The 113,309-nt window shown below is 64.6% G+C and carries 98 protein-coding genes, 2 tRNA genes and 2 pseudogenes (1 of these 102 running past the window's edge); 48 read left to right on the top strand and 54 right to left on the bottom strand.

Annotation, left to right across the window (positions count from 1 at the left end):
• Positions 1 to 1,377 carry the 3' portion of a CoA-acylating methylmalonate-semialdehyde dehydrogenase gene (locus ACVWY1_RS19885; protein WP_038707313.1) on the top strand. The gene continues 150 nt to the left of window position 1, outside the view, so only the last 1,377 of its 1,527 coding nucleotides appear in the window; its start codon lies off the left edge, out of view; its stop codon occupies positions 1,375 to 1,377.
• Positions 1,378 to 1,387: 10 nt separating this feature from the next.
• Positions 1,388 to 2,278: a 3-hydroxyisobutyrate dehydrogenase gene (mmsB, locus tag ACVWY1_RS19880; RefSeq protein ID WP_028691313.1), complete on the top strand. Its 891-nt coding sequence runs from the start codon at positions 1,388 to 1,390 to the stop codon at positions 2,276 to 2,278.
• Between the two features lie 220 nt (positions 2,279 to 2,498).
• Here mmsB and ACVWY1_RS19875 read toward each other — a convergent pair whose 3' ends face one another.
• The 8 genes from ACVWY1_RS19875 to ACVWY1_RS19840 all read right to left on the bottom strand — a co-directional run bounded on the left by ACVWY1_RS19875 (position 2,499) and on the right by ACVWY1_RS19840 (position 10,149).
• Positions 2,499 to 2,843: a cupin domain-containing protein gene (locus tag ACVWY1_RS19875; protein ID WP_277502733.1), complete on the bottom strand. Its 345-nt coding sequence runs from the start codon at positions 2,841 to 2,843 to the stop codon at positions 2,499 to 2,501.
• Positions 2,844 to 2,973: 130 nt separating this feature from the next.
• Entirely contained in the window at positions 2,974 to 3,906 is a 933-nt protein-coding gene (locus ACVWY1_RS19870; protein ID WP_102684564.1) for a phosphatidate cytidylyltransferase, read from the bottom strand.
• Position 3,907: 1 nt separating this feature from the next.
• Positions 3,908 to 4,528, bottom strand: coding sequence for a lysophospholipid acyltransferase family protein (locus tag ACVWY1_RS19865; RefSeq protein ID WP_277502736.1), 621 nt, complete (start codon positions 4,526 to 4,528; stop codon positions 3,908 to 3,910).
• Between the two features lie 6 nt (positions 4,529 to 4,534).
• Positions 4,535 to 4,954, bottom strand: coding sequence for a hypothetical protein (locus ACVWY1_RS19860; protein ID WP_110704064.1), 420 nt, complete (start codon positions 4,952 to 4,954; stop codon positions 4,535 to 4,537).
• Positions 4,951 to 6,297 carry a phosphatase PAP2/dual specificity phosphatase family protein gene (locus ACVWY1_RS19855; RefSeq protein ID WP_277502738.1) on the bottom strand — a complete coding sequence of 449 codons (1,347 nt, stop codon included), beginning with the start codon at positions 6,295 to 6,297 and terminating at the stop codon, positions 4,951 to 4,953. The genes ACVWY1_RS19860 and ACVWY1_RS19855 overlap by 4 nt, the downstream gene beginning before the upstream one ends.
• The gene (locus ACVWY1_RS19850; RefSeq protein WP_277502741.1) at positions 6,297 to 8,051 is read right to left on the bottom strand and encodes a bifunctional alpha/beta hydrolase/class I SAM-dependent methyltransferase; all 1,755 of its coding nucleotides are present in this window, start codon (positions 8,049 to 8,051) and stop codon (positions 6,297 to 6,299) included. Before ACVWY1_RS19850 ends, ACVWY1_RS19855 begins: the two co-directional genes overlap by 1 nt.
• Before the next feature lie 30 nt (positions 8,052 to 8,081).
• Entirely contained in the window at positions 8,082 to 8,687 is a 606-nt protein-coding gene (locus ACVWY1_RS19845) for a CDP-alcohol phosphatidyltransferase family protein (protein WP_277502743.1), read from the bottom strand.
• A 124-nt stretch (positions 8,688 to 8,811) separates the two neighbouring features.
• On the bottom strand, positions 8,812 to 10,149 hold the full coding sequence (locus tag ACVWY1_RS19840) for an MATE family efflux transporter (RefSeq protein ID WP_214500964.1): 1,338 nt from the start codon (positions 10,147 to 10,149) through the stop codon (positions 8,812 to 8,814).
• A gap of 264 nt (positions 10,150 to 10,413) precedes the next feature.
• Here ACVWY1_RS19840 and ACVWY1_RS19835 point away from each other — a divergent pair, with 264 nt between their 5' ends.
• Positions 10,414 to 15,318: an alpha-2-macroglobulin family protein gene (locus ACVWY1_RS19835; RefSeq protein WP_277502748.1), complete on the top strand. Its 4,905-nt coding sequence runs from the start codon at positions 10,414 to 10,416 to the stop codon at positions 15,316 to 15,318.
• Between the two features lie 92 nt (positions 15,319 to 15,410).
• Here ACVWY1_RS19835 and ACVWY1_RS19830 read toward each other — a convergent pair whose 3' ends face one another.
• A complete protein-coding gene (locus ACVWY1_RS19830; RefSeq protein ID WP_023631497.1) occupies positions 15,411 to 15,704 on the bottom strand; it encodes a hypothetical protein in 294 nt (97 codons plus the stop codon).
• A 68-nt stretch (positions 15,705 to 15,772) separates the two neighbouring features.
• On the opposite strand from ACVWY1_RS19830, the gene pbpC reads away from it, so the two are divergent.
• Entirely contained in the window at positions 15,773 to 18,121 is a 2,349-nt protein-coding gene (gene pbpC, locus ACVWY1_RS19825; RefSeq protein WP_277502752.1) for a peptidoglycan glycosyltransferase PbpC, read from the top strand.
• Between the two features lie 15 nt (positions 18,122 to 18,136).
• Here pbpC and ACVWY1_RS19820 read toward each other — a convergent pair whose 3' ends face one another.
• The 5 genes from ACVWY1_RS19820 to ACVWY1_RS19800 all read right to left on the bottom strand — a co-directional run bounded on the left by ACVWY1_RS19820 (position 18,137) and on the right by ACVWY1_RS19800 (position 23,580).
• The gene (locus ACVWY1_RS19820; RefSeq protein ID WP_277502754.1) at positions 18,137 to 18,574 is read right to left on the bottom strand and encodes a cupin domain-containing protein; all 438 of its coding nucleotides are present in this window, start codon (positions 18,572 to 18,574) and stop codon (positions 18,137 to 18,139) included.
• A gap of 102 nt (positions 18,575 to 18,676) precedes the next feature.
• A complete protein-coding gene (locus ACVWY1_RS19815) occupies positions 18,677 to 19,582 on the bottom strand; it encodes a LysR family transcriptional regulator (protein WP_277502756.1) in 906 nt (301 codons plus the stop codon).
• Between the two features lie 58 nt (positions 19,583 to 19,640).
• Positions 19,641 to 20,726, bottom strand: a complete 1,086-nt coding sequence (trmA, locus tag ACVWY1_RS19810) for a tRNA (uridine(54)-C5)-methyltransferase TrmA (protein ID WP_277502757.1) — start codon at positions 20,724 to 20,726, stop codon at positions 19,641 to 19,643.
• Entirely contained in the window at positions 20,723 to 22,018 is a 1,296-nt protein-coding gene (locus tag ACVWY1_RS19805; RefSeq protein ID WP_038707321.1) for an NCS2 family permease, read from the bottom strand. The genes trmA and ACVWY1_RS19805 overlap by 4 nt, the downstream gene beginning before the upstream one ends.
• 341 nt (positions 22,019 to 22,359) lie before the next feature.
• Positions 22,360 to 23,580 carry an MFS transporter gene (locus ACVWY1_RS19800; RefSeq protein WP_102684554.1) on the bottom strand — a complete coding sequence of 407 codons (1,221 nt, stop codon included), beginning with the start codon at positions 23,578 to 23,580 and terminating at the stop codon, positions 22,360 to 22,362.
• Between the two features lie 341 nt (positions 23,581 to 23,921).
• Here ACVWY1_RS19800 and ACVWY1_RS19795 point away from each other — a divergent pair, with 341 nt between their 5' ends.
• The 3 genes from ACVWY1_RS19795 to ACVWY1_RS19785 are packed head-to-tail and all read left to right on the top strand — an operon-like array spanning position 23,922 to position 26,520.
• Positions 23,922 to 25,358, top strand: coding sequence for a cytochrome ubiquinol oxidase subunit I (locus tag ACVWY1_RS19795; protein WP_110704083.1), 1,437 nt, complete (start codon positions 23,922 to 23,924; stop codon positions 25,356 to 25,358).
• Between the two features lies 1 nt (position 25,359).
• Positions 25,360 to 26,367 carry a cytochrome d ubiquinol oxidase subunit II gene (gene cydB / locus ACVWY1_RS19790; RefSeq protein WP_102684552.1) on the top strand — a complete coding sequence of 336 codons (1,008 nt, stop codon included), beginning with the start codon at positions 25,360 to 25,362 and terminating at the stop codon, positions 26,365 to 26,367.
• 12 nt (positions 26,368 to 26,379) lie between these two features.
• Complete coding sequence (locus ACVWY1_RS19785) at positions 26,380 to 26,520, top strand: DUF2474 domain-containing protein (protein ID WP_102684551.1); 141 nt, start codon at positions 26,380 to 26,382, stop codon at positions 26,518 to 26,520.
• A gap of 63 nt (positions 26,521 to 26,583) precedes the next feature.
• Here ACVWY1_RS19785 and ACVWY1_RS19780 read toward each other — a convergent pair whose 3' ends face one another.
• Positions 26,584 to 27,708 (bottom strand): methyltransferase, encoded by a 1,125-nt coding sequence (locus tag ACVWY1_RS19780; protein WP_277502765.1) that lies wholly within the window; start codon positions 27,706 to 27,708, stop codon positions 26,584 to 26,586.
• A gap of 97 nt (positions 27,709 to 27,805) precedes the next feature.
• Complete coding sequence (locus tag ACVWY1_RS19775; protein ID WP_277502767.1) at positions 27,806 to 28,510, bottom strand: autoinducer binding domain-containing protein; 705 nt, start codon at positions 28,508 to 28,510, stop codon at positions 27,806 to 27,808.
• 215 nt (positions 28,511 to 28,725) lie between these two features.
• Between ACVWY1_RS19775 and ACVWY1_RS19770 the strand changes: the two genes are divergently transcribed.
• A complete protein-coding gene (locus ACVWY1_RS19770; protein ID WP_102684548.1) occupies positions 28,726 to 29,502 on the top strand; it encodes a ferredoxin--NADP reductase in 777 nt (258 codons plus the stop codon).
• A 68-nt stretch (positions 29,503 to 29,570) separates the two neighbouring features.
• On the opposite strand, the gene mscL is transcribed toward ACVWY1_RS19770, so the two are convergent.
• Complete coding sequence (gene mscL / locus ACVWY1_RS19765; protein WP_046857209.1) at positions 29,571 to 29,984, bottom strand: large-conductance mechanosensitive channel protein MscL; 414 nt, start codon at positions 29,982 to 29,984, stop codon at positions 29,571 to 29,573.
• Between the two features lie 178 nt (positions 29,985 to 30,162).
• Here mscL and radA point away from each other — a divergent pair, with 178 nt between their 5' ends.
• From radA to ACVWY1_RS19725, 8 genes are all read left to right on the top strand, one after another.
• The gene (gene radA, locus ACVWY1_RS19760; RefSeq protein WP_046857208.1) at positions 30,163 to 31,530 is read left to right on the top strand and encodes a DNA repair protein RadA; all 1,368 of its coding nucleotides are present in this window, start codon (positions 30,163 to 30,165) and stop codon (positions 31,528 to 31,530) included.
• A gap of 72 nt (positions 31,531 to 31,602) precedes the next feature.
• Complete coding sequence (locus ACVWY1_RS19755; protein WP_102684547.1) at positions 31,603 to 32,106, top strand: RNA polymerase sigma factor; 504 nt, start codon at positions 31,603 to 31,605, stop codon at positions 32,104 to 32,106.
• Positions 32,107 to 32,174: 68 nt separating this feature from the next.
• Entirely contained in the window at positions 32,175 to 33,164 is a 990-nt protein-coding gene (locus ACVWY1_RS19750) for a FecR family protein (protein WP_277502771.1), read from the top strand.
• A 195-nt stretch (positions 33,165 to 33,359) separates the two neighbouring features.
• Complete coding sequence (locus ACVWY1_RS19745; RefSeq protein ID WP_457378673.1) at positions 33,360 to 36,029, top strand: TonB-dependent hemoglobin/transferrin/lactoferrin family receptor; 2,670 nt, start codon at positions 33,360 to 33,362, stop codon at positions 36,027 to 36,029.
• Positions 36,030 to 36,110: 81 nt separating this feature from the next.
• The gene (locus ACVWY1_RS19740) at positions 36,111 to 36,728 is read left to right on the top strand and encodes a heme acquisition protein HasA (protein WP_102684544.1); all 618 of its coding nucleotides are present in this window, start codon (positions 36,111 to 36,113) and stop codon (positions 36,726 to 36,728) included.
• A gap of 169 nt (positions 36,729 to 36,897) precedes the next feature.
• Positions 36,898 to 38,658, top strand: a complete 1,761-nt coding sequence (locus ACVWY1_RS19735; protein ID WP_457378665.1) for a type I secretion system permease/ATPase — start codon at positions 36,898 to 36,900, stop codon at positions 38,656 to 38,658.
• 4 nt (positions 38,659 to 38,662) lie between these two features.
• Positions 38,663 to 39,994, top strand: a complete 1,332-nt coding sequence (locus tag ACVWY1_RS19730) for an HlyD family type I secretion periplasmic adaptor subunit (RefSeq protein ID WP_457378664.1) — start codon at positions 38,663 to 38,665, stop codon at positions 39,992 to 39,994.
• A 5-nt stretch (positions 39,995 to 39,999) separates the two neighbouring features.
• Positions 40,000 to 41,337 (top strand): TolC family outer membrane protein, encoded by a 1,338-nt coding sequence (locus tag ACVWY1_RS19725; RefSeq protein WP_457378663.1) that lies wholly within the window; start codon positions 40,000 to 40,002, stop codon positions 41,335 to 41,337.
• A 100-nt stretch (positions 41,338 to 41,437) separates the two neighbouring features.
• Here ACVWY1_RS19725 and ACVWY1_RS19720 read toward each other — a convergent pair whose 3' ends face one another.
• Together ACVWY1_RS19720 and ACVWY1_RS19715 are read right to left on the bottom strand one after the other, a co-directional pair.
• Complete coding sequence (locus tag ACVWY1_RS19720) at positions 41,438 to 42,955, bottom strand: nucleobase:cation symporter-2 family protein (RefSeq protein ID WP_023630301.1); 1,518 nt, start codon at positions 42,953 to 42,955, stop codon at positions 41,438 to 41,440.
• Between the two features lie 261 nt (positions 42,956 to 43,216).
• Positions 43,217 to 43,585: a PilZ domain-containing protein gene (locus ACVWY1_RS19715; protein WP_102683876.1), complete on the bottom strand. Its 369-nt coding sequence runs from the start codon at positions 43,583 to 43,585 to the stop codon at positions 43,217 to 43,219.
• 164 nt (positions 43,586 to 43,749) lie between these two features.
• Between ACVWY1_RS19715 and ACVWY1_RS19710 the strand changes: the two genes are divergently transcribed.
• The 3 genes from ACVWY1_RS19710 (at position 43,750) to yjiA (ending at position 47,077) form a co-directional block, all read left to right on the top strand.
• The gene (locus tag ACVWY1_RS19710; protein ID WP_102683875.1) at positions 43,750 to 45,816 is read left to right on the top strand and encodes a carbon starvation CstA family protein; all 2,067 of its coding nucleotides are present in this window, start codon (positions 43,750 to 43,752) and stop codon (positions 45,814 to 45,816) included.
• Positions 45,817 to 45,829: 13 nt separating this feature from the next.
• Positions 45,830 to 46,027 carry a YbdD/YjiX family protein gene (locus ACVWY1_RS19705; protein ID WP_008094130.1) on the top strand — a complete coding sequence of 66 codons (198 nt, stop codon included), beginning with the start codon at positions 45,830 to 45,832 and terminating at the stop codon, positions 46,025 to 46,027.
• 78 nt (positions 46,028 to 46,105) lie between these two features.
• Complete coding sequence (yjiA, locus tag ACVWY1_RS19700) at positions 46,106 to 47,077, top strand: GTPase (RefSeq protein ID WP_139668525.1); 972 nt, start codon at positions 46,106 to 46,108, stop codon at positions 47,075 to 47,077.
• Between the two features lie 121 nt (positions 47,078 to 47,198).
• Here yjiA and ACVWY1_RS19695 read toward each other — a convergent pair whose 3' ends face one another.
• Positions 47,199 to 48,347 carry an MFS transporter gene (locus ACVWY1_RS19695; protein ID WP_277502810.1) on the bottom strand — a complete coding sequence of 383 codons (1,149 nt, stop codon included), beginning with the start codon at positions 48,345 to 48,347 and terminating at the stop codon, positions 47,199 to 47,201.
• Positions 48,344 to 49,594, bottom strand: coding sequence for an aminotransferase class I/II-fold pyridoxal phosphate-dependent enzyme (locus tag ACVWY1_RS19690; protein ID WP_431197017.1), 1,251 nt, complete (start codon positions 49,592 to 49,594; stop codon positions 48,344 to 48,346). The genes ACVWY1_RS19695 and ACVWY1_RS19690 overlap by 4 nt, the downstream gene beginning before the upstream one ends.
• A 154-nt stretch (positions 49,595 to 49,748) precedes the next feature.
• Between ACVWY1_RS19690 and ACVWY1_RS19685 the strand changes: the two are divergent.
• The 3 genes and pseudogenes from ACVWY1_RS19685 to ACVWY1_RS19675 all read left to right on the top strand — a co-directional run.
• Positions 49,749 to 49,943: pseudogene (locus ACVWY1_RS19685) on the top strand (GTP-binding protein); the annotation flags it as partial.
• A 210-nt stretch (positions 49,944 to 50,153) separates the two neighbouring features.
• The gene (locus ACVWY1_RS19680; protein ID WP_457378672.1) at positions 50,154 to 50,510 is read left to right on the top strand and encodes a type II toxin-antitoxin system RelE/ParE family toxin; all 357 of its coding nucleotides are present in this window, start codon (positions 50,154 to 50,156) and stop codon (positions 50,508 to 50,510) included.
• Positions 50,507 to 50,806, top strand: a complete 300-nt coding sequence (locus ACVWY1_RS19675; protein WP_094010329.1) for a helix-turn-helix domain-containing protein — start codon at positions 50,507 to 50,509, stop codon at positions 50,804 to 50,806. The genes ACVWY1_RS19680 and ACVWY1_RS19675 overlap by 4 nt, the downstream gene beginning before the upstream one ends.
• 60 nt (positions 50,807 to 50,866) lie before the next feature.
• Here the strand turns inward: ACVWY1_RS19675 and glyA are convergent, their stop codons facing one another.
• Positions 50,867 to 52,120 (bottom strand): serine hydroxymethyltransferase, encoded by a 1,254-nt coding sequence (glyA, locus tag ACVWY1_RS19670; protein WP_094010328.1) that lies wholly within the window; start codon positions 52,118 to 52,120, stop codon positions 50,867 to 50,869.
• 201 nt (positions 52,121 to 52,321) lie between these two features.
• A pseudogene (locus ACVWY1_RS19665) lies at positions 52,322 to 55,306 on the bottom strand (EAL domain-containing protein); the annotation flags it as partial.
• A 1,097-nt stretch (positions 55,307 to 56,403) separates the two neighbouring features.
• On the opposite strand from ACVWY1_RS19665, the gene ACVWY1_RS19660 reads away from it, so the two are divergent.
• The 3 genes from ACVWY1_RS19660 to gdhA all read left to right on the top strand — a co-directional run bounded on the left by ACVWY1_RS19660 (position 56,404) and on the right by gdhA (position 60,298).
• Entirely contained in the window at positions 56,404 to 56,796 is a 393-nt protein-coding gene (locus tag ACVWY1_RS19660) for a hypothetical protein (protein ID WP_102683870.1), read from the top strand.
• Positions 56,797 to 56,999: 203 nt separating this feature from the next.
• A complete protein-coding gene (ettA, locus tag ACVWY1_RS19655; protein WP_038707327.1) occupies positions 57,000 to 58,667 on the top strand; it encodes an energy-dependent translational throttle protein EttA in 1,668 nt (555 codons plus the stop codon).
• A 290-nt stretch (positions 58,668 to 58,957) separates the two neighbouring features.
• On the top strand, positions 58,958 to 60,298 hold the full coding sequence (gene gdhA, locus ACVWY1_RS19650; RefSeq protein ID WP_102683869.1) for an NADP-specific glutamate dehydrogenase: 1,341 nt from the start codon (positions 58,958 to 58,960) through the stop codon (positions 60,296 to 60,298).
• Positions 60,299 to 60,354: 56 nt separating this feature from the next.
• Here the strand turns inward: gdhA and ACVWY1_RS19645 are convergent, their stop codons facing one another.
• From ACVWY1_RS19645 to ACVWY1_RS19630, 4 genes are all read right to left on the bottom strand, one after another.
• A complete protein-coding gene (locus tag ACVWY1_RS19645; protein ID WP_102683868.1) occupies positions 60,355 to 60,849 on the bottom strand; it encodes a GreA/GreB family elongation factor in 495 nt (164 codons plus the stop codon).
• 68 nt (positions 60,850 to 60,917) lie between these two features.
• Positions 60,918 to 61,271, bottom strand: coding sequence for a hypothetical protein (locus ACVWY1_RS19640; RefSeq protein ID WP_457378662.1), 354 nt, complete (start codon positions 61,269 to 61,271; stop codon positions 60,918 to 60,920).
• Positions 61,272 to 61,386: 115 nt separating this feature from the next.
• The gene (locus ACVWY1_RS19635; protein WP_457378661.1) at positions 61,387 to 63,240 is read right to left on the bottom strand and encodes an Lnb N-terminal periplasmic domain-containing protein; all 1,854 of its coding nucleotides are present in this window, start codon (positions 63,238 to 63,240) and stop codon (positions 61,387 to 61,389) included.
• A 77-nt stretch (positions 63,241 to 63,317) separates the two neighbouring features.
• Positions 63,318 to 63,806, bottom strand: coding sequence for a DUF3015 domain-containing protein (locus ACVWY1_RS19630; RefSeq protein ID WP_023630569.1), 489 nt, complete (start codon positions 63,804 to 63,806; stop codon positions 63,318 to 63,320).
• Between the two features lie 254 nt (positions 63,807 to 64,060).
• On the opposite strand from ACVWY1_RS19630, the gene ACVWY1_RS19625 reads away from it, so the two are divergent.
• The 5 genes from ACVWY1_RS19625 to ACVWY1_RS19605 all read left to right on the top strand — a co-directional run bounded on the left by ACVWY1_RS19625 (position 64,061) and on the right by ACVWY1_RS19605 (position 68,806).
• Entirely contained in the window at positions 64,061 to 66,499 is a 2,439-nt protein-coding gene (locus ACVWY1_RS19625) for a Lon protease family protein (RefSeq protein WP_102683864.1), read from the top strand.
• 163 nt (positions 66,500 to 66,662) lie between these two features.
• Positions 66,663 to 67,001 carry a PA4575 family protein gene (locus ACVWY1_RS19620; protein ID WP_023631147.1) on the top strand — a complete coding sequence of 113 codons (339 nt, stop codon included), beginning with the start codon at positions 66,663 to 66,665 and terminating at the stop codon, positions 66,999 to 67,001.
• Between the two features lie 180 nt (positions 67,002 to 67,181).
• A complete protein-coding gene (locus tag ACVWY1_RS19615) occupies positions 67,182 to 67,670 on the top strand; it encodes a TIGR00645 family protein (protein WP_023631146.1) in 489 nt (162 codons plus the stop codon).
• A 127-nt stretch (positions 67,671 to 67,797) separates the two neighbouring features.
• Entirely contained in the window at positions 67,798 to 68,103 is a 306-nt protein-coding gene (locus ACVWY1_RS19610; RefSeq protein WP_457378660.1) for a DUF6482 family protein, read from the top strand.
• A gap of 85 nt (positions 68,104 to 68,188) precedes the next feature.
• Complete coding sequence (locus tag ACVWY1_RS19605) at positions 68,189 to 68,806, top strand: FKBP-type peptidyl-prolyl cis-trans isomerase (RefSeq protein WP_110702505.1); 618 nt, start codon at positions 68,189 to 68,191, stop codon at positions 68,804 to 68,806.
• A gap of 127 nt (positions 68,807 to 68,933) precedes the next feature.
• Here ACVWY1_RS19605 and ACVWY1_RS19600 read toward each other — a convergent pair whose 3' ends face one another.
• From ACVWY1_RS19600 to ACVWY1_RS19590, 3 genes are all read right to left on the bottom strand, one after another.
• A complete protein-coding gene (locus ACVWY1_RS19600; protein ID WP_038707330.1) occupies positions 68,934 to 69,179 on the bottom strand; it encodes a PA4570 family protein in 246 nt (81 codons plus the stop codon).
• A gap of 151 nt (positions 69,180 to 69,330) precedes the next feature.
• Positions 69,331 to 69,672: a zinc ribbon domain-containing protein YjdM gene (locus ACVWY1_RS19595; protein ID WP_046857186.1), complete on the bottom strand. Its 342-nt coding sequence runs from the start codon at positions 69,670 to 69,672 to the stop codon at positions 69,331 to 69,333.
• Between the two features lie 153 nt (positions 69,673 to 69,825).
• On the bottom strand, positions 69,826 to 70,794 hold the full coding sequence (locus ACVWY1_RS19590) for a polyprenyl synthetase family protein (protein ID WP_102683861.1): 969 nt from the start codon (positions 70,792 to 70,794) through the stop codon (positions 69,826 to 69,828).
• A 244-nt stretch (positions 70,795 to 71,038) separates the two neighbouring features.
• Between ACVWY1_RS19590 and rplU the strand changes: the two genes are divergently transcribed.
• From rplU to ACVWY1_RS19565, 5 genes are all read left to right on the top strand, one after another.
• Positions 71,039 to 71,353, top strand: coding sequence for a 50S ribosomal protein L21 (rplU, locus tag ACVWY1_RS19585; protein WP_003247466.1), 315 nt, complete (start codon positions 71,039 to 71,041; stop codon positions 71,351 to 71,353).
• A 37-nt stretch (positions 71,354 to 71,390) separates the two neighbouring features.
• Positions 71,391 to 71,648, top strand: coding sequence for a 50S ribosomal protein L27 (gene rpmA / locus ACVWY1_RS19580; RefSeq protein WP_003247464.1), 258 nt, complete (start codon positions 71,391 to 71,393; stop codon positions 71,646 to 71,648).
• Positions 71,649 to 71,836: 188 nt separating this feature from the next.
• A complete protein-coding gene (gene cgtA / locus ACVWY1_RS19575) occupies positions 71,837 to 73,060 on the top strand; it encodes an Obg family GTPase CgtA (RefSeq protein ID WP_023631407.1) in 1,224 nt (407 codons plus the stop codon).
• 87 nt (positions 73,061 to 73,147) lie between these two features.
• On the top strand, positions 73,148 to 74,266 hold the full coding sequence (proB, locus tag ACVWY1_RS19570; RefSeq protein WP_110702511.1) for a glutamate 5-kinase: 1,119 nt from the start codon (positions 73,148 to 73,150) through the stop codon (positions 74,264 to 74,266).
• A gap of 5 nt (positions 74,267 to 74,271) precedes the next feature.
• Entirely contained in the window at positions 74,272 to 74,736 is a 465-nt protein-coding gene (locus ACVWY1_RS19565; RefSeq protein WP_110702513.1) for a CreA family protein, read from the top strand.
• A 123-nt stretch (positions 74,737 to 74,859) separates the two neighbouring features.
• Here ACVWY1_RS19565 and mksF read toward each other — a convergent pair whose 3' ends face one another.
• From mksF to mksB, 3 genes are read right to left on the bottom strand one after another with little or no spacing between them, the layout of a single operon-like run.
• Positions 74,860 to 77,691 (bottom strand): Mks condensin complex protein MksF, encoded by a 2,832-nt coding sequence (mksF, locus tag ACVWY1_RS19560; RefSeq protein WP_102683858.1) that lies wholly within the window; start codon positions 77,689 to 77,691, stop codon positions 74,860 to 74,862.
• Positions 77,688 to 78,395: an Mks condensin complex protein MksE gene (gene mksE / locus ACVWY1_RS19555; RefSeq protein ID WP_046857180.1), complete on the bottom strand. Its 708-nt coding sequence runs from the start codon at positions 78,393 to 78,395 to the stop codon at positions 77,688 to 77,690. Before mksE ends, mksF begins: the two co-directional genes overlap by 4 nt.
• The gene (gene mksB, locus ACVWY1_RS19550) at positions 78,385 to 79,671 is read right to left on the bottom strand and encodes an Mks condensin complex protein MksB (RefSeq protein ID WP_277502847.1); all 1,287 of its coding nucleotides are present in this window, start codon (positions 79,669 to 79,671) and stop codon (positions 78,385 to 78,387) included. Before mksB ends, mksE begins: the two co-directional genes overlap by 11 nt.
• 262 nt (positions 79,672 to 79,933) lie before the next feature.
• Here mksB and ACVWY1_RS19545 point away from each other — a divergent pair, with 262 nt between their 5' ends.
• Positions 79,934 to 80,725 carry an energy transducer TonB gene (locus tag ACVWY1_RS19545; RefSeq protein ID WP_457378671.1) on the top strand — a complete coding sequence of 264 codons (792 nt, stop codon included), beginning with the start codon at positions 79,934 to 79,936 and terminating at the stop codon, positions 80,723 to 80,725.
• On the top strand, positions 80,722 to 81,177 hold the full coding sequence (gene rimI, locus ACVWY1_RS19540) for a ribosomal protein S18-alanine N-acetyltransferase (protein ID WP_457378659.1): 456 nt from the start codon (positions 80,722 to 80,724) through the stop codon (positions 81,175 to 81,177). Before ACVWY1_RS19545 ends, rimI begins: the two co-directional genes overlap by 4 nt.
• 53 nt (positions 81,178 to 81,230) lie before the next feature.
• On the opposite strand, the gene ACVWY1_RS19535 is transcribed toward rimI, so the two are convergent.
• The gene (locus ACVWY1_RS19535) at positions 81,231 to 82,394 is read right to left on the bottom strand and encodes a hypothetical protein (RefSeq protein WP_457378658.1); all 1,164 of its coding nucleotides are present in this window, start codon (positions 82,392 to 82,394) and stop codon (positions 81,231 to 81,233) included.
• A 65-nt stretch (positions 82,395 to 82,459) separates the two neighbouring features.
• Between ACVWY1_RS19535 and ACVWY1_RS19530 the strand changes: the two genes are divergently transcribed.
• Positions 82,460 to 83,044 carry a YcbK family protein gene (locus ACVWY1_RS19530; RefSeq protein WP_177431937.1) on the top strand — a complete coding sequence of 195 codons (585 nt, stop codon included), beginning with the start codon at positions 82,460 to 82,462 and terminating at the stop codon, positions 83,042 to 83,044.
• Here the strand turns inward: ACVWY1_RS19530 and ACVWY1_RS19525 are convergent.
• Entirely contained in the window at positions 82,984 to 83,889 is a 906-nt protein-coding gene (locus ACVWY1_RS19525; protein WP_277502853.1) for a LysR substrate-binding domain-containing protein, read from the bottom strand. The two genes, ACVWY1_RS19530 and ACVWY1_RS19525, sit on opposite strands and share 61 nt — an antisense overlap.
• A gap of 200 nt (positions 83,890 to 84,089) precedes the next feature.
• Here ACVWY1_RS19525 and ACVWY1_RS19520 point away from each other — a divergent pair, with 200 nt between their 5' ends.
• Positions 84,090 to 84,704, top strand: a complete 615-nt coding sequence (locus ACVWY1_RS19520; RefSeq protein ID WP_139668546.1) for a LysE family translocator — start codon at positions 84,090 to 84,092, stop codon at positions 84,702 to 84,704.
• 54 nt (positions 84,705 to 84,758) lie between these two features.
• Here the strand turns inward: ACVWY1_RS19520 and ACVWY1_RS19515 are convergent.
• Both ACVWY1_RS19515 and ACVWY1_RS19510 read right to left on the bottom strand, forming a co-directional pair.
• A tRNA-Met gene (locus ACVWY1_RS19515) sits at positions 84,759 to 84,835 on the bottom strand.
• A gap of 97 nt (positions 84,836 to 84,932) precedes the next feature.
• Positions 84,933 to 85,856 carry a FecR family protein gene (locus ACVWY1_RS19510; protein WP_431197018.1) on the bottom strand — a complete coding sequence of 308 codons (924 nt, stop codon included), beginning with the start codon at positions 85,854 to 85,856 and terminating at the stop codon, positions 84,933 to 84,935.
• A gap of 201 nt (positions 85,857 to 86,057) precedes the next feature.
• Here ACVWY1_RS19510 and ACVWY1_RS19505 point away from each other — a divergent pair, with 201 nt between their 5' ends.
• Positions 86,058 to 87,272, top strand: a complete 1,215-nt coding sequence (locus tag ACVWY1_RS19505; protein ID WP_258701143.1) for an MFS transporter — start codon at positions 86,058 to 86,060, stop codon at positions 87,270 to 87,272.
• A 97-nt stretch (positions 87,273 to 87,369) separates the two neighbouring features.
• Here ACVWY1_RS19505 and ACVWY1_RS19500 read toward each other — a convergent pair whose 3' ends face one another.
• Positions 87,370 to 87,633, bottom strand: coding sequence for a DUF3077 domain-containing protein (locus ACVWY1_RS19500; RefSeq protein ID WP_102683851.1), 264 nt, complete (start codon positions 87,631 to 87,633; stop codon positions 87,370 to 87,372).
• A 27-nt stretch (positions 87,634 to 87,660) separates the two neighbouring features.
• Positions 87,661 to 87,903 carry a hypothetical protein gene (locus tag ACVWY1_RS19495; RefSeq protein WP_277502862.1) on the bottom strand — a complete coding sequence of 81 codons (243 nt, stop codon included), beginning with the start codon at positions 87,901 to 87,903 and terminating at the stop codon, positions 87,661 to 87,663.
• Between the two features lie 440 nt (positions 87,904 to 88,343).
• Here ACVWY1_RS19495 and ACVWY1_RS19490 point away from each other — a divergent pair, with 440 nt between their 5' ends.
• Positions 88,344 to 88,487: a hypothetical protein gene (locus ACVWY1_RS19490; RefSeq protein WP_177485986.1), complete on the top strand. Its 144-nt coding sequence runs from the start codon at positions 88,344 to 88,346 to the stop codon at positions 88,485 to 88,487.
• Positions 88,488 to 88,612: 125 nt separating this feature from the next.
• On the top strand, positions 88,613 to 89,770 hold the full coding sequence (locus tag ACVWY1_RS19485; RefSeq protein WP_277502864.1) for an MFS transporter: 1,158 nt from the start codon (positions 88,613 to 88,615) through the stop codon (positions 89,768 to 89,770).
• A 43-nt stretch (positions 89,771 to 89,813) separates the two neighbouring features.
• On the opposite strand, the gene ACVWY1_RS19480 is transcribed toward ACVWY1_RS19485, so the two are convergent.
• The 3 genes from ACVWY1_RS19480 to ACVWY1_RS19470 form a co-directional block, all read right to left on the bottom strand.
• Entirely contained in the window at positions 89,814 to 92,288 is a 2,475-nt protein-coding gene (locus ACVWY1_RS19480; RefSeq protein WP_277502865.1) for a TonB-dependent siderophore receptor, read from the bottom strand.
• 96 nt (positions 92,289 to 92,384) lie between these two features.
• Positions 92,385 to 93,341 carry a FecR domain-containing protein gene (locus ACVWY1_RS19475; RefSeq protein ID WP_457378657.1) on the bottom strand — a complete coding sequence of 319 codons (957 nt, stop codon included), beginning with the start codon at positions 93,339 to 93,341 and terminating at the stop codon, positions 92,385 to 92,387.
• Positions 93,328 to 93,843: a sigma-70 family RNA polymerase sigma factor gene (locus ACVWY1_RS19470; protein ID WP_277502867.1), complete on the bottom strand. Its 516-nt coding sequence runs from the start codon at positions 93,841 to 93,843 to the stop codon at positions 93,328 to 93,330. Before ACVWY1_RS19470 ends, ACVWY1_RS19475 begins: the two co-directional genes overlap by 14 nt.
• 167 nt (positions 93,844 to 94,010) lie before the next feature.
• Here ACVWY1_RS19470 and ACVWY1_RS19465 point away from each other — a divergent pair, with 167 nt between their 5' ends.
• The 3 genes from ACVWY1_RS19465 (at position 94,011) to ACVWY1_RS19455 (ending at position 98,268) form a co-directional block, all read left to right on the top strand.
• Positions 94,011 to 94,637, top strand: a complete 627-nt coding sequence (locus ACVWY1_RS19465; protein WP_139668846.1) for a DNA-3-methyladenine glycosylase family protein — start codon at positions 94,011 to 94,013, stop codon at positions 94,635 to 94,637.
• 115 nt (positions 94,638 to 94,752) lie between these two features.
• Positions 94,753 to 95,811: a bifunctional DNA-binding transcriptional regulator/O6-methylguanine-DNA methyltransferase Ada gene (ada, locus tag ACVWY1_RS19460; RefSeq protein WP_110702544.1), complete on the top strand. Its 1,059-nt coding sequence runs from the start codon at positions 94,753 to 94,755 to the stop codon at positions 95,809 to 95,811.
• Between the two features lie 54 nt (positions 95,812 to 95,865).
• Positions 95,866 to 98,268 carry a DUF3772 domain-containing protein gene (locus ACVWY1_RS19455; protein ID WP_102683844.1) on the top strand — a complete coding sequence of 801 codons (2,403 nt, stop codon included), beginning with the start codon at positions 95,866 to 95,868 and terminating at the stop codon, positions 98,266 to 98,268.
• A 181-nt stretch (positions 98,269 to 98,449) separates the two neighbouring features.
• On the opposite strand, the gene ACVWY1_RS19450 is transcribed toward ACVWY1_RS19455, so the two are convergent.
• The 3 genes from ACVWY1_RS19450 to ACVWY1_RS19440 form a co-directional block, all read right to left on the bottom strand.
• Entirely contained in the window at positions 98,450 to 99,880 is a 1,431-nt protein-coding gene (locus ACVWY1_RS19450) for an aldehyde dehydrogenase family protein (RefSeq protein WP_457378656.1), read from the bottom strand.
• Positions 99,881 to 99,893: 13 nt separating this feature from the next.
• A complete protein-coding gene (locus ACVWY1_RS19445; RefSeq protein WP_457378655.1) occupies positions 99,894 to 101,393 on the bottom strand; it encodes a purine-cytosine permease family protein in 1,500 nt (499 codons plus the stop codon).
• Positions 101,394 to 101,480: 87 nt separating this feature from the next.
• On the bottom strand, positions 101,481 to 101,870 hold the full coding sequence (locus tag ACVWY1_RS19440; protein ID WP_102683841.1) for a YybH family protein: 390 nt from the start codon (positions 101,868 to 101,870) through the stop codon (positions 101,481 to 101,483).
• A 452-nt stretch (positions 101,871 to 102,322) separates the two neighbouring features.
• Between ACVWY1_RS19440 and ACVWY1_RS19435 the strand changes: the two genes are divergently transcribed.
• The 3 genes from ACVWY1_RS19435 (at position 102,323) to ACVWY1_RS19425 (ending at position 104,710) form a co-directional block, all read left to right on the top strand.
• On the top strand, positions 102,323 to 103,012 hold the full coding sequence (locus ACVWY1_RS19435; protein ID WP_102683840.1) for a hydrolase: 690 nt from the start codon (positions 102,323 to 102,325) through the stop codon (positions 103,010 to 103,012).
• A 36-nt stretch (positions 103,013 to 103,048) separates the two neighbouring features.
• A complete protein-coding gene (gene ycaC, locus ACVWY1_RS19430; RefSeq protein ID WP_023632674.1) occupies positions 103,049 to 103,669 on the top strand; it encodes an isochorismate family cysteine hydrolase YcaC in 621 nt (206 codons plus the stop codon).
• A gap of 114 nt (positions 103,670 to 103,783) precedes the next feature.
• Positions 103,784 to 104,710, top strand: coding sequence for a LysR substrate-binding domain-containing protein (locus tag ACVWY1_RS19425; protein WP_457378654.1), 927 nt, complete (start codon positions 103,784 to 103,786; stop codon positions 104,708 to 104,710).
• Here ACVWY1_RS19425 and ACVWY1_RS19420 read toward each other — a convergent pair.
• From ACVWY1_RS19420 to ACVWY1_RS19380, 9 genes are all read right to left on the bottom strand, one after another.
• Complete coding sequence (locus tag ACVWY1_RS19420) at positions 104,688 to 105,857, bottom strand: MFS transporter (RefSeq protein WP_457378653.1); 1,170 nt, start codon at positions 105,855 to 105,857, stop codon at positions 104,688 to 104,690. The genes ACVWY1_RS19425 and ACVWY1_RS19420 overlap by 23 nt on opposite strands.
• Before the next feature lie 304 nt (positions 105,858 to 106,161).
• Positions 106,162 to 107,262 carry a redox-regulated ATPase YchF gene (gene ychF, locus ACVWY1_RS19415; RefSeq protein ID WP_023629554.1) on the bottom strand — a complete coding sequence of 367 codons (1,101 nt, stop codon included), beginning with the start codon at positions 107,260 to 107,262 and terminating at the stop codon, positions 106,162 to 106,164.
• Between the two features lie 22 nt (positions 107,263 to 107,284).
• Positions 107,285 to 107,869 carry an aminoacyl-tRNA hydrolase gene (pth, locus tag ACVWY1_RS19410; protein ID WP_023629555.1) on the bottom strand — a complete coding sequence of 195 codons (585 nt, stop codon included), beginning with the start codon at positions 107,867 to 107,869 and terminating at the stop codon, positions 107,285 to 107,287.
• Between the two features lie 79 nt (positions 107,870 to 107,948).
• Positions 107,949 to 108,545 (bottom strand): 50S ribosomal protein L25/general stress protein Ctc, encoded by a 597-nt coding sequence (locus ACVWY1_RS19405; RefSeq protein ID WP_046857141.1) that lies wholly within the window; start codon positions 108,543 to 108,545, stop codon positions 107,949 to 107,951.
• 118 nt (positions 108,546 to 108,663) lie between these two features.
• Positions 108,664 to 109,605 carry a ribose-phosphate pyrophosphokinase gene (locus tag ACVWY1_RS19400; protein WP_016391678.1) on the bottom strand — a complete coding sequence of 314 codons (942 nt, stop codon included), beginning with the start codon at positions 109,603 to 109,605 and terminating at the stop codon, positions 108,664 to 108,666.
• A gap of 45 nt (positions 109,606 to 109,650) precedes the next feature.
• Positions 109,651 to 109,725: transfer RNA gene (locus ACVWY1_RS19395), tRNA-Gln, on the bottom strand.
• A gap of 20 nt (positions 109,726 to 109,745) precedes the next feature.
• Positions 109,746 to 110,606, bottom strand: coding sequence for a 4-(cytidine 5'-diphospho)-2-C-methyl-D-erythritol kinase (gene ispE / locus ACVWY1_RS19390; protein ID WP_434728857.1), 861 nt, complete (start codon positions 110,604 to 110,606; stop codon positions 109,746 to 109,748).
• 4 nt (positions 110,607 to 110,610) lie between these two features.
• Positions 110,611 to 111,228 (bottom strand): lipoprotein insertase outer membrane protein LolB, encoded by a 618-nt coding sequence (gene lolB / locus ACVWY1_RS19385; RefSeq protein WP_102683836.1) that lies wholly within the window; start codon positions 111,226 to 111,228, stop codon positions 110,611 to 110,613.
• 3 nt (positions 111,229 to 111,231) lie between these two features.
• Positions 111,232 to 112,953, bottom strand: a complete 1,722-nt coding sequence (locus ACVWY1_RS19380) for a tetratricopeptide repeat protein (RefSeq protein WP_457378652.1) — start codon at positions 112,951 to 112,953, stop codon at positions 111,232 to 111,234.
• Positions 112,954 to 113,309 lie beyond the last annotated feature (356 nt).

Raw genomic sequence — 113,309 nt, 5'->3', positions numbered from 1 at the left:
GTCGAGGAAGTGAACGCCGCGGTGGCCGCTGCCGAGCGTGCCTTCAAGACCTGGCGCGACACTCCGATCGGCGCGCGCATGCGCATCATGCTCAAGCTGCAGGCACTGATCCGCGAACACAGCAAGCGCATCGCCGTGACCCTCAGCGCCGAACAGGGCAAGACCATTGCCGACGCCGAGGGCGATATCTTCCGCGGCCTGGAAGTGGTCGAGCACGCCGCCTCTATCGGCACCCTGCAGATGGGTGAGTTCGCCGAAAACGTCGCCGGCGGCGTCGACACCTATACCCTGCGCCAGCCGATCGGCGTGTGCGCCGGCATCACCCCGTTCAACTTCCCGGCGATGATCCCGCTGTGGATGTTCCCGATGGCCATCGTCTGCGGCAACACCTTCGTGCTCAAACCGTCCGAGCAGGACCCGCTGTCGACCATGATGCTGGTCGAGCTGGCGCTGGAGGCTGGCGTGCCGGCCGGCGTGCTCAACGTGGTGCATGGCGGCAAGCAAGTGGTCGATGGCATCTGCACCCACCCGGATATCAAGGCGATCTCTTTCGTCGGCTCCACCGAAGTCGGCACCCACGTTTACAACCTGGGCAGCCAGCACGGCAAGCGCGTGCAGTCGATGATGGGCGCCAAGAACCACGCCGTGGTGCTGCCCGACGCCAACCGTACCCAAACCATCAACGCCTTGGTCGGCGCCGCCTTCGGCGCGGCCGGCCAGCGCTGCATGGCCACCTCGGTGGCGGTGCTGGTGGGCAAGGCCCGCGAATGGCTGCCGGATATCAAGGACGCGGCCAGCAAGCTCAAGGTCAACGCCGGCAACGAGCCGGGCACCGATGTCGGCCCGGTGGTCTCCAAGCGCGCCAAGGAGCGCGTGCTGGGCCTGATCGAGAGCGGCATCAAGGAAGGCGCCAAGCTCGAGCTCGACGGTCGTGACGTCAAGGTGCCGGGCTACGAGCAAGGCAACTTCGTCGGCCCGACCCTGTTTTCCGGGGTGAAGACCGACATGCAGGTCTACACCCAGGAAATCTTCGGCCCGGTGCTGGTGACCCTGGAGGTCGACACCCTCGACGAGGCCATCGCCCTGGTCAACGCCAACCCGTTCGGCAACGGCACCGGTCTGTTCACCCAGAGCGGCGCGGCGGCGCGCAAGTTCCAGAGCGAGATCGACATCGGCCAGGTCGGCATCAACATCCCTATCCCGGTACCGGTGCCGTTCTTCAGCTTCACCGGTTCCCGCGGTTCCAAGCTCGGCGACCTCGGCCCGTACGGCAAGCAGGTGGTGCAGTTCTACACTCAGACCAAGACCGTCACCGCCCGCTGGTTCGACGATGACAGCGTCAATGACGGTGTGAACACCACCATCAGCCTGCGCTAAGGAGCTCGTCATGCGTATCGCATTCATTGGCCTGGGCAACATGGGCGCGCCCATGGCCCGCAACCTGATCAAGGCCGGGCACCAGCTCAACCTGTTCGACCTGAACAAGACCGTGCTGGCCGAACTCGCCGAGCTGGGCGGGCAGGTCAGCACCTCGCCCAAGGACGCCGCCGCCAACAGCGAGCTGGTGATCACCATGCTGCCGGCCGCCGCTCATGTGCGTGGCGTGTACCTGGACGAAGAAACCGGCGTGCTGGCCGGCATTCGCCCCGGCACTCCGACCGTGGACTGCAGCACCATCGATCCGCAGACCGCCCGTGAGGTCTCCAAGGCCGCAGCGGCCAAGGGCATCGACATGGGTGATGCGCCGGTCTCCGGCGGCACCGGTGGCGCGGCGGCCGGCACCCTGACCTTCATGGTCGGCGCCAGCGCCGAGCTGTTCGCCACGCTCAAGCCGGTGCTGGAGCAGATGGGGCGCAATATCGTGCATTGCGGCGAAGTCGGCACCGGGCAGATCGCCAAGATCTGCAACAACCTGCTGCTGGGCATCTCGATGATCGGCGTGTCCGAGGCCATGGCCCTGGGCAATGCGTTGGGCATCGACACCAAGGTGCTGGCCGGGATCATCAACAGCTCGACCGGACGTTGCTGGAGTTCGGACACCTACAACCCGTGGCCAGGCATCATCGAGACTGCCCCGGCTTCACGGGGTTATACCGGCGGCTTCGGCGCCGAACTGATGCTCAAGGACTTGGGGCTGGCCACCGAGGCCGCACGCCAGGCGCACCAGCCGGTGATCCTGGGGGCCGTGGCCCAGCAGCTGTACCAGGCCATGAGCCTGCGCGGCGAGGGTGGCAAGGATTTCTCGGCGATCGTCGAGGGGTACCGCAAGAAGGATTGACCCGCGAGTGGACTTGATCGCGGACCGTATGGTCTTCCCCCTTGTAACTGCGCACCTTGGGGGAGGGGCATGCGATTCGCGATTTTTTTTTTGCCCGCGATCTTCCAGGCAATGAAGCCCCTGTGGGAGCTGGCTTGCCAGCGATGCAGGCAGCGCGGTTTTGGGCACCGGCTTTGCCCGGCAAGCCGGCTCCCACAGGATGTGCGTTTTTGCCGAACGATCAGGCAAACACGAAGTACTTGCGCACCGTCTCGACCACTTCCCAGGTCCCTTTCATCCCCGGCTCGATCACGAACACATCCCCCGCCTTCAGATACTTCGGCTCCTCGCCTTCCGGGGTGACGATGCAGTAGCCATCGAGGAAATGGCAGAACTCCCACTTCTCGTAGTTGACCTCGAACTTGCCCGGCGTGCAGATCCAGGTGCCCATGATCTTGCTGCCGTCGGCGGACAGGTAGGCATTGAGGTTGACGGTGTGCGGGTCGCCGCCGATGCGCTTCCATTTGGTCGCGTCGACCACCGGGGTCGGGCAGGTTTCGCGCAGGACGGTGATGAAATCGGACATGGCGTGGCTCCAGGTAACAGGTGAGATGACGCGTCACCATAGGGCCATCGACGTACGGGCAGTTGCCTGGGCTCGACGTCCAGCTGTCAGAGCGCGCTATCTCAACCCAAGCCTGCCGATCGGCCAGGCCTCACGCCCACCAGTACCGCACGAAGTGGAAGAACACCGGCGCGGCGAAGCACACCGAGTCCATGCGGTCGAGCATGCCGCCGTGGCCTTCGATCATGTGGCCCCAGTCCTTCACTCCACGGTCGCGCTTGATCGCCGACATCACCAGCCCGCCGAAGAAGCCCATGGCATTGACCGTCAGCGCCATCAGCGCCGCCTGCCAGAAGGTGAACGGGGTGATCCAGCACAGCAGCGCGCCGACCAGGGTAGCCAAGGCCACGCCGCCGGCCAGGCCTTCGACGGTCTTCGACGGCGACAGGTTGGGCGCCACCTTGCGTTTGCCGAACAGCTTGCCGCAGACGTACTGCAGCACGTCGCTGATCTGCACCACCAGGATCAGCCAGGCGATCAGCAGCAGGTTGCGGCCTTCGTAGCCGGGGATGTCCAGGGTCATCAGCGCCGGCACCGAGGACACGCAGTACACCGCGATCATCAGGCCCCACTGCACCTTCGAGGCGCGCTCGAGGAAGCGCGTGGTGTCGCCGCCGAAGCTGGCGAGGATCGGCAGCAGCAGGAACAGGTACACCGGGATGAAGATGCTGAACAGGCCGTACCAGTCCATGGCGATCAGCAGGTACTGCACCGGCAACGCCACGTAGAACGCCGCCACCAGGGCGGGGTAGTCGCTGCGCCGGGTCGGGGTGAGGGTCATGAACTCGCGCAGGGCGTAGAACGAGACGCCGTAGAACAGCACGATGACGCCGTACTTGCCGAACAGGAAGGCGATGCCGATCACCAGCACCATCACCCACCAGGCATTGATGCGCGCGTTGAGGTTGTCGATCACCGCATGCGGCGCGGGGCCGGCACGCCATTTGAGCAGGCGGCCGACGAGGCTGGCGAGCAGCAGCAGGGCGCCGATACCGGCGAACAGCGACAGGGTGTTCTGATCCATCTCAGGCTTCCTTCGGGGCCAGGTTCAGCAGGGCCTGGCGGGCCCGCTCGAGAAAGGCGTGCTTGGCTTCGTCCGGCTGCAGGTGCAGCGGCTCGCCGAAACTCAGGGTGCACAGCAGCGGCAGGGGTAGGGCGCGTCCTTTGGGCATGACCCGGTTGAGGTTGGCGATCCACACCGGCACCAGCTCCACCTGCGGGTTGGCCGAGGCCAGGTGGAACAGGCCGCTCTTGAAAGACAGCAGCGGGTCGTCGGTGAGGTTGCGCGTGCCTTCCGGGAAGAAGATCAGCGAGTCACCCTGGGCGAAGGCGTCGAGCACCGGTTGCAGCGGGTTGCCCTCGCCGGCCTGCTGGCGATCGATCAGCACGCCGTTGAACACCTGGCGAATCAGGAAATCGCGGATACCCGGCTTGCACCAGTAGTCGGCGCCGGCCACTGGCCGGGTGCGGCGGCGCAGCGGCTCGGGCAGCGCGGCCCAGAGCAGCACGAAGTCACCGTGGCTGCTGTGGTTGGCGAAGTACAGGCGCTGCACCGGTTGCGGCGTGCAGCCCAGCCACAGGGCGCGGGCGCCGGTGATCAGGCGGGCGGCGGAGGTGATGACGAAGGCAGTCAGGCTGGCGAGCATCGGGGGTTATCCGGTGAAGGGGAGGGTGACGGCGAGCAGCACCTGCGCGGCCAGGCACAAGGCCTGACGGCGCAGCAGGGCCAGGGCGGCCTCGCTGCGTGCAGGCCAGCCGCGTGGATCGTCGGCGGTCGGTTTCAGGCGCAGTTCGAACAGGGCGCGGTCCAGGGCCAGGGTATCGGCGGGCAGGTCGTCGCAGTTGGCGAGCCGGGCGAACAGCTCGGCATCCAGGGCAACGCGTATGGCCCAGTACTTGTGTGCCAGGCCAAGCGCCAGCAACGCTGCGCAGAACACTCGGGGCAGCGCTGGCAACGGCGCGCCCAGCATGGGCGCCAGGCTGCAGGCCAGGGCCAGCAAGGTGATGCCGTCCGACCAGCGCTCCAGTTGGCGACCACGGGCGAGCAGGCTGGCGACGACGAGCAGGTTCATGGCCGGGTCTCCAACGGCTGCAGGGCCTGGCGGTGGGCTGGATGCAATACCACGCCGGGGCGCGCCTGGCGGATCAGTGTTTCGGCATGCGCGATTGCCTTGCAGCGGCCGCTGACCACCAGCCAGGCGGCGACCGCGCTGGCGCTGCGCGAGTAGCCGAGCGCACAGCAGACCAGGACCGGGCCGTGCCGGCGCAGGTGTTCGATAGCCTCGGCAGCTTGCTGCAAGGTCTGCGTGTCAGGGGCGACCAGGTCCAGTGACGGCAGATTCAGGTAGGACTGCGAAGCCTGTGGCGTCTGCTCGTGGGAGCGCGCTTGCCCCGCGAGGAGGACCCTGCAGGCCAGCTCCGCGCTGAGGTCGATCACCGCCGGGAACTGCACCGCGTCAGCCACGCCCGGCACACGCCCGAGGTACACCCCCTCGCACACCTCATCCGCCTGCGGGTGGCGCCAGGTCCACAGCCTTGAATTGATCCAGGCCCCAATCAGGTAAGGCGCCAGCAATGCCGTCGCCGCGACCGACAGCCGGCCATCGCTGCCTTTCTGGAAACCTTGCGCCCCGAACAGCGCATAGTTGAACGCTATCAACAGCAGTGAAAACCCAGGCCAGAGCAGCCACAAGGCGGTGTGTCCCAGCTTGAACCCGAGCACGGCCAGCAGCAGCGCGCCCAGTCCATAACGCAGCGCCAGCCGCCAGCGTTTGGGGTCGCGTGCCAGGCGCGCCTGCTGCCAGGGCAACGGCCCTTGTTGCGGCCACAGCCACAGGCAGACGAACCCGGCCAACGCCCCGGTCGGTACATCGATGAAGTGATGCTGCCAGGTGCTCAGGACCGACAACCCGATCAGCCCCATCCAGCCGTGCACCAGCCAGCGCCAGGCTGGATGCCGCGCATGGCGGGCGAACATCGTCCAGATGATCACCAACAGCGCGATATGCAGCGAAGGCGCCTGGTTGTAGGGCTTGTCGAAGCCCATAAGTACATCGAACAGCCAGCCGAACAACCCCGACAGCTCGGGGCGCTCGAAGGTGAAGCGCAGCGGCCAGAGCAGGAAGCAGGCCACGCAGATCACCTGTGCCGTGAGCAATGCCAGGGCATGTCGGTCCATCTCGCGACGTGTACGTGGCAGCAGGAACGACAATCCGTACAGCAGGTCGATCGACCAGTACGGGATGATCGTCCACGGCCACAGCGGCATGTGCCGTTCCCAGGCGAACACCAGGCTGCCGATATCGTCGCGCCCGGCCGTGTAGGAGTTGGCCAGGCCGTAGCTGAGGAAAAACAGCGGCCCGAGCAGCAACAGCCAGAGCACGCCGCGGCGGATCAGCCCGGTTTCACGGGCCATCAGCGCACCCGCTGCGCCAGGCTGACGCTGAAGATGCCCCATTCATCGATGCGCTGGGTGATCTTGCGGAACCCTGCGGCCTCGACCAACTGATCCATCTCTGCCTGGCTGCGTCGGCGCATAACCCAGGCCTGGCCGCCGCGGTGGCTGGTCAGGGCGCGAGCGATCATCTCCAGCTGCGGATGCCAGGGCTGGCCGGTGTAGACCAGGTAGCCGCCGTCCTCGACGGCATCGGCCAGGCCCGCCAGCGAATTGCCGACCAGCTCGTTGCTGGCGAACAGCTCGTAGAGGCCCGAGACCACCGCGAGGGTGGGGCGTGGGGTGAGGCTGGCCAGGCTTTGTCGATCGAAGGCATCGCCCTGGACAAAGCGGGCGATCTCGCCGAGGCCTTTTTCGCTGATCAGTGCGTTGCCCTGTTGCACGTTGAGCTCGCTGTAGTCGCGCAGCAGGATCGAGTCGGGCAGTTGCTGCAGGCCTTGCAAGGCCTCGAGGATGTAGCGGCCATGGCCGGCGGCGATATCGACGATATGGACCGGGCGCTGCTGCTCGCGCAACTGGGCGATGGCCAGGCGCAACAGCTCCTCGACGTTCAGCTTGCGCTGGCGGATACCGCGCCAGCCGATGGCGTCCAGGTAGTTCCGGTCGACCAGCTCGCCCAACCGGCCTTTTCCGGTTGGTGTGTTGCGGTAGACATAGTCGAGGGTGGAGCCAGAGTCGAAACCGGTGTCGAAGCCCAGTTTCACCCCCTCGGAAAGGCCTTTGCCCAGCCGCAGGCCGGCGCGGGTGGCGCGCCAGTAGAGGTCGCGTGGCGAATGGCGTGGCAACGGCGCAGCCAGGCTCTCGGCCTCGGCGCAGCTGGCGCCGCTGCGGTCGGCGTCGAGCAACGCCGACCGCGCTGGCGGCGCATCGAAGCAGTGCTCGACGAAGCGTTCGATCCGCGCCAGGGCGTGGGCGCGGTCGCGCTCGCCAAGGGTGTCATGGAAGAAGCCGGGCAGGATGTGCTTTTCCTTGCGTGCGCTGCCCAGGCGATCGAAGAACTGCTCCTGCGGCTTGCGCTCGACCACCAGGTCCGCGCCGGAGATCAGCAATTGCGTCGGCACCTGGATTGCCTGGGCGTCGGCCACCACGCGGTCGGCGGCGTCATACAGGCCCAGCAGCATGGTGACCGAAATGGGCCGGCTGATCAGCGGGTCGGCGACATACGACATGACCCGCTCCGGATCATGGGTCAACAGGCGCGGCTTGACGTAGCTGTTGACGAAGAAGTTGCCGCGCAGGGCCTTCATCAGCTTCAGCCCGGGGCGGGCGAAGGGCACATAGAGCTTGACCTTGAACGCCGGCGAGGCGAGCACCAGGCAGCGCACCCTGGGCGCATAGTCGTGGGCCCAGGTGGCGATCAGCACCGCGCCGACGCTTTGCGCCAGCACCACCATGTCGGGTTCGGCAATGCCATGGCTGGCCTGGAGGTGCTCAATGAAGGTCTGCACGTCGCGCACGCTGGTGGCGAAGCCCGGGCTGTCACCGCGTGCTCCTGGCGATTGGCCATGGCCACGGGCGTCCCAGGCGAAGAAATCATAACCGGGCATGTTCAGTTCGTCGGCCAGGTGGGCCATGCGCCCGCCGTGCTCGTGGCCGCGGTGGAACATCACCACGGCGCGGCGTGGTTGATGCTCGTTGCGCGTGGCGGGCCAGTGGCGATAGTGCAGCTCGACGCCGTCATGGGTGCAGAAATGCAGCGATTGCGCTTGGCGCATGGCGAATATCCTTGTCCGGCAGCGAGGGGCTCAGCGGGTTTCGGCCAGGCCGTGGCGAACCCGGTTGTACAGGGTATAGAGCGAGAGCAGCAGGATCACCAGCAGCAGGCCATTGATCCAGCTCGCGGCCAGCAGCCCGAATGCCACGCCGATGCCCAGCACGCCGAAGGCGAAGGCCCGGTCGCTCTTGCCCATCGGCCCGTCGTAGCGGCGTGACGCGCCGGCCAGCGGGCCCATTACCCCGGCGTATTCGCTGATCACGGCGAACACCACCACCAGCACCACCAGTGTCGGTGAAACGCCCGGCAACAGGGCAAACGGCAGGTACAGCGCGGTGTCGGCGATCACGTCGCACAGTTCATTGAGGTAGGCGCCGAGCCTGGACTGCTGGCCGAACTCGCGGGCGAGCATGCCGTCGACCGCGTTCAGCGCCATGCGCAGCAGCATCCACAGCGGTATCAGGATGAACAGCCAGGAGACCTGGTGCTGCCAGGCGAGCAGCAAGCCAAGGAGGATGGAGACCGCGGCGGCGGCGACTGTGACTTGGTTGGCGGTGACGCCACGGTCGTACAGGCGCTGCACCGAAGGGCGCAGCAGCGCCTGGAAGCGGGGTTTGAGCTGGTAGATGGATGGCACGGCGAATTCCCTGTCATGGTGCGGCATGGGCGCGATTGTGGGGAATCAGGCCGGGCGCAGGCAAGGGGGCAGGTGAGGGCTTTCTCCTGGTTTCGTGACGCAGCGCTGCAAAGCGGCGCCGCTCTCAGGGAATCCAGCGGTCGCGCTGCTGCAAACGCCACCCCAGCCACCCCAGCGTTACCGCCCGCAGCACCATGAAGCCGAGGAACGCCCACCACAGCCCATGGTTGCCGAACCCGCGCATGGCAAGCGCCAGGGGCAGCGCAACTGCCACCGACAGCAGCATCGCATTGCGCATCTCGCGGGCCCGCGTCGCGCCGATGAACAGGCCGTCGAGCAGGTAGCTCCACACGGCTACCAATGGCAGCACCGCCAGGTAAGGCAGGTAGGGATATGCCGCGTCGCGCACGCTGGCGATGTCGGTTTGCAGGTCGATGAACAGGTGCCCGCCCAGCAAAAACAGCACGGCGAACACCAGGCTGACGATCAGTGACCAGCCGCAGGCCACCACCAGTGCCTGCTTCAGGGCACTGCGGTCACGGGCGCCGATGGCATGGCCGCACAGGGCCTCGACCGCATGGGCCAGGCCATCGAGGGCATAGGCGGTGAGCATCAGGCCATTGAGCAGCAGGGCATTGGCCGCCACCGTCGCCTCGCCCAGGCGCGCACCCTGCACGGTGAGCAGCAGGAACACCAGTTGCAGGGCTAGGCTGCGCAGGAAGATGTCGCGGTTGACCGCCAGCAGCGGCCGCCAGCTCTGCCAGCGTTTCAACGCGGCCCAGACGACCTGCCCGGGGTAGGCGCGCAAGGCCGGGCGGGTGAGGGCCAGGCCGAGCAGGGCAGCGCTCCATTCGGCGATCACCGAGGCCCGCGCCGAGCCGACCACCCCCCAGTCCAGGCCAAGCACGAACCACAGGTTCAGGGCGATGTTGAGCAGGTTGGTGGTCAGCAGGATCGCCAGCGGCGCCCGGGCGTTCTGGGTGCCGAGGAACCAGCCGACCAGGGCATAGCTGGCCAGTGCTGCCGGCAGGCCGAGCAGGCGGGTGTGGAAGAAGGCTTCGGTCGAGGCATGCAGCGCCTCGCTGGGCTGCATCGCCTGCAGCGCCAGCTGGCTGAAGGGCAGGGCCAACAGGCCGATCAGCACGGCGAAAGCCAGCGCCAGCAGCAACCCCTGCACCAGCACCTGGCGCAGCGCGGCGCCGTCGGCGCGGCCGGCGGCCTGGGCGGCGAAGCCGGTGGAGCCCATTCGCAGGAAGCCCAGCAGGCCGACCATGAAGGTGAACAGCGTGGCGCCGACGGCCACCGCGCCCAACTGATGGGCATGGGGCAGGTGGCCGATCACCGTGCTGTCGACCAGCGCCACCAGCGGCACCGAGATGTTGGACAGGATCATCGGCGCGGCCAGGGCCCAGACCTTGTGGTGGGTGGGGCGGTTGCGCCAGGCGGTGGACAGTGAAGACATGCACATCCTTCATATCAGGGCCGCTTCGCGCCCCATCGCCGGGAAGCCGGTTCCCACAAGGCGGCCTCGGTCCCTGTGGGAGCTGGCTTGCCGGCGATGGGGCGCGAAGCGGCCCCTTGCAAGATCAAATGCGCTCATTGTACCGGCCTGGCAACCTATTGGCGCGAACACAGTCTCACTTGCCGCGCATCGCCAGGTAAGCTTCGAGCCGTTGCGCTATAGTTGCCCCCCTCATGTACACGCTGCCGAAGAGTTCTCTCTCAAATGCTCAACAAAGGATTGTTGCTGGCCTGCGCGCTGGCCCTGCTCAGTGCCTGTGATTCCTCCACCCCGGACAAGCCTTCGGTGCCTGCCGATGCCGCCACTGCCGTCGCGCCCGTCGAAACCAGGACGGCCAAGCGCGAAGATCCGGCGGTGCTCGCCAAGCGCTACGCCGGCCGCGAGCTGACCGTGCTGGACGTCTCGGAAGTGCAGCTCGACGGCGCCAGTACCCTGTCGGTCAGCGTCTCCGCGCCACTGGACGCCAACCAGGACTTTGCCGGCAAGCTGCACCTGGTCGATACCGTCAAGGGCAAGGTCGACGACGCCTGGGAACTCTCGGACAACCAGATGGAACTGCGCCTGCGCCACCTGGAGCCGCAGCGCAAGATGGTCCTGACCATCGACAAGGGTCTGCTCTCGGTCAACGGCAACCAGCTGCAGGCCGAATCGGTCAGCCGCTTCGAGACCCGCGACATGCAGGCCACGGTGGGCTTCGCCAGCCGCGGTTCGCTGCTGCCCACGCGCCTGGCCGAAGGCCTGCCGGTGATTGCCCTGAACGTCGACAAGGTCGATGTCGAGTTCTTCCGCATCAAGCCGGACATGCTCTCGAGCTTCCTGGTCAACTGGGGGCGCAACAGCAGCCTTTACTACTACCAGTCCAAGGAAACCCTGGAGATGGCCGAGCTGGTCTACAGCGGCCGTTTCGACCTCAACCCGGCGCGCAATACCCGCGAAACCGTGCTGTTGCCGATCGCCGGGATCAAGCCGCTGCAGGAGCCAGGCGTGTACCTGGCGGTGATGCGTGCCTCGGGCACCTATGACTACTCGCAGCCGGCGACTCTGTTCACTCTTAGTGACATCGGTGTCTCGGCGCACCGCTATCGCGACCGCCTGGACGTGTTCACCCAGGCCCTGGAGGGCGGCAAGGCGCTCAAGGACGTCACCCTCGAGCTGCACGACGACAAGGGCAAGCTGCTGGCCCAGGCCAAGACCGACGGCGACGGCCATGCCCAGCTGCCGATCACCGCCAAGGCCGATACGCTGATCGCCACCCAAGGGGTGCACACCACCCTGCTGCGCCTTAACACCGCGGCGCTGGACTTGGCCGAGTTCGACATCGCCGGCCCCCAGGCCAACCCGCTGCAGTTCTTCATCTTTGGCCCGCGCGACCTGTACCGACCAGGCGAGACCGTGCTGCTCAACGGCCTGCTGCGCGACCAGGACGGCAAGCCGGTCAAGGCCCAGCCGGTGAACGTGGAAGTACGCCGCCCCGATGAGCAGGTCAGCCGCAAGTTCGTCTGGGAGGCCGACCAGAACGGCCTGTTCCAGTACCAGCTGCAACTGGCCAGCGAAGCGCCGACCGGCCGCTGGCAGTTGCTGCTCGACATGGGCGGTGGACGCAAGCAGGTCTACGAATTCCTTGTCGAGGACTTCCTCCCCGAGCGCCTGGCGCTGGAGCTCAAAGGCAGTGCCGCGCCGCTGGCGCCGGACCAAACCGCCACGATCCAGGTCAATGGTCGCTATCTCTATGGTGCGCCCGCCGCCGGCAACCGCCTCAGTGGCCAGGCCTACGTGCGCCCGTTGCGTGAAGCGGTGAAGGCGCTGCCGGGCTATCAGTTCGGCGCGGTCACCGAGACCGAACTGAACCAGGACCTGGAGCTGGACGAAGTCACCCTCGACCAGAACGGCAAGGCCCGCATCGACATCGAAAGTCGCTGGGCTGAAGCCCGCTCGCCGCTGCAACTGACCGTGCAGGCCAGCCTGCAGGAGTCCGGTGGTCGGCCGATCACCCGGCGCCTGGAGCAGCCGATCTGGCCAGCCGAGCGCCTGCCGGGCCTGCGCGGCCTGTTCGACGGCGAAGAAACCGACGGCGACGGCCCGGTGGAGTTCGAGTTCCTGGTGGCTGATCGCGACGGCAAGAAACTGGCCGCCGACAACCTGAAGGTACGACTGATCCGCGAGCGCCGCGACTACTACTGGAACTACTCGCAGAGTGATGGCTGGAGCTACAACTACAACGAGAAGTTCCTCACCCAGGCTGAAGAAACCGTCAGCGTGAAGGCAGGTTCCACCGCCAAGCTGAACTTCCAGGTGGAGTGGGGCCCGTACCGCGTCGAGGTGGAAGACCCGCAGACCGGCCTGGTCTCCAGCGCCCGCTTCTGGGCCGGCTACCGCGCCCAGGACAACGCCGAGGGCGGTGCCGTGCGCCCCGACCAGGTGAAGATCGCCCTGGACAAGCCTGCCTACAAGGAAGGCGGCACCGCCAAGGTCACCGTCACCCCGCCGGCCGCCGGCAGCGGCTACCTGATGATCGAGTCCGCCGACGGCCCGCTGTGGTGGCAGGAAATCGAGGTGCCGGCCGAGGGCAAGACCTTCGATGTCGAACTGGACAAGAAGTGGGCGCGCCACGACCTGTACATCAGCGCCCTGGTGATCCGCCCGGGCGAGCGCAAGGCCAATGCCACGCCGAAACGTGCCGTGGGCGTGCTGCACCTGCCGCTGGACCGCGCCGAGCGTAAGCTGGCCGTATCGCTGCAGGCACCGGAGAAAATGCGGCCCAAGCAACCGCTGACCGTCAAGGTCAAGGCGGTCAACGCCGATGGCAGCGTGCCCAAGCAGGTGCATGTGTTGTTGTCGGCGGTGGACGTGGGCATCCTCAACATCACCGACTTCAAGACCCCCGATCCGTTCGCCAGCCTGTTCGGCCGCAAGGCCTACGGCGCCGACCAGCTGGACATCTATGGCCAGTTGATCGAAGCCGGCCAGGGCCGCCTGGCCAGCCTGGCCTTCGGCGGTGACGCCGCCATGGCCAAGGGCGGCAAGCGCCCGAACACCACGGTGACCATCGTTGCCCAGCAGAGCCTGCCGGTCACCCTCGATGAAAAAGGCGAGGGCCAGGCCAGCGTCGATATTCCCGATTTCAACGGTGAGCTGCGCCTGATGGCCCAGGCCTGGACCGAGGAACACTTCGGCATGGCTGAAGGCAAGACCGTGGTCGCCGCGCCGCTGATCGCCGAACTGTCCGCGCCGCGCTTCCTCGCCGGTGGCGACCAGACCCGCCTGGCGCTGGACCTGGCCAACCTCTCCGGCCGTGACCAGCAACTGAGCGTGCAGGTGTCCAGCGAAGGTCAACTGAGCCTGGTCGGTGGCGCGCAGCAGAACTTCAGCCTCGCCGAAGGTCAGCGCACCACCCTGATGATCCCGGTGCAGGCCCAGGGTGGCTTGGGCCAGGGCAAGGTTCGCGTGCAGGTCAACGGCCTGCAGCTGCCGGGTGAGCCGGCCAGTACCTTCGAGCGTGAATGGACCCTGGGTATTCGCCCGGCCTACCCGGCGATGCTCAAGCACTACCGCGTGGCCCTCAAGGACCAGCCCTGGAGCCTGCCCGACAGCGACCTGACCGAGTTCGAGCCTGCGGGCCTGGAGGCCAGCCTGGCGTTGTCGAGCCGCCCACCGCTGAACCTTGCCGAGCAGATCCGCGCCCTGGAAGCCTACCCCTACGGCTGCCTGGAGCAGACCACCAGTGGCCTGTACCCGTCGCTGTATGCCGATGCCGACAGCCTCAAGCGCCTGGGCATCAAGGGTGAGCCGGCCGATGTGCGCAAGCGCAAGATCGAGATGGGCATCGAGCACCTGCTGGGCATGCAGCGCTACAACGGCAGCTTCGGCCTGTGGAGCTCGGACAGCGAGGAGGAGTACTGGCTGACCGCCTACGTCACCGACTTCCTGCTGCGCGCCCGCGAGCAAGGCTACGGCGTACCGGCCGAGGCGCTGAAGAAAGCCAGCGAGCGCCTGCTGCGCTATGTGCAGGAGCGCAACCTGATCGAAGTCGACTACAGCCAGAACGCCGACCACACCCGCTTCGCCGTGCAGGCCTACGCTGGCCTGGTGCTGGCGCGCAGCCAGCAAGCGCCGCTGGGCGCCTTGCGCAGCCTGTTCGAGCGCCGCACTGACGCCCGCTCCGGTTTGCCATTGGTGCAACTGGCGGTGGCGCTGGACAAGATGGGCGACAAGCAGCGTTCGCAGCAGGCGCTGCAGGCGGGCCTGGCGGTCACCCGCGGCAAAGGCTGGCTGGCCGACTACGGCAGCGCCCTGCGTGACCAGGCGTTGATCCTGGCCCTGCTGCAGGAGAACAACCTGGCCGCCAATCAGGTCGATCAGCGCCTGTTCGGCCTGTCCGACGAGCTGGCCGCCAACCGTTGGCTCTCCACCCAGGAGCGCAACGCGCTGTTCCTCGCCGGGCGTGGCCTGCTGGGCAAGCCGGAAGGCAACTGGAAGGCCCGCCTGGACAGCGCCGGTGAAGTCCGCGAGTTCGACAACAATGACTCGGGGATGAAGCTCGAGGGCCCGCTGCTGGCCTCGCCATTGACCGTGCAGAACCAGGGTGGCGAGACCCTGTACCAGCAGCTGACCCTGTCCGGCTACCCACGCCAGGCTCCGGCCGCCAGCGGCAATGGCATGGAAATCCGCCGTGAGTACCTGGGCATGAATGGCCAGACGCTGGATGTGCGCAACCTGCGCAGCGGTGACCTGGTGCTGGTGCACCTGGCGCTCAAGGCCCAGGACCAGGTGCCCGACGCCCTGGTGGTAGACCTGCTGCCAGCAGGCCTGGAGCTGGAGAACCAGAACTTGGCGCAGAGCGCCGCCAGCCTGGACAACGCCAGTAGCGCGGTGAAGCAGTGGCGCGAGTCGATGCAGAACGCCAGCGTGGTGCACCAGGAGTATCGCGACGACCGCTACGTGGCCGCGCTCAAGCTCGACAGCTACGGCACCACCCACCTGCTGTACCTGGCCCGTGCGGTGACGCCGGGCAGCTACCGCATTCCGCCACCGCAGGTGGAGTCGATGTACCGGCCCAACTTGCAGGCGATTGGTGATAGCCAGGGCGAGATGATTGTAAGAGCTCGCTGACCCTCAAGCTTTGAGCTGCAAGCTACAAGAGACAGCAGTCGACGCAGGCTGCTTTCAATTTGTCGCTTGTAGCTCCAAGCTTGCAGCTGCTTTCAATGCACCACCCAGCTCAACACCCACAGCCCCAGCAACGCCCAGATGATCCCGAGGATGATCGATGCGCGCATGAATGCGCGGACCGCCGAGTACAGCAACATCAGGCCGACGATAAGCGCCAGGATGCTCACCAGCGAGGTGTCCATTCCCAGCGTGCGCGCCAGGCCATCGATGAAATTGCCACCGGCGTTGGCCAGCAGGTTGAACAACCCGCTCAAGCCGTCGACGATGAACCGGATCACCGAACCCAGTGCCTGGCCCAGCCATTCGAAAAAACCTTCTACATGCATAGTCGCTTCCTGATCAACGAATCGGCGATTCCCAGCCTTTGGCCATCACCTGGCCCGGTCGGTTCCCGATGCCAAGCTTAGCGCGCCCGCGCCTGACCAGGCTGCTGCGGCGTGTCGCCGTCAGCGTGCTGCTGGGCATGGCCCTGCTGTGGTTGGCCGACCGTATCTGGCCATTGCCCATGCCAGGCGACGACCTGGCGCGGGTGGTGTTGGCCGAGGACGGCACACCGCTGTGGCGCTTCGCCGACGCCGACGGCGTGTGGCGCTATCCGGTCATCCCGCAGGAAGTCTCGCCGCTGTACCTTGAAGCCCTGCTCGCCTACGAGGACCGCTGGTTCTATCATCACCCCGGCGTCAACCCCATGGCCCTGGCCCGGGCTGCCTGGCTCAACCTGCGTGGCGGGCGGGTGGTGTCTGGTGGCAGCACGCTGTCGATGCAGGTGGCGCGCCTGCTCGACCCGCACGACCGCACCCTGCCCGGCAAGCTGCGTCAGTTATGGCGCACGGCGCAGCTGGAATGGTACCTGTCCAAGGACGAGATCTTGCAGCTGTACCTCAACCGGGCACCGTTCGGCGGCACCTTGCAGGGCGTGGCAGCGGCCAGTTGGGCGTACCTGGGCAAGTCGCCGAAACACCTCACGCCGGCCGAAGCCGCGTTGCTCGCCGTGCTGCCCCAGGCGCCGAGCCGGCTGCGTCCGGACCGCCACCCTGAACGCGCCCAGCGCGCCCGGGACAAGGTGCTGCAGCGCCTGGCCGAGTACCAGGTATGGCCAGCCCAGCGCATCGATGAGGCGCGTGAAGAGCCGCTGTTGCTGGCGCCACGCCAGGAGCCGGCGCTGGCGCCGCTGCTGGCCCGGCGCCTGAATACACCGAACAGCCCGCCACTGATCCGTACCACCCTGGATGCCGCCTTGCAGCGCCGCCTCGAAGACTTGCTGATGGGCTGGCGTGCCCGCCTGCCCGAGCGCACCTCGGCGGCGTTGCTGGTGGTCGAGACCCAGAGCATGGCCGTGCGCGCGTATCTCGGCTCCATCGACTTGAACGATGAGCGCCGCTTCGGTCACGTGGACATGATCCACGCCCTGCGTTCGCCCGGTTCGACCCTCAAGCCGTTCCTCTACGCCATGGCCATGGACGACGGCCTGATCCACTCCGAATCGCTGTTGCAGGATGTGCCACGACGCTACGGCGACTACCGCCCCGGCAACTTCTCCATGGGTTTCAGTGGCCCGGTGTCGGCCAGTTCGGCGCTGGCGCTGTCGCTCAACCTGCCGGCGGTGCAACTGCTCGAGGCCTACGGCCCGAAACGCTTCGCCGCGCAGATGCGCATGGGGGGGATGCCGCTGGTGCTGCCGCCGCTGGCCGAGCCGAACCTGTCGCTGATCCTCGGTGGCGCAGGCAGTCGCCTGGAGGACCTGGTCGGTGGCTATGCCGCGCTGGCCCGTGGAGGGTTGAGCGCGCAGGTACGCCTGCAACCGCAGGACCCGCTGGTGGAACGCCGCTTGCTGTCGCCGGGTTCGGCCTGGATCACCCGGCGCATTCTCAGCGGCCTGGCCCGGCCGGACCGTGACCCCCACGCTGAATTGGTGCAGCGCCCGCAATTGGCCTGGAAAACCGGCACCAGCTACGGCTTTCGCGATGCCTGGTCGGTGGGCGTCGGCCCGCGCTACCTGATTGGTGTGTGGATCGGCCGACCCGACGGCACCCCGGTGCCGGGCCAGTTTGGCCTGGCCTCGGCGGCGCCATTGATGCTGCAGGTGCATGACCTGCTAAGCAACCGCGACAGCCAACGAGGCATCGAAGTGCCGGTCGAGCCGGTGCCCGATTCGGTCGGTGTCGCCGCGATCTGTTGGCCGCTGGGCCAGCCAATGAACCGTCAGGACCCGAACTGCCGTCGGCAACGTTTCGCCTGGACCCTAGACGCCACCACGCCACCGACCTTGCAGGCTGCCGACCAGCCGCTGGGGCTGGGTTTGCGCGAAACGGTGTGGCTCAACGAGCGCGGCTTGCGTGTCGATGCCTCCTGTCCCGGTGCCAAGGCCCATGACGTCGCGCTGTGGCCGGCCCCGCTCGAGCCGTGGTTGCCCCGGGTCGAACGTCGAGCGGCGCGGCTGCCGGCCGTTGACCCCGCCTGTCCACCGCAGGTGGTGAGCAGCGCGCCACCGCTGTCGATCGTCGGTGTGCGCAGTGGCGACAACCTGCGCCGCCCGGCCACCAGCCACGAGCCGTTGCAGTTGCGGGTGTCGGCATTGGGCGGGGCAGGGCGGCGCTGGTGGTTCCTCAATGGACAGCCCATGGGCGAGACCCAAGGGCAGGACAGCTTGCCGGTAAGGTTCGAGCAGGCCGGGAGCATCGAGTTGAGTGCTTTGGATGAAAGCGGTGAAACGGCGCGGGTGCAGTTCCAGGTCAGCGAGTGAGCCCGTTGCCCAGGCTCAGCCTTTGACTGGGTTCAGGTCGAAGGCATTGGCCTGGTACTGGAACAGCAGGCAATCCGCAGCCGCGGTGCAACCACTTTCATGCACGAGGTTGGCGGGCAGCTTGTAGTAGGCGCCTGCCGGGTACTCCACCCGCTTGCCATCGATCACCGCATAGAAGGTTCCGCTCAACACCACGGTCGGCAGGGGCTGGCTGTGAGTATGCAGTCCATTGTCGGTGCCTTTGCGGAACTTCACGTAGGCCGAATACGGCCCCTTGCCGAAGAGGTCGCCTTCGACATTGGCGTAGCTGACAGCGCCTTGGGTGCCGGGCACCTGCTGCCATTTCAGCGAGGTGCTGTCAGGGACCGAGCTCAGGGTGTCGCCAGCGGCGCTGGCGGTGATGGCAATCGCGGCCAGGGAAAGGCCGGCGAACAGGGTGTGCAGTGCTTTCATGGGGAGGCTCCTTCGCCAAGTGACAATGGACGAAGGTTAAACAATCAATATGCGCACAAATACATCTTGAATTTACCATGTCTTGTGCGTTCTAAGCACAAATCAATTTTGCCATCGAGGCTCTGCGTAGTACGCCTGCACGTAGTCGAGGAGTGCCCGTACCTTGGGCGCCACATAGCGGCTCTGCGGATAGACCGCGTACAAGGTGCGCGAGGGCAGCGACCAGTCCGCCAGCACCGGCACCAGGCGCCCGTCGCGCAAGGCATCGTGGGCAATGAAGCGGTCGAAGCTGGCAATACCCAACCCGCCGATCGCTGCCGCGCGCAGGGCCATCGGCGAATTGGCGCTCAGGCGCTGGGGCATCAGCAGTTCCCGGCGCTCGCCGGCGGGGCCGGTCAGTTGCAGGCGCTGCGGGTGCGGCAAGCGGCTGTAGCCGAGCAATGGGTGGGCAGCCAGGGCGTCGGGCGTGGTCGGCGTGCCGTGGCGCTCCAGGTAATCGGGCGCGGCCACCAGCACCACTTCGCTGTCCGCCAGCCTGCGGGCCACCAGGCTGGAGTCGGGCAGGTGGTCGGTGACCCTCAGGCAGACATCGATGTCTTCTTCCAGCAGGTCGATGAAGCGGTCGCTGCAATGCAGTTCCACCTGCAATCGCTCGTGACGTCCGACGAATTCCGGCAGCCAGTGTCCCAGTTCCAGCTCGCCAAAGGCAGTGGCCACACCCAGGCGCAGCGTGCCGCTGGGCTGTTGTTGATGCTCGGACAGTTCAAGGTTCATGGCCTGCATCTGCTCGAGAATCCGCGTGCAGTGGCGATAGAACAGCGCGCCGGCTTCGGTCACTTGCAGGCGACGGGTGGTGCGGTTGAGCAGTTGCGTGCCGAGATGGCGTTCGAGGTGCTTCACCTGGCGCGACAGCACGGTATGGGAAACGCCCGCCTGGTGGGCGGCGGCGCTGAAGCTGCCGAGGTCGACGACCCGGCGGAAGGTTTGCATGGCGCTCAACTGGTCCAATGGCACATCACTCCTTGCAGCGAACGGCGGGGCCCTGGTGGCCCCGCGTCGTCGCGGGTCAGCGCCGAACCAGCAGCACCCCGCTTTCCATATGGTGGGTGTAGGGGAACTGGTCGAACAGCGCGCAGCGTTCGATACGGTGGGTATCGTGCAGCTGGGCGATGTTCTGCGCCAGGGTTTCCGGGTTGCAGGAGATGTACAGGATGCGCTCGAAGCGACGGGTCAGCTCACAGGTGTCCGGGTCCATGCCGGCACGCGGCGGGTCGACGAACACCGTGCCGAAGTCGTAGCTCTTCAGGTCGATGCCTTCCAGGCGGCGGAATGGGCGGACCTCGTTCAGGGCCTGGGTCAGCTCTTCGGCCGACAGACGCACCAGGCGCACGTTGTCCACGCCGTTCTCGTCGAGGTTGTGCAGGGCGGCGTTGACCGAGGTCTTGCTGATCTCGGTGGCCAGCACCTGGCGGGCGCGGGTGGCCAGCGGCAAGGTGAAGTTGCCGTTGCCGCAATACAGCTCGAGCAGGTCGTCCTGGCGTTCGCCCATGGCCTCGAAGGCCCAACCGAGCATCTTCTGGTTCACCGCGCCGTTGGGTTGGGTGAAGGCGCCTTCGGGTTGGCGATAGCTGAAGGCGCGCCCGGCGATGTCGAGCTTCTCCACCGCGTAGTCGCGGCCGATCACCACGCGCTTGCCTTTCGAGCGGCCGACCACGCTGACACCGAGATCTGCGGCCAACTGCTGCGCGGCGGCCTCCCAGGCCTCGTCCAGCGGGCGGTGGTAGCACAGGGTGATCATCGCATCACCGGCCAGGGTGGTGAGGAACTCCACCTGGAACAGCCGGTTGTCGAGGTCTTCATTGGCCTGCCAGGCGGCTTTCAGACGCGGCATCAACGCATTGATGCGCTCGCTGGCGATCGGGAAGTCGTCGATCAGGATGGCCTTGTGCTTCTCGCCCGGGGCGAACATCGCATAGTGGCGTTGGCCGCCTTCGCGCCACAGGCGGAACTCGGCGCGCAGGCGGTACTGCCCGCGCGGCGAGTCGAACACGGCCGGCTCCGGCGCGTCGAAGGGCGCCAGCAGTTCGCGCAGGCGGGCGGCCTTGGCCGCCAGTTGCGTGTCGTATTGCGCGGGATCGTAGGCAGCACTCATGCGGGGAACCAACCCAGCTTGATGACGAACAGAATGGACAGGATCACCAGCGCCGGGTTCAGGTCGTGGCGACGGCCGGAGATCAGCTTGATGGCGGTCCAGGCGATAAAGCCGAAGGCGATGCCGTTGGCGATCGAGTAGGTCAGCGGCATGGCCAGGGCGGTCACCACCACCGGCGCGGCTTCGGTAACGTCGTCCCAATTGATCTCGGCCAGGCCCGAAGCCATCAGCACGGCGACGAACAGCAGCGCCGGGGCGGTGGCGAAGGCCGGCACGCTGCCGGCCAGCGGGGCGAAGAACAGCGCCAGCAGGAACAGGATGGCGACCACGATGGCGGTCAGGCCGGTGCGCCCGCCCGCACTCACGCCCGCCGCCGACTCGATGTAGCTGGTGGTGGTCGAGGTGCCCAGCAGCGAACCGGCCATGGCGGCGGTGCTGTCGGCGATCAGGGCGCGGCCCATCTTCGGCATGTGGCCGTCCTTGCCCATCAGGCCGGCGCGCTTGGCCACGCCGATCAGGGTGCCGGAGTTGTCGAACAGGTCGACGAACAGGAAGGCGAAGATCACGCTGATCAGGCCGACGTCCAGGGCGCCGGCGATGTCCAGTTGCAGGAAGGTCGGGGCCAGCGACGGCGGCATCGAGACCACCCCGCCGAACGGTGTGACGCCCAGCGCGATCGCGGCCACGGTCACTGCCAGGATACCGATCAGCACGGCGCCGCGAACCTTCAGCGACTCGAGGGCGACGATCAGGAAGAAGCCCAGGGTGGCGAGGATCGGCGCGGGCTTGCTGAGATCGCCCAGGCCTACCAGAGTGGCTGGGTTATCGACGACGATGCCGGCGTTATGCAGGGCGATCAGCGCCAGAAACAGGCCGATGCCGGCGGCAATGGCCGAGCGCAGCGGCAGCGGGATGCTGTTCACGATCCATTCGCGGATGCGGAAGATCGACAGCAGGAAGAACAGCACCGCGGAGAGAAACACCGCCCCCAGCGCCACTTGCCAGGTATGGCCCATGTGCAGGACCACGGTGTAGGTGAAGAAGGCGTTCAGGCCCATGCCCGGCGCCAGGGCGATCGGGTAGTTGGCGATGATGCCCATGGTCACCGAGCCGATGGCCGCGGCCAGGCAGGTCGCGACGAAGAGCGCGCCCTTGTCCATGCCGGTCTCGCCGAGGATGCTCGGGTTGACGAACAGGATGTAGGCCATGGCCAGGAAGGTGGTGACGCCCGCGAGAATCTCGGTGCGCACGTTGGTGTTGTGTGCTTTTAGTTGAAACAGCCTTTCCAGCATGCCTGCTCCCCGGGCGCCCTCGCGCCGTGAATGTATCGACCCCAACAGCAAAGCACAGACCGTACCGGGTGCCGTGGTTTTGTGCGGGGTGGAAAAAAGCCGCGCATCATACCAGCAAGGATGGCGGGGGCCTATGGCCATTGGGGAAGGCAATCGGGCAACGGTGTCGTCTTCCTGCACTGGCCTCATCGCTGGCAAGCCAGCTCCCACAGGGATGGCGCTTGGCTTGAAGGCGGCACGGTCGGTGTGGGAGCCGGCTTGCCGGCGAGAGGCCGGTGCAGGACAAACCAGCATGCTGCTCCCGCGCGAGATTGCCTAATCTCTGGGTGCCAGCAGGTCGATCAACCGTTATGCATACGGTCGCGATGGGTCAACGTCGGGAACAGCTTCATCCATACCCCGGTCACCAGCAGCGTGCCCACGCCGCCGAGCACCACCGCCGGGACTGTGCCAAACCAGTGCGCGGTCAGCCCCGACTCGAACTCGCCGAGCTGGTTCGAGGCACCGATGAACAGCCCGTTCACCGCGCTTACCCGGCCGCGCATCTCGTCTGGCGTCTCCAGCTGCACGAAGGCGCCGCGGATGACCATGCTGATCATGTCCGCCGCGCCGAGCACCACCAGCACCGCCAGGGAGAACCAGAACGAGGTCGAGAGGCCGAAGGCGATGGTCGCCACGCCGAACACGCCGACCGAGGCGAACATGATCAGGCCTACCTTGCGCTCCACCGGGAAGCGCGCCAGCCACAGCGACATCAGCAGCGCGCCCACCGCCGGCGCCGAGCGCAGCAGGCCCAGGCCCCAGGCGCCGGTGAGCAGGATGTCCTTGGCGAACACTGGCAGCAGCGCGGTGGCGCCGCCCAGCAGCACGGCGAACAGGTCCAGGGAGATGGCGCCGAAGATGTCCGGGCGGCTGCGGATGAAGCGCACCCCGGCCAGCAGCGATTCCAGGTTGGCCCGACCGCGCTGGGGCAGTTGCTGGCGCGCGTCGAGGCTCAGGGTCAGCAGGCAGGCGATGAGGTAGAGGGCCACGGTCGGGCCGTACACCCAGGTACTGCCGAAGGCGTAGAGAAAGCCGCCGACCGCCGGGGCGACGATGGTCGCCGACTGGGTGGCCGATGCCGACGCCGCCACGGCCCGTGGGAACAGCCCTGGCGGTACCACGTTGGGTAGCAGCGCCTGGGTCGCCGGCATCTCGAACGAACGGGTGGCGCCGAGCAGGAAGGCCAGGATGAATATCAGCTCGCGGCTGACGTTGTCGCTGACGCTGCCCAGGGCCAGCGCCAGGGCGATCAGCGCCTGCAGGGTCTGGCACAGGGCGGCCACCTTGCGTCGGTCGTAGCGGTCGGCGACGTGGCCTGTGTGCAGCATGAACAGCACCCGGGGCGCGAACTCGACCAGCCCGACCAGGCCCAGGTCGAGGACATTCCCGGTCAGTTGGTAGAGGTGCCAGCCAATGGCCACGGTGAGCATCTGGAAGCCGCTGGCGGTGAACACGCGGGCCAGCCAGAAGGCCAGGAACGGGCGGTGATGACGCAGCAATTGCGGGGCGGAATCGGACATCGGGGGGCTGCAGCCTCGAGATAGAGGGGCCTGCAGGGTAACATCTGTTTGTAACAAATAGTTGCTGAAAGTCGCGTGGATCAACCATCGCGACTTCGCAAAAGAGGGTGAGGCAACGGGTCACGCGGCAATCAACCACACATCCGGATGGGTCATTCAGGACTATGCTTCCATTCAGTCGTTGATCTGGATCAATCGTTCCAGATGCAACGATCTTGGCCCTTGGGCCGGAATCCCCGCGATCGAACAGAACAATTCCAACGCGCCGCACTCGATACCCGTGGGGGCAGTGGGCGACAGGCCATGAGCCCGGTCGCCGGATTACCTGAAGAGGAAGCACCATGTTCGGATTGGAAGCCCTAGAGCTCGCCCGAATCCAGTTTGCCTTTACCGTGTCCTTTCACATCCTGTTCCCGGCCATCACCATTGGCCTGGCGAGCTACCTGGCGGTCCTCGAAGGCCTTTGGCTGAAGACCGGCGACAACACCTACCGTGACCTCTATCACTTCTGGTCGAAGATCTTCGCCGTGAACTTCGGCATGGGGGTGGTCTCGGGCCTGGTCATGGCCTACCAGTTCGGTACCAACTGGAGCCAGTTCTCCGATTTTGCCGGTTCCATCACCGGCCCCCTGCTGACCTACGAGGTGCTCACGGCATTCTTCCTCGAGGCCGGTTTCCTCGGCGTCATGCTGTTCGGCTGGCACCGTGTCGGCCGGGGGTTGCACTTCTTCGCCACCTGCATGGTGGCGCTTGGCACGCTGGTGTCGACCTTCTGGATCCTCGCCTCCAACAGCTGGATGCAAACCCCCCAGGGCTACGAGATCGTCAATGGCCAGGTGATTCCGGTGGACTGGTTCGCGGTGATCTTCAACCCGTCCTTCCCCTATCGCCTGATGCACATGGCCACCGCGGCCTTCGTCGCCACCGCGTTCTTCGTCGGCGCCTCGGCAGCCTGGCACCTGCTGCGCGGGCGTGACAATCCGGCGGTGCGCAAGATGCTGTCGATGGCCATGTGGATGGCCCTGGTGGTGGCGCCGATCCAGGCCGTGATCGGCGACTTCCATGGCTTGAACACGCTCAAGCATCAGCCGGTGAAGATCGCCGCCATCGAGGGCCACTGGGAGAACAAACCCGGTGAACCGACGCCGCTGATCCTGTTCGGCATTCCCGACATGCAGGCCGAAACCACGCGCTTCAAGGTCGAGATCCCAGCCTTGGGCAGCTTGATCCTGACCCACAGCCTGGACAAGCAAGTGCCGGCGATGAAGGAGTTCCCACCTGAGGACCGACCCAACTCGACCATCGTGTTCTGGTCGTTCCGAGTCATGGTCGGTTTGGGCATGTTGATGATTTTTGTCGGCCTGTGGAGCCTGTGGCTGCGCAAGCGCGGCACCCTGTACAGCTCGCGCCCGTTCCTCTACCTGACCCTGTGGATGGGCCCGTCGGGGTTGATTGCGATCCTCGCCGGCTGGTTCACCACCGAGATCGGCCGCCAGCCGTGGGTGGTCTACGGGCTGATGCGCACCGCCGATGGGGTGTCCAACCATAGCTACGCGCAGTTGGGGTTCACCCTGGTGATGTTCGTGGTGGTCTACTTCGCGTTGTTCGGCACCGGTCTGGGCTACATGATGCGCCTGGTGCGCAAAGGGCCCAAGACTGGTGAAGGCGATGAGCACACCCCCGGTGGCCCTGGCCAGAAACGCACGCCGGCGCGGCCGCTGTCCGCCGCCGATGAAGGCCATGAGGCCGACTCCAGCAGCCTGAGCAAGGGGAACTGAGATGGGTATCGATCTTCCGCTGATCTGGGCCGTGATCATCATCTTCGGCGTCATGATGTATGTGGTAATGGATGGTTTCGACCTGGGCATCGGCATGCTCTTCCCCTTCGTCCAGGATGAGCGTGACCGCGATGTGATGATGAACACGGTCGCCCCGGTATGGGACGGCAACGAGACCTGGCTGGTGCTGGGCGGGGCAGCGCTGTTCGGGGCTTTCCCGCTGGCCTACTCGGTGGTGCTCGAGGCACTGTACCTGCCATTGATCCTGATGCTGGTGGGCCTGATCTTCCGTGGCGTGGCGTTCGAGTTCCGCTTCAAGGCCAGGGCCCACAGGCGTCATATCTGGGACAAGGCCTTCATCTGGGGCTCACTGGTGGCGACTTTCTTCCAGGGGGTGGCGCTGGGCGCGTTCATCGAAGGCTTCAAGGTGGTCGACCGTAAATTCACCGGCGGCACCCTGGATTGGCTGACCCCGTTCACCGTGTTTTCGGGCCTGGGCCTGATCGTCGCCTACACGCTGCTGGGCTGCACCTGGTTGATCATGAAGACCGAAGGGCCCTTGCAGCAAAAAATGCATGACATGGCCCGCCCCCTGGCGCTGGTGCTGCTGGTGGTCATCGGTATCGTCAGCCTGTGGACGCCGATCGCCTACCCGCAAATCGCCGAGCGCTGGTTCAGCATGCCCAACCTGATCTGGTTCATGCCGGTGCCGATTCTGGTGCTGGTGACCTTCTACGGGTTGCTGCGGGCGGTGGCGCGTAACGCCCACTACACCCCGTTCCTGCTGACGCTGGTGCTGATCTTCCTTGGCTACAGTGGGTTGGGCATCAGCTTGTGGCCGAACATCATCCCGCCGTCGATCAGCATCTGGGATGCCGCGGCGCCGCCACAGAGCCAGGGCTTCATGCTGGTGGGCACGCTGTTCATCCTGCCGTTCATCCTCGGGTACACCTATTGGAGCTACTACGTGTTCCGCGGCAAGGTGACCCATGAAGACGGCTATCACTAGGAGCGTCGGGTGATGAATGTCGAAGAGAAGAAACCGCTGTGGCAACGCCTGGGTTGGCTGGTGCTGATCTGGGGGGTGAGCGTGGCAGCGCTTGGGGTGGTGGCTTATGGCATGCGCATGTTCATGAGCGCGGCAGGCCTGAGTACTCACTGAGCCATTGAGTGATCGCGGGGCAAGTCGCAGCGGTGCACCGCTGCGACTTGCCCCGCGATGCTTTTATTTCCGGGCCTTGAGCACCACGAACTTCGGCGTCGCCGCGACCTGCTCGACACCCCGGAACAAGCGCGCCAGCTTGCTGTGGTAGCCCAGGTGGCGATTGCCGACGATGTACAGCGCGCCACCGACTTCCAGTGCCTCGCGGGCCTGCTGGAACATGCGCCAGGCGAGGAAGTCGCCGACCACCTGCTGCTGGTGGAACGGCGGGTTGCACAGCACCACGTCCAGCGATTGTTTCTCCTGCCCCGCCAGGCCGTCCGCAGCCTTGATCGTCACTTCGCGTTCGCCCAATGCCGCCCGCCAGTTCTCCCGCGCCGACTGCACCGCCATGTACGACTCGTCGACCAAGGTGAAATGCGCATCCGGATTGGCCAGGGCGCTGGCAATCGCCAGCACGCCATTGCCACAGCCAAGATCGGCTACGCGGGCGCGACCCAGGTCACGCGGCAGATGCGGCAGGAAGGCACGAGTGCCGATGTCCAGGCCTTCGCGGCAGAACACGTTGGCGTGGTTGACCAGCTCCAGGGGCGGCGTCTCCAGACGATAGCGACTGGGGTAGGGGGAATGTGCGAGAGGCTGTTGCGTCACAGTGGCAATCAGCAGGCGCGCTTTCTTCTGCGCCAGCGACGCCTGCACCGGGCCGATGTACTTCTCCATAAGGTCGCCGGCGGCTCTGGGCAGGTACTTGATCATCGCCCCGGCGATCACCTGGGCGCCAGGCGCCAATTGGCCCTGCAGGCGGATCAGTTGCTCCTCGAGCAGGGCCAGGGTCTTGGGCACGCGCACCAGCACGCGGTCGAACGGGCCCTGGAAGGGCTCATTGGCCGGGATGAAGGGTACGCTGTCGAACGGCTTGCCGTTACCCGCCAGGTTTTTCTCCAGGGCCAGGTGCGCCAGGTGCGAGTCGCCGCTGCTAGTCACGTCCAGGTGCCCGGCCAGGCTGGCGGCCAGGGCGCCGAAGCTGTCGTTGAGCACCAGCACCTTGCAGCCTGCGCCTGGTGCCTGGGCGGCCATGTGTTCCAGCAGGTACTGGTCGGCGGCATCGAACGCCAGCAGCGGGTCGTTGGCTTGCTCCGGCTGGCGGATCAGGTCGAGGTCGGCGAAGGGGCTGTTGAACAGGGGCATGGCGTGGGGCTCTGCTGCGAATCCTGCCCGGCGCGCTGTGCGCGGGCTTGCGGCGGGTGATTCTACAGGGCTTTACGTCTGTGCGGGGGGCGGGCTGTCAGAGCAGGCCTCGCAGGGCGGCGATGGCGATGGCGCCGGCTTTGTTGGAGGCGTTGGTCTTGCTTATCACACTGCGGATATGAAAATTCACGGTACTGGTCGACAGCGAGAGAATCATCGCCACGTCGGCGGCGGTCTTGCCGGCGGCGGACCACTTGAGCACTTCAAGCTCGCGTTCGCTCAATTGCGGCAGTGGGCTGTACTTCGCCAGGTGGTGCGTGCTGAGGGCGGCGTGCAAGGTGTTGCACAGCCACATTACCTGGGCGCTCTTCTCGAACAGTTCGTCACGAGAGACTGCGCCTTTGGCCCTGGAGACGCTCAACTGGCTTTCGTTGTGCTGCTGGTCGTGCACTGACTGGCTCCAGCCATGGGTCATGCCGTAGGCAGTGGCGGCCTCCCGCAGCTGAGGCACCTCGTGGAACAGTTCGTCGTTCCAGACCAGTGGCAGCGTCGTATGGTGGCATTTTGATACTGATGGGTCTATCTTGATGAAGTCTTCAGCCTGGTAGCGCGCATTCCAGGCGCTTGGGTAGTTGTTGTAGAGGATCACCTGGGGACCACGAGCAGCCACATGCAGGTGCAGCGTCAGGCCGACGAACTCCATGTCCAGTGCCTGGGCCAGTTGCACGGCCTGGCCGAACAACAGTTGCGGTTCCTGTTCCTCCAGCAGCTGCTGGAGTTGCTCACTCTTCCAATGTGGCATCGATGAAGCTCCCTTTGCGTCTCTGTGGATCCAAAGTCAGCATTGCACGGTCCGTAGTGTAGGAAATCTCCTAACGGTGTGCTGGGTTTTTTTGTTATAGCTGCCACGCATCCTTAGTTGTTTGCGCTTGGTGCCATGGCATGCCCTACAAATCGACGGTGTTTATCTCCGCTACTTTGCGCGACACTGTGCGCACTTGATTCGTGGAGCCCGTCATGACCGCCAGCGCCGACAAATTCACCCGCCAGACCCTGCTCGGCGTCCAGCCCCTGACCCCCAACCTGTTTTCCCTGCGCGTCACCCGCGATGCAGGCTTTCGCTTCCGTGCGGGGCAGTTCGCCCGGCTGGGCGTGAGCAAGGCAGATGGCAGCGTCGTCTGGCGCGCCTATTCCATGGTGAGCGCGCCCCATGACGAACATCTCGACTTCTTTTCCATCGTGGTGCCCGGTGGGGAGTTCACCAGTGAGCTGAGCCGCTTCGGCGAAGGCGACACCCTGCTGATCGACCGCCAGGCCTTCGGTTACCTGACCCTTGACCGCTTCGTTGGCGGTCGTGACCTGTGGCTGCTGGCCACTGGCACCGGCATCGCACCGTTCATGTCGATCCTGCAGGACTTCGAGGCCTGGGAGCGCTTCGACAACATCAAGCTGGTGTATTCGGTGCGCGAGGCGAAGGAGCTGGCGTATGTCGATGAAATCGCCGCGCTGGAACAGCGCGACTACCTGGCGGAGTACGCGGGCAAGCTGCAGTTCATTCCGGTGGTCACCCGAGAGCAGCATCCGGGTGCGTTGAATGCGCGGATCACCACGTTGATCGAGAACGGTGAACTGGAGAAGGCGGCGGGGTTGGCGCTTTCGCCGGAGCATTCACGGATCATGCTGTGTGGCAACCCGGAGATGATCGACGAGACGCGCAAGGTGCTCAAGGCGCGGGACTTGCAACTGAGCCTGAGCAAGCGGCCGGGGCAGGTGGCGGTGGAGAACTACTGGTAAGGAACAATGGCGCCTTTTGGATCGCCGTCACTGGGGCCGCTGCAAAGCGGCCCCAGTCGTTTTGTGCTTCAGGGCTGGCGATTCTGCGCCTTGAGCAGGTCGCGAATCTCGGTCAGCAGGGTTTCCTCGGCGCTGGGCACCGGCGGAGCGGTCGGTGCCACTGCCTCTTCGCGCTTGAGGCGGTTGATCACTTTCACACCCATGAAGATGGCGAAGGCGACGATGATGAAGTCGAGCACGGTCTGGATGAATTTGCCGTAGGCCAGCATTACGGCCGGCACATCGCCTTCGGCAGCCTTGAGCGTGATGGCCAGGTCGCTGAAGTCGACACCGCCGATCAGCAGGCCGATGGGGGGCATGATCACGTCACCGACGAAGGACGAAACGATCTTGCCGAACGCCGCGCCGATGATGATACCCACCGCCATGTCGACGACATTTCCCTTGACCGCGAAGGCCTTGAATTCACTGAGCATGCCCATGCTGTATTCCTTTGTTACGAATGGAGAGGTAAACGCAGTGTAAGCCACTAAAACGCTTCATGCGTGACGTTCGCAGCTACAGACTGTTTATAGAGCGAATAGTTTTGTCGCCCGCCGAGGGCTCCGGGGCACGTCCGTGTTCGGCTATCATGGCGGTTTTTTCCAGGAGACCCAGCCCATGGCCAAGGCCAAGCGTTTGTATGGCTGCACCGAGTGCGGCGCGACCTTCCCCAAGTGGGCCGGGCAGTGTGGCGAGTGCGGGGCCTGGAACACCCTGGTCGAGAGCATGATCGAAAGCGGCGGCGCCGCGGCACCGAGCGGGCGCACCGGCTGGACCGGGCAGCAGGCGCAGATCAAGACCCTGGCCGAAGTGAGCGTCGAGGAGATCCCGCGCTTCACCACCAGCAGCACCGAACTCGACCGTGTGCTGGGCGGCGGCCTGGTGGATGGATCGGTGGTGCTGATCGGGGGCGATCCGGGTATCGGCAAATCGACCATCCTCCTGCAGACCCTGTGCAACATCGCCGTGCAGATGCCGGCGCTGTATGTCACCGGCGAGGAGTCGCAGCAGCAGGTGGCCATGCGTTCCCGGCGCCTGGGCCTGCCCCAGGACCAGCTCAAGGTCATGACCGAAACCTGCATCGAGACCATCATCGCCACCGCGCGCCAGGAAAAGCCGCGGGTGATGGTGATCGACTCGATCCAGACCATCTTCACCGAACAACTGCAGTCGGCGCCGGGTGGCGTGGCCCAGGTGCGCGAGAGCACGGCATTGCTGGTGCGCTACGCCAAGCAGAGCGGCACGGCGATCTTCCTGGTCGGCCACGTCACCAAGGAGGGCTCGTTGGCCGGTCCACGGGTGCTCGAGCACATGGTCGACACCGTGCTGTATTTCGAGGGCGAGTCCGATGGCCGCCTGCGCCTGCTGCGCGCAGTGAAAAACCGCTTTGGCGCGGTCAACGAACTGGGCGTGTTCGGCATGACCGACCGCGGCCTCAAGGAAGTCTCCAATCCGTCGGCGATCTTCCTCAACCGCACCCAGGAAGAGGTGCCCGGCAGCGTGGTCATGGCTACCTGGGAGGGCACCCGGCCGATGTTGGTGGAAGTCCAGGCGCTGGTCGACGACAGCCACCTGGCCAACCCACGGCGGGTAACCCTGGGCCTGGACCAGAATCGCCTGGCCATGCTGCTGGCGGTGCTGCACCGGCACGGTGGCATCCCCACCCACGACCAGGACGTGTTCCTCAACGTCGTGGGGGGCGTGAAGGTGCTCGAGACTGCCTCCGACCTCGCGTTGCTGGCGGCGGTGATGTCCAGCCTGCGCAACCGGCCGTTGGCCCATGGCCTGCTGGTGTTCGGCGAGATCGGCCTGTCGGGCGAAGTGCGCCCGGTGCCCAGTGGCCAGGAGCGTCTGAAGGAGGCGGCCAAGCATGGCTTCAAGCGTGCCATCGTGCCCAAGGGCAACGCACCGAAAGAGGCTCCCGCCGGGTTGCAGGTGATTGCCGTGACCCGTCTGGAACAAGCGCTGGATGCACTATTCGAGTAGGTCATTTTCTTGTAAGTGATTCTCAATAACGAGTAGCATACCGCCACCTTGCGACCACCTCATGGAGCGCGTGTGGCGGAGTTAGACCTCAAGCGGCTGTTTCTCAAGCACGCGAAAAACCTTCAAGGCCTGCTCTCGCGCAAGGTGCGCGACCCACAGCTGGCCGCTGACCTTGTGCAGGACAGTTTCCTGCGCCTGGCCGAGCAGCAGCGTACCGAGACCATCGACAACGCCCAGGCGTACCTTTATCGCACCGCGCACAACCTGATGATCGATCACGTTCGTCAGCAGCAAAGGCGCAAGACCGACACGGTGCCCCACGAGGCTTTCGAGGCGCTCGTCGAGGATGGCCCCGGGCTCGAGGAGCAAGCCGTGCGCGAGCAGCACCTGCGTCGCCTGCAGACGATCCTTGGCGAGTTGCCCGAGCGCACCCGGGAAATCTTCCGCCTCAACCGCCTGGAAGGCATGACCCATGCCGAGGTTGCCCGGCAACTGGGGATCTCCGACAGCTCGGTGCAAAAGCATCTGGCCAAGGCCCTGGCCTATGTGATGCAGTGCCTGCAGGAAACCGAATGACCAACGGTTTACTGACAAATGCCGCTTCAGACGTCAGCCCAGACATAACCAGATCGCGAGAGAACCGTGTGAGCAGCCAGAACGAGCAAGCCATCCGCGAGCAGGCCGCCGAGTGGGTGGTGCTGGAAGGGGGCGGCCCCCTGAGCCCGGCGCAGCAGCTGGCGTTGGCGCAATGGTGCGGCAGCGATCCGCGCCATGCACGGGCCTATGCCTTCGCCCAGGCGACCTGGGCCGATCTCGGGCAGGTGGCGAGCCTGGCACCGACAACGCCGCACCGGGCGCCAGTAGCCCGGGCCGAGCGTCCGCGTGGCCGGCGTCGGCCGACGCGGCTGCGCTGGGCGGTGGCCAGCAGTGCGTTGCTGCTGTTGGCAATCCTGGGTGTCGAACAAGGCCCTCGATTACTGCTCGACTGGCGTGCCGACTACGCTGCGGCTGGCGAAGTGCGCCGCGTCAGCCTACCCGATGGCAGCCAGGTCGATCTGGACAGCGGCAGTGCCGTACAGCTCGACTTCGATGGTCGGCAGCGTCGGGTGCGCCTGCTGGCGGGGGAGGCGGTGTTCAGTGCGGCGCCGGTCAGCGCGGATGAGCCGCGGCCCTTCGTGGTCGAATATGCCGGTGCCACCAGCCAGGCACTGGGCACCCGATTCGTGGTGGGCAAGGCGGGTGATGGCGGCTGGGTGGGCATGCTCGAGCACAGTGTCGACGTGCGCCTGCAAACGGCGCCGACCCAGGGGGCCGCCCATCAACTCCTGCAGGAGGGGCAGGCAGTGCGCTACGACCAGGCCCAGGGTATCCGGCCATGGAGTGGCCACGATCTGCAGCGCGCCACCGACTGGCAGCGAGGTGTGCTGGTGTTCGAGCGCCAGCCTCTGGCCGAGGTGGTCGAGCGCCTGAACCGTTATCGCGATGGCCGCCTGATGGTGGTCGATGGCACGCTGGCGCAGCGGGAAGTGAGCGGGGTGTTCCGCCTCGACAACCTGGCCGTCGCCGCCGATACCCTTACCCGCGAGCTGAAGGCCAAGCGCCTGCAGTTACCGGGTTTGACCGTGATCTACTGAGTCTTTCGCAAAAACTTTCATCTGGTGTTACTGAGTTTTCCCGCGTTGCTCGTCTGACTGTTGAGATTGATTTTCATTACTAGAAAACGCCAACAGACGAGACGCGCAGTGAGCACGCAATCAACTCGACCCCTCCGGCCTCTGAGCCGCATCGCCCTTGCCGGCAGCCTGGCCCTGGGCACCTGCACCCTGCCGATGGGGATCGGCATGGTGCAGGCTGCTACCGCCGCCAGCAGCGCCAGGCACACCGTCATTCAGTTCGACATCCCTGCCCAGGCCCTCGACAGTGCCGTCCTGGCCTATGCCGAGCAGTCCGGGGTGCAGGTGTTCTTCGACAGCCGAACCCTGGCTGGCTTGCAAAGCGAAGGCCTGCACGGCGGCTACAGCGTCGAAGAGGGGTTGCACCGGTTACTGCGCGGCATGCCCGTACGCTATCGCTTCAGTGCTCCGGGCCAAGTAGGCCTGGAGCGCCTGGCGGAGGGTGGCCAGGTCATGGAACTGGGCGCCACCCATATTGACTCGATGCGTGACGGCGACTGGGTCTACCAGACGCCTCGCTCGGTCAGCGTGATCACCCGCGAGCAGATCGACAAACGCCCGCCGCGCCACGCTGCCGACCTGCTCGAGCAGACTGCCGGGGTGTACACAGCGGTCAACCAGCGCGACCCCGGGCTGTCGGTGAACATCCGCGGCGTGCAGGATTATGGCCGAGTCAACATGAACATCGATGGCATGCGCCAGAACTTCAGTGTCAACGGCCACCAGCAGCGCAACGGCACGATGTTCATCGACCCGGAGTTCATCCAGGGCGTGGAAATTGACAAGGGCACCTCTGCCGGCATGGGGGGCGCCGGGGTGATCGGTGGCATCGCCAGTTTCAATACCGTCGAGGCCCGTGACCTGCTGGGCGCCGGCAAGGAAGTAGGCGGTCGCCTGCGCGCCGGCCATGGAATCGGCGAGCTGGGCAATGGCACGTACTTCAACGGCAGTGCGCTGTTTGCTGCCGGCAACGAGATAGGCGACATCCTCGTCGGCTACAGCGAGCGGCACTTCGGCGACTACCGCAGCGGCACGCAGAATGCCGACAACCTGGGCACGCAGATCCGCGGCAAGCTGGAGAATCGCGAGGCCTGGAAGAGCTGGCTGCACGGTGAAGTCGGGGCGATGGACAGCATCACCCGCTCCCAACTGTTCAAGTTCGGCATCAACCTGCCTGAGCATCAGCGCCTGCAGTTCAGCTACTTCGAGACCGATGCCGACAGCAAGGATGCCTGGACCTACAACGACAGCAACAGTAACCGCTATTACTACCGGGTCACCGGGACCAATGACATCAATGCGAAGAACGCTGCAGTCGACTACAGCTTCTCGCCCGACAACGACCTGATCGATTTCAAGGCCAAGCTTTATTACGTAACCACCCGCCAGGACCGCTGGAACGCCGACAACATGTCCAGCGTGGGTACCGGCAACCGTGTCGAGGCCTATACCGACCGCTTCCAGACCGACACCTGGGGGCTGCAGGTGCAGAACACCTCGCGCTGGCACTTCGGGCAAGTCGACACCTTGAGTTTCAACTACGGCACCGAGCTGTTCCAGGACAGTTTCCGTCCCAGCACGGACCGTGTCGCCGCCCAGAACGAAGTGGAATCGCTGCCCTATGTGCAAGGTGCCAATCCCAAGGGTAAGCGGATCATGGCCAGCCTGTTCGGCAATCTCACCTACGAGCATGACGACTGGCTCAGCCTGGATGCTGGTTTGCGTTATGACCGCTACCGGCTGAGCGGCAAGACCGGCGTCACCACCTGGATGTACCCCGAGGGGGTCACCGAGGTCAGCCTTTCGCGCCAGCAGACCCACATGATCTTCGACGAGCAGACGGAGGAAGGCCGTTTCTCGCCAACCTTCGGTATTGCGGTCAAGCCAGGGCCGGACTGGTTGCAGGTCTACACCCGCTGGGGCCGTGGCTGGCGTCCGCCGGCGGTGACCGAGGTGTTCATGAGCGGCCGCCCGCATGCCGGCGGCAGTGCCGAGATGGTCTATCCCAACCCGTTTCTCAAGGCCGAGGAATCGCACAACTGGGAGTTGGGGCTGAACATTTTCAAGGAGTCGCTGCTGCGCGACGGCGATCGGTTCGGCGCCAAGGTCGCCTACTTCGACACGCGCATCGACAACTTCTCGTTTCTCGACACCAATGTCTCGTTGCCCGGCAGCAGCGTGGCGGGTATCGCGCTGGGTCGCTCGGCCTACCAGAACAACCTGGAGACCACGCGCTTTCGCGGCGTGGAATACAGCCTGGATTACGACGCCGGCGCCTACTACGGGCAGCTCAGCTACACCCACATGATCGGCAGCAACGAGTTCTGCTCCAACCAGTTCTACATGGGCGGCGCACAGCGGCTGGTCAGTGCCGGCACCGTCATGCGCCCGGTCCGTGTGGGCAGCCGCATCATCATGCTGCCGGTGCGGGTATCACGCGCCGAGGGTGCCGCAGACACCAACAACATCGTCAGCTGCGGCGACATCATGGGCAACGCTTCCTATATGCCTGCAGACCGCGGTGCGCTGACCTTGGGCATGCGCCTGCTCGATCGCTCCCTGGATGTAGGCATGCGTGTGCGCTACAGCGAAGGCAATGGCGAAAACCTCAAGAGCCATACCTACAACCAGATCGATCAGGCCCAGTGGCCCCAGTACACCGTCTATGACCTGTACGCAAGCTACTGGATGACTCCCAGCCTGAACCTGGCCCTTTCCCTGGAAAACGCCACCGATGAGGCCTACTTCGTGGCGATGGGCGACGGCAACAACCTGTCGCTGGCCCGTGGTCGCACCTTGAGCGGCATGCTCGAGTACCGCTTCTGATTCAACCGGGTTTGCCCATTCGGGCGACGCGAAGGCACGGAACACGCCTTCGTCATAACTGTGCAACAACGAGGAACTGTCATGACCCTTTCCGTTAACTACGACGCCGCTTTCGCCAGCTCCACCGTTGACGATTACCTGGCCTTCTGGAGCGCCGGCTTCGTCACCGCCGGCCACGGCTACAGCAACACCGGCGGCTTCAGCAACGGCACTTTCGACGGCGACCAATACGCCACCCACGGTCGCAACAGCTCGGATTACGCCTTCATTGCCGACAGCGACAGCGCCAACGGCCTGCACTACGTGTTCGACCCATCGAAGGCACCGGGCGACAACCTCAATCACTACCTGTGGGGTTCGCTCGACAACGTTTCCCTGGGCGAAGTGCTCGGCGGCGGCAGCGGCAGCGACTTCACCCTGGGCAACTACGTGGTCAGCTTCAACGGCCTTGACCTGGATGCCGCGCAGGGCGCAGGTCGTGCCGGCAACGAAGTGCAGAGCGTGATCTACGGCTTGATGCAGGGCAACACCTCGGCCCTGGAGGGCGTGCTCGACAACCTGCTGGCCGGTTTTGGCGTGTCCACCAACAGCACCTTCGCCGAGATCGGCGCGGCCCTGGCCGCAGGCCCCGCTCACGCGGCCTCCGCCGAAGCGGTCGGCGTGCAGGCGCTGCCTGAGGACCTGGCCCTGGCGGCCTGAGCGCAGGCATGAAAAAGCGAATGGAAGGTCACCCTGCCATTCGCTGATCTGATGCACTTACCCCGCAGCCCGTGTCTTTGCCGGGCCCAGGCTGCGGCGGTGCGAATTCTGTGGCGACGATGGCGCGAATGCAATCGCCTGTCGGCGCCTTCTACGAGGTTTCCAACAAATGCGAACTGCTCCCGCCGCGGCCAATGAAGTGCTGCGGGCGCTCAAGGCCTGCCGTGCCGGGCTTGGCAACGTCGCGTTGTTCACCGCGGTGATCAATGTGCTGATGCTGGCGCCGGCGCTGTACATGCTGCAGGTCTATGACCGGGTTTTGTCGTCGCGCAACGAGATGACCCTGTTGATGCTCAGCCTCATGGTGCTCGGGGTGTTCGCCTTCATGGGGCTGCTGGAGTGGCTGCGCAGCCAGGTGGTGATCCGCCTGGGCACGCGCATGGACATGGACCTCAACCCGCGGGTGTTCGAGGCGGCCTACGAGGCCAGCCTGGCCGGGCACAAAGGTGCGGCGGGGCAGATGCTCGCCGATCTGACCGCGCTGCGCCAGTTCGCCACCGGCCAGGCGTTGTTCGCCTTCTTCGATGCGCCGTGGTTCCCGGTGTACCTGTTGGTGATGTTCATGTTCAGCCCGTGGCTGGGCCTGATGGCGCTGGCGGGCGCGGTGTTGCTGACGGTGCTGGCGTGGGTCAACGAGCGCATGACCCAGGCGCCGTTTGCACAAGCCGGGCAACTGTCGCAGCAGGCGGGCCTGGAGGCCAGCGCCAACCTGCGCAATGCCGAAGTGATCGAGGCCATGGGCATGCTCGGCGCCGTGCGCCAGCGCTGGGCACGGTTGCATCATGGGTTTCTGGCCCGGCAGAACCTGGGCAGCGAGCGTACCGCGGCGGTCACCGCGCTGACCAAGACCGTGCGCCTGGCCTTGCAGTCGCTGGTGCTCGGGCTGGGCGCCTGGCTGGCCATCGAACAGTTGATCACCCCAGGGATGATGATCGCAGGCTCCATCCTCATGGCCCGCGTGCTGGCGCCGATCGACCAGTTGATCGGTGCCTGGCGTCAATGGAGCGGTGCGCGCCTGGCCTATCAGCGTCTGAGCGAGTTGCTGCAGGCCCAGCCGCCGCGGCCGGCGGGCATGCCGCTGCCGGCACCGCTGGGCAAACTCACCGTCGAGCAGGTGGGTGCGACGCAACCGGGCAGCAGTCGCCTGTGCCTGAACAACTTGGGTTTCGAACTGCCGGCGGGCGAGTCGCTGGGGATCATCGGCCCTTCGGGGTCGGGCAAGTCGACCCTGGCGCGGCTGCTGGTCGGCTCCGGCGCGCCGATCACTGGCAAGGTGCGCCTGGACGGCGCCGACCTGCGGACCTGGGACCGTGGCGCGCTGGGCCAGCATATCGGCTACCTGCCGCAGGATGTGCAGCTGTTCGCCGGCAGCATTGCCGACAACATCGCCCGCCTGGGCCTTGTCGACGCCCAGCAGGTGGTCGCTGCGGCGCAGCTGGCGGGCGTGCACGACATGATCCTCGCCTTGCCGGATGGCTATGACACGCTGCTGGGGGAGGGCGGCATGGGGCTTTCCGGTGGCCAGCGCCAGCGCATCGGCCTGGCACGCGCGCTGTACGGGCTGCCGGCGCTGATCGTGCTCGACGAACCCAACTCCAACCTCGATGAGGCCGGTGAGCGGGCGCTGGTCGAGGCCATTGCCAGGCTGCGCGAGTACAAGCGCACGCTGATCCTGATCACCCACAAGTCCTCGCTGCTGGCCGGTCTGGACAACCTGTTGATGCTCAAGGGCGGCCAGTTGCAGGCCTTCGGCCCCACCGCCAGGGTACTGCAGGACGCCCAACGGGCTGCTCGGCCCGCCCCCGTCGCCCCCTCCACCGCCCGCAACCCCATCGGCCTGAACGTCACGTTCGGCCAGCCAAGAGCCTGACTTCATGAGCGTACACGCCCTCTCCACGCAAAAGACCGAGGCAAGCCTGCTCAGCCTCGATGAACACCGGCCGGGCCGTGTCGGCCGCTGGCTGGTGATGGCAGGTTTCGGCGGATTTCTGCTGTGGGCCGCGCTGGCGCCCTTGGACAAGGGCGTGCCGGTCAGCGGCAGCGTGATGGTCGCCGGTAGCCGCCAGGCCGTGCAGCACCCCACGGGTGGGGTGATCGAGCAGTTGCTGGTGCGTGACGGTGACACGGTGAACGCCGGCCAGGTGTTGCTGCGCATGGACGCGACCCAGGCCCAGGCCCAGGTCGGCTCGTTGCGGGTGCAGTACGTCAACGCCCGCGCCGGGGAAGCGCGCCTGTTGGCCGAGCGCGATGGTCGGGCGACGCTTGCCTATCCCGAAGACCTGCAGGCCCAGGCGAACCTCCCCTGGGTGGCCACGGTGCTGGAAGGGCAGCGCCAGCTGCGTGGCAGCCGGGCCCAGGCGCTGGACATGGAGCTCGGCGGCCTGCGCGAGAGCATTGCCGGAGCCGAAGCCTCGCTGCAGGGGCTGCAGGGTTCGCTGGCCAGCAAGCAGGCCCAGCGCGATGCACTGGACGAGCAGTTGCGCGGCCTGCGCGAGCTGGCGCGGGACGGCTATATCGCCCGCAATCGCTTGCTCGACAGCGAGCGCCTGCTGGCCCAGGTCAATGGCTCGATCGCCGAGGACCTCGGCAACATCGGCCGCACCCGGCGCCAGGTGCTGGAGCTGAAGCTGCGCATCGGCCAACGCCAGCAGGAGTACCAGAACGAGGTGCGCCAGCAGCTCGCCGAGCTGCAGGCCAGCGCCGAGGACCTGGGCAACCGCCTGCGCAGCGCCGAATTCGAGCTGGCCCATGCCCAGGTGCGGGCCCCGGTGGCCGGTACGGTGGTCGGCCTCAGTGTGTTCACCAATGGCGGGGTCATCGCCCGCGGCCAGCAACTGATGGAGATCGTGCCGCGCGATGCGCCTTTGCTGGTCGATGCGCGGGCCTCGGTGGAGATGATCGATCGCCTGCGCCCCGGCTTGCCGGTGGAGCTGATGTTCGTGGCGTTCAACCAGAGCACCACGCCACGGGTGGACGGCGAGGTGACCCTGGTTTCGGCAGACCGCCTGGTGGACGAGAAGACCCATCAGCCCTACTACCAGGTACGTATTAAGGTCAGCGAGCAGGGCCTTGGGCAACTGGCGGGCCTGGATATTCGCCCTGGCATGCCAGTGGAGGCCTTCGTTCGTACCGGCGAACGCTCGATGCTCAATTACCTGTTCAAGCCTTTGGCTGACCGGGTACACGTTGCCCTGGCGGAGGAGTAAGGGTGATGCCGGTATCTTTGCGTTTCGCAGGCCTGTTGCTGCTGCTCACCAGTCTCTCGGCGCAGGCCCTGGACCTGGGCGATGCCTATGCCCTGGCCCTGCGCAACGACCCAACCTGGCAGGGTTCGATCGCCGAGCGTGAGGCCGGGCTCGAAAACCGGGCGATCGGCCGCGCTGGTCTGCTGCCGAGGCTGTCGTACCGCTACAACCGTGCCCGCAACGACTCGGAGGTAACCCAGCGCAGCCAGTTCGGCGATGTGACCACCCAACGCGATTACCGCAGCTACAGCTCGACCCTGACCCTCGAGCAGCCGCTGTTCGACTATGCCGCCTGGAGTGACTACCGCCGTGGCGTGGCCCAGGCCGCGCTGGCCGACGAACGCTACCGTGGTCGTGGCCAGGAACTGATGGTGCGGCTGTTCGGCGCCTACAGCGAAGCGCTGTTCGCCAATGAACAGATCGCCCTGGCCCAGGCCCAGCGGCGTACCTTTGCCGAACAACTGACGCTCAACGAACAACTGGTCAAAGGTGGCGAGGGTACCCGCACCGATGTGCTCGAGACCCAGGCCCGCTACGAGTTGGCCCAGGCCCAGGAGATCGAGGCAGGCGACAATCTCGATGCGGCGTTACGGGCGTTACAGGCGATCATCGGCGAGCCGGTAGAGGTCGATGACCTGGCGCCGATGACCGTAGATTTTCGCGTCCAGCCACTGACGCCCGCGCGTTTCGAGCCCTGGCGCGACCTGGCTGTTGCCCGCAACGCCGAGCTGGCCAGCCAGCGCCATGGGCTGGAGGTCGCCGAGCAGAACATCGAGCGTCAGCGGGCCGGTCATCTGCCCTCGTTGAGTGCCTATGCCAGCAAGGGTATATCCAGCTCCAGCTCCGAGAGCAGCTATAACCAGCGCTACGACACCGACAGCATCGGCGTGCAGTTGAACGTGCCGCTGTTCGCCGGTGGCGGCGTGTCCGCGTCGGTGCGCCAGGCCCGGGCCCAGCGGGATGCCGCGGGCTTCGAGCTGGATGCGCAACTGCGCGACACGGTCAACCAGTTGCGTCGACAGTTCAACCTGTGCGCCAGTGGCACGGCGAAGATCCGCGCCTACGACCTGGCGGTCAAGGCGGCCACAGCCTTGGTGCAGGCCACGCGCAAGAGTGTTCAAGGCGGTGAGCGGGTCAACCTCGATGTACTGGATGCCGAGCAACAGTTGTTCGGTGCCCGGCGCGACCTGGCCCAGGCACGGCATGAGTACCTGCGGGCCTGGTTGCAGCTGCGCTATCTGGCGGGGGTGCTGGAGGCCGGGGACCTGAATGTGTTGAATCGGTACTTCGTGGCGCACGGCTAGAGCGATTGTGGGAGCGGGCTTGCTTCCACGCATCTGCCCAGACAAAAAAGGGAGCCGACGATGCGCGTCGGCTCCCCTCGATGACCGTCCTGGTCAGCGATCAGTGTTCGGCAACCGCCTTGCGCCTGGGCGTCTCGTTGCCGTGCTCGTCCAGTTCCAGCACCGGTACCTCGTTGCCCTCGGCGTCGAACAGCTTGCCATCCTTGAAGTAGTCGCCATCACGCAGGGCCGAGATGTCGGAGTACTGGATGGTGCGCTCGTAGGCCGCGGCGAACACCGACTGGTTTTCCGAGTTGCCGGTGGTGAAGTGGTTGAACATCAGGTTCAGCAGGATTGCCATGATCGCCGCCGAGCTGATGCCGGAGTGGAAGATGGTTTCGAACCAGCTGGGGAAGCTGTGGTAGAAGTTCGGCGCCGCGATCGGGATCATGCCGAAGCCCAGCGAGGCGGCGACGATGATCAGGTTGACGTTGTTCTTGTAGCTGACTTTCGACAGGGTGCGGATGCCGCTGGCAGCCACGGTGCCAAACAGCACGATACCGGCGCCGCCGAGTACCGGGGTAGGCACTGCCGCAATCACCCGGCCCATGATCGGCAGCAGGCCGAGCACCACCAGGATCACGCCGCCGGTGGCCACCACATAGCGGCTCTTCACGCCGGTCACTGCCACCAGGCCCACGTTCTGGGCGAAGGCGCTCTGGGTGAACGAACCGAAGATCGGCGCCAGGATGCTCGATGCCATGTCGGCGCGCAGGCCGTTGCCCAGGCGCTTGGAGTCGACCTTGGTGTCGATGATCTCACCGACCGCAAGGATGTCCGCCGAGGTTTCCACCAGGGTCACCATGATCACGATGCACATCGACAGGATCGCGGCGATGTGGAAGGTCGGCATGCCAAAGTGGAACGGGGTGGGGAAGGCGAAGATCGGGCCTTCGGTGACCTTGCTGAAATCAGCCATGCCCAGCGACCAGGCGATCAATGTGCCGGCGACCATCGCCAGCAGGATCGACAGGCGCGAAATGCTCGCGCTGCCCAGCTTGCTCAGCAGCAGGACGATGGCGAAGGTCAGTGCCGCCAGGCCGATGTTGGCCATGCTGCCGAACTCTGGCGATGCGCTGTTGCCGCCCATCACCCAGCGGGCCGCGACGGGCATCAGGGTGAGGCCGATGGTGGTGATGACGATGCCGGTCACCAGGGGCGGGAAGAACTTGGTGATACGCGAGAACACCGGAGTAATCAGGAACCCGATCAACGAGGCTGCCATTACCGCGCCCAGCACCGCCGGCAGGCCACCGCCGCCCTGGCTGCCGAGAATCGCGCCCATGGTCGCCACGCCCGCGAACGATACGCCCTGGACCAATGGCAGCTGGCAGCCGAAGAACGGCAGCCCAAGGGTCTGCAGCAATGTCGCAAGGCCACCGGCGAACAACGAGGCAGCGATCAGCAGGCCGATCTCCGCCGGGGCCAGGCCGGCGGCCTGGCCAAGGATCAGGGGTACGGCGACGATCCCTCCATACATGGTCAGGACATGCTGCAGCCCGTAGGCCAGGTTGGCGCCGAGGCCGAGGTTTTCGTCCTCGGGGCGCGGGGCGGGAGACGTGCTGGGGGACGTGGTCATTGGAGCAGGCTCTCTGTTTATTGTTGTGTCGCTACTGTAGACAACTAGTGCAAATAATTGCCACTAAAATTGTATACAAAGTTTTGATTGTAGCGCCGTAACGGGTGCGTCCAAGGTGCCTTAAACCTGGATGCACATTACGTTCCAACGTGCGGGAGGCTGTTCCAGAGGGGTGTGTACAAAGAGGCTGGTAAAGGCAGGAAAGCTGTCTGGCTGGACAAGAAAGCTGTCACAGCCAGATCATTAGCAAGCTAAGAGATATCAATCTTCGATGAGTTCGCGCAGCTCACGCATCATTTCGGTGCTGTCTGCCAGGTTCAATTCCACAAGACGGTGCAGATGAGTCATCGAATCGACATCTATGAACAGGCAGATAAAACCCAGTCGGGCGGACTCGTCGTGGCGCAGTTCGACCTGCATCCTGACCTGGGTTTTCTTGTCGTTGAGGTGGATGATCGCGTCGAAGTCCTGGGTGGGGTCGGCATCCCAGGGGCTTGGGCGCTCTACCAGCAAGCCCTTAAGCGACAGGTCCAGCAGTTTCACCAGCCAGCGACGTTCGCCCTGGCGCAGTTCGGTAGGGGCATCGAAGGCGATGCGCTGGAAGCGGCGGCGTTCGTCGTGGGCGTTCATGGTGGTTTCTCCGGGTGACATCCTGACTATAGTGAGTTTGGTATGTGCATCAGGTACGGCAATCTGGCCGCAGAGGCTCTAGACCAAAGCAAGTGTGGCAATGCGTCTTGACTGGCCCTAGACTCGATGGGCGGTCTTTCCAATCCACCAGCTGGAAGTAAACCATGAACAACAATAATAGCCTGCTACGCCACATTCCGTGGCTGGCGCTGGCAGTCGTAGGGGCCTGCGCGCTGGGTGTGGTCGCCCTGCGTCGTGGTGAGGCGATCAATGCCTTGTGGATCGTCGTCGCGGCAGTGGCCATCTACCTGGTTGCCTACCGTTACTACAGCCTGTTCATCGCCACCAAGGTGATGCAGCTCGATCCTCGCCGGGCCACGCCCGCTGTACTCAACAACGATGGCCTGGACTACGTCCCGACCAACAAGCACATCCTCTTCGGCCACCACTTCGCCGCCATCGCCGGCGCGGGCCCGCTCGTGGGCCCGGTGCTCGCCGCGCAGATGGGCTACCTGCCCGGCACGCTGTGGCTGATCGCCGGCGTGGTGCTGGCCGGCGCGGTGCAGGATTTCATGGTCCTGTTCCTCTCCACCCGTCGCAACGGCCGCTCGCTGGGCGACATGGTCCGTGAGGAGATGGGCCGCATCCCCGGCACCATCGCCCTGTTCGGTTGTTTCCTGATCATGATCATCATCCTCGCGGTGCTGGCGCTGATCGTGGTCAAGGCTCTGGCCGAGAGCCCGTGGGGCATGTTCACGGTGATCGCGACCATCCCGATCGCGATGTTCATGGGCATCTACATGCGCTACATCCGTCCGGGCCGCATTGGTGAAATCTCCATCGTCGGCGTGGTCCTGCTGCTGCTGTCGATCTGGCTGGGGGGCCAGATCGCCGCGGATCCGGTGTGGGGCCCAGCGTTCACCTTCACTGGCGTGCAGATCACCTGGATGCTCGTGGGCTACGGTTTCGTCGCCGCGGTGCTGCCGGTGTGGCTGGTACTGGCGCCGCGCGACTACCTGTCGACCTTCCTCAAGATCGGCACGATCGTCGGCCTGGCCATCGGTATCCTGATCATCGCGCCCGAGCTGAAGATGCCGGCGCTCACCCAGTTCACCGACGGTACCGGCCCGGTCTGGAAGGGCACCCTGTTCCCGTTCCTGTTCATCACCATCGCCTGCGGCGCGGTGTCCGGCTTCCACGCGCTGATCTCCTCGGGGACCACGCCCAAGCTGCTGGACAACGAAACCAACGCCCGTTACATCGGCTACGGCGGCATGCTGATGGAGTCGTTCGTCGCCATCATGGCCATGGTTGCCGCCTCGGTGATCGAGCCTGGCGTGTACTTCGCCATGAACAGCCCGGCCGCAGTGGTCGGTGCCGACGTCGCCTCGGTGGCGCAGACCGTCAGCAGCTGGGGCTTCCTGATTACCCCCGAGCAACTGGAGGCGGTCGCCCGTGACATCGGTGAGCACACCATCCTGGCTCGTGCCGGTGGTGCGCCAACACTGGCGGTCGGTATCGCGCAAATCCTTCACCAGGTGCTGCCGGGTGAGAACACCATGGCGTTCTGGTACCACTTCGCCATTCTGTTCGAGGCACTGTTCATCCTCACCGCCGTGGACGCCGGTACCCGTGCCGGGCGCTTCATGCTACAGGACCTGCTGGGCAGCTTCGTCCCGGCGCTCAAGCGCACCGAGTCGTGGGGGGCCAACCTGCTCGCGACCGCCGGTTGCGTGGCGATGTGGGGCTACCTGCTGTACCAGGGCGTGATCGATCCGCTGGGGGGGATCAACACCTTGTGGCCGCTGTTCGGTATCTCCAACCAGATGCTGGCCGGTATCGCCCTGATGCTTGGCACCGTGGTACTGATCAAGATGAAGCGTCAACGCTACATCTGGGTCACCCTGGTACCTGCGGTATGGCTGCTGATCTGCACCACCGCCGCAGGCCTGATCAAGTTGTTCGACCCGAACCCGGCTGTGGGCTTCCTGGCCCTGGCCAAGAAGTACAGCACCGCGCTGGACGCCGGCCAGGTGCTGGCGCCTGCCAAGGACATCGGCCAGATGCAGCATGTGATCTTCAACGCCTACACCAACGCCGGCCTGACGATCCTGTTCCTGGTGGTGGTATTCAGCATCCTGTTCTTCGCCCTCAAGGTCGGTTATGCCGCCTGGGGCCGCAAGGAGCGCAGCGACAAGGAAACCCCGTTCCAGGCTTTGCCTGACGCTTGAGAGGAATGCCGCGATGTTCAACGACCTGGGTCGACTGGGCAAGTATCTGGGGCAGGCCGCCCGCCTGATGGTCGGCATGCCCGATTACGACAACTATGTCGAGCACATGCAGACCAAGCACCCGGACAAGCCGGTGATGAGCTACGAGGCGTTCTTCCGCGAGCGCCAGGAAGCGCGTTATGGTGGCAAGTCCGGGCCCAAGTGCTGTTGAACCCGCGACACGCATGAACCAGTGGGAGCCCGGGCAACCGGGCTCCCACTTTCATTTTCAGCTGCAGGAGACAACCGCGTGCAAACGCCGATTCCCGTTACCGTGCTGACCGGCTTTCTCGGCGCCGGCAAGACCACCCTGCTCAAACATATGCTCAAGGCCGAGCACGGCCTGAGGCTCGCCGTGATCGAGAACGAGTTCAGCGAGGCAGGCATCGACAGCCAACTGCTGGGCGATGAACCGGTGCAGGTGATGACCCTGGCCAACGGCTGTGTGTGCTGCAGCATCCATGGCGACCTGACCCGTGCCCTGTACCTGCTGCTCGAACGCCTGGACGCCGGCGAGATCGCCTTCGATCGCCTGGTGATCGAGTGCACGGGTCTCGCCGACCCTGCACCCGTGGCACAGACCTTCTTCATCGACGAAGAGCTGCGCGAGCGCTATATCCTCGATGGCATCATCACCCTGGTCGACACCGCCCACGCCGAACTGCACCTGACCCAGGCCATCGCCCAGGCCCAGGTCGGCTTTGCCGACCGCCTGCTGCTGAGCAAGACCGATCTGGTCGAGCCGCAGGTGGTCGACGCCCTGCGCGAGCGCCTGGCGCGCATCAATGGCCGGGCGGCGATCCGCGTGGTCGAGCATGGGCGTATCGACTTGGCCGAGCTGCTCGATGTGCGGGGGTTCAACCTCAACCCGGACCTGGGCATCAGCCCCGGGCCCAGCTTGCGCCCGGTCCTCAAACCCGCCACCCCGGATCGCATTTCGACGCTGGTGCTGCGCACCGAAACGCCGTTGGATATCGATCGGCTCAGCGACTTCATGAACGAGCTGCTGGAGCAGCACGGCAAGCAGCTGTTGCGCTACAAGGGCGTGTTGAATATCGCAGGTGAAGATCGCCGTTTGGTGTTCCAGGGAGTGCTCAAGCTGTACGGCTTCGACTGGGACGCCGAGTGGAAGGAAGGCGAGCCGCGGGAAAGTGTCATGGTGTTCATCGGCGATGAACTGCCGGAGGAAAAGATTCGGGCAGGGTTTGAGGCCTTGAGTTAAAGGGGGCAGAAGTATCTGATTTGCTCATGCCGCCTGCTGGCGGCATTTTTTTCAAGCAGTGCCTAATTTGGCTATTGATGCAATTTATCAAGAATATTCAGCCTGCAAGAAACGATGGCGTTCAGGGGCTGGCGCGAGTCGCCAACCAGGCGAGTGATGCCAATCCAACGCATAACATAACCAGCATAACGGCACTGGTGTCCAAGGTGCTGGATATCAAGTTCGCCAAAGCCGCCAGCAGTTGATGAACAAGAGCAATAAGTGCCATGGCGGGGGACGCAGCTCCCGTTGACTGCCTGCTAGCCAATGACAGGCTCACTGGGTATGCAATTCCCTGAGCTACAAGCATCAGGCAATAAGGAAGCCAGATCGCGTACGCCGCACCCTTCAACAGTGATGATGCAATAAGCATGATGAGTGCGCCAAATAACAGCAAGGCACTCGAATATCGAAGCATCCGTATTTCATTATCACCGGTTGCAAGGTTACAGGCCAGACGGGTGCCGAGCAGATAGGCAATGCTGATTGGCCATCCCAACAGACCATATTCCCACATCGACCAATTGAAAGACTGCTGAAGAAGCAAGGGCGCTGTACTGCTAAATACGACGATGATGGAGTACCCCAAGCCTCCAGCCAGCACAGGTAGAATGAAGCGCGGTTGCACAATGAGCTTATGGAGGCTGGTGCTCTCACCTGCTCGATACGGAAGCCCCCTGTGGTGAGCCGTTACATTCAGCCCCTTCACTGTGGCCATTAGTACGCAAGGTATCGCGACGACAAGCATGGCCACCCGCCAGTTCGTGAGTGTGGCAATCATAGCCCCGATAAACTGGGAGGCTCCGAGGGAGAGTACGAAGCAAAGTGAAAGGCTGCTGTAGGCTCGTGTCAGATCCTTGCCATCATACTGCTCGACCATTAACGCGCGAGCTGCAACTGATATACCGCCCGCCAACGCTCCCTGAAGCAGGCGTAGGACAAGGAATGCCCAGTCACCTGGTGATACTGCGAGCAGTAATGTGCAGCAGCCGTAGAGGAGTAGCGTCCAGGTCAGCATACGGCTTGAACCGAGAGTGGCTCCCAACCGACCCCACAGCATTACGCATGTCCCCATTCCCACAAGAAACAGGCTCAGGCTGAGTGCGGCGAATTCATCTGTTGCATTCAGGTCATCAGCAATAGTTGGGAGCATGGGTAGGTAGAAGGTTATACCTGACTGGCACAACAGTACGGCTAAGCAACTGAAGTAGAGAATTCGCCGTTTGTTCATGGCTGAGTGTTTAGTAAAGGGGCGACGACAGGGTTGCTGTTCAGATACTCAGCGACACCCCGGCAGAAACTCTCGACTTCACCAGGCTGCATGTCTGCTCTTAGCGTAACGCGCAGCGCTGCAGCATCCTTGGGTACGACAGGAAAGAAGACGGCTGAAGTGAGGAAGCCGTTGTTGGCCAGGAAGGTCGACGCAGCAATGGCGTATTCAGCCTCTCCAAGCGGTATTAGCCTGATGGGGGATGCTGATCCAGCATGAGGCGTAGGCAAAAGCTTGTCGAACAGTTCGACATTATTTTTCAACTGCTGCTGTAGCGTATTCAGCAAGGGGCTTGAGTGAAGTCGGACGGATGCCCGCCCTGCACCGATAGCAGCGGCATTGAGACTTTGGGACCAGTTGGTAGGACCTCCATATCTTTGTACCAGACGTTTCTGTCGTGTATTTGCCAACATGAGCAGACCGCCGCTTGCGGCGAATGCTTTCCCCAAGGACGCTACAATGATAATCCCTTCATCCAGCTCCTGTAGTTGACCCCTTACAAAGCCTTGCCCTGAAACACCTGCCGTAGAAAGGGCATGAGAGTCGTCCAAGTACAAGAACAGACCGTAGCGCTCCTTGAGATACAACAAGGCGTCCATGTGTGCTGTCCCGCCCATGCTGTAGTAGCCGTCTGTAATATAGGCGACCCTTCCATGTTGCCTGCAGATGCTCTCGAGTTGGTCCATATCATCATGGGGAAGCGTCTGGATCTCGGTCTCATCCGCACAGGCTGCTTTTACATGGTTCAGGGAGTAGTGGGCAAACTTGTCGAACACCATATGGGGCGATACACCATTCGTGAAAATGCCGGCGGCAACAAGAGGTAGTACTCCTGAGCTTGCTGCACTGCATGACAATGTGGCTAGAGACTCGCATCCAAATAAGTCGGACAGTTCAGCCTCATATTGGTCTAGTACTTGGAACTGGCAGCGGTTGCGCGAGTTGGCGATACGCAGGGTGCGCGAATTTTCCAGCTCCTCGATCGCCCCTTGGAGGATATCCGGATGGTAGTCCAGCCCAAGATAGGACGTCGTACAGAAGTGTTGAAGCGTCCTGCCGTGCTGGTCCTGAAGTAGATTCCTGGCAATGACCTGCACCTGTAAGCCGGAAAGATGCTTGGCATACGATGTCTGCCAATCCGTCTCGGACCGCTGAATCATGCTCCTGTAATTGGTGTATCGATTTCGAGCGACTGCCATGTCAAACACTTCCCGTAATGGTTTGGAGCAAGCAGTGTGCATTGGAGGGAAACTTAGGTATGTCCGAAGTCGGGTGTTTTGGTCGAGGTAGTTTTCCGAGGAGAATGTCAGAGATACCTTGGTGTATCGCGGAGGGTTAAACACTTACGTTCAAGGTTTGTAGGCGCAGACCTTCTTCATCGACGAAGAGCTGCGCGAGCGCTAGATCCTCGATGGCATATCAGCTTGGTCGACGCCGCCCGTGCCGAGCTGCACCTGAACCCTGGGCATTGTCCAAGTCCAGGTCGACTTCGCCGACCGCCTGCTGCTAAGCAAGACCGATCTAGTCGAGCCGGCTCGACTGGGACACCTAGTGGAAGGAAGGTGAGCTGCGGGAAAGCGTGATGGTGTTCAATGCCGATGAGCGGCCGGAGGAAAGGATTCGGGCTGGTTTCGAAGCTTTGAGCCACGCCTGATTGAGATACAGCCGACTGTTCGATGCCGCCGTAAGGCGGCATTTTTTTGGCCTCGTTTCAGCGATCAGGCCAGTCGAGGTGGCCGCTTGCAGGAGGTACTTTTTTTGGTACACTTGGCCGCGTCGGATCTAAAACTAAATGTGCAGTTCTTCCGTAGTGCGTTGGGTAATGAGCCCGTGAGGGAGTGGCTAAAGAGCTTGGCACGTGAAGAACGCTATCTGATTGGCATGGAAGTCAAGACCGTTCAGTTGGGATGGCCACTTGGCATGCCCTTGGTCAGAAAGCTGGAGCACGGGCTTTGGGAAATCCGTATCGACATGGGGCATGTCGTTGCCCGTGTACTGTTCACGATCATGGATGGCGTGATGTTCATGCTCCATGGATTCATCAAGAAAAGCCAGAAAACGCCTTCAGCCGATCTGGCTCTGGCCAGGCAACGCAAGGCCAGCTTACGGAGGTCAACTACATGAACCCGCATATCGGTTCGAACTTCGATGATTTTCTCGCCGAAGAGGGCATCCTCGAAGAGGTCACGGCGGCTGCGCTGAAACGGGTGATCGCCTGGCAACTGACGCAGGCGATGAAGCAGCAAAAGATCAGCAAGAAGGCCTTGGCCGAGCGTATGCACACCAGCCGGGCGGCGGTCGATCGAGCCTTGGATCAGACTGACGCTGGCATGACCTTGGCAACACTGGCCAGCGCAGCCAGGGCCTTGGGGCAGCGCGTGGAAATACGTCTCGTACCGGATGTCGCACCAGCCCGATGAAGCACAAACATGAAAAAGCCCGGCACAAGGCCGGGCTTCTTCATTTCAGGCGTCTGCCAATCAGTTGCCGTACACCGGCAGCTTCTTGCAGATGGCCTTGACCTTTTCACGCACGGCGTCGATCACCGCTTCGTTGTTCAGATCGGCCAGGATGTCGCAGATCCAGCCGGCCAGTTCGCGGCACTCGGCTTCCTTGAAGCCACGGGTGGTGACGGCTGGGGTGCCGAAACGCAGGCCCGAAGTGACGAACGGCGAACGTGGGTCGTTCGGCACCGAGTTCTTGTTGACGGTGATGAAGGCCTTGCCCAGGGCGGCGTCGGCGTCCTTACCGGAGATTTCCTGCTTGATCAGCGACAGCAGGAACAGGTGGTTCTCGGTGCCGCCGGAGACGACGTCGAAGCCACGCTCGATGAACACGCTGGCCATGGCCTGGGCGTTTTTCACGACTTGTTGCTGGTAGGCCTTGAACTCAGGCTGCAGGGCTTCCTTGAAGCAGATCGCCTTGGCAGCGATGACGTGCTCCAGCGGGCCGCCCTGGGCGCCTGGGAAGACGGCGGAGTTCAGCTTCTTCTCGATGTCGGCGTTGGCGCGGGCCAGGATCAGGCCGCCACGTGGACCGCGCAGGGTCTTGTGGGTGGTGGTGGTGACCACATCGGCGAACGGCACAGGGTTCGGGTACACGCCAGCGGCGACCAGGCCGGCGACGTGGGCCATGTCGACGAACAGGTAGGCACCGACCTTGTCGGCGATTTCGCGGAAGCGTGGGAAATCCAGCACTTGCGAGTAGGCGGAGAAGCCGGCAACGATCATCTTCGGCTTGTGCTCGACAGCCAGGCGCTCGACTTCGTCGTAGTCGATCAGGCCGTTGGCGTCGATGCCGTACTGGATGGCGTTGTACAGCTTGCCCGAGGAGGAAACGCTGGCACCGTGGGTCAGGTGGCCGCCGTGGGCCAGGCTCATGCCCAGGATGGTGTCACCGGCCGACAGCAGGGCCAGGTAGACAGCGGCGTTGGCCTGGGAACCGGCGTGCGGCTGGACGTTGGCGTAGTCGGCGCCGAACAGCTCCTTGGCGCGGTCGATGGCCAGCTGCTCGACGACGTCGACGTACTCGCAACCACCGTAGTAGCGCTTGCCTGGGTAGCCTTCGGCGTACTTGTTGGTCAGAACCGAACCCTGGGCCTCCATGACCGCCGGGCTGGTGTAGTTTTCCGAAGCGATCAGCTCGATATGCTCTTCCTGGCGCAGGGCTTCTTGCTGCATGGCTTCGAAGAGCTCGGCGTCGTACTTGGCAATGGTCAAATCACGGCTGAACATGGCGGTCCTCAAGGATCGGGCAGAATTGGGGGAGCATTCTAACCGATTGATTCGCCGCTGGCATATGAAGTGGCATCAAGTCGCGGACCAATGGGCTTCATGTTGCAGGCCGCGTGGCGACTGGGCTGGAGTTGACTTCTAGGTCCGGTTTTTTCCAGGCTCTTAAGAGGTCTGCGTGGGGGCGAAGGGTCCGCGCAGCGACTACTGGAACATGAACAACGTCTCGTTGCTGAACTGTGCCTCGAACTGGTTGGCCGGCATCGGCCGGCCGAACAGATAGCCCTGCACCTCGTCGCAACCGTGCTCGCGCAGAAACTCCAGCTGCTCGTGGGTCTCAACCCCTTCGGCGATTACCGCAAGATTGAGGCTGTGGGCCATGGCAATGATCGCTCGGGCGATCTGCGCGTCCTGCTCGCCTTCGGGCAGGCCATCGACGAAGGTACGGTCGATCTTCAGTACGTCGATGGGGAACTGCTTGAGGTAGTTGAGCGACGAGTAGCCGGTGCCGAAGTCGTCGACCGCGATGCTCAGGCCCAGGTTCTTCAGGCTGTCGAGGATCTGCATGGCCTCGTTGACCTCGCGCATCAGGATGCTTTCGGTCAGTTCCAGCTCCAGGCACGCCGGCGGCAGCCCGGTTTCATCGAGGATGGTGGCGATGCGCGTGCCCAGCTGGCCGTCGGAGAACTGCCGGGCGGAAATGTTCACCGACACCTTGGGTACCCGCACTTTCTGCTGGTGCCAGGCCTTGAGCTGGCGGGAGGCCTCGCGCAGCACCCAGTCACCGACGTCGACCACCAGGCCCAGTTCCTCGATCACCGGGATGAAGTCGCCCGGCGGCACCAGACCGCGGGTTGGGTGACGCCAGCGCAGCAGCGCCTCGGCACCGGTCAGGCGTTTGCCGTCGCCGCTGAACTGCGGCTGATAATAGAGGATGAACTCGTTCTGCTCCAGGGCATGGCGCAGGTCGCTCTCCAGCTCCAGGCGCTCCAGGGCGCTGGCGTTCATGTCCGCCTGGTAGAACTGGAAGTTGTTCTTGCCGCGCTCCTTGGCGTGGTACATGGCCGTGTCGGCGTTCTTCATCAGCTGGCTGAGCTCGCTGCCATCCTGGGGGCTCAGGGCGATGCCGATACTGGCGGTGACGAAGAATTCGCGGTTTTCCAGGACGAACGGAGTGACCAGCCCGTCGAGGATGTGCTCGGCGACATGGATGGCGCGGTTGAGCGCCTGCTCGCGGCTGGCCTTGGGCTGCAGCAGCAGGGTGAATTCGTCGCCGCCCATGCGCGCCACGGTGTCGTCGTCGTCGACGCAGGCCAGCAGGCGCTCGGCCATGTCCTTGAGCATGCGATCGCCCGCCGCATGGCCAAGGGAGTCGTTGATCGGCTTGAAGCGGTCGAGGTCGAGGAACATCAGCACTACCCAGGCCTTCTGCCGCTCGGCCTGTTGCAGGGCCGTGTACAGGCGGTCCTGGAACAACGTGCGGTTGGGCAGGTGGGTGAGGGCGTCGTAGTAGGCCAGGCGGTGGATGCGCTGCTCGCTGGCCTTGCGTTCGCTGATGTCGGTGAAGAAGCACACATAGCTGGCCAGGTCGCCTTCATCGTCGAGCACCGCAGTGATGCCTACCCACGCCGGATAGTGCTCGCCGTTGCGCCGCTTCAGCCAGACCTCGCCTTCCCAGCTGCCGCGCTGGCTCAGTTGCTTGAGCACGTAGCCTTGCTGGGCGTTCTGTTGCTGCTCGACGGTGAGCATGCCGGGGAGCTGGTCGAGCACCTCGGCCACGGCATAGCCGCTGACGCGGGTGAACGCTTCGTTAGCCTGGACGATATAGCCGGCCGGGTCGGTGATGAGGATCGCCGAAGTGGAGTGCTCGAACACGGTCGCGGCCATGCGCAGGTCTTTTTCGGCCCGGCGTTGCTGGCTGATGTCGCGGCCCACGCCGAGCACCCCCTCGAAGCGCTCGTGTTCGTCCCACACCAGCACCAGGCGCAGCTCGATGGGGATCTTGCGGCCGTCGGCGCGCAGACAGTCGAACAGGAACAACTGCGTGGGCAGGGTGCTGCGTAACTGGGCCAATTGCGTGCTGTCGTCCAGCACCTGGCTGACGCGCTCGAGCAGGTTGTAGACACCGCTGAGCTGGGCCGGGTTGGCAATGATCGACTGCCAGCCGTTGGCGAAGATCCAGTCGGCCTGGTAGCCAAGCACCGCCTGCACCGAAGGGCTGACATAGTTGAGCTGCAACTGGCTGTCGGTGGAGAAGATCACGTCGCTGATGCTCTCGGCGAGCATGCGGTAGCGCTGTTCGCTGTCGCGCAGGGACTCGCTGGCCTCGATCTGCACGGTGACATCCTTGCCCACGCCGATGATGCGCGTGACCAGGCCTTCACTGTCGCGGGTCAGCACCTGCTCGCGGATGTCGTAGCAACGCCAGCCGCCATCGCGGTGGCGGAAGCGCAGCTGGCAGTGCAGTGACTGGCCGTAGCCGGTGTCACGCTGCTGCTGGCGCAGGTCGCGGTAGTGCTCGGCGTCGCCGGGATGCAGGAGCATCTCCCAGAAGCGGTCGCCCATCTGCGCCAGTTCCGCGCGGTCGTAACCCAGGGTCTGGCCAAGGTGGCGGTTGCTGAAGATCATCCGCTGGCTGTCAACGTCCTGCACGTAGAGTTGGTCGGGCACGGTGCGTACCACGTCCGACCAGAAGCCCTCGCGTTCGAGCAGCGACAGCTCCACCTGCTTGCGGCTGGTGATGTCGCTGATGCTCAGGATCACTGCCTGGTAGTCGCGACGCTGCTGTGGCAGGCGGGCCATCAGCCACAAGTGCAGTTCGCCGCCCAGAGGGGCCGGCAGGCGCACCTCCAGCTCGAGCTGCGGGCGCTCTTCGATCAACGCGTCGATCAACTGCATGCCGACACTGTCGCGGCCGTCGCCACTGCCATCGATCAGGCGCTGCCAGGCGCCTTCGTGGCAGTCGACGTTGAGCAGTTGGCGGGCCACCTGGTTGATCTCGGTGATCTTCAGCTCCGTGAGCAGCGAGCGGCGCAGCTTGGTGTCCAGGGCCAGGCTCTGCTTGAGCGCGGCGCGGTTGCGCAGGTGGTAGCGGTCGAGTTGCCCCGGCAGGCTCGAAAGATCGAGCACGCACAGGGCCACGCCGGTGCCCTCGAAAATTTCCTGGTAACGCCGGCGGTCTTCCTGCAAGGCGCGTTGGCGGCGGCGCATGTTGATCAGCGCCAGCACCGGCAGCAGTGCGCAGAACAGCACCAGCACGCATTTGCCGAGCAGCGCCGGCAGCAGCCTGTCGCGGGCCAGGCCGGCATCGAACAGGCCACGCAGTTGCCAGGTGCTGTTGTCGATGAAGGCAAGCATCACGCTTTGCAGAGGCTCTTCGCTGGTCTGCCGGTCCCCATGGCGCTCGATGACCGCGCCGCTGCGGCTGTTTTCCAGCAGCCACAAAGGATGGGTGGGGCCGTCAAGATGACGGGTCAGCTCCTGGTAGTAGTCGGGGCTCAGGCGCAGCAACCAGTAGCCGCGGTCTTGCTCGGTCGGCTGGCGCAGCAGCAGGTAGACCCGCTGATTGTCGGCATCGTTGCCATAGAAAAATGCACGGCCCTGGTTCAGTTGCAGCAGGTCGTCAATCAGCTGACGGTCGGGTGAGCCAGCGAGGGTGTCACTGCGCACCTGCCCGGTGGCGTCAAGCCAGGCCAGGTCGCGCAGGGCCGGCAGGCGGGCCTGCAAGGTGGCGAGCAGGCTTGGCAGGGCGGCAGGCGCCGGAGGATTGACGTAGGGCTGGACCAGGTTCAACGATTGCTGGGCCTTCAGCGCCATGTTCAGGCTCAGGTGGTCGGCCAGTTCGGCGCTGGTGGCCAGGCTTTGCTGGCGCAGGTCGTCCTGGGTATGGCGGAACTGGGCGAACAGTTGCCATAGCAGCAGACCCAGCAGAACCAGGGCGAGCAGGGCCAAAGCCCCCTTGAGCGAGCCACGCAGGTGTGTGCCGGCCGTGGAATCGGCAGGACGCAGGGATGACGGTTGCGTGAGATTGGTCAAGCGTTGGGTCCTGCGATTGGGCTGACGATGGCAGGGGTTGCGTTCTCGCGGCATGCACGGCCCGTGCCGTGGTTGCTGGGCGCACTATAAGACGCATGCGGGAAGCCGACTAGCATGCCTTCAAATATGGCAAAGTGCCAGTCCGCATGTCCGATGCCGGGCGGCAGTTGGTCATGCCGGTTCGGCAAGTCCCTGCAACCTGTGCGAGAATGCCGCCCGCTTCATAGTCAACGCATCGGAGATGTACGGTTTTGGTTACCCACTATTCCACCAATGGCCTCGATTCCGCCTGCGGGCGTAGCAGTGAGACGCTGGTCAGCACTGCCGTGGCCGAGGACGTATCCTGCAAGACCTGCCAGCGCTCGCTGGCCAAGCCGGATGCGGCTGCCGCCAGTGCCAACAAGACGCCGTCGCTGGCCGAGTTGCGCAAATCGGCCAAGGCTGCCGCCGAGCCGGTCGCACAGGTTGCCGCTCAACCCACTGCCAAGCCCACTGCCGCGCCTGCCAAGGCCGTGAGCAAGCCGGCTGGCAAACCTGCCCGCAGTGGCGGCTTCAGCGTCAAGTCCGCCTGGGCCGCGCGCCTGGCCGAGCAGTCGGACCGTTGCCGCCTGCCACGTGGCAAGGCCAGGCAGTCGCACGTCTGAGCCCGCGCCAAGCCCGCCCCACCCGTGCCGGCGTGGGCGCGGGCTTGCCCCGCGAAGGCCGCCGAGCGGTCCCGCCATCTACCTCATCTGTGCAACGCCGCGACTTGGCGTAGAATGGCCCACTTTGTTCAATGACCCCGTAATCACATCCCCTGGCCAATGCCGGGGCGCGTGTCTTTACCTATCTGATAGAGGGCTTGGTTTTGGCTCAATACGTCTACACCATGCATCGGCTGAGCAAGGTCGTGCCGCCGAAGCGGGAAATTCTCAAGAACATTTCCCTGTCGTTCTTCCCGGGCGCCAAGATCGGCGTGCTGGGCCTGAACGGCGCGGGTAAATCGACCCTGCTGCGGATCATGGCGGGCGTCGACAAGGAATTCGACGGCGAAGCCCGTCCGATGCCCGACATCAACGTCGGCTACCTGCCCCAGGAGCCGCAGCTGGACCCGAGCAAGACCGTGCGTGAAGTGGTCGAGGAAGCGGTCAGCGTGATCAAGGACGCCCAGGCTCGCCTGGACGAGGTCTACGCCGCCTACGCCGACCCGGATGCCGACTTCGACAAGCTGGCCGCCGAACAGGCCAAGCTCGAGGCCATCCTGCAGGCCGCCGACGGCCACAACCTCGAGCGCCAGCTGGACGTCGCCGCCGATGCCCTGCGCCTGCCGGCCTGGGAGGCGAAGATCGAGCACCTGTCCGGTGGCGAGAAGCGCCGCGTGGCCCTGTGCCGCCTGCTGCTGTCGGCCCCCGACATGCTGCTGCTGGACGAACCGACCAACCACCTGGATGCTGACTCGGTAGCCTGGCTGGAGCGCTTCCTGCACGACTTCCCCGGCACCGTGGTGGCGATCACCCACGACCGTTACTTCCTCGACAACGTCGCCGGCTGGATCCTCGAGCTGGACCGCGGCGCCGGCATCCCGTACGAAGGCAACTATTCGGGCTGGCTGGAAGCCAAGTCGGACCGTCTGGCGCAGGAATCCAAGCAGCAGAGCGCCCACGAGAAGGCCATGAAAGAGGAACTGGAGTGGGTGCGCAAAGGCGCCAAGGCCCGCCAGTCCAAGTCAAAGGCCCGTCTGCAGCGCTTCGAAGAGATGCAGTCGCAGGAATTCCAGAAGCGCAGCGAGACCAACGAGATCTACATCCCGGCAGGTCCGCGCCTGGGCGACAAGGTCATCGAGTTCAAGAACGTCACCAAGGGCTACGGTGATCGCGTGCTGATCGACAACCTGTCGTTCGCCATGCCCAAGGGCGCCATCGTTGGCGTGATCGGTGGTAACGGTGCCGGTAAATCGACCCTGTTCCGCATGCTGATGGGCAAGGAGCAGCCGGACTCGGGCAGCATCGAGATCGGTGAAACCGTGCAGCTGGCCTGCGTCGACCAGAGCCGCGAGGACCTGGACGGCAGCAAGACCGTGTTCCAGCAGATCTCCGACGGCTCCGACCAGATCCGCATCGGCAGCTACGAGATCCCGTCGCGCACCTACGTCGGCCGCTTCAACTTCAAGGGCGGCGACCAGCAGAAGTTCGTCAAGGACCTCTCCGGTGGTGAGCGTGGCCGCCTGCACCTGGCCCTGACCCTGAAGGAGGGCGGTAACGTCCTGCTGCTCGACGAACCGTCCAACGACCTCGACGTCGAAACCCTGCGTTCGCTGGAGGAAGCCCTGCTGGACTTCCCGGGCGCCGCCATCGTGATTTCCCACGACCGTTGGTTCCTGGACCGTGTGGCCACTCACATCCTGGCGTACGAAGATGACTCCAGCGTGGTGTTCTTCGAAGGCAACTACACCGAGTACGAAGCCGATCGCAAGAAGCGCCTGGGCGATGCTGCTGCCCAGCCGCACCGCGTGCGTCACAAGAAACTGGCCCAGTAAGCCGGTTTTCGCTGCACAACGATGGGGCCCTCAGGGGCCCCATTTTTGTGCCCGGCGTACAGACACTGGGATGGCTGGCGTGGGAGCGGGCTTGCCCCGCGGTTGCTGCGTTACAGGAAAGCAGGGAGCAAGTGCGCGTTCACGAGTACAGCGGAAAACTTGTATACAGTTATAGAAAACGCACCAATTAATTTCATAAAAACGACATTGCGCCCTGTTCCAGTGCGATTGGTTCTTGGTACATTCCCGAAAAAACCAAAAACAATCCCTCTCTTGGTGAGATGTCTACCATGATCGAATCTGTCGACGATTTCCTGGCCCGACTGCAACAACGCGACCCGGCCCAGCCCGAATTCCACCAGGCCGTGGAGGAGGTGCTGCGCAGCCTGTGGCCTTTCCTAGAAGCCAACCCTCACTACCTGCAGGCAGGCATTCTCGAACGCATGGTCGAACCCGAGCGCGCCGTGCTGTTCCGTGTGTCGTGGGTCGACGACCAGGGCAAGGTCCAGGTCAACCGCGGCTACCGTATCCAGATGAGCAGCGCCATCGGCCCGTACAAGGGCGGCCTGCGCTTCCACCCGTCGGTCAACCTGGGCGTGCTCAAGTTCCTGGCCTTCGAGCAGGTGTTCAAGAACTCGCTGACCTCGCTGCCCATGGGCGGCGGCAAAGGCGGCTCGGACTTCGACCCGAAGGGCAAGAGCGACGCCGAAGTGATGCGCTTCTGCCAGGCGTTCATGAGCGAGCTGTACCGCCACATTGGCGCCGACCTGGATGTGCCAGCGGGTGACATCGGCGTCGGTGCCCGCGAGATCGGCTTCCTGTTCGGCCAGTACAAGCGCCTGGCCAACCAGTTCACTTCGGTGCTGACCGGCAAGGGCATGACCTATGGCGGCAGCCTGATCCGCCCGGAGGCCACCGGCTACGGCTGCGTGTACTTCGCCGAAGAGATGCTCAAGCGCCGCGACCAGCGCATCGACGGTCGTCGCGTGGCGATCTCAGGTTCCGGTAACGTCGCCCAGTACGCAGCGCGCAAGGTCATGGACCTGGGCGGCAAGGTGATCTCGCTGTCCGATTCCGAAGGCACGCTGTACGCCGAAGCCGGCCTGACCGACGCCCAGTGGGAGGCCGTGATGGAGCTGAAGAACGTCAAGCGCGGCCGCATCAGCGAGCTGGCCGAGCAGTTCGGCCTGGAGTTCCGCAAAGGCCAGACACCCTGGAGCCTGGCATGCGATATCGCCCTGCCGTGCGCGACGCAGAACGAACTGGGCGCCGAAGACGCCCGTACCCTGTTGCGCAATGGCTGCATCTGCGTAGCCGAAGGGGCCAACATGCCGACCACCCTGGAGGCTGTGGATATCTTCATCGAGGCCGGCATTCTCTACGCGCCGGGCAAGGCGTCCAATGCCGGCGGCGTGGCCGTGTCTGGCCTGGAGATGTCGCAGAACGCCATGCGCCTGCTGTGGACGGCCGGGGAGGTGGACAGCAAGCTGCACCACATCATGCAGTCGATTCACCATGCCTGCGTGCACTATGGCGAAGAGGCCGATGGCAGCATCAACTACGTCAAGGGCGCCAACATCGCCGGCTTCGTCAAGGTAGCTGACGCGATGCTGGCCCAGGGCGTGGTCTGATTCGATAACTTGGGGCCGCTTCGCGCCGAAAGGGGCGCGAAGCGGCTGCGGTGATTTCAGCACTCACCCAGAATGGCCAGCACCTCGATCATCTGGTCCCCCGCCGGCCGTCGCCACAACACTTCATCTCCAGGCCCGGCCCCCAGAAGCGCCCGCCCCAGCGGCGAGCCCCAGTTGACCAACCCCTGGGCGGCATCGGCCTGATCCTCGCCCACCAGTTGCACCTGATGCTCCTGGTCATGCTCATCGACGAACCGCACCAGGCTGCCGATCTGCACTTTCTCTGTGGACGTTGCAGCAGGTACCACCTGCGCGCTCTGTACCCGGGCGGTGAAATAGCGCAGGTCACGCTCGGTATCGGCCAGCCGCTGCTTGTCGGTATCGCCCTCGGCCTGCAGCTCGGCGTGCAATGCATTGAGCGCGGCCACTCGCTGCTGCAACTGTGCCAGGCCGTTGGCGGTGACGTAGTTGGGCTGATCGCTGACCAGGCGCTCGACCGGCTGGCTGGCCTGGGCGGCGGCCTGGTCTTCATTGACGAATGCTCGGCTCATGGTTGGCCTCCTTGTGCTGGAGACCATGGTGGCAGGCTGCGGGTTTCAATAGTTGTCCGTTTGCGACGTCAATTGCGGCGATAGGCGCGTGCGGCGCCTTGATCCTTCTCTTGCTGCCAGTCGCGGTCACGCTCGTCCCAATAGCGTTCGCGATACTCGCGCAGGTCTTCGTTGGACTGCATGGCGTGGCACTGGCGAAAGCCGTCGTCCCAGCCGCTTTCGTACTGGCGGTTGTGCAGGTAGCGCGGGACATCCTTGCGAAAGTCCCCGGCCATCATCCCGGCGGCCTGGCGACCGCTGCTGCAACCGTCCTGAAAGCCGTCGGCGTAGGCGGGCGGGTAGCCCTGGTTGACCATCTGTTCATGGGGGGGTTCGCAACCCGCCAGCAGCAAGAAGCACAAGCCTAACCAGTACCGCGACATGACCACAGGACCCTCGGATTGATACCGCAAAGTCTAGGTCGGGAATTGTTGGCACGATGTCAAAACGCTGTCGAAGGATTGCACCGGGACTGGGACCGCAAAGCGGCCCAGGTGCTCAGTACTGATACCACTTCAACTCCAGCATCACCTCGTTCTGCGCCGTGGCCAGGTGGCTGAACTGTCGCGAGGCACTCAACCGCAAGCCCAGGTCGCGGCTGATCTCCCACTGCTGGTTCAGGCTCACGCTGCGCCGCACTTCGCCGTTGGTGAAATAATCACCCTTTGCCTCAAGCGTCAGGTTGCCCAGCGGGTTACGCCACAACAGCCCGCCGTTGAACCCGGCGGCGGGCGAGATGAATTCGGCGAAGTCGTTGTGATGCTCGACCCGCACCGTGCCCAGGGCAAAGCCCAGCAAGTCGTCACCCAGTTGCCAGGTGCCGCCGGCGCCGCCGTTGACATGGCTGACCAGCACCTCGTCGTCATGCTTGCCCGGCATGCGTTCCAGGCCACCGGCGACCTGCCACGACCAGGGCTTGAGCAGTTCGTTGCGCGGTGTCAGCGAGCGGATGGTGGCCAGGTCCAGGCGTTGTACCTGCCAGTCGTTGCCCTCGTATTGGCGCAGCTTGAGTTGCAGGATCTCGATCTGCGCGCCGAGGGGGAAACTGTCCATGTTGTCGTTGAGGTCGTGGTACGCCATGCGCAGGCCATACTCGGCGTAGGCGCGGTCCTCGCGGGTACCCACCCCCAGTTGCCAGGTGCGCGACTGGTGGCCGTCCTCCGGCAGGCCGGGCCGCTCGATCTGCAATGGCGGCGGCGGGTTGCGGTTGATCGCCCTGAGCAGTTCATAGCTGCGGCCGGCCTGGGCCGGATCACGTTCCTGGCCATTGGCGCGGTAGCGTTCCAGGCGATAGGCGGCATCCTGCACCAGCGCTTGGCGGTCGCGGGGCAGGGCGGTGAAAGAGGGGCTTTGCAACTGCGCGGTGTCGGCGCTGATGGCCAGCACCTGCTGCTTTTCCTCATGGTCCAGCGGCTCGGCACGGGCCAGCAGTTCACGCTCGCGGGACGGGCGGTAGCGCACGTCCGCCACCAGCCCGGACTGTTTCACCGCCTTCACGGTGTCGGTAGGGATGGCGGTCAGCGGGAACTGCGAGGTCAGGTCCAGGCTGGGGCGTGCCACCTGCAACAGCTCCAGCAGGCGATAGGAGCAGTTCTCGTCGAAGAAGAAATAGTCGAACTTGATCTGCTTGAGCTCCCACACATGCTCGACCATGCGCCCGGTCTCTTCGGGCGTCAGGTCCAGCTGGTACTCCCACAGGTCGCGGTTTTCCAGGCTGCGGTACTCGGACAGCTTTTCCTGGTAGGGCATCATCGCGAACAGCCCGGGATAGCCGCCCATCAGGCCTTTCCAGGCATAGAGGATGCTGTTGTCGCTGCCCTCGATGTAGGCGCCGAAGTTGATCGCGTAGCTCAGCAGCGTGGTGTCGTCACGCCGGGTATTGGACTGGTCGATGCGCAGCAGCGTATGGCCGAACATCGACGACGGGCTGTTGAGATAGGCCGCCGGGAAGATCAGCGCCGCGCTGTGCGGGTCGATCGACTTGTACCAGGTATCGAATTCCTGGCAGGCCGGGCTCGGCAGATCGGTGAGGGCCAGTTGTTCGCGCAGCCAGCGGGTCCGCGCGGGGAACACGCACTGGGCGTGCTTGTCGCCCAGGCTGGCCGGGGCATACAGCGCGGCGACCGTGGCCTGCAGCTCCTGATCCGGGTGGTGCGCGCCATCCTCGGCGAGAAAGAAGCGCGGGTCGTCCACATAGCTGCGCCAACCACCAAGCTTGGCAGTCTCGTAGTGTCCGATGGCGATCCAGTATGGCGTGGCCGCCAACTGCTGGACGCGGGCCGGGTCAAGCTGTGGGGTGGCATGAAGCGGTGCGCTGACAATCAGCGCCAGGGAAGCGAGGCGTTTGAGCATGTCGGGCAACTACATCCTGATGATGCCGAAGGTGAAGCGCCAAACCCGCCCCGGTACCGGGGCGGGAGGCGTGGTACTCAGGCCTCGGTGGCGTACTTGGCCAGTTGCGGATCGCTCTTGAGCACCGCCAGGGTGTTGGAGTGGACAGTCTCCGCAGTCACGTCGGCGCTGCTGAAGATCTGCTGGAAGTGCTCGTGGGTGACGGCGGCAAAATGCGCGCGGTCTTCAGGCGCCACACCGAGGACCACGGCGTAGGTAGTCAGGGCTTCGCCCTGGCCCTGGGCCATGTCTTCGGAGAGCTCGTTCATCATGCCGTTCATGGCGAACCAGGATTTGCCGCCATAGGTGAGTGCGGCCTTGGTCGAGCAGCCGTTGGTGCCCGAGGTCATGCCGAAGGTTGCGTTGCCGGAGGTGCCGTTGGTGGTGGAGGCCAGGAAGTGGGCCGGTGTGCCGCGCTGGCCCTCGAACAGCAGGTTGCCCCAGCCGCAGTTCGGGCCGCCTGGCGCTTCGGCCATGGCGTTGATCGAGACAGCGGCGAACAGAGTACCCAGAAGAATCCGTTTCATAGCGTTGTTCTCTTTCTCAAGTGACGTACCAATGGTCAGGGTTCTGGCAACGCGGTTGCCAGGGCGGGAGGATTTCCATCCCCCTGCGCAGCTTGGAGTTTAGGCACGATCCAAAGGTTGCGTTGTTTATTGCGAAAAATTGCTTGCGTGATTGCCTGGCTTGGGCTGTGACATAAAGTCCCACGGAGCCTTGCCGCTGCGCGCTGGCAGCGCCAGAATGCCTTTCATCCGCCCCGCCGAAGTAAGGAAACCCAATGCCCGATCCTGTCGCCTCGCGCCTGCGTCTCGCGCCAGAAGCCCTGACCCGGCGTTTCTCCGCTGAACAGTTTGCTTTTTCCAATACCGACGATCTGGAGCCGTTTCGTGGTGTGCTGGGCCAGGAGCGTGCCGTCGAGGCCCTGCAGTTCGGCGTGGCGATGCCGCGCCCCGGTTACAACGTGTATGTGATGGGCGAGCCCGGCACAGGCCGGTTCTCCTTCGTCAAGCGTTACCTCAAGGCCGAGGGCAAGCGCCAGCACACCCCGGCTGACTGGCTGTACGTCAACAACTTCGAGGACTCCCGCGAGCCACGCGCGCTGGAACTTCCGGCTGGCAGCGCCCAGGCGTTCCTCGCCGACATGAACGGCCTGATCGACAACCTGTTGGCCACGTTCCCGGCGGTGTTCGAGCACCCTTCCTACCAGCAGAAGAAGAGCGCCATCGACCGCGCCTTCAACCAGCGCTATGACCGGGCGCTGGACGTGATCGAGCGTGCCTCGTTGGAGAAGGACGTGGCGCTGTACCGCGACAGCAGCAATGTCGCCTTTACCCCCATGGCCGATGGCAAGGCGCTGGACGAAGCCGAATTCGCCCAACTGCCTGAGGAGTTGCGCGAGCGCTTCCACGAAGACATTGCCGAGCTAGAGGAGCGCCTGAACGAAGAACTCTCCAGCCTGCCGCAATGGAAACGTGAATCGAACAACCAGTTGCGCCAGCTTAACGAGGAGACCATCACCCTCGCCCTGCAGCCGCTGCTGGCGCCGCTGTCGGAAAAGTACGCGGAAAACGCCGCGGTGTGCGCCTACCTGCAATCGCTGCAATTGAACCTGCTGCGCACCGTGGTCGAGCAACTGGTCGATGACAGCAAGACCGACGCGGTGGCGCGCAAGATGCTAGAGGAGCAGTACGCGCCCAACCTGGTGGTCGGCCACCCGGGCAAAGGTGGAGCTCCGGTGGTGTTCGAGCCGCATCCGACCTACGACAACCTGTTCGGTCGCATCGAATACAGCACCGACCAGGGGGCGCTGTACACCTCCTATCGCCAGCTTCGCGCCGGTGCGTTGCACCGCGCCAATGGCGGCTTCCTGATTCTTGAAGCCGAGAAGATGCTCGGCGAGCCCTTTGTCTGGGATGCGCTCAAGCGTGCCTTGCAGTCGCGCAAACTGAAGATGGAGTCGCCGCTGGGTGAACTGGGCCGTGTCGCCACCGTGAGCCTGACGCCGCAGGTGATCCCGCTCAGCGTCAAGCTGGTGATCATCGGCTCGCGCCAGCTGTACTACGCGCTGCAGGACCATGACCCGGATTTCCAGGAGATGTTCCGGGTGCTGGTGGACTTCGATGAAGACATGCCCATGGTCGACGAGAACCTGGAGCAGTTCGCCCAGTTGCTGCGCACCCGCACCAACGAGGAAGGCATGGCGCCGCTGACCAGCGATGCGGTGGCGCGCCTGGCCACCTACAGTGCTCGCCTGGCCGAGAACCAGTCGCGCTTGTCGGCGCGTATTGGCGACCTGTTCCAGTTGGTCAGCGAGGCCGACTTCATCCGCCAGCTGGCCAGCGAGAGCATGACCGACGCCGGCCACATCGAGCGGGCGCTCAAGGCCAAGGCCCAGCGCACCGGACGGGTGTCGCAGCGGGTGCTCGACGACATGCTCGCCGGGATCATCCTGATCGATACCGAAGGTGCGGCAATCGGCAAGTGCAACGGCTTGACCGTGCTCGAGGTCGGAGATTCGGCGTTCGGCATGCCGGCGCGCATCTCTGCCACCGTCTACCCGGGCGGCAGCGGCATCGTCGACATCGAGCGCGAGGTCAACCTGGGGCAGCCGATCCACTCCAAGGGTGTGATGATCCTCACCGGCTACCTGGGCAGCCGCTATGCCCAGGAATTCCCCCTGGCGATCTCTGCGAGCATCGCGTTGGAGCAATCCTACGGCTACGTCGATGGTGACAGCGCCTCGCTGGGGGAGGCGTGCACGCTGATCTCGGCGTTGTCGCGCACCCCGCTCAAGCAGTGTTTCGCCATTACCGGTTCGATCAACCAGTTTGGCGAGGTGCAGGCGGTCGGTGGGGTCAACGAGAAGATCGAAGGCTTCTTCCGTCTTTGCGAAGCCCGTGGCCTGACCGGTGAGCAAGGGGTGATCATCCCGCGTGCCAACGTCGCCACGCTGATGCTCGATGAGCGGGTGGTGCAGGCGGTCGAGGCCGGTCGCTTCCATGTCTATGCCGTAAGCCAGGCCGACGAAGCCTTGAGCCTGCTGGTTGGCGAGGAGGCTGGTGAGATGGATGACAAGGGCGAGTTCGCCGAGGGCAGTGTCAACGCCCGAGTGGTCGAGCGCCTGCGGGTGATTGCCGAAATGATCAGCGAGGAAGAAATCAAGGAAGCCGAGAAAGAGCGCCTGGAGGAGGTTATCGCCCAGGCCAAGCCCGCTTAAGTCAATAAACTGGCGCTGGAGGCGAAGTGCTACCGTTCAGCGCCAGTTTTCCAACTTTCGCCTCGGCTCGGCTACAGTGGAACTTAAGGACGTTGTCAGGGTTCAGGATGGAAACAGCCTGATGGTTTCAGGCTGAACAGGGCTTTACAGAGGGGACGCCGCCATGCGCAACCTCAGCCTCACCCGCCAGTGCCTGGGCCTGGTGACCCGCATCGAATGCAGCATCCGTCCGCTGGCCGGGGACAATGGCATGTGGACCTTGCTGTTCGCCGCCGGCATGGCCGGTGAACAACCCTCGGCGATCAAGGCCCAGGGCCCTTTCCATGGGCCGATGGTGGCCGAATCGGTGATGAACGCCATCGTCGACAGCCTTACCCTTCATGGCTATCAGGTCGCTGAAGATCCGCAGATCTGGTGCCTGCACCTGCAGGCGCAGTTGCGTCGGATCAATGGTGAACGTTGCCGGAACCTTGGGGATTATCAGTTCCATCCCGAAACCTGATCCTATGATCTCATTGCCCGCAAGCTGCCACACACTTGACCTGTGTGAGCCGGCTTGCCGGCGATAGGGTATCGAGGATGTATCGGGCCTGCGGCAACTGACCGCAGGCTTTTGCTGTCACAGGTGGCTGGATATACTCGCGCTCGCTTTTCCAGTCACCTCACGAGTCCCCTACTGTCCATGGAACGTATCCTCGAAAACGCGATGTATGCCTCGCGCTGGCTGCTCGCCCCGATCTACTTCGGCCTCTCGCTGGGCCTGCTGGCACTGGCCTTGAAGTTCTTCCAGGAAATCATCCATGTCCTGCCCAATGTCTTCACCCTCGCCGAAGCCGACCTGATCCTGGTGATCCTGTCACTGATCGACATGTCGCTGGTTGGCGGCCTGCTGGTGATGGTGATGATCTCCGGCTACGAGAACTTCGTCTCGCAGTTGGACATTGACGAGAGCAAGGAAAAGCTCAACTGGCTGGGCAAGATGGATTCCTCGTCGTTGAAGATGAAGGTCGCCGCGTCGATTGTCGCCATTTCCTCGATCCACCTGCTGCGGGTGTTCATGGATGCGCAGAACATCTCCACCGACTACCTGATGTGGTACGTGATCATCCACATGACCTTCGTCATTTCGGCATTCGTCATGGGTTACCTGGATCGCATCACCAAGCACTGATCGTCTGCTCTCATCGCGGGCTAGCCCCGCGATGCTTTTCAGCTCCTGACGGATGGTGGCTTGTACTTTTAGCAGGTCTGTACAAAAAATGAGCACTCATGCGTGGTTCCCGCAGCGAGGTGCGCCCATGAACCTGCATCAGCTCAATACCGAGGCCAGGGCTGGCCATGTCGACGAACTCAACCTGGTCGCCATCGAAGGCGGTGATTACCTGCTCGAGGCCCGGGTCAAGGGCCGCGCCCACCCACTCGACGACCCGCGTGGTCAACGCTTGCGCGTGCATTCGGTCGAGGATGCGCGCCTGCTTCTGCAATCGATCCCCCTGCTGTCGCTGAACCTGGTGCACTGGTCCGTGCAGGACGAGATGTGCGGCATGGGCACGCACCCGGAAGAAGACCTCAAAGTCCCGATTTCCCAGCGTTCGGCCTGGTAGCTGCTTCGCGCGGCGCCAGTGTGCTAGGCTGCTCGCCCTTTTCATCAGGGCGCGGATGCAGTGCGCCCTCAAGCGGAGCACGCCAATGTCCGAACTCATCCTGTCCACCGACGAATCCCGCGTCAGCTACGGCATCGGCCGTCAGCTGGGTGGCCAGCTGCGCGACAACCCGCCACCGGGCGTCAACCTGGACGCCATCGTCGCCGGCCTGACCGACGCCTTCAACGGCGCCGACAGCCGCGTCAGCGAAGAAGACCTGTCGGCGGCCTTCAAGGTCATCCGTGAAGTGATGCAGGCCGAAGCTGCTGCCAAGGCCGAAGCCGCCGCTGCCGCCGGCAAGGAATTCCTGGCTGACAATGCCAAGCGTGAAGGCATCGTGACCCTGGCCTCGGGCCTGCAGTACGAAGTGCTGACCGCAGGCGACGGCGCCAAGCCGTCCCGCGAAGACAACGTGCGTACTCACTACCACGGCACCCTGATCGACGGCACCGTGTTCGACAGCTCCTACGATCGTGGCCAGCCTGCCGAATTCCCGGTTGGCGGTGTGATTGCCGGCTGGACCGAGGCCCTGCAACTGATGAATGCCGGCAGCAAATGGCGCCTGTACGTGCCGAGCGAGCTGGCCTACGGCGCCCAGGGCGTCGGCAGCATCCCGCCGCACAGCACCCTGGTGTTCGACGTCGAGCTGCTCGACGTTCTGTAACACCTTCGGGGCCGCTCTGCGGCCTATTCGCGGGCAAGCCCGCTCCCACAGGAACAGCACAAGACCTTAGGTCGTTGCGATCAGTGTGGGAGCCGGCTTGCCGGCGATGGGGGCAGGCCTGCTAAATTCAGTTCCAATCCGTTCCCCCCGGGCGCAATGCCCGCGCATAGCAAAACAGGAACAGGTTCCTCACCAGCTCCTTGAGCACTCCTGGCTCACTCGAATTCAGCCCCATGAGGTCCAGGTCGCCCTGGTCGCGCAGTTCATCGAGCGCGTCTTCCTCGAGCACGGCGCAGACTTCGCCAGTCTCGCGATGCAGGATACGCAGGTAAGGGTGGGGGCGGTCGAGCCAGGCGTCGATCAGATAGGTCATGGCTACTCTCCTTGGATAGCGGTTCCAATGAGAATAATTCTTATTATCAAAATAGCAAGAGACTATTGGAAGAATTCTTCCGAATGGTCCCCGCGATCCTGTTGCAGGATCTGTCAGGGCCGCCCGTTGGGCAGCCCCGAAGGGCAGGCGATCAGACCTTGCGCACGAACTCGGACTTGAGTTTCATCGCGCCGATACCGTCGATCTTGCAGTCGATGTCGTGGTCGCCGTCGCACAGACGGATGTTCTTGACCTTGGTGCCGACCTTGACCACCAGGGACGAACCCTTGACCTTGAGATCCTTGATCACGGTAACGGTGTCGCCGTCCTGCAGGACGTTGCCGACCGAATCCTTTTTCACCACGTCGTCGCTGGCGGCTTCGGCTTCGCCGTTGGCCGACCACTCGTGGGCGCATTCGGGGCAGATCAGTTGGGTGCCATCCTCATAGGTGTATTCGGAGTTGCATTGGGGGCAGGGTGGCAGAGTGCTCACGGCTTTTCCTTTCAAGTACAGGCGGGTAAAGGCGCACATTGTATAGGGTTTAGTGATTTCCTGCACAAAAGCATCGCGGGGCAAGCCCGCTCCCACGCCATGATGTGCTGGCGTGGGAGCGGGCTTGCCCCGCGATAGGGGTGATGCGATGTATCAGTGCGTACGCGCTACTGCAAACTCGCTCAGCTCTACCAGTGCATCCCGGTACTCGCTGGCCGGCAGCACTTCCAGGCAGGCGATGGCGCGGGCGACGTAGTCGCGGGCCATCTGCGCGGTGTAGTCCAGGGCGCCGGACGCCTCGACGGCGATGCGGATCTGCTCCAGGTCCTCCAGGCCACCCTTCTGGATCGCCTGGCGCACCAGCGCGGCTTGCTCCGCGGTACCTTCGCGCATGGTGTAGATCAGCGGCAGGGTCGGCTTGCCTTCGGCCAGGTCGTCACCGACGTTCTTGCCCAGGGTCTCGGAGTCGCCCTTGTAGTCGAGCAGGTCGTCGACCAGCTGGAAGGCCACCCCCAGGTGGTCGCCGAAGGTGCGCAGGGCTTCGCGCTGCGCGTCCGTGGCGCCGGCCAGGGCCGCGGCGCTGTGGGTCGAGGCTTCGAACAGCATCGCGGTCTTGCCGCGGATGACGTCCATGTAGATCTCCTCGGTAGTGCTGGCGTCGCGCACGCGCGACAGCTGCAGCACTTCACCTTCGGCGATCACCCGGGTGGCCTTGGAGAGGATCTGCATGACCGGCATCGAGCCCAGCTCGACCATCATCTCGAACGAGCGCGAATAGAGGAAGTCGCCCACCAGCACGCTCGGCGCGTTGCCCCACAGGGCATTGGCGGTGGAGCGGCCACGGCGCATGCCGGACATGTCGACCACGTCGTCGTGCAGCAGGGTGGCGGTGTGCAGGAACTCGATGGTCGCCGCCAGCAGGCGCAGGTCGTCGCCCTCGCGGCCCAGGGCCTTGCCGCACAGCAGCACCAGCAGTGGGCGCAGGCGTTTGCCGCCGGCGGACGTAATATAGTCGCCGATCTTCGATACCAGCGGCACGCGCGAGGTCAGCTGCTTCTTGATGATCTCGTCGACGGCGCTGAAGTCATCAGCTACCGCGCGGTAGAAGGTTTGGGGTTGCATCGGCTGCTCCATTGAGGTTGCGCGGCATGCTAGGTCGCAGGTACCGGTGTGTCAAGGCGCGGTGGCCGTGGCCCCGGGCCGGTACTTGCAAGCATTTATGGGGTTGCGTACAATCGCGCACCCTAACTTCCTGGGCAGCACCTGCCTTACGCAATTGCACCGGGCCGTTCCAGCCCTGTGCAGCCATGCCAGCCAATACTCATCATATAAAGCGCTGGGTGAGCAGGATTATCGGAGAAATACCATGTCTTACGCAGTAATCGTTACCGGCGGCAAGCAGTACAAAGTCGCTGAAGGTGAATTCCTCAAGATCGAGAAACTGGAAGTCGCTACTGGCGAATCCGTGACCTTCGATCGCGTTCTGCTGGTCGCCAACGGTGAAGAAGTCACCATCGGTGCTCCAGTTGTTGCTGGTGCTAAAGTAGTGGCCGAAGTCGTTTCGCAAGGCCGCCACGACAAGGTTCGCATCATCAAGTTCCGTCGTCGTAAGCACCACATGAAGCGCATGGGCCACCGCCAGTGGTTCACCGAAATCAAAATCACCGGTATCCAGGCTTAATCGCCCCGATCCCCTGAATTTATTGGAGAATTGAACCATGGCTCACAAGAAGGCTGGTGGTAGTACTCGTAACGGTCGCGACTCAGAATCGAAACGCCTTGGCGTGAAGATGTATGGCGGTCAGGTCATCAAGCCTGGCAACATCATCGTCCGTCAGCGCGGCACCGAATTCCACGCTGGCTACGGCGTTGGCATGGGCAAGGATCACACCCTGTTCGCCAAGATCGAAGGCGTGATCAAGTTCGAGAAGAAAGGCGAGTTCATGCGCCGTTACGTGAGCATCGTCGCCGCTTAATCGCGACGTCGCTCCAGAAGCCCCGTCATGCGACGGGGCTTTTTCGTTTGTGGTGAGCCTCTTGCAAAGCTGTTTGTCTGGGCTGCCGGCGTTGGTTTCTGGTTCGTACGGGGCCGCCGCGCTCATTTTTGCAAGAGCCTCATGGTTTTCTGGTTTTCGACTCGTCGTCCGACGAGAGGCGGTTTTGAATGAAGTTTGTAGACGAAGTATCGATCCGAGTAAAAGCCGGTGACGGCGGCAACGGTTGCATGAGCTTCCGCCGCGAGAAATTCATCGAGAACGGTGGCCCCAACGGCGGCGACGGCGGTGACGGCGGCTCGGTGTACATGGTGGCCGACGAGAACCTCAACACCCTCGTCGACTACCGCTATACCCGCCACCACGAGGCCCAGCGCGGCCAGAACGGCGGCAGCACCGATTGCACCGGCAAGAAAGGCGAGGACCTGTTCCTGCGCGTGCCGGTCGGCACCACCGTGATCGACGCCTCCACCCAGGAAGTGATCGGTGACCTGGTCACCCCGGGCCAGAAGCTGATGGTCGCCCAAGGCGGCTGGCACGGCCTGGGCAACACCCGTTTCAAGTCGAGCACCAACCGTGCGCCGCGCCAGACCACTCCAGGCAAGCCGGGCGACCAGCGCGACCTGAAGATGGAAATGAAAGTCCTGGCCGACGTCGGTCTGCTGGGCCTGCCGAACGCCGGCAAGAGCACCTTCATCCGCTCGGTCTCGGCTGCCAAGCCGAAGGTCGCCGACTACCCGTTCACCACCTTGGTGCCGAACCTGGGCGTGGTCAGCGTCGATCGTTGGAAGAGCTTCGTTATCGCCGACATCCCCGGCCTGATCGAAGGCGCCTCCGAAGGCGCGGGCCTGGGTATCCGCTTCCTCAAGCACCTGGCCCGTACTCGCGTGCTGCTGCACCTGGTCGACCTGGCGCCGCTGGATGGCAGCAGCCCGGCCGACGCCGCCGAGGTGATCATCAACGAGCTGGCGCAGTTCAGCCCGGCGCTGGTCGACCGTGAGCGCTGGCTGGTGCTGAACAAGGCCGACATGATCATGGACGACGAGCGTGACGAGCGCGTCAAGGAAGTGGTCGAGCGCCTGAACTGGGATGGCCCGGTGTACGTGATCTCGGCTATCGCCAAGCAGGGCACCGAGAAGCTCAGCCATGACCTGATGCGCTATCTCGAAGACCGCGCCGACCGCCTGGCCAACGACCCGGCCTACGCCGCAGAGCTGGCCGAGCTCGACCAGCGTATCGAAGACGAAGCCCGTGCCCAGCTGCAGGCCCTGGACGACGCCCGCACCCTGCGTCGCACCGGCGTCAAGAGCGTGCACGACATCGGTGATGATGACGACTGGGATGATTTCGAGGACGACGAAGACGGCCCGGAAATCATTTACGTGCGCGACTGATCGGTTGCAGTACACTAAACGCCGCTCTCTGGAGCGGCGTTTTTGTATCCAAGGTATCTACAGATTCGACATAGGTTGGAAGAGAAGATGCGAAGCAAGGTGACTGGCGCCAAGCGCTGGGTCGTGAAGATCGGCAGCGCGCTGCTGACCGCCGACGGCAAGGGCCTCGACCGGGGCGCCATGGCGGTTTGGGTCGAGCAGATGGTGGCCCTGCGTGAAGCGGGCGTGGAACTGGTGCTGGTCTCCTCCGGGGCCGTGGCGGCGGGCATGAGCCAGCTGGGCTGGACCACGCGACCGAGCGCGATGAACGAGCTGCAGGCCGCCGCCTCGCTCGGCCAGATGCGCCTGGTGCAGGCCTGGGAGTCGAGCTTCGGCGAGCACGGCAAGCACACCGCGCAGATCCTGCTGACCCACGACGACCTTTCCGACCGCAAGCGTTACCTCAACGCCCGCAGCACCCTGCGTACCCTGGTCGACCTGGGCGTGGTGCCGGTGATCAACGAGAACGATACCGTGGTCACCGACGAAATCCGCTTTGGCGACAACGACACCCTGGCGGCGCTGGTGGCCAACCTGGTTGAAGCCGACCTGCTGGTGATCCTCACTGACCGTGACGGCATGTTCGACGCCGATCCGCGTAACAACCCCGAAGCCCAGCTGATCTACGAAGCCCGCGCCGACGACCCGTCGCTGGACGCCGTGGCCGGCGGCACCGGCGGCGCCCTGGGCCGTGGTGGCATGCAGACCAAGCTGCGCGCCGCGCGCCTGGCCGCCCGTTCCGGTGCGCACACCATCATCATCGGTGGTCGTATCGAGCGCGTGCTCGACCGCCTGAAGGCCGGCGAGCGCCTGGGCACCCTGCTGTCGCCCGAGCGTGGCATGCTCGCCGCGCGCAAGCAGTGGCTGGCCGGGCACCTGCAGACTCGTGGCACCTTGGTGCTCGACAACGGTGCCGTGAAGGCGCTGCGCGAATCGAACAAGAGCCTGCTGCCGGTTGGCGTGAAGACCGTGCAGGGCAGTTTCCGCCGTGGCGAGATGGTGGTCTGCGTCGGTCCCGACGGCCTGGAAGTGGCCCGTGGCCTGGCCAACTACAGCGCCCTGGAGGCGCAGAAGATCATCGGCCAGCCGTCGGATGCCATCGAGAGCCTGCTGGGCTACAGCGCCGAGCCTGAGCTGGTGCACCGCGACAACCTGGTGTTGGTCTGAAGGAGATGCAAGTGCTTAAAGGATTGATTGCTGCCGCCGCGCTGGCGCTGCCGCTGCTGGCCGGGGCCGAGGAAATCGGCCAGGTGTCCACCGTGTTCAAGTTCGTCGGGCCGAATGACCGCATCGTGGTCGAGGCGTTCGACGACCCGAAGGTCGATGGCGTGACCTGCTATCTCTCGCGAGCCAAGACCGGTGGCCTGAAAGGTGGGTTGGGTCTGGCCGAGGACCGTGCCGAGGCGTCGATTGCCTGCCGTCAGGTTGGGCCGATCCAGTTCAAGGGTGAGCTCAAGGATGGCGAGGAGGTGTTCAAGGAACGCACCTCGCTGGTATTCAAGACCATGCAGGTGGTGCGTTTCCTCGATAAGAAGCGCAACACGTTGGTGTACCTGGTGTACAGCGACCGCGTGATCGAAGGCAGCCCGCAGAATGCGGTGACGGCGATTCCGATCGTGCCTTGGGCACAGCAGTGAACTCCTGAATTTGGGGAGGCCTTCGGCCTCCCATCGCGGATGAATCCGCTCCTACAGACATTGCGCTGTCTGTAGGAGCGGATTCATCCGCGATGGGCCGCAAAGCGGCCCCAATACTCCTGATCAGGCCAGCTCTTCGGCCTCATCCTCACGCACGATCGCCTTCACCTCGTCGCGACGGCTGATGTACTTCCAGTCCGCCTCGTCGATGTAGATGCCGTTCGGCCCGCTACCACCTTCCAGGTCGATCGCCACCCGCGCCGACACCTGCGGCTTCACGCTCGCCAGGATCGGCACGAAGCCCAGCTGCTGGCTCGTCTCCAGCAACGCGGCCTGGTTGCGTTCGTCGATGTCCGCCGCCTCGTCGAGGTAGTACGGCAGGCGAATGCGCCCGGCCAGGTCGCGGTCCATCAGGTGCAGCAACAGATACATGTTGGTCAGCGCCTTGATGGTCATGGTGGTGCCGTTGGACGCGGCGCCATCGATGTCGGCGTGGATCACCGGCTGGCTGTTGATCTTGGTGATCTCGAAGGCCAGTTCGAACAGGTCCTTCAGGCCCAGCTGGTTGTGGTTGGCCGCCACCAGCCGCGCCAGGTACTCCTTGGCCTCTTCGTTCTTGTGATCCTGCTCGGCGCTCTGGGTCAGGTCGAACACCGACAGGGTCTCGCCTTCCTCGTACTGGCCGGCGCTGTGGATGATCTGGTCGATGTGCTTGAGCGCTTCCTTGTTCGGTGCCAGCACCACGCGGAAGCTCTCCAGGTTCGACACCTGGCGCTTGTTGATCTCGCGGTTGAACAGCGCCAGCTGGTGCTCGAGGCTGTCGTAGTCGCTGCGGATGTTGCGCAGGGTCCGGGCAATGTCGGTGACCGCGGCGCGGCGGGCCTTGGCCAGGGTCAGCGCTTCCTCGGTGCGGTGCGAGTAGGCGTTGATCAGCAGCTGCAGGCGGCGTTCCATGTCGTCTTCGCTGTCGAACTTGGCCACGCCCTTCAGGCGCACCTGGGCGTACAGCGCCTCGATCTGGTTGTCCACGCGCTGCAGGGCCTGCCAGCTGTCCTGGTAGTCGTTGAGCAGCGGCAGCAGGTTGTCCATGGAGTCGTCGATCGCCTCCATGAACGGCGTGCCGAACGGCAGGTCGGCCGGCAGCAGTTGGCGACGGCGCAGGGCGTCTTCCAGGGTGCGCTGCTTGGCTTCCAGGTCGGCGATCTGTCGGCCCACCAGTTGCAACTTGGCCGACAGCTGCTGGACGCGCTCGGTGAAGGCGTCGCTGGAGCGCTTGAGCTCGTCCTGGGCCGCTTCCAGCTGGCCCAACTGCTCCATTTTTTCCGGCTCTTCGGCGGCCAGGGTTTCGGTGCGGCGGAAGTCCTCCAGGGCCTTCTGCGCGTCCAGCACCTGTTGGTACAGCGCCTCGGTCTGCGCCTTGCTGGCGGCGCGGTCGAGGGCCACGGCTTGCTGGGTCTTGAGCTGCTTGAGCTCTTTCTCCAGGCGTTCCTTCTGGTCGCGCAGGGCGGCGCGGTCGGCCAAGGCCTGCAACGCGGGTGGGTCAATGTGCGAGATGTCGATGGACAGGCCTGGCACTTCGAAGCGCTCGCCCTTGAAGCGGTCGAGCACGCCTTCCAGGGTTTTCACCCACACGTCGCTGTCGTCCAGCTCGATGCCGCGGTCACCCATCGGCAGGCTGAACAGCGCGCCGTTGAACAGGCGCATCAGGCGGTCCACGTCCTGCTGCGAGAACTCTTCGCGCAGGCGGGCGTAGCTGTTGTTGTCGGCGTGGTCGAGCTGCTGCTTGACCGCCTTGACGCGTTTTTCCAGGTCGCGCACGCGCTCGTCGAGGTCCTCGGCGGAGAACTGCCGCGATTGGGCCAGGGCGCCGGCCAGTTCATCGTGGGCGTCCTTGGCGGCCAGCAGCTGCTGCTCCAGTACCTTGACGTCGGTGACCAGGGCGAAGCGGTGCTTGAGCACCGACAGCTCGCCCAGCCAGCGCTGGATACCGGTGATCTCGCGCTCCAGGCGCATCAGCTCCTGGGTGCCGCCGCGCTGGTCGTTCTGCAGGCGGTCCTGCTCGCCACGGTAGTGCTCGGATTGGATTACCAGCTCTTCCTTGCGCGCCATGGCGTATTCCTGCCAGGTGCCCAGCAGGTTGTCGAGCAGCGGCGAGATGCGGTGCAGCTTGCCGCGCAGGATGTCGCGCTGGGCCACGCCGCCGGCCAGGGCCTCGACCAGCGGGCCGGCAGCCACCAGGGCGTTGTAGTCGCCCTCCATGCGGCGCACGTCGCGGAACGCCTCTTCACAGGCGGCGATGTAGTCGACGCTACCTGAACGCAGGCTGTGTTCGAAGGCGTCGAGGAACAGCTGCTTGAGCTTGGCGGCGGTGATTTCGCGCATGTGCAGCAGGTTGATGAACAGCGCGCGGAAGGTCTTCAGGCTCTGTTCGCTGGTCGAGCGCAGCGGGATCAGTGTCAGGTCCAGCGGCACCGAGGTGTGGCCGCCGACCAGCAGCCGGCGCAGTTCGTCCGGCTTGAGCTCGTAGGCCTTCAGGCCATGGCGCTCGAGGTTGGTGAACAGCTCTTTCTGGCGCAGGCAGGTATCGTCTTTCTGGTAGTGGGCCAGGTCCAGCTCGCCTTGATAGGCGAAGAACTGGTGGCCGAAGCCGCCACCCGGCCCGCGGCCGACCACGCCGATCACGTGCGGGCCGTGGGGCAGGTTCAGTTCGGTGAGGATGTAGCTGGTGTCGCTGGCGAAGTAGAAGCGCCGCGACTGCTCCAGGCTGTACTTGCCAAAGCTCATGTCGGACATGCGCGCCAGGATCGGGAACTGCAGGGCGTTGATCGACGCCGATTTACCCAGGTTGTTGGCGCCATAGACCGACAGCGGGTGTTCCAGGGGGAACAGGCCGAGGCTGTAGCCGGCGGTGTTGAGCAGTGCGAAGCGGCGGATGCCGTAGCGTTCCTGGCTCATGCGTCAATCTCCTGTTGCTCTTCGCGGATCGCCCGAGCCAGGGCATCCTCTTCGCTTTCCTCGCCGTCGAACGGGGTGAGGTCGAGCGGGTCGTCGGTGCGGTTGAGTTCTTCGGGCGTCTCTTCCACCACCAGCACGGGTACCGGCAGCGGCAGGTCGCTGTGCAGGGTGGCGGCCAGGTCGCGGTCCTGCTGGACCGACAGGCATACGTCGAGAAAGCGGTGCATCGGCGGCAGGAAGCGGTAGATGCCGCCTTCCTCGTGGGCAAAGCCGAGCTGGCTCATGCGGCGCATGATCTTTTCTTCGAGCTCGTCGACGGTTTGCACCTCGGCCTGCAGGAACAGGTCGCGGTACTTGTCCAGCAGCGACGGCAGTTCGTCGCGGCCGATGCTGCCACCGTCGAGCACGGCCATCGGGTCGCGTCCCTGGTCGGCGAGGTGCTCGACCAGGATGAAAGTGAACAGCGACAGGCGCTGGGCGGTCTTGTTGACCTGCGCGGCGGCCTGCTCGGGGACGAAGTAGTAGAAGCCGCGGGTATCGCACACCAGCTCGAAGCCCAGGGCCTTGAACAGGGTGCGGTACTGGTCCTGGAAGTTCGACAGCTGGGCGTACAGCTCCGGGTCGCGGCGGCTGACGTGGAAGCCCTTGAACAGCTCGCGGAAGATCGGCGCGAGCTGGGACAGTTCGGAAAGATCAAGATGCATGGGTGGGGCTCGCGGTGGATTCGGTCGTGGTCGCCGGCTTGTCGCGGCTGGAGGTCAGGGCGTAGGAGTGCAGGCTGACCAGGTGTTCGCGGGTGAGGTATTGCTGGCGATCGAGGCGCTCGCGGCTGAAGCGTTTCTCGCGCGACAGACGCGAGAACCAGTACAGCAGTTCGTCGGTGGCGCCTTCAGGCTCCTGTTCCAGCAGCCAGACCATCAGGTCCGGTAGCGGCAGGGCGTCTTCGCAACGTTCGAGCATTTCCTTGACCGTGCGCGGGGCGCGGGGCAGCGGGCCCTTTTGCGTCTTGTGCGCCTTGGGGAAGCGCGCGGGCTTGGGCTCGAAGCGGGCCAGGGCGTAGACGTAGGCCTCGACCTGGCTGGCGCTGCCGAGGAAGGTGCTCTGCGGGCGGGTGAACATCGGCATGGCCGCCTGCGGCACGGCGTCGATGCCCTTCTTGCGGATCACCGACAGGGCCAGGGCGGCGCCTCGGGTAACAGCGTTGTGCCGGCGCGCCTCTTCACGCAGCGGCAGCAGCAGCTCGCGGGCGTGGCGCAAGGTCAGCTGGGCGCTGGTCTGCATCTCGAGGATGCGCGCGTGGGTACGCAGCAGCATGTCGTCGTCGACCAGATGCCCCAGGCGCGCCTGCTCGCCCAGCAGCCGCAGCAGCACGGTCTCGACCTTGCGCACGCCCTGCTCGAAGGCGCCATCGGCGTTGACCAGCTGGATCATCGGCTCGACGTATTCGTCCCAGGTCGCCAGCACTTCGGCGTAGCGCTGGCGCAGAGGGATCTGGCGGTTGCTGGTCTTGGCCCGCTCGGCCACGGCCACCAGCGCCTGCTCGTCGTTGTCGAGCTTCTTCAGTACATCGCGCACGCGCATGTCGAGCAGGCGCAACTGGCGCGCCAGGTCGTCGCTGTCGCGGTTGTCGAAGGCGTCCTGGATATGCCCGGCCAGGCGCTCCAGGTGGCGCAGGTAGGCCTCGATCTCCAGGCACAGGCCCAGCCGGTGCTCGCGGCGCAGGTAGGCGAGGAAGTCGTGGATCTGCGCGTTGAGCTCGAAACGGTTGGGGCTTTTGGCCACCGGGACCAGGATGTCCAGGCGGATCCACACGTCAAGCAGCTGGGTGATGTCCTGCGGGGTGCTTTCCACCTGCTGGCGGGCCAGTTGCTGGCGCAGCTCGACCAGGCTCAGGGTGCCCTGGTCGAAGCGCTCGCACAGCGGCTCGATCAAGGCCCAGTGTTCGGCTAGGGCGCGCAGGACGCGCTTGGGTTCGATCATTGGCGGGTCGACTCGTTGCCAAATAAAAGCGGCGATTGTACTGCATCCGGGGGGGAGGATTTCACCCCTTGGTCTGTTATGGGGATAACCCTGATCCTTTTGGGGGATTCACCGGCCTCATCGCGGGGCAAGCCGCTCCCACGTCCTAAGGCAGGCGTGGGAGCGGGCTTGCCCCGCGATGGCCGACAATCTGTTGCGGCGCATCCAGGTCAACAGCGTTAGAATGCCCGACTGTTTCGACTATCCACCGGATACCCGCGCCTTGCTGATCGAGTCCCGCCGCCGCGCCTACCTGTCCGCCATGCAAGTGGTGCACTGGCTGCCGCGCGCCGAACTGCCGTTCGCCGCGCCGTCGCGGCCAGAGCTGCTGTTACCGGTGGCGCCGGTCGATGAGGTTGACTTCGAGGTGAGACCGGCCGCTCCTGCAGCTGCGCCGAGCGCCACCCCGGCAGCCCCTCAGGCGCGTGCCGAGCGGCCGAAGATCGAGATCCCGCGCCCGGGCAGCGCGCCGAAAGTCGCCGCCAAGCCGATCGAGGCCGAGGCAGAGCCTCCCGCGTCGCGTCCGGCGCCCGTGCCACCACCACGCTTCGCCCTGCAGTTGCTGCGTGCCGGCGACTGCCTGTTGCTGGTGGAGCTGGCCACCGGCCAGCCGTTCCAGAGTCGCGACCCGTCCTACCTGCTGCTCAAGGACATGCTACGCGCCGCCGGCCTGCCGAACGCCCCGCAGATCATTGGCGAGCCAGTACGCTGGCCGTTGCTGATGCGCGGCAACATGGACCAGGGCCCGGACGCCGCCCGGGACTTTGTCCAGGGCTTTATCGCCGCGCGCCTGGAAGAGGCGCCGTGCGCCTGCCTGTGGCTGATCGGCCTGCCGGCCATTCGCTTCGCCGGCCAGGCCGACGACGAAGCCTATTACCGAGAACTCAAGGTCGACCTGCTCGGCGATGCCTGGGCCTTGCCCGGCCTTGAACTGTTGATGGACGAGCCGCAGCGCAAGGCGGACGTCTGGAAAGCCATGCGCCAGCTGATGGCGCGCTGGAAATGTGTTGAATGAGTGACTCGATCAGTTTCCGCCCGGCGACCGAGGCGGATCTGGATACCCTGCTGAAGATCGAATATGCCGCCTTCAGCCATCCCTGGACCCGCGGCATCTTTCAAGATGCACTGAAGTCCTACGAAGTGTGGCTGATGTTCGACGGCCAGCAGCAGGTCGGCCACGGCGTGATCAACGTGATCATCGATGAGGCGCACCTGCTCAACATTACCGTCAAGCCGGAAAACCAGGGCTGTGGCCTGGGCCTGCGCCTGCTCGAACACCTGATGGCGCGGGCCTACCAGCTCAATGGTCGCGAGTGTTTCCTGGAAGTGCGCGCCAGCAACCAGTCGGCGTATCGCTTGTACGAGCGCTATGGCTTCAATGAAGTCGGTCGGCGCCGTGACTACTATCCGATGGCGGGTGGGCGGGAAGATGCGCTGGTGATGGCCTGTACGCTGCTCGACGATTGATTTCGCGAGCTGTCTTGTAGTGGGGCCGCTACGCGGCCCCTTGTGCAAGTGACTCAGATCTCTGGGTGCTGCACTTCGATTGGTTTACGCAGATCTCGCAAGCTGCGCGTCACCGCCCCGGTATTGCACTTGGCCGCCGCCTGCTCCGGGGTCATCTCGCGAATGGTGCGGTAGAACAGTTCGCAGGTCTGCTTCTTCTGGGTGACCTGCCACTTGCTGGTGCAGGCATCCAGGGTGAGCTTGGCATCGGCCTGGGGATTGCGCCCCATGCCGGCCTGCCAGCAGGCTGCGGAGAGGTCCTGGCCCATCATCTTCAAACCGGCCGCATCGGCCTTGTCCTGGTCGCCGTCGTAGCTTTTCGGGTCGGCGGCGTACCAGATCGCGCTCGGGTGGTTGGCGCCGAGCACGGGCACCTTGGCGCTGTTGGCCTCGGGGCTGATGCTCACCAGGCCGAGCACGTTCACCTTCGGCCCATACTGTTGCTGGATCCAGGCCCGTACCGGCGCGCCGAACGCGACCATCGGCAAGGCGCCTTTGCCATCGTGGGTCAGGGCCACTTCCTTGACCATGCGCACCTGGTAGTCGTTGAAGTAGCTGTAGACCCCTTCCAGGTCCTTGCCGGCGCTGGCCGGCGCGGCGATCGGGGCGATGTCGACGATGGTCTGGTAGGCCGGGGTCTGGGTAGCCTCGACACCATTGAAGGTCAGAAGCTCCGCCCAGCGGTCGGTGGTGTTGGACTTGAGGTAGTCCTGGTAGCGGGTCAGCGAATAGTCCGGCGGGAAGTGCAGCAACTCGATGCTGCGGCGATTCTCCAGGGCCATGCCCAAGGGCAGGAACAGGTACCAGCTATAGTCCCAGCCGCCTTTCTGGTTGAGGCGGGTGGCGCCCTGGTAGGCCAGCTCGCCGCTGTCGAGCAGCTTGCGCAAGGGTTCGGCGTAGCTCACCGGTACGTCGGTGATGCTGGCGTGCAGCTTGTCGTTGTCGCGGTTCACCGTGACCTTGGCATTGGCATAGCCGTCGCGCTGCACGCTCTGAGTGAGGTAGTGCTCGACGGTCTTCTCCAGTGACCAGTCGCGGTAGCAGATCACGTTGCAGTTGTTGGGGTAGGCGAACAACCGGGTGACCCGCTGGGCATCGCCCAGGTCGATCTGCGCGTCGGCCATGGCCAGGCCGCTGAAGGCGAGGGCGGCCAGGCCCGATACAGCAATCTTGTGCATGCTTAACTCCTTGTCAGTGGCCGCCAGGACGGCGGACCGCCCATGGTGGATGAAGAGGTGGGGGAATGAAAAGCGCCAGGATATGGCTATTGGCTAGCGCGCTGATCGGGCTGGGTACGGTCCAGGCCGATGAACGCGATGTGTGGATGTTCGCCCAGTGGGCCGGGGACCACGAGAACCGCCGGTTTCGTGAAATGCTGGTGGACGCCCGGCTGTATGGCGTGGTGCCGATCCATCAGTTGCTGCGCTCGGCCTCGGACTGGCGCCTGTGCCAGGCTTCACCCTTTGCGGTGCCGCCGGCGAGCCATTGGCCGGCGGTGCGCTCGACGCTGGCCTTGATCCAGACCCTGGACCAGCAGGGTGTCCTGCGCCAGTTCGAAGTGGTGTCGGCCTACCGCGATCCCCGGCTCAATGCCTGTGCCGGCGGCGCGCCGAGCAGCGCGCACATGCGCGCCTTCGCCGTCGACCTGCTGCTGCCGTCCTGGGCCGACCCGAACCCGCTGTGTCGTTTCTGGCAGCAGCACGGCCGGGCCTGGAACATGGGGCTTGGCCGTTACCCCTCGGGGCGCATCCATATCGACACGGCCGGCTATCGCACCTGGGGCGGCGATGGCGGGGCCGGTTCGTCGTTCTGCAGCAAGCCCAGGTGAGCGAGGCAGATACGGCATTCTTGACCGACCCACTGGGCGAAGCGCTGGCGCTTGCTGCCGTCGTCCAGTGGTAGCGGGCTAAGCAGGTGATAGCTGGAGCCGTCGCGCAAAAAGCCGAAAGGGGCCTCCATCTGGCCGTTGCTCAGCTCATCGCACACCATCAGTGCCGAGGCGATGGCCATCCCCATGCCGGCGCTGGCGGCCTGCAGCGACAGGTAGAAGTGCTCGAAGTCGCTGCGTGTCCTGTGCGGGAGGTGCTGGCCGCTCAGACGCAGCCACGTCGCCCAGGCATCGGGGCGAGTGCTGCTATGGAGCAGGCGTTGGCCGTTGAGGTCTGGCCTTGCTACCGGCCCGATCCACTCATCGCAGATTTTCAGGCTGTGCAGCTGACGATCCCAGTGGAAGTCGTCCCGGCGCAGTGCCAGGTCGATGCCGCCACGGGCGAAGTCCACCGGCCCGCCGGCCGCCACCAGGTGCAGTTGCAGGTCGGGGTGTGCGGCGTGAAAGCGCGGCAGGCGCGGGATCAGCCAGCGCATGGCGATGGTCGGCTCGCAGGAGACCACCAGCACGTTGTCTTCAGCCTGCTGTTGCAGGCGCTGCACGGCGCCCTCCAATTGCTCGAAGATCGACTGGGTGGTGCTGTGCAGCTCGCGCCCGGCGGGGGTGAGAAAGATTGCCCGGTTGCGCCGTTCGAACAAAGCCACGCCGAGGCTTTCCTCGAGCAGGCGCACTTGGCGGCTGACGGCGCCGTGGGTGACATGCAGGTGCTCGGCGGCGCGCACGAAGCTTTCAGTGCGGGCGGCGATGTCGAAGTAGCGAAAGGCGGTAAGGGGAGGCTGTTTCATGGGCTGGCCTGTTCTGGCTTTATCGCGGGGCGAGCCCACTCCCACGCGTGGGAGCGGGCTTGCCCCGCGATAGGCCAGTCGATTCAATGCAGATAGGTGAGTAAAACTAGCAGATTAGCCAGACTATAAATCGATTTTTACTCGTTCCAGGTAACAGGATAATCCCATCTTCCGTGAATTTTCATCGAGGATCCCTGTTTGTGAACGAACTCATCGCCGTTGCCCTGTTCACCATCCTGGCCGTCATCAGTCCTGGTGCCGACTTCGCCATGGTTACCCGCAGCAGTTACGCGCAAGGCCGCACGGCCGGTCTCGCCGCTGCGGCGGGCATCGCCCTGGGTGTGCAGGTGCATGTGCTGTACACCGTGCTTGGCATTGCCGTGATCATCAGCCAAACCCCCACACTGTTCCTGGCCATGAAGGTGGTAGGGGCGGGCTACCTGCTCTACCTGGGCTACAAGTCGCTGACCAATACCACGCGCATTGAGCTAGACGGCCTGTCGCAAGGTGCGTCCAGCGTGGCGAGCGCGTTGCGCACGGGCTTTCTGACCAACGCCTTGAACCCCAAGACCATGCTGTTCGTGGTCAGCGCCTATACCCAGGTAGTGCGGCCGGGCAGCCCGCTGGCGCTGGACTTCGCCTATGGTGCGTTCATGTCGTTCGCCCATTGGGCCTGGTTCAGCCTGGTGGCGGTGTTCTTCTCCAGTGCGCGATTGCGTGCGGCGATGATCGAGCGCCAGCGCACGGTTGACCGGGTAATCGGGGTGGCCTTGATCGGCCTGGGGCTGGCCGTGGTGGTGGCGGGAGTGAAGTAACGTTTTCGCGGGCAAAGAAAAAGGGCTTATCTTTCGATAAGCCCTTTTAGAAGGTGGTGGCTACACAGGGACTTGAACCCCGGACCCCAGCATTATGAATGCTATGCTCTAACCAACTGAGCTATGTAGCCAACTTGGCGCGCATTATTAGCTCGAATCGCGATCCTGTCAACAACGTTTTCAAAAAAATTTTCCAACCTTTCAAACGCTTAGCCGAGAAGGGGCGCTTCAGCGCACGATCAGCCAGTGGCCAAACAGGTTGTGCAGCCGCAATTGCTGATCGGCGGCCAGGCGCTCGAGGCTCTGCGCCGGGTGGTCGAGGTCGAAATCACCGCTGACCCGCTGGTAGGCCGTTGGCTCGTTCATCATCCAGACACGCTGGCCACGGTAGTTGGCCAGGCGCTCCAATATTTCGCCCAGCGGCAGGTTCCGGGCCTTCAACTGACCGTTGCGCCAGGCATCGACCAGCTTGGCGTCGATCTTCTCGACGGAATTGATGCGGGATTCACTGAACGTCACCCGTTCGCCGGCGCTGACCATGCGCTGGTCACCGCCCTGCAGGACCGCGGCCTTGCCGCTGAGCACCACCAGTTCGTCGTACTCGGCATGGCGGGCGATCTGCAGGCGAGTGCCGAACACCTGGATCCGGGTGTCATCGACCTGCACCTCCATGGCCCGGCCATCGAGTCTCACCTCCAGGTAGACCTGGCCCTGTACCAGATGCAACTGGCGGGTGCGGCCACGCAGGTCGACATTCATCGCGCTGGCGCTGTCCAGGTGCAGGGTCGAGCCGTCGGCCAGGCGCACGCTGCGGCGTTCGCCGCTGTCGGTGTGCAATTCGCTGCCCAGACGCTGCATCAGCGGCCAGTAAATCCAGGCGAGTGCCGCCACCAGCATCAGGAACAGCAGCGCCAGGCACAGCCCGGCACGGCTGCGGCGCACCTTGGCGACCCGTGGTCGTGGCCGGGCTGCCGGCACCTGCAACTGTTGCCAGTAAGCTTCGAGCTGGGCATACGCCCTGGCGTTGAGCGGGTCCTGGCACCAGCTGGCGAACGCCTGACGCAGGGTCTCGTCACAGCCGGGTTGGCGCAGGCGTGAGAACCAGTCCAGGGCTTCCTGCTCGGGGTCGGGCGTGGGCTGCAAGGCGGGCATCGGGCTCATGGGATCGGTCTGCTCGCAGAGGGCGGGCGGTTTCGCCCAGCGTTCACAGGGAAGAGGAGAAAGGATGCTAAATATATTGAGAATTATTTACAAGTACGTGTCGGATGGAAGGCTCGCGTAAATAAAAAGGTAGCTTCGTATCTATTTGTTTCACGATAATCGGATCCCGACCCGCAGACGGACATCCAGCCCATGGCCATCAGCAGCACACCGACTTCCAGCGCGAGTAGCCCGGCAAACCCGGCCACGCCGCTGGTGATGAGCATCATTGGTTTCTGCGCCCTGGCGCACCTGATCAACGACCTGATCCAGGCGGTTCTGCCGGCGATCTACCCGATGCTCAAGGCCAACTACAACCTGAGCTTCGCCCAGATCGGCCTGATAACCCTGACCTTCCAGATCACTGCCTCGTTATTGCAGCCGTGGGTGGGCTTCTTCACCGACAAGCGGCCCACGCCGAACCTGTTGCCGCTGGGCACCCTGTGCACCCTGGTGGGAATCGTGATGCTGGCCTTCGTTGGCAGCTTCCCGATGATCCTGCTGGCCTCGGCGCTGGTGGGCATCGGCTCCTCGACCTTCCACCCGGAGACCTCGCGCATTGCCCGGCTGGCCTCGGGCGGGCGCTTCGGCCTGGCCCAGTCGAGTTTCCAGGTTGGCGGCAACGCCGGCTCCGCCCTTGGCCCGTTGTTGGCGGCGGCAATCGTCATTCCCTTTGGCCAGACCCACGTGGCCTGGTTCGGCGTGGCCGGGCTGTTCTTCTTTGCCGTGACCCTGATGCTGCGCCGCTGGTACAAGGAGCACCTGAACCAGGCCAAGGCGCGCAAGGCGGTGCAGGCCACCCACGGCATCTCGCGGCAGCGGGTGATGATGGCCTTGGTGGTGCTGGGCCTGCTGGTGTTTTCCAAGTACTTCTACATGGCCAGCTTCACCAGCTACTTCACCTTCTACCTGATCGAGAAGTTCCAGCTGTCGGTGGCCAGTTCGCAGCTGCACCTGTTCCTGTTCCTAGGCGCGGTGGCGGCGGGCACCTTCTTTGGCGGGCCCATTGGTGACCGCATCGGGCGCAAGGCGGTGATCTGGTTCTCGATCCTCGGCGTGGCACCGTTCACCCTGGCGCTGCCCTATGCCGACCTGTTCTGGACCACCGTGCTCAGCGTGGTGATCGGTTTCGTCCTGGCTTCGGCGTTCTCGGCCATCGTGGTGTATGCCCAGGAGCTGGTACCGGGTAATGTCGGGATGATCGCCGGGATCTTCTTCGGGCTGATGTTCGGGTTTGGCGGGATCGGCGCGGCGCTGCTGGGGTATGTGGCCGACCTGCGTGGGATCGAGTATGTGTACGGGGTTTGCTCGTTCCTGCCGTTGTTTGGGTTGCTGGCGGTGTTCTTGCCTTCCACCGGCAAGCGCTGAGAGGGTAGGGGCGCTGTGCGCCCCTTTCGCCGCCGCGACAAGCCGGCGCCCGGACGTTTGTGCTCAGGCGTTTTGCCTGCGCGATGCTTTTGAGGTGTCAGCGCTTCATGCCTAGCTCGGCATCATCCATCAGCGCCTTGGCCAACGCGCTCAGGTAATACGACGCCCAGAGCAGCTGGGGCTTTTCTTCCATGATCCCGGTGATGGTCAGGTCGCGCACGCAGCCCATCAACTCCGAGGCCTGATCGCGGGCGTGCTGGCAAGGGATGCCGGGCTCGATGCAGAACAGCGGTTCGGTCATGCCTTCGCCCTGGTAGAACTTGGTCTTGCCGACGGTGGTGTGGATGTCGTCTGTGGTCATGGTTGTTCTCCCTGAAATGGTCGGTGCCTAATGCAGCGTCGGCGCCTGTGCCGGCATCTGCACCTGGATCAACGCCGCTTCGAGCAACACACGCAGCGACTCCATTTCATGCATCGACGCCGTCATCAACACGGCGGCCGGCGACCTGGGCTTGAGCTGCACGGCATGATGGGCCACGGTCAACGCGCACAGGGCGTACTCGGTGGCCTGGATGAGGGTGTCTTCGAGGGAGTGAGGGTTGTGGGGTGGATCGGGGACAATCTTAAGCATTTTGGGGCACCTGGATAGGGCCACCACACGCCTGCTGTCAAACAAGAAGGTGGCAGCTGTACATGGGTTGACAGACCGGTAGGTATCCCAAAACCCGGCGCACAAAAGTGCCCCACGCACAGCCGCCATATAAGGCTAAGCCACGGGAATAAACCTAAGTCGGCCTGTCAAAGCCGGTCGCTGATTTTGCAGCGACCGCCCGAGACTAGAGGCCAACCCAGAGCACCGCAATGGCTTGAAAGGGCTTGGGAGTATGTTTGGGAAATGGACTACAGGGAATGGGGAAAGTCTTAAAAAATCACCACTTCTCCGCTTACGACTTTCAGCGGGCGTTGTAGCGCGGCGGCGTCTACAGAGAGGGCGAAGCCACTGTGGCGATTGACGGTCTGGATCACCTTGGCCTAGAGTGCCGCCTCCTCAATACCTGCGTAGCCGATGCAATGCGCCGTACCCGTAGCCTTCGCCCACACCGCCAGCCTGTCGCCCCGACAGCGCGCCGCGCGTGGCCGAGCGACACGGTGCTCAAGCGTCGACGCAGCGTGCTGTTCGCCTTCACCTTCTCGCCACACCTTGCCCTGAACTGATCCGCGCCCCTGCGTAGCGCGCCTTCCCGGCGTGACGGCGGGCGTCTGCGTTCGAACATCTTTCAGCGGATTTTCCAGTCGGCCAGGGCCAGAGCCCCTGTTCGCCGGCTTGCAAGGAGTGGTACATGAACATGCGTTTGCTGGCGGGCCTGTTGTTCGCCGTGTCGGTGGTGGGTTTCAGCCTCGGGGCGAGCCTGCCGCTGGTGTCGTTGCGCCTGCACGAGGCGGGGGCGGGGACGCTGGAGATCGGCATCATCTCGGCGATCCCGGCGGCGGGCATGATGCTTTCGGCGTTCATGGTCGATGCCTGCTGCAAGTACCTGACCCGCCGCGTCATCTACCTGCTCAGCTTCAGCCTGTGCACCCTGAGCATCGCCTTGCTCGAGTGGGCCTTCGACTCGATGCTGTGGTTGGCGCTGCTGCGCCTTGGGCTGGGCATCGGCATGGGCATCGCGATCATCCTTGGCGAGTCGTGGGTCAACGAGCTGTGCCCGGAGCACAACCGCGGCAAGATCATGGCGCTGTATGCCACCAGCTTCACCGGCTTCCAGGTACTTGGCCCAGCGTTGCTGGCGCTGCTGGGCGCCAATAGCCCATGGCTGACCGGCGTGGTCACCCTCTGTTATGGCCTGGCCTTGCTGTGCATCCTGTTCACCGTGCCCAACGATCATGTCGAGCATGAGGAAGACGCCAAGAGCTTCGGCCTGGCCGGTTTCTTCCGTGTGGCCCCGGCCCTGTGCGTGGCGGTGCTGTTCTTCTCGTTCTTCGATGCCGTGGTGCTGTCGCTGCTGCCGGTGTACGCCACCAGCCATGGTTTCGCCGTGGGCGTGGCGGCGCTGATGGTGACCGTGGTGTTCGCCGGCGACATGCTCTTCCAGCTGCCGCTGGGCTGGCTCGCCGACCGGGTTGAGCGTACCGGGCTGCACCTGGTGTGCGGGCTGGTGGCGATGAGTATCGGCATCGCCTTGCCGTGGCTGCTGCAGATGACCTGGCTGCTATGGCCGCTGCTGGTGGTGCTCGGCGCGGTGGCGGGGGGCATCTACACCCTGGCCCTGGTGTTGATCGGTCAGCGTTTCCGGGGACAGGACCTGGTGACCGCCAATGCCAGTGTCGGCCTGTTGTGGGGCGTCGGCAGCCTGGTCGGGCCGCTGGTCAGCGGCGCGGCGATGGACGTGGCGCCCCATGGCTTGCCCATGGCGTTGGCGCTGATGGCGGGACTGTTCGTGTGCTTCGCCCGCCAGGCCTATCGCCGGGCAGGCAAGCTTCAGGCAGTGGCGGACTGATCCCCAGCCATCGCGGGGCAGGCCCGCGATGGCCATGGTCAGCTCAGAACGTTCCGCGCAAGGTCACCGACACATTGCGCGGGTCGCCCCAGTAGTACCCGGTCGGCGTTGGCGCCACCTGGCGGTAGTACTTCTTGTCGAACAGGTTGTTGGCGTTCAACTGCAACGAATAGTTGTCGTTGAAGCGGTAGTTCACCATCGCGTTGTACACCGCATACCCCGACTGCGAAGCTTCGGCTGTGCCGCTGCGGTTGTAGATGGCGCTCTGCGCCTGCACGCCGCCGCCCACGGTCCAGGCCTGCAGCTCGCCTGGCAGGCGATAGCTGGTGAACAGGCGCAGCATGCGCTTGGGGTCGGTGGTGCGGATAGGGTTGCCGTTGTTGCCGGTGGTGTCCTTGAGGTATTCGGTGGTGTTGTAGGTGTAGCCGCCGGTCACGTTCCAGCCCGGCAGCACTTCGCCGGAAATCTCCAGCTCGAAGCCTTGGCTGCGGTTCTTGCCCGCGGCGACCTTGCAATAGCCGCTGGTGTAGTTGGGCAGGCACGGGTTCGGCCCGCTGAGGTCGTCCAGTGCGTTGCCGACCTGGTAGATGCGGAAGAACGCCAGCGAGGTGTTCAGCCGGCCCTCGTAGAACTCACCCTTGATCCCGGTCTCGTACGCTTCGCCGGTGACCGGCTCGAGCACGGAGCCTGCGGCATCGGTGTTGGTCTGCGGGTTGAAGATCTCGGTGTAGCTGGCGTAGGTGCTGAAGTTCTCGTTGAGGTCATAGATCAGCGCGGCGTACGGCACGATCTCGTTGTCGACGCTGAACTTGCCGTTGGCCTTGGTGTTGTTTTCCTGCTCGTAGTCGTACCAGTTGGCGCGGGCGCCGATGATCGCGGTGAGCGGATCGGCCAGGGAGATGCGCCAGGTGGCGTAGGCGCCTTCCTGGGTGGTGCGGGTGCGTACCGGGTGGGCGGTGATGTCGATGCTCGGGTTGGCCAGGCTGGTCTTCGGGTCCCAGGTGCGGATGTCGAACACGCCCGATTGCACATTGTTGGTGGCCGAGGCGTAGGAGTCGTTGCGGATGCGCTCGACACCCAGCATCAGCTCGTGGCTGCGGCCGAGCAAATCGAACGGGCCGTTGAGGGTGGCGCTGAGGTTGTTCTGCAGGCTCTCGCCGCCATCGCCTTCGGTGACCTGGTAGCTCATCAGGTAAGGGTTGCGGGTCGGGTTGGCGGTGCCGGTGGCACGGCTGAAGTAGGTCTGCTTGAAACCGTTGTCGTCCAGCTCGAAGTGAGTGCGCTGGGCCATCAGCTTGAGCGTCCAGTCATTGTCGAAACGGTGCTCGAGCTCGGCGAAGGTCTGCAGGTTGCTGCGGTTCCAGCGGTTCCAGTCGGCGCCCAGGTAGGTGCTCCGGCTGAACGGCAGTGGCGAGCCGTCGTAGTCGGCCGGCAGGTTGCCCCAGGCGCCGGTGGCGTCGAGCTGGGTCCACTCAAGGCCAGTGGTCAGGGTGGTGCTGTCGTCGAGATCGAAGGCCATGACCCCGTACAGCACATCCTTGCGCTCCTGGCGCGATTGCTGGAAGTGGTCCTTCTCGTCATGCACCGCGATCACCCGGCCACGCACGTTGCCAGTTTCGGTCAAGGGGCCGGAAAGGTCGGCGACGTAGCGCTGGGCATCCCAGGTGCCGAGGGTGACGCTGCCTTCGCCCTGGAACTCATGGGTGGGGCGCTTGCGCACCAGGTTGACGGTGCCGGAGGGGTTGCCGGCGCCGCGCAGCATGCCGGTGGCGCCGCGCAACACCTCGGCGCGGTCGAGGATCGCCGAATCGCTCTGGATGAACGAACCACCGCCGCTGCTCTGCACCACGGTGGCGCCGTCGTACTGGATGGCGTCGATCTGGTAGCCGCGTGAGTAGTACTGCACCCGCTCGCTGTCGGTCAGGTTGACCACCACGCCAGGGGTCTGCTCGAGCAGGTTGGTGAGGTTGGTGATGTTCTGGTCGTCGATGCGCTGGCGGGTGACCACGGTCACCGATTGCGGGGTGTGGCGGATGCTCTGCGGCGTCTTGCCGATGGTCACCGCACCAGTGGTGTAGGAGCCGCTGTGCTCGGTGGTCTCGCCCAGGCGGTTGCTGGAGATGCTGGTGGCGCCCAGTTGCAGGGCATCGCCCACCTCCAGGGCGGGTATCAGCAGGAAGCTCTTATCGCTTTCCTGCTGGACTTGCACATCGCTGCCCTGCAGCAGAATCTGCAATGCCTGCGCACTGTCATGCCGGCCCTGCACGCCTTGAGTGGCCTTGCCCTGCAGGCTGCCGGCGTCGAACGACAGGTTCAGCCCACCCTGGCGCGCCATCTGGTCCAGCGCGGCAGCCAACGGGCCGGCCGGGATGTTCCAGTCGCGCTGCTGGCTCTGGCTGGCGGGCGCGGCGACGGCGACTGTCGGCAGCACGCCTGCGCAGGCCATGCCCAGGCCGAGGGCGGCAGCGTGGATGGCATGGCGCAGGGTGGCATTGCGAGGGGAACACGGGCGAATCATGAAGCGCTCCTGAAGGTTGTCAGACCACTGTTCGGGCTTGTTTTCCTTCAGGCCGGACGAGAATGAGATTCCACCTCATTTATTTTCATCAATTGTTCAGGCGGCGCCGATGCTTACCCAATAGCGTGTGCGGTAGTCGACGCGCACCGGCAGGCTGTGGGCGACCAGCAGCAGGACCTGATCGGTGTCGGCCAGCTGGTAGGTGCCGGAAACCTTCAGCCCGGCCACCTCCGGCGCACAGCGCAATAAGCCGGGGCGGTAGCGCGACAGCTCGTCGATGAACTCGCCCAGGGGCATCTGCTGCACGCTCAGTACGCCGTCGGTCCAGCCCCAGGGGTCGCCATGCACGGTGGCGGGCCGATAGTCGCCCTGGGCGAACACCTGCAGCACCTCGCCAGGCTTGACCGAATGTGGGGCGCTGGAGGCGGGGAACAACGTCACCTCGCCTCGGCGCACGGCCACCAGCAGGCCCTGGTCGTTCTCGCGCAGCAGCAGCTGGCCGCCTTGGGTGCCGAGGGTGCCAACCGGGGTGTCGATGCTGAACGGACGGTTGTCATTGACGTTGCTGTCCAGGCTGATTTCGCCGCGCAGCAGGGTCAGCCGGCGTTGGTCGGCGCTGTAGCGCAGGTCGATGGCACTGGCGGTGTTCAGGCGGATCAGGCTGCCGTCGCTGCCGAGCAGTTCACGGCGCTCGCCGGTGGCGGTGCGGCTGTCGGCCATCCAGCCGGACAGGCCCAGCGGTTCACGCGCCGCCCAGCCAGCGGCGCCGCCCAGTGCCAATACCGACAGCAGCTTGAGATGGTCGCGCCGGCTCATGCGTCGGCGCTCGGTACCGGCGAGGGTCTGCCGACTCAGCTCGGCTGGCAGGCTGGCCAGTTCGTCACCGAGGCTGCTGACCCGCTGCCAGGCATGGGCATGCTGCGGGTGGCTGGCCAGCCAGCGCTGGAACTGCTGTTCGGTACGTGGGCCGGGGCTGTCGTAGCGCAGTTTGACCAGCCATTCGATGGCCTGGTCGACCTGGGCCTGGGTCGGTGTCTGGTCAGGCGTCGGCATAGCGCATCCGGTAGCAGACGCCCAGGGCCTTGGCCAGGTCGCGCTCCACGGTGGCCCGGGAAACGTCCAGGCGCTGGGCGATCTGTGCCAGGCTGAGGCCGTCGAGCTGGGCCAGCAGGAAGGCTTGGCGGGCCCGGGGCTTGAGGCGTTGCAGGGCAAGGTCGAGGCGTTCGAGGGTATCGAGGATCAACAGGCGTTGCTCCTCGCTGGGCACCTCTTGTTCCGGCAGGTTGGCCAGGCTTTCCAGGTAGGCCTTTTCCAGGGCGCGACGGCGGAACTGGTCGATCATCAGGCCACGGGCGATGCTGCTCAGGTAGGCGCGTGGCTCTTTGAGTGGCGAGGCCTGGCGCGCCTTGAGCAGGCGCACGAAGGTGTCCTGGGCCAGGTCCGCGGCGTTCTCCCGGCAACCCACCCGGGCGCCGAGCCAGCCGCGCAGCCAGCGATGATGGGCCTGATAGAGCAGATCGACCTCGGCCGGTTTCAGCGTGTCTTCGATCTGCATCGTCTGGAGAGCCTGCCCGGATAATGTGATTGCTAATGGTTCTCAATTCTATGCGCGGCGCTACTGGCGGATCAATGGTATGCCAGCGATTAGATAAGCAAGATTGAGCGTTTCACCGATGAACGGTTGGGCTAGGCTCGGAGATCGTATCCATGCGAACGCCGAAGATGATCCTTGCAGACCTTTCCCCGCAGGCCTTTGACCATGCCTCTGCCTGGCTGGCCGGGCAGGATGCGCACTGGGCGCGGCATATTGCCGCCGTCGGGCCCTGCCTGCATCGGGCCACCCCCGGGCGCGAGCCGTACGAGGCGCTGGTGCGGGCCATCGCCTACCAGCAGTTGCATGCGCGGGCGGCCGAGGCGATCCTCGGGCGACTGCTGGCGCTGTTCCCGGATGGAGCGTTTCCCTCGCCCAAACAGTTGCTGGCGTTGACGCCGGAGGCGATGCGCGCCTGTGGGCTATCCGCGAGCAAGATCGCCACGGTTCACGGGATTGCCCAGGCGCGTGTGGAGGGTGTGGTGCCCAGCCGGGAAGAGGCGCTGCATATGTCGGATGCCGCACTGGTCGAGCGTCTGGTGGCGCTGCGAGGAGTCGGGCGTTGGACGGTGGAGATGCTGTTGATCTATAGCCTGGAGCGATCGGATATCCTGCCGGTGGACGACTTTGGCGTGCGCGAGGGGTATCGGCGCATGAAGGGTCTGGACAAGGCGCCGACGCCCGCGCAGATGCGGGTTTTGGGCGGGGCGTGGAGCCCGTACCGGACCGTGGCGGCCTGGTACCTGTGGCGGGCTTGAAGTGTCATCCGCCTGCACGGCCCTATCGCGGGTTCGTTGAAGATAACGCAAGATTCGGAGTGTTCACTGTCGGCCAAGCCGCCAAGCTCAGCGCATCGAACCAAGGAGAGGCGCCATGAATCACGCCCCGACCACCTACACCACCGACGCTGAACGCTGGCACGCCGTACAGTCCCGCGACACCGCCGCGACCGGCCATTTCGTCTATGCCGTGCGCACCACCGGCGTCTACTGCCAGCCCGCTTGCAAGTCGCGCCTGGCCAAGCGCGAGAATGTCGAGTTCTTTGCCGACCCCGGCCAGGCCGAGGCAGCTGGCTACCGCGCCTGCAAACGCTGCAAGGCCGCGCAGGGCAGTCGGCGCACCGACCTGGTAGCCCGCGCCTGCCGCCTGATCGAGGCCAGTGAAACCGCGCCCAACCTCGACCAGCTCGGCAGCGAGCTGAACGTCAGCCCCTTCCATCTGCATCGCCTGTTCAAGGCCGAGACCGGCCTGACCCCCAAGGCCTACGCCTCGGCCTTTCGCGCCCAGCGTCTACGCGAGCGCCTGGATGCCGCCGACAGCGTCACCGAGGCCATCTACGACGCGGGTTACAACTCCAATAGCCGCTTCTACGAGAGCGCCGCCGAACGGCTGGGCATGCGCCCGAGGGAGTACCGTGCCGGCGGCCAGGGTGCCACCATCCACTTTGCCGTGGCCCAGTGCTCGCTGGGGGCGATCCTGGTCGCCCAGAGCGAGCGGGGCATTTGCGCGATCCTGCTGGGTGACGAGCCCGAGCCCTTGCTCAAGGACCTGCAGGACAAGTTCCCCAAGGCCCGGCTGATCGGCGGCGATGACACTTTCGAGCGGCTGGTGGCCGAGGTGATCGGCTTTGTCGAGGCGCCGGCGCTGGGCCTGGCGTTGCCCCTGGATGTGCAGGGCACGGCGTTCCAGGAGCGGGTCTGGCAAGCGCTGCGCGAGGTGCCGCCCGGGACCACGGTCAGCTACACCGACATCGCCGAGCGCATCGGCGCGCCCAAGGCGGTGCGGGCGGTGGCCCAGGCCTGCGCGGCCAACGCGATCGCCGTGGCGATTCCTTGCCACCGGGTGGTGCGCCGTGACGGAGACCTCAGTGGCTACCGCTGGGGTATCGAGCGCAAGCGCCAACTGCTGGACCGAGAGACGGCACTCTCCTGAGCGCGCGGACCGAGTAGAATTCACGCCCTGTCGAGTTGCGTAGAGGAACATTCGATGAGGCGTGTCAGCCTTGACCGATTCTGTGCGGGGATTTTCGCCCTGTTGTTATGCCTGGCCGTCCCGGCCTGGGCTGCCCCGGCCACGCCGGCATCGCGCCTGGCCGTGGCCGAGCAGCAGGTGCTGGACGAGAACGCCAGCCTGGACGAGTTGAGCGAGCGGCTCGACCAGATCCGCCAGGGCGTTACCAGCAACGCCAACGACGATCTGCTCGCGCAGTTGCGCCAGTCGGCCCTGCAGGTGCAGCGCCAGGCCGATGTGCTGGCCACCCAGCGCACCGCCGACGTGCAGCGCCTGGACGACCAGCTCAACGTGCTCGGCCCACCCGTGGCCGAGGAGGCCGAGAGCCTGACCCGCCAGCGCAAGCAGCTCACTGACGAAAAGAACAAGGTGGTCGCCGAGCAGAAGGACGCCACCACGCTGACCCAGTCGGCCCGTGACCTGTCCACGCAGATCGTCAACCTGCGCCGCAGCCTGTTCAACTCGCAGATCACCAGCCGCGCCGCCAGCCCGTTGAGCCCGGCGTTCTGGTCGAGCCTGATCCGCCCCACCGATGACGACGTGGCGCGCCTGCGCGACCTGCGCGGCGAGGTGTCGGACGCCATGGCCAGCGCCTTCAGTGCCGAACACCGCTGGTTGTTCATCACCGCGCTGGTGGCGGCGGTGCTGGTCTGGACCCTGGTGCGGCGGCTGCTGGAGCGCCTGCTGGCCGATGCCATGATCCGCTGGCTGCCCGAAGGCCGTCTGCGCCGCAGCGCCCTGGCCCTGAGCGTCAGCCTGGCTACGCTGGGCACTATCTCCGGCTCCGTGTCGTTGCTGCGCTGGGGCCTGGAGAGCAGCGCGGAGCTTGGCGCCGACCTGGCCAGCCTGACTAACCATATTCTTGCGCTGGTGATCTTCAGTGCCTTCATCTCGGGGCTGGGCCGCGCCATGCTGATGCTGCAGCGCCCGTCCTGGCGCCTGCCGCCGATCGCCGACGAGGTGGCCAGCGCCCTGGGCTGGTTCCCCAAAGTGCTGGCCCTGGCGCTGATGGTGCTGCTGACCCAGGAACGCATCAACAGCGTGATCGGCACCAGCCTGGCGCTGACCCTGGCCACCAATGGCCTGACCGCGCTGGTGGTGTCGCTGCTGTTCGTCGTGGCCCTGCTGCGCTATCGCCGTGCCCATCGCTTGCACGACCTTGAGCGTCCCAAGGGCCTGGCCGGGTTGATCCCGTTCGTGATCGTGGTCTGGGTGGCGGCTATCCTGCTGACCCTGCTCGCCGGCTACCTGACGCTGGCCTACTTCCTCACCGCCAAGCTGCTGTGGGTCAGCGTGGTGGTGACCTGCGCCTACCTGCTGGTGACCGTGTTCGGCGACCTGTGCGAAACCTTGCTGTCGCCGCGTCAGCCAGGTGGCCTGGCGCTGGCCTCGGCGCTCGGTCTGCAGCAACGCCACCAGGCCCAGGCCAGCACGGTGCTGGCTGGCATCGGCCGCACACTGCTGCTGTTCGCCGCCGCGTTGCTGATATTCATGCCATCGGGCACCAGCCCGGGCGAGCTGCTGCTGAGCCTGGCGGACTGGGACGGCACCGGTGGCAAAGTGCTGGGCAACCTGAACATCGTGCCCCAGGACATCTTCCTGGCCGTGGCGATCTTCCTCGGTGGCTGGTTCGCCATTCGCGTGGTCAAGCGCTGGCTGAGCGAACGCCTGCTGCCGGAAACCGACATGGACGCCGGCATGCGCGCCTCGCTGGTGACCTTGGTGGGCTACCTGGGCTTCCTGTTCCTGGCCATGCTGGTGATGTCCACCCTGCACATCAACCTGACCAGCCTGACCTGGGTAGTCAGTGCGCTGTCGGTGGGTATCGGTTTCGGCTTGCAACAGATCGTGCAGAACTTCATCTCCGGCCTGATCCTGCTCACCGAGCGCCCGGTGAAAGTGGGAGACTGGGTGAGCCTGGCCGGTGTCGAGGGTGATATTCGCCGGATCAACGTGCGCGCCACGGAAATCCAGATGTCCGACCGCTCGACGGTGATCGTGCCCAATTCGCAGTTCATTTCGCAGAACGTGCGCAACGTGACCATGGCCAATGCCCTGGGGGTGGTGGGCATCACCCTGACGCTGCCGCTGGAGACCGATCCTGCGAAAGTGCGCGAGGTACTGCTGGCGGCGTACAAGGAGCATGAGTCGATCCTCGACGCGCCGGCCACCTCGGTGACCTTCAAGGATCTGACCAGCAGTGGCATGGTCATCGGGGTGAGCGGCTATGTCGCTTCGCCTCGACAGGTATCGGGCACGCGCAGCGACCTGTTGTTCACTATCCTCGGGCGCTTGCGTGAGGAAGGCATCGCCCTGTCGTCGCCGGCGAGCATGGTGCTGGTGCAGGAGAACGGGCGCCAGGCCGACGAACCGGCATAAGGCCAATCGCGGGGCCAGCGCGCTCCTACCGCTTGCACATGTCGGCGTGGGAGCGGGCTTGCCCCGCGATGGGGTTCTGTATGCAATTGCGTGAAGGTGGGCAGGTGTTCGCCGATTGGCGCTGAAAAACTCGCAGAACACCTGCCAGCCTACCCATTCCCTTAAATGGGACGCCTAAAAGTCACCCCAAGCACCGCGTCACATGCTTCACCGACTGATACCCCGAAAGCCCCCAAGGCCCGAGCTCACGCCCGATCCCGCTGCCCTTGGTGCCGCCCCACGAAGTTTCGACAAACACCGCCTGCACAGAGTTGATCCATACATGCCCCACCTCCAGCGCATCGGCCACGCGCTCGGCGCGCTCCAGGTCGGCGGAGCACACGGTGGCGACCAACCCGAAGCGGCTGTCGTTGGCTTGGGCGATGGCCTCGGCCTCGCTGCCGAAGCGCCGCGCGCACAGCACCGGGCCGAAGATTTCTTCGCCCCACAGGCGACTGCTTACCGGTACATCCACATACAACGTCGGGCTGACGAACCAGCCGTCGCGGTCCAGTGCGGTGCCGCCGGTCAGGCACTTCAGGCCTTCTTCGCGGGCTGTGGCGAAATAGCCGGCGACCTTGAGCCACTGCGCCTGGCTGGTCAGCGGCCCCATGTCCACTTCTTCAGTGAGCGGGTTGCCCACGCGCAACGCCGCCAGCGCCGCCTGCAAGCGCGGCAGCAGGGCATCGGCGATGCCGTCCTGCACCAGCAGGCGCGAAGTGGCCGAGCACATCTGCCCGGCGTTCCAGGTGATGCCGGCGACGATCCACTCCACCGCCTGGTCGACATCGCAATCGTCGAACACCACGATGGCCGACTTGCCGCCCAGCTCCAGCGTTACCGGCCGGCACTGGGCCGCGGCGGCGCGCATCACCTGGCTGCCGACGCCGTTGCTGCCGGTGAATGACAGCTTGTCCAGGCCGTTGTGGCCGCTCAGCGCAGCGCCGGTCTCGGCCTTGCCGCCCACGATGTTCAGCACGCCGGCCGGCAGGCCAAGCACCTCGGCGATCTGGCCGTAGGCCTGCTCGATCAGCGGGGTGATTTCGGAGGGCTTGAGCAACACGGTGCAGCCGGCCGCGAGGGCCGGGGCGAGCTTCCAGGCGCTGGTCACCAGCGGGAAGTTCCACGGCACGATCAGGCCGACCACGCCCACCGGCTCCAGGCGGGTGCGGGCGGTGAAGCCCGGCGCGGCCAGGGGTACGTCGCGGTTCTTCGCCGGTAACTGCTCGGCCAGGTCGGCGTAGTAGGCGAAGGTGGCGATGGCGTCGTCGAGATCGATCTCGGCCTCGTGGCGCGGCTTGCCGTTGTTGCGCATCTGCAGGGCGATCAATTCGTCGCGGCGCTGGCCCAGCTGTTCGGCGAAGCCGCGCAGGTAGTTGGCACGCTCGGTGGCGCTGACCGTCTTCCAGGCCGCCAGGGCCCGGCGCGCGGCGGCAACGGCTTGGTCGACCTGGGCGCTGCTGGCGGCCATCAGTTCGGCGAACGCCTGGCCGTCGGACGGGTTGTGGACAACGATACAGTCGCTGCCCTGGCCTTCGACCCAGCGGCCGTCGATGTAGTGAGGAGTGGTCATGGTCGGATTCCAGTCAGGCCATTTCGGCAGTGGTCACGGGCGTTACCGGCGTGCTTTTGCAACGCACCCAGCGCGGGCCCAGGGGGCCATACACGCCAGCAGGTTCAGGGAACAGGTTGAGCAGGATCAGGTACAGCACGGCGGCGATGCCGAGGGTCACCGGCAGGCTCAGGTCGATGCCGCCGGCGAGCTCGCCCAGCGGGCCGACGAACTGCCCAGGCAGGTTGACGAAGCACAGGCCAACCACCGCGCTGGGGATCCACGCGCCCATGCCGCGCCAGTTCCAGCCGTGGTCGAACCAGTAGTGACCGCCTTGCTGGCCACGGGTGAACACTTGCAGGTCGTCGGCATGGTAGAAGCCGCGGCGGGTGATCAGGCCGAGGATCATGATCACCATCCACGGGCTGGTGCAGGTGATGATCAGCACGGCGAAGGTCGACACGCTCTGCACAAGGTTGAAGGTGAAACGGCCGACGAAGATGAAGCCGATGGCCAGCACGCCGATCAACAGGGTAGCGGCGGCGCGGCTGAGCAGGCGCGGGAACACGCTGGACATGTCCAGGCCGGTGCCGTACAGCGCCGTGGTGCCGGTGGACATGCCGCCGATCACCGCGATCAGGCACACCGGCAGGAAGAACCAGCCCGGCGAGATCGCCAGCAGGCCGCCGACGTAGTTGTTGGCGGCGATGTAGTCCGGTGCCTGGCTGGCCACCAGGGTGGCGGTGCACAGGCCGAACAGGAACGGGATCAGCGTGGCGGCCTGGGCGAGGATCACCGCCAGCATGATGCGCGACTTGGGCGTTTGCCGCGGGATGTAGCGCGACCAGTCGCCGAGGAAGGCGCCGAACGACACCGGGTTGCTCATGGCCAGGATCGCCGCGCCGACGAACGCCGCCCAGAAGCCGGCCTGGCCGAGGTTGACGCTGCCGGCGTAGCCCGCATCGAAGGGCCCGGCGAAAGCGAAGATGCCCAGCAGGAACAGCAGGCTCGAGGCCCACACCGCAATCTTGTTGACCCACAGCATGAAGCGAAAACCAAAGATGCACACCACCAGCACCAGTATCGCGAACACGCCATAGGCCAGGCCCAGGGTCAGGTCGGTTGCCGGCAGGCCGACCAGGCGCTTGGCGCCGCCGACCAGGGCATCGCCGGAGCTCCATACCGATAGCGAGAAGAACGCGACGGCGGTCAGCAGTGACAGGAACGAGCCGACGATACGCCCGTGCACACCGAAGTGCGCACCGGACGATACCGCGTTGTTGGTGCCGTTGAGCGCGCCGAACAGGCCCATCGGCGCGAGGATCAGCGCGCCCACGCCGACGCCGAGCAGGATCGCCCAGGCCCCGGCCTGGAACGACAGCCCGAATAGCACCGGGAAGCTGCCCAGCACGGCGGTGGCGAAGGTATTGGCACCGCCGAAGATCAGGCGGAACAGGTCCAGCGGGGCGGCGTCGCGTTGATCGTCGGGGATCTGTTCGACGCCATTGGTCTCGATACCGGTCGAGTGACTCATGGTGATGCTCCAGCGCGAATGTTGTCGGCCGTCGGGCGGCCTTGTTGTGGGTGCGATGGCAGTGCGGCAGGGCCGCTTGAAAGGGGATCAGGCCGGCGAGACGACCGACAGGTGCTCGTGACAGGCCAACCAGCGGTCGCCGTGCAGACGCAAGACGATGGTCTCGCGCTCGTTCAGGTCGAGGGTCTCGCCGGCGACGCGCAGGCGCGTGGCCACGTCGTGCATGAAGATCGCCACGTCGCCCTGCAGGCTCACCTGGGCATTGCTCGACTCGCAGCCGAGCACGGCGAAACCGTCCGCCTGCCAGCTGGCCCAGAGATCTTCATAGGCACGGCGCGACAGCAGCGGTTGCGGCAAGGTGTGGAAGAGGAAGGTGGCGTCTTCGCTGAAGCAGGCGAAGTAGCGGGCGGTGTCGTTGCTGGCGAAGGCGGCGACGAGGTCGGCGGCGGCCTGCCGTACCTGGAGTGTCTGGTCCACGGGAGTGGCCTCACGGTTTATTGTGATTGTTGGTGAAGCGATTCTGGTGGGGGCAGGCGGGGGGAAAAATCGCTGTGGACAAATAATCAGTTCAGGAAATCGTGAACCAATGGGCTGACCGACCAAGTAACCGACCAAGTTATCGACCAAGCGCTGCTGAAAATTGCCGATCCATCGGATCGGTGATTGCGCGCTGGCATTTCATCATCGTTCTCCCAGCGCAACTCTGAGGGTTCACCCATGGGCCTACCGGGTCGCATCTCGCCTCTCTACCGTTAGCCCTGCCGCCCGCCTGGCCACAGGCCGCACGGGCATTTGCCACGGCCCGCCGACTGACGGTCGCTTCGTTCAGCCTGCGTTGCCTACTCTCATAGTCCCCACTGTGGATGTGTGGGGCGCGGTCCGACCGCAGCGGCCAGGATGGCCTGTTCTCACACCAAGAGGAGAGAACGATGAGCAATTTCTCGCAAGCCGCCAACTTCGAAGGCCAAGTGCCACGCATCGACCCCGACAACGCCACGATGCTGCTGATCGACCACCAGAGTGGCCTGTTCCAGACGGTCAAGGACATGCCCATGACCGAACTGCGGGCCAACGCCATCACCCTGGCCAAGGTCGCCAGTCTGGCGAAGATCCCGGTCATCACCACCGCCTCGGTACCCCAGGGTCCCAACGGCCCGTTGATCCCGGAAATCCACGAGGCTGCGCCACACGCGCAATACGTGGCCCGCAAAGGTGAGATCAACGCCTGGGACAACCCCGAGTTCGTCGCTGCGGTGAAGGCCACTGGGCGCAAGCAACTGATCATCGCCGGCACCATCACCAGCGTGTGCATGGCCTTCCCCAGCATCAGCGCGGTGGCCGCCGGCTACCAGGTGTTCGCGGTCATCGACGCGTCAGGCACCTACTCCAAGATGGCCCAGGAAGTGACCTTGGCGCGGGTGGTCCAGGCCGGCGTGGTGCCGATGGACACCGCCGCCGTCTGCTCCGAGGTGCAGCGCACCTGGAACCGCCCGGATGCCGCGCAGTGGGCCGAGGCCTACAGCGCGGTGTTCCCGCACTATCAACTGTTGATCGAGAGCTACGCCAAGGCCCAGGCCGTCGTCACCGGCCATGAGCAACTGGACTCGCAACGCAACTGAACCTGGCTGTTTCCCATCCAAGCAAGGAGATCCACCATGGCATTCCAATACAAGCGTCTGGACAAGAACAACGCCGCGGTACTGCTGGTCGATCACCAGACCGGGCTGCTGTCGCTGGTGCGCGACATCGACCCGGACCGGTTCAAGAACAACGTGCTGGCGCTGGCCGACCTGGCCAAGTACTTCAAGTTGCCGACCATCCTCACCACCAGCTTCGAGACCGGCCCCAACGGCCCGCTGGTACCCGAGCTCAAGGAGCAGTTCCCCGAGGCGCCCTACGTCGCCCGCCCCGGCAACATCAACGCCTGGGACAACGAGGACTTCGTCAAGGCGGTGAAGGCCACCGGCAAGAAGCAACTGATCATCGCCGGCGTGGTCACCGAGGTGTGCGTGGCCTTCCCGGCGCTGTCGGCGCTGGAGGAGGGCTTCGAGGTGTTCGTGGTCACCGACGCTTCCGGCACCTTCAACGAACTGACCCGCGACTCGGCCTGGCGCCGCATGGAAGCCGCCGGCGCCCAGCTGATGACCTGGTTCGGCGTGGCCTGCGAGCTGCACCGTGACTGGCGCAACGACATCGAAGGGCTGGGCACGCTGTTCTCCAACCACATTCCCGACTACCGCAACCTGATGACCAGCTACAGCAAGCTGGCCAAGTGACCGCCAGCCCGGGCCCCGTTGCCGGGGCCCGGGCCTGGTGACGCCCACGGCCCCTGTGACGATCCCTGGAGAATGGCGGATGATGCAGCGGTGAGCCGTGGACGAGTGTTGCCGATGTTCGACCTGAACGACCTTTATCTCTATGCCAAGGTGGTGGAGCACGGCGGCTTCGCGCCCGCCGGGCGCATCCTTGGCCTGCCCAAGTCACGCCTCAGCCGGCGTGTTGCCAAGCTCGAGGAGCGCCTGGGCGTGCGCCTGATCCAGCGCTCCACGCGGCAGTTCCAGGTGACCGAGGTAGGCCTGGAGTATTACCGCCATTGCCTGGGCATGCTCGAGCAGGCCGTCGCCGCCGAGGATGCCGTCGAGCGCAACCGCGCCGAGCCCCGTGGCATCGTGCGCCTGGCCAGCAGCACCGCGCTGCTCGATTCGCGCCTGGCGCCGATGCTGGCGCGCTTCATGGCGCAATGCCCGGTGGTCGAGCTGTTGGTCAAGAGCTACAACCGCCGGGTGGATGTGATCGGCGAGGGCTTTGACCTGGTGCTGAGCGTGCAGCACCAGCCACTGGAAAGCAGCGAGCTGGTGATGCGTCGCCTGGCCCCGAGCCGTCAGTGCCTGATAGCTGCGCCGGGCCTGCTGGCCGAACACGGGCGGCCCGTGTCGCCGGAAGGGCTCCAGCTTCTGCCGAGCCTGAACTGGGGCGCCAATGTGCAGGACGCCAGCTGGATGCTGATCGGGCCTGCTGGCGCCGAGGCTGCCGTGCGCCATCGCCCCCGTGTGGTGTCGGACGACCTCGCGGTACTGCGCGAGGCCGCCCTGGCCGGTGTGGGCGCGGTGCTGCTGCCCGAGGAGGCGGTGCGCGCCGACCTGGCTGACGGGCGGCTGGTGCATGTTCTCGACGACTGGGCGCCACGGGAAGGGGAGGTGGTGGCGCTGTTCCCCTCCCGGCGAGGGTTGATGCCCGCGGTGCGCAAGCTGATCGACTACCTGGCCGACGCCTTCGAGCAGGAGCAGCAGGCCGCTACGCCGGTTCGCGCTCGCTGAAGCCTGGCTCGGCAGGAGGGCGGGCCGACCAGAACGCCAGGCCCGCCGCCAAGGCGGTCAGCGCGGCGCCGGCCCAGGGGGTGGCCGCCAGCGTCGCCCCGGTGATCACCACGCCGCCGATGGCCGAACCCAGCCCGACGCCCAGGTGCATGGCCGACATGTTCAGGCTCATGCCGGCCGGGAAGGTATCCGGGCCACGGGTCGCCAGGTAGCTCTGCACCACCGGTGAGGTGGTCCAGCTCAGCCCGCCCCAGAGCATCATGGTCGCCAGGAACAACCATGGCGTGCCCACGCTCAACGGCAGTACCAGCAAGCTGGCGAGATAGAGCAGCGGCGCCAGCGCGATGGAGCGGCCTGCGCCGAGCCGGTCCGCCATCCAGCCGCCGAAATAGCCGCCCGAAACACCGGCGATGCCGAAGGCGGCGAACACTGCCGCCAGCCATTGCAGTGGAATGGCGGCGACCTGGTGGGCATAGGGGGCCAGGTAGGCAAAGACCGTGAAGTGCCCGGCAATCATCAGCAACGACACGCCCTGGGCTGCCATCAGGCGGCTGTCGCGCAGATGGCGGACATAGCTGTGCAGGGCGATGCGTTCGCTGCTCTGCAACTGCGGCAACCCTTGCCAGGCCATCAGCAGCACTGCCATTGCCAGCACGCTCAGCCCGGTGAAGACGCCACGCCAGCCCAGCACGTCGCACAGCAGCATTCCGGCCGGCACCCCCAGCACCAGCGAGCTGCAGATGCCCATGAAGATCACCCCGATGGCGCGGCCACGCAGGGCCTCGGGCACCATGCGCGTGGCCATCAGGGTGCAAGTCAGGCAGGTCAGGGCGCTGGTCGCGGCCATGCCTATGCGCGCCACCAGCAACGCGGTATAGCCAGGCGCCAGGGCTGCTGCCAGGTTGCACAGGGCAAAGATCGCCAGGGTGGCGCACAGCAGGCGGCGCAAGGGCAGGCGTGTGGTCAGCAGGGGAGAAAAGGGCGCGGCGAGGGCGAAGCTCAGGGAGAACACCGTGGTCAGCTGCCCGGCGATACCGAGCGGGACTTGCAGGCCATCGGCCAGGGCCGGCAGGATGCCGACCGTGATGTTTTCTGCCATGCCCGTGACGAACGTCGCCAGGGCCAGCAGCCAGATACGCGGGCTCATTGTGTTGCCTCCGATAAACAGGCCGGCCAAGGTCCGGACCCATTTGTCCCGACGGTTGACCGGCAAGGGTCAGGTCCATCGGGTTTCGAGGCAGTGCTTCGGTTATCCCGGTTCAAGCAAGGGGGAGTGTAGCCGGTTGCAGGAAGTGAGTGAAGCACGTCGGCCTACAGGTGCTGGCAGTCAGTCGCGTTGACACTCATTTTTTCCCTGCACAAATGCATCGCGGGGCAAGCCCGCTCCCACGCGTCCAGTGCAGACTACGTGGGACGGGCTTGCCCCGCGATGGGAGGGCGCCGAGCGGTACTCAGACGTTGAAGCGGAAGTGCATCACGTCGCCATCCTTGACGATGTAGTCCTTGCCCTCAAGGCGCCATTTGCCGGCTTCCTTGGCGCCGCTCTCACCCTTGAACTGGATGAAGTCGTCATAGGCCACCACTTCGGCGCGGATGAAGCCTTTCTCGAAGTCGGTGTGGATCACGCCGGCCGCCTGCGGCGCGGTGGCGCCCACGCGCACGGTCCAGGCACGCACTTCCTGCACGCCGGCAGTGAAGTAGGTCTGCAGGTTGAGCAGCTCGTAGCCGGCGCGGATCACGCGGTTCAGGCCAGGCTCTTCCAGGCCCAGGGCCTCGAGGAACATGTCCTTCTCCTCACCGTCGTCGAGCTCGGCGATCTCGGCTTCGATCTTGTTGCACACCGGTACCACGACCGCGCCTTCTTCCTCGGCGATGGCCTTGACCACATCCAGGTGCGGGTTGTTGTCGAAGCCATCTTCGGCAACGTTGGCGATGTACATCACCGGCTTGCTGGTCAGCAGGTGGAAACCGCGGATGACGGCCTTCTCGTCGTCAGCCATGTTCTTCATCAGGCTGCGTGCCGGCTTGCCTTCGGTGAAGTGCGGGATCAGTTTTTCCAGGATGGCCTTCTGTGCCAGAGCATCCTTGTCGCCGCCCTTGGCGTTGCGGGCGACCTTCTGCAGTTGCTTCTCGCAGCTGTCGAGGTCGGCGAAGATCAGTTCGAGGTCGATGATCTCGATGTCGCGCTTGGGGTCGACGCTGTTGGAAACGTGGATCACGTTCTCGTCTTCGAAGCAGCGCACCACGTGGGCGATGGCGTCGGTCTCGCGGATGTTGGCGAGGAACTTGTTGCCCAGGCCTTCACCTTTCGAGGCGCCAGCGACCAGGCCGGCGATGTCGACGAATTCCATGGTGGTCGGCAGGATGCGGTTCGGCTTGACGATCTCGGCCAGCGCGGCCAGGCGTGCGTCGGGCATCGGCACGATGCCGCTGTTCGGCTCGATGGTGCAGAAGGGGAAGTTCTCCGCCGCGATGCCGGACTTGGTCAGGGCGTTGAACAGGGTGGACTTGCCGACGTTGGGCAGGCCGACGATGCCGCAATTGAAACCCATGGGTATTCCCCTTTCTAAAGTGTCAGGCCTTCTGGCTGTGCAGTTCGCGCATCGCCTTGGCAAAGTCGCCGGCAAGCACGTCGGGCATCACGCCGAGGGCAAAATCGATGCTGGCGTCGAGCTTCTCCTGCTCGGCGCGCGGCGCGCGGCCCAGGACGAAGTTGGAGACCAGTTTGGCGTCACCCGGGTGGCCGATGCCAAGCCGCAGGCGGTGGAAGTCGTTCTGGTTGCCGAGCTGCGCGATGATGTCGCGCAGGCCGTTGTGCCCACCATGGCCGCCGCCTCTCTTGAGCTTGGCGACGCCGGGGGGCAGGTCGAGTTCGTCGTGCGCCACCAGGATCGCTTCCGGCTTGATGCGGAAGAAATTGGCCAGAGCCGCCACGGATTGGCCGCTACGGTTCATGTAGGTGGTGGGGATCAGCAAGCGAACATCGTTGCCCTGATGGCTGAATTTAGCCGTCAGGCCGAAATACTTCTTGTCAGCGGACAGCGAGACGCGCTGGGCGCTGGCGAGGCGTTCAACGAAAAGAGCCCCTGCGTTATGCCGGGTCTGTTCGTATTCGGGGCCGGGGTTACCCAGGCCAACGATCAACTGGATGGCGGTCACGTCAGGGGCTCTTCCTTGGAGTTGGTGGGTTACGGTGCGCGCGGCACTGTAACCCGATCAACGCCGGCGTGCGAGTGGATTACTCGGCAGCGCCTTCAGCAGCTTCAGCGGCAACGCGCGGGGCGTGGACGTTGGCAACAGCTTTGTCATCACCGTGGGCCAGAGCGACGAACTCTACGCCTTTCGGAGCTTTCAGGTCCGACAGGTGGATGATGGTGCCGACTTCGGCGTTGGCCAGGTCGACCTCGATGAACTCAGGCAGGTCTTTGGCTTCGCAGGAAACTTCGATCTCGGAAACAACGTGCGAGATCTCGCCGCCTTTCTTGATCGGGGCTTCTTCGCCGACGAAGTGAACCGGGACCTTGGCGGTCAGCTTCTGGCCAGCAACGACGCGAACGAAGTCGGCGTGCATGATGAAGCCTTTGGCCGGGTGACGCTGCATGGCCTTGACCACGACGTTCTGCTTGGCGCCGTCGACATTCAGTTCGATAACGTGGCTGAAGGCAGCTTCGTTTTCGAACAGCTTGGCGATTTCCTTGGCCACGATGGTCAGGGATTGGGCTTCTTTATCGCCACCGTAGACAACGGCAGGGATGTTGGCGGAGTGACGCAGGCGGCGGCTCGCACCTTTCCCCAGGTCAGTACGCGCTTGGGCGTTCAGGATGAAATCAGTCATTTTGCTTCTCCAAAATAGCCCCCCGAGGGCGTTTGCGACCAGCGCCAACGGGGATGGCAAAAAAGCCCCGCCCCAACGAATGCTGGGGCGGGGCGCTTCATACCAACACGTGTTCCGCTTAGCGGAACATCGCGCTGATCGATTCTTCGTTGCTGATGCGGCGTACCGCTTCAGCGACAACCGGTGCGATATCCAGCTGGCGGATACGGTCACAGGCTTGAGCAGCGGCGGACAGCGGAACGGTGTTGGTCACCACCAGCTCGTCCAGTACCGACTTCTCGATGTTCTCGATCGCGCGGCCCGACAGGACAGGGTGCGTGCAGTAGGCGTAAACCTTGGCAGCGCCGTGTTCTTTCAGGGCCTTGGCCGCGTGGCACAGGGTGCCGGCGGTGTCGACCATGTCGTCTACCAGGATGCAGGTGCGTCCTTCGACGTCGCCGATGATGTGCATAACCTCGGAGTGGTTAGCCTTTTCGCGGCGCTTGTCGATGATCCCGAGATCGACGCCCAGGGACTTGGCGACGGCGCGAGCACGCACCACACCACCGATGTCCGGGGAGACGATCATCAGGTTCTCGAAACGCTGGTCTTCGATGTCGTCGACCAGTACGGGCGAGCCGTAGATGTTGTCGACGGGGATATCGAAGAAACCCTGGATCTGGTCAGCGTGCAGGTCGACGGTGAGTACACGGTCGATACCCACGACAGTGAGCATGTCAGCGACGACTTTGGCGCTGATGGCTACACGTGCCGAACGCGGACGGCGATCCTGGCGGGCGTATCCGAAGTAAGGAATCACGGCAGTGATTCGCGACGCTGAGGAGCGGCGGAAGGCATCGGCCATCACTACCAGTTCCATCAGATTGTCGTTGGTAGGGGCACAGGTGGGCTGAATGATGAAGACGTCTTTACCGCGGACATTTTCGTTGATTTCAGCACTGATTTCGCCGTCGGAGAACTTACCGACAGAAACATCACCCAGTGGAATATGCAGCTGACGTACGACACGCCGAGCCAGATCGGGGTTTGCATTCCCCGTGAAGACCATCATCTTGGACACGCGCAGTACCTGAAGGCTGAGGGTAACCTGGATGAGTATAAGAAATGGCAGGGGCGGCTGGATTCGAACCAACGCATGGCAGGATCAAAACCTGCTGCCTTACCGCTTGGCGACGCCCCTGTATCTGTTGCTGCGAATTCTTATGAACTCGACTTCTTGATCAGACTTTGCAGCTTGCGATGCAACATCGAAATATTGCTTCCTTTCGCCACAAACCCTGTTTGGGTCTCTGAAAGAAGGGCCAGAACTCTATCAGCTTCGGCTTTGCTTGGGAAGGCCCCAAACACACAACTTCCAGTGCCGGTCATTCGAGCTTCAGTGAATTTACCCAGTGAAATCAGCGCATTGCGAACTTCAGGATACCGTTGCTCTACTACCGGTTGGCAGTCATTTCGACTGTTTCCCTCGGGAACGGGGCGCATCTTAAGGGGGAGGGAATCACGTGTCAACTCTGGATGCGAAAAAATTTCCGCTGTGCTGACAGACACTTGCGGCACCAGCACGACATACCAGGGTTCGGCGGGGTCGACCGGGGTCAGTTGCTCGCCGACACCCTGTGCGAAGGCAGCATGTCCGCGGACGAACACCGGCACATCGGCGCCGAGCGAAAGGCCCAGGGCCGCCAGGCGATCTTCGTTCCAGTCCAGGTGCCACAGGTGCGCGAGTCCCAGCAGGGTAGTCGCCGCGTCGGAGCTGCCGCCACCGATGCCGCCGCCCATGGGCAGCACCTTGCGCAGCCAGATATCGGCGCCGAGCGGAGTGCCGGACTGTGCCTGTAGCATCCGCGCCGCGCGGACGATCAGGTTGCTGTCGTGGGGCACGCCGTCAATTTCAGTCTGCAGGCGGATCTGGCCGTCGTCGCGCAGGGCGAAGCTCAGTTCGTCGCCGTGCTCGAGAAACTGGAACACGGTTTCCAGCTCGTGATAGCCATCGGCGCGGCGCCCAGTAATGTGCAGCCACAGGTTGAGCTTGGCCGGGGCCGGCAGTGTCAGCTTTTGCATCGAATCAGTGCCCCAGCTGGCGTGGCTGCCAGTCCTTGACTACCAGGGTCACGTCGATGTTCTCGCCGTGCAGCTTCAGGCGCTCGGGCAGCCAGTAGCCGTTCTGCTCCACATAGCTCAGGTATTCGACCTTCCAGCCGTCCTGGGCGAGGCTGGCCAGGCGGCTGTCGCCGTCGAGGGTCAGCTGGCTCTTGCTGTCCGGGGCGGGCAGGCCGCGCACCCACCAGACCAGGTGCGACACCGGCAGGCGCCAGCCCAGTTGTTCTTCCAGCAGCGCCTCGGGGTTAGCCGCCTCGTAGCGACCTTGGTTGGCGACTTCCAGCACCACGCCGCCGGGGCGCCCGGTCAGGCGTGCCGCGCCGCGGCCCAGGGGCCCGGCCAGGCGGATGTCGTAGTAGTCCTGGCGCTGCAGCCAGAACAGCGTGCCGCTGCCCGAATCACGCGGGGCGCGGATGCCGACCTTGCCGTTGATCTGCCAGCCGTCGAGATTGCCCAGCTGCTGCTTGTGCTCGCGCCACAGCTGCGGGTTGCCCTGGCCCTGCACGGCTTCCTTGCTGCCGAAACCGGCGCAGCCGGCGAGCAGGGCGATGAGGGTGAAGGTGATGCAATGACGCAGGAACATGGTTTACAGGCTCTCGGATCCGGTCAGGCGCAACAGTGTCTTGCGCAGGATGGGGCTGTCGGCCTGGGCTTCGAAGCCCTTGGCCCAGACTTGGCGGGCTTCGCGGCGTTTGCCGTTGGCCCAGAGGACTTCGCCCAGGTGGGCGGCGACTTCATGGTCGGGAAAGCGTTCGAAGGCCAGGCGCAGTTGGCGCTCGGCTTCCTCGAGGTTGCCCGTGCGATAGGCGATCCAGCCCAGGCTGTCGAGCACGGCCGGGTCGTCGGGAGTGAGCTGGTGGGCTTTTTCGATCAGCGCCTTGGCTTCGCCGTAGCGGGTGGTGCGGTCGGCCAGGGTGTAGCCCAGGGCGTTGAGGGCCATGGCGTTTTCCGGTTCGCGGGCAATGATGGCGCGCAGGTCTTTTTCCATCTGCGCCAGATCGTTGCGTTTTTCGGCGAGCATGGCCCGGGTGTAGAGCAGGTTGAGGTCGTCCGGGTAGCGTTTTATCGCCTGCTCCAGTACCTGGCCGGCCTGGGTTTCCTTGCCGTTGTTGCCCAGGCTTTCGGCCTCGATCAGGTACAGCTGGATAGCGTAGTCCGGCTGCGCCTCGCGGGCCTCGGCGAGCAGTTTCGAGGCCTCGGCGCTGCGACCGTTGGCAATCAGGATATCGGCCTGGCGCAGTTGCGCCGGCAGGTAGTCCGGGCCGGGGCCGACCAGGGCGTACTCGCGCAGGGCGGCTGCCGGCTGGCTGCGTTCTTCGCGGATGCGGCCGAGGTTGAGGTGGGCGGCATCGACGTTGGCGTCACGTTCGACCAGCTCCTGCAAGTAGCCTTCGGCCTCGTTCCAGTGCTTGGTTTCCAGGCACACCAGGGCCAGCGAGTAGCGGATCTCGTCGTCTTCCGGGTATTGCTGGAGCAGGCTCTCGAACTCGGCCTTGGCGTCGTCGATGCGGTCCTGTTCGACCAAGGTGCGCGCGTAGGTCAGGCGCAGGCGCTTGTCTTCGGGGTTGTCGCGGATCGCGCCGCGCAGCAGCGGCAGGGCCTCCGGACCGCGGTCCAGGGCCTGCAGCAGGCGGGCACGCAGCAGCACCGGGGCGATCTCGCCATTCTGTGGCGGGTTGGCCTCGAGCAGGTCGAGGGCTTGTTGCGGCTTGTCATCCTGGTTCAGCAGCAAGGCCTTGCCAAACACCAGCTGGCTGTTCTCGGGGTACTTCACCAGCAGGCGGTCGAAGCTTTGCATCAAACCGTCGCGGGTATGCTGGTCGGTCTCGGCGGCCGACAGGGCGAGGAAGTCGAAATGGGTATCGCCCTGGCCTTGCAACACCTTCTCCATGTAGGTCATGGAGTCGTCGTAACGCCCGGCGCGGGCCAGCTGGATGGCGGCGGCGCGCTGGGCGTCGAGGTTCTGCGGGTCGTTGCGGGCCCAGATCAGCGCGGTGTCCAGGGCCGGTTCGTCGGCGCCCAGGTACTCGGCGATGCGATAGGCGCGTTCGGAGACAGCCGGGTCCTGGGTCTTCTCGGCCTGGTCGACGTAGTTGGCCAGGGCGATGTCGAAGCGGTTGCGCTGGCCGGCCAGCTCCGCCACTAGCAGGCTGTACAGGGTGTCCTGCTTGAACGATCCGTACACCACGGGCTTTTCCGCGCTCTTGCCGGCGTCGGCGGCGGGCGTCTGAACGTCCGTCTTCGGGGCCAGGCTCTGGCAGCCTTGAAGCAGGGCGAGGGCAAGCAGCAATGCGTAGGATTTGTTCATAGGGGCTTATAAAGAGGCTAAACCGGCGGTCGGAGCATGATGACACAAGCGCGATGGCAAACCCACCTGCGAAGGTCGTGGTGTGAAGCGGCGCTTCGGAGTATAGGGACAATGTATGGCGGTGGTGGTTCGCAAACGGCCTTGCGGCATCTTGCCCTTGCCATTGCCCTTGCCCTTGCCCTTGCCCTTGCCCTTGCCCTTGCCCTTGCCGTTGCTTTTGCTTTTGCTTCTAAGCGCACGGTAGTTCAGGCAACGCCAACTGCGACTTCAGGAGGCCGAACGCAGGTCTTGCGGAGGGAGGTGACGGGCATGGATGCCCGTCAAGCGCTGCGCCCCAGGATGGGGCGTTCAGCGCG

The sequence above is a fragment of the Pseudomonas sp. TE6288 genome, assembly GCF_054062095.1.
This window is presented reverse-complemented; position numbering and strand designations above follow the sequence as displayed.

Bases quoted from the DNA above. Each gene is read 5' to 3' on its own strand.
- mmsB (WP_028691313.1), top strand. From the start codon at position 1,388: ATGCGTATCGCATTCATTGGCCTGGGCAACATGGGCGCGCCCATGGCC.
- ACVWY1_RS19875 (WP_277502733.1), bottom strand. From the start codon at position 2,843: ATGTCCGATTTCATCACCGTCCTGCGCGAAACCTGCCCGACCCCGGTG.
- ACVWY1_RS19870 (WP_102684564.1), bottom strand. From the start codon at position 3,906: ATGGATCAGAACACCCTGTCGCTGTTCGCCGGTATCGGCGCCCTGCTG.
- ACVWY1_RS19865 (WP_277502736.1), bottom strand. From the start codon at position 4,528: ATGCTCGCCAGCCTGACTGCCTTCGTCATCACCTCCGCCGCCCGCCTG.
- ACVWY1_RS19860 (WP_110704064.1), bottom strand. From the start codon at position 4,954: ATGAACCTGCTCGTCGTCGCCAGCCTGCTCGCCCGTGGTCGCCAACTG.
- ACVWY1_RS19855 (WP_277502738.1), bottom strand. From the start codon at position 6,297: ATGGCCCGTGAAACCGGGCTGATCCGCCGCGGCGTGCTCTGGCTGTTG.
- ACVWY1_RS19850 (WP_277502741.1), bottom strand. From the start codon at position 8,051: ATGCGCCAAGCGCAATCGCTGCATTTCTGCACCCATGACGGCGTCGAG.
- ACVWY1_RS19840 (WP_214500964.1), bottom strand. From the start codon at position 10,149: ATGTCTTCACTGTCCACCGCCTGGCGCAACCGCCCCACCCACCACAAG.
- ACVWY1_RS19835 (WP_277502748.1), top strand. From the start codon at position 10,414: ATGCTCAACAAAGGATTGTTGCTGGCCTGCGCGCTGGCCCTGCTCAGT.
- ACVWY1_RS19830 (WP_023631497.1), bottom strand. From the start codon at position 15,704: ATGCATGTAGAAGGTTTTTTCGAATGGCTGGGCCAGGCACTGGGTTCG.
- pbpC (WP_277502752.1), top strand. From the start codon at position 15,773: ATGCCAAGCTTAGCGCGCCCGCGCCTGACCAGGCTGCTGCGGCGTGTC.
- ACVWY1_RS19820 (WP_277502754.1), bottom strand. From the start codon at position 18,574: ATGAAAGCACTGCACACCCTGTTCGCCGGCCTTTCCCTGGCCGCGATT.
- trmA (WP_277502757.1), bottom strand. From the start codon at position 20,726: ATGAGTGCTGCCTACGATCCCGCGCAATACGACACGCAACTGGCGGCC.
- ACVWY1_RS19805 (WP_038707321.1), bottom strand. From the start codon at position 22,018: ATGCTGGAAAGGCTGTTTCAACTAAAAGCACACAACACCAACGTGCGC.
- ACVWY1_RS19800 (WP_102684554.1), bottom strand. From the start codon at position 23,580: ATGTCCGATTCCGCCCCGCAATTGCTGCGTCATCACCGCCCGTTCCTG.
- ACVWY1_RS19795 (WP_110704083.1), top strand. From the start codon at position 23,922: ATGTTCGGATTGGAAGCCCTAGAGCTCGCCCGAATCCAGTTTGCCTTT.
- cydB (WP_102684552.1), top strand. From the start codon at position 25,360: ATGGGTATCGATCTTCCGCTGATCTGGGCCGTGATCATCATCTTCGGC.
- ACVWY1_RS19785 (WP_102684551.1), top strand. From the start codon at position 26,380: ATGAATGTCGAAGAGAAGAAACCGCTGTGGCAACGCCTGGGTTGGCTG.
- ACVWY1_RS19780 (WP_277502765.1), bottom strand. From the start codon at position 27,708: ATGCCCCTGTTCAACAGCCCCTTCGCCGACCTCGACCTGATCCGCCAG.
- ACVWY1_RS19775 (WP_277502767.1), bottom strand. From the start codon at position 28,510: ATGCCACATTGGAAGAGTGAGCAACTCCAGCAGCTGCTGGAGGAACAG.
- ACVWY1_RS19770 (WP_102684548.1), top strand. From the start codon at position 28,726: ATGACCGCCAGCGCCGACAAATTCACCCGCCAGACCCTGCTCGGCGTC.
- mscL (WP_046857209.1), bottom strand. From the start codon at position 29,984: ATGGGCATGCTCAGTGAATTCAAGGCCTTCGCGGTCAAGGGAAATGTC.
- radA (WP_046857208.1), top strand. From the start codon at position 30,163: ATGGCCAAGGCCAAGCGTTTGTATGGCTGCACCGAGTGCGGCGCGACC.
- ACVWY1_RS19745 (WP_457378673.1), top strand. From the start codon at position 33,360: ATGGGGATCGGCATGGTGCAGGCTGCTACCGCCGCCAGCAGCGCCAGG.
- ACVWY1_RS19740 (WP_102684544.1), top strand. From the start codon at position 36,111: ATGACCCTTTCCGTTAACTACGACGCCGCTTTCGCCAGCTCCACCGTT.
- ACVWY1_RS19735 (WP_457378665.1), top strand. From the start codon at position 36,898: ATGCGAACTGCTCCCGCCGCGGCCAATGAAGTGCTGCGGGCGCTCAAG.
- ACVWY1_RS19730 (WP_457378664.1), top strand. From the start codon at position 38,663: ATGAGCGTACACGCCCTCTCCACGCAAAAGACCGAGGCAAGCCTGCTC.
- ACVWY1_RS19725 (WP_457378663.1), top strand. From the start codon at position 40,000: ATGCCGGTATCTTTGCGTTTCGCAGGCCTGTTGCTGCTGCTCACCAGT.
- ACVWY1_RS19720 (WP_023630301.1), bottom strand. From the start codon at position 42,955: ATGACCACGTCCCCCAGCACGTCTCCCGCCCCGCGCCCCGAGGACGAA.
- ACVWY1_RS19715 (WP_102683876.1), bottom strand. From the start codon at position 43,585: ATGAACGCCCACGACGAACGCCGCCGCTTCCAGCGCATCGCCTTCGAT.
- ACVWY1_RS19710 (WP_102683875.1), top strand. From the start codon at position 43,750: ATGAACAACAATAATAGCCTGCTACGCCACATTCCGTGGCTGGCGCTG.
- ACVWY1_RS19705 (WP_008094130.1), top strand. From the start codon at position 45,830: ATGTTCAACGACCTGGGTCGACTGGGCAAGTATCTGGGGCAGGCCGCC.
- ACVWY1_RS19695 (WP_277502810.1), bottom strand. From the start codon at position 48,347: ATGAACAAACGGCGAATTCTCTACTTCAGTTGCTTAGCCGTACTGTTG.
- ACVWY1_RS19675 (WP_094010329.1), top strand. From the start codon at position 50,507: ATGAACCCGCATATCGGTTCGAACTTCGATGATTTTCTCGCCGAAGAG.
- glyA (WP_094010328.1), bottom strand. From the start codon at position 52,120: ATGTTCAGCCGTGATTTGACCATTGCCAAGTACGACGCCGAGCTCTTC.
- gdhA (WP_102683869.1), top strand. From the start codon at position 58,958: ATGATCGAATCTGTCGACGATTTCCTGGCCCGACTGCAACAACGCGAC.
- ACVWY1_RS19645 (WP_102683868.1), bottom strand. From the start codon at position 60,849: ATGAGCCGAGCATTCGTCAATGAAGACCAGGCCGCCGCCCAGGCCAGC.
- ACVWY1_RS19640 (WP_457378662.1), bottom strand. From the start codon at position 61,271: ATGTCGCGGTACTGGTTAGGCTTGTGCTTCTTGCTGCTGGCGGGTTGC.
- ACVWY1_RS19635 (WP_457378661.1), bottom strand. From the start codon at position 63,240: ATGCTCAAACGCCTCGCTTCCCTGGCGCTGATTGTCAGCGCACCGCTT.
- ACVWY1_RS19630 (WP_023630569.1), bottom strand. From the start codon at position 63,806: ATGAAACGGATTCTTCTGGGTACTCTGTTCGCCGCTGTCTCGATCAAC.
- ACVWY1_RS19625 (WP_102683864.1), top strand. From the start codon at position 64,061: ATGCCCGATCCTGTCGCCTCGCGCCTGCGTCTCGCGCCAGAAGCCCTG.
- ACVWY1_RS19620 (WP_023631147.1), top strand. From the start codon at position 66,663: ATGCGCAACCTCAGCCTCACCCGCCAGTGCCTGGGCCTGGTGACCCGC.
- ACVWY1_RS19615 (WP_023631146.1), top strand. From the start codon at position 67,182: ATGGAACGTATCCTCGAAAACGCGATGTATGCCTCGCGCTGGCTGCTC.
- ACVWY1_RS19610 (WP_457378660.1), top strand. From the start codon at position 67,798: ATGAACCTGCATCAGCTCAATACCGAGGCCAGGGCTGGCCATGTCGAC.
- ACVWY1_RS19605 (WP_110702505.1), top strand. From the start codon at position 68,189: ATGTCCGAACTCATCCTGTCCACCGACGAATCCCGCGTCAGCTACGGC.
- ACVWY1_RS19600 (WP_038707330.1), bottom strand. From the start codon at position 69,179: ATGACCTATCTGATCGACGCCTGGCTCGACCGCCCCCACCCTTACCTG.
- ACVWY1_RS19590 (WP_102683861.1), bottom strand. From the start codon at position 70,794: ATGCAACCCCAAACCTTCTACCGCGCGGTAGCTGATGACTTCAGCGCC.
- rplU (WP_003247466.1), top strand. From the start codon at position 71,039: ATGTCTTACGCAGTAATCGTTACCGGCGGCAAGCAGTACAAAGTCGCT.
- rpmA (WP_003247464.1), top strand. From the start codon at position 71,391: ATGGCTCACAAGAAGGCTGGTGGTAGTACTCGTAACGGTCGCGACTCA.
- cgtA (WP_023631407.1), top strand. From the start codon at position 71,837: ATGAAGTTTGTAGACGAAGTATCGATCCGAGTAAAAGCCGGTGACGGC.
- proB (WP_110702511.1), top strand. From the start codon at position 73,148: ATGCGAAGCAAGGTGACTGGCGCCAAGCGCTGGGTCGTGAAGATCGGC.
- ACVWY1_RS19565 (WP_110702513.1), top strand. From the start codon at position 74,272: ATGCAAGTGCTTAAAGGATTGATTGCTGCCGCCGCGCTGGCGCTGCCG.
- mksF (WP_102683858.1), bottom strand. From the start codon at position 77,691: ATGAGCCAGGAACGCTACGGCATCCGCCGCTTCGCACTGCTCAACACC.
- mksE (WP_046857180.1), bottom strand. From the start codon at position 78,395: ATGCATCTTGATCTTTCCGAACTGTCCCAGCTCGCGCCGATCTTCCGC.
- mksB (WP_277502847.1), bottom strand. From the start codon at position 79,671: ATGATCGAACCCAAGCGCGTCCTGCGCGCCCTAGCCGAACACTGGGCC.
- rimI (WP_457378659.1), top strand. From the start codon at position 80,722: ATGAGTGACTCGATCAGTTTCCGCCCGGCGACCGAGGCGGATCTGGAT.
- ACVWY1_RS19535 (WP_457378658.1), bottom strand. From the start codon at position 82,394: ATGCACAAGATTGCTGTATCGGGCCTGGCCGCCCTCGCCTTCAGCGGC.
- ACVWY1_RS19530 (WP_177431937.1), top strand. From the start codon at position 82,460: ATGAAAAGCGCCAGGATATGGCTATTGGCTAGCGCGCTGATCGGGCTG.
- ACVWY1_RS19525 (WP_277502853.1), bottom strand. From the start codon at position 83,889: ATGAAACAGCCTCCCCTTACCGCCTTTCGCTACTTCGACATCGCCGCC.
- ACVWY1_RS19510 (WP_431197018.1), bottom strand. From the start codon at position 85,856: ATGCCCGCCTTGCAGCCCACGCCCGACCCCGAGCAGGAAGCCCTGGAC.
- ACVWY1_RS19505 (WP_258701143.1), top strand. From the start codon at position 86,058: ATGGCCATCAGCAGCACACCGACTTCCAGCGCGAGTAGCCCGGCAAAC.
- ACVWY1_RS19500 (WP_102683851.1), bottom strand. From the start codon at position 87,633: ATGACCACAGACGACATCCACACCACCGTCGGCAAGACCAAGTTCTAC.
- ACVWY1_RS19495 (WP_277502862.1), bottom strand. From the start codon at position 87,903: ATGCTTAAGATTGTCCCCGATCCACCCCACAACCCTCACTCCCTCGAA.
- ACVWY1_RS19490 (WP_177485986.1), top strand. From the start codon at position 88,344: ATGCGCCGTACCCGTAGCCTTCGCCCACACCGCCAGCCTGTCGCCCCG.
- ACVWY1_RS19485 (WP_277502864.1), top strand. From the start codon at position 88,613: ATGAACATGCGTTTGCTGGCGGGCCTGTTGTTCGCCGTGTCGGTGGTG.
- ACVWY1_RS19480 (WP_277502865.1), bottom strand. From the start codon at position 92,288: ATGATTCGCCCGTGTTCCCCTCGCAATGCCACCCTGCGCCATGCCATC.
- ACVWY1_RS19475 (WP_457378657.1), bottom strand. From the start codon at position 93,341: ATGCCGACGCCTGACCAGACACCGACCCAGGCCCAGGTCGACCAGGCC.
- ACVWY1_RS19470 (WP_277502867.1), bottom strand. From the start codon at position 93,843: ATGCAGATCGAAGACACGCTGAAACCGGCCGAGGTCGATCTGCTCTAT.
- ACVWY1_RS19465 (WP_139668846.1), top strand. From the start codon at position 94,011: ATGATCCTTGCAGACCTTTCCCCGCAGGCCTTTGACCATGCCTCTGCC.
- ada (WP_110702544.1), top strand. From the start codon at position 94,753: ATGAATCACGCCCCGACCACCTACACCACCGACGCTGAACGCTGGCAC.
- ACVWY1_RS19455 (WP_102683844.1), top strand. From the start codon at position 95,866: ATGAGGCGTGTCAGCCTTGACCGATTCTGTGCGGGGATTTTCGCCCTG.
- ACVWY1_RS19450 (WP_457378656.1), bottom strand. From the start codon at position 99,880: ATGACCACTCCTCACTACATCGACGGCCGCTGGGTCGAAGGCCAGGGC.
- ACVWY1_RS19445 (WP_457378655.1), bottom strand. From the start codon at position 101,393: ATGAGTCACTCGACCGGTATCGAGACCAATGGCGTCGAACAGATCCCC.
- ACVWY1_RS19435 (WP_102683840.1), top strand. From the start codon at position 102,323: ATGAGCAATTTCTCGCAAGCCGCCAACTTCGAAGGCCAAGTGCCACGC.
- ycaC (WP_023632674.1), top strand. From the start codon at position 103,049: ATGGCATTCCAATACAAGCGTCTGGACAAGAACAACGCCGCGGTACTG.
- ACVWY1_RS19425 (WP_457378654.1), top strand. From the start codon at position 103,784: ATGTTCGACCTGAACGACCTTTATCTCTATGCCAAGGTGGTGGAGCAC.
- ACVWY1_RS19420 (WP_457378653.1), bottom strand. From the start codon at position 105,857: ATGAGCCCGCGTATCTGGCTGCTGGCCCTGGCGACGTTCGTCACGGGC.
- ychF (WP_023629554.1), bottom strand. From the start codon at position 107,262: ATGGGTTTCAATTGCGGCATCGTCGGCCTGCCCAACGTCGGCAAGTCC.
- ACVWY1_RS19405 (WP_046857141.1), bottom strand. From the start codon at position 108,545: ATGACTGATTTCATCCTGAACGCCCAAGCGCGTACTGACCTGGGGAAA.
- ispE (WP_434728857.1), bottom strand. From the start codon at position 110,606: ATGCAAAAGCTGACACTGCCGGCCCCGGCCAAGCTCAACCTGTGGCTG.
- lolB (WP_102683836.1), bottom strand. From the start codon at position 111,228: ATGTTCCTGCGTCATTGCATCACCTTCACCCTCATCGCCCTGCTCGCC.
- ACVWY1_RS19380 (WP_457378652.1), bottom strand. From the start codon at position 112,953: ATGAACAAATCCTACGCATTGCTGCTTGCCCTCGCCCTGCTTCAAGGC.